Origin of the sequence: Clostridium estertheticum, from assembly GCF_018861295.1 — a bacterium.
Taxonomy (GTDB): Bacteria; Bacillota; Clostridia; order Clostridiales; family Clostridiaceae; genus Clostridium_AD; species Clostridium_AD estertheticum_D.
Genome location: NZ_JAHLDM010000003.1, coordinates 173,015 through 288,357, shown reverse-complemented (window position 1 = coordinate 288,357; position 115,343 = coordinate 173,015). Strand labels below are relative to the sequence as shown.

107 protein-coding genes (2 of these 107 running past the window's edge) are annotated in these 115,343 nt (G+C 29.8%); 86 read left to right on the top strand and 21 right to left on the bottom strand.

What is annotated here, in order from left to right; all coding sequences use genetic code 11:
• The 3 genes from KPL54_RS05425 to KPL54_RS05415 all read left to right on the top strand — a co-directional run.
• Positions 1-273, top strand: partial view of an accessory gene regulator ArgB-like protein gene (locus tag KPL54_RS05425; RefSeq protein ID WP_216105581.1) — the end only. It extends 381 nt beyond the left edge of the window; 273 of the gene's 654 nt are visible here — the last part of the coding sequence; the start codon falls outside the window, past its left edge; its stop codon occupies positions 271-273.
• Positions 274-278: 5 nt separating this feature from the next.
• Positions 279-413 (top strand): cyclic lactone autoinducer peptide, encoded by a 135-nt coding sequence (locus KPL54_RS05420; protein ID WP_216105579.1) that lies wholly within the window; start codon positions 279-281, stop codon positions 411-413.
• A 68-nt stretch (positions 414-481) separates the two neighbouring features.
• On the top strand, positions 482-2,185 hold the full coding sequence (locus tag KPL54_RS05415) for an HD-GYP domain-containing protein (protein WP_216105577.1): 1,704 nt from the start codon (positions 482-484) through the stop codon (positions 2,183-2,185).
• 79 nt (positions 2,186-2,264) lie between these two features.
• Here KPL54_RS05415 and KPL54_RS05410 read toward each other — a convergent pair whose 3' ends face one another.
• On the bottom strand, positions 2,265-2,927 hold the full coding sequence (locus KPL54_RS05410) for a YARHG domain-containing protein (protein WP_216105575.1): 663 nt from the start codon (positions 2,925-2,927) through the stop codon (positions 2,265-2,267).
• Positions 2,928-3,074: 147 nt separating this feature from the next.
• Between KPL54_RS05410 and KPL54_RS05405 the strand changes: the two genes are divergently transcribed.
• Positions 3,075-4,241, top strand: coding sequence for an AI-2E family transporter (locus KPL54_RS05405; RefSeq protein WP_216105573.1), 1,167 nt, complete (start codon positions 3,075-3,077; stop codon positions 4,239-4,241).
• A 51-nt stretch (positions 4,242-4,292) separates the two neighbouring features.
• Here the strand turns inward: KPL54_RS05405 and KPL54_RS05400 are convergent, their stop codons facing one another.
• Both KPL54_RS05400 and KPL54_RS05395 read right to left on the bottom strand, forming a co-directional pair.
• Positions 4,293-4,997, bottom strand: coding sequence for a ferric reductase-like transmembrane domain-containing protein (locus KPL54_RS05400; RefSeq protein WP_216105571.1), 705 nt, complete (start codon positions 4,995-4,997; stop codon positions 4,293-4,295).
• Positions 4,998-5,186: 189 nt separating this feature from the next.
• Positions 5,187-5,501: a winged helix-turn-helix transcriptional regulator gene (locus KPL54_RS05395; RefSeq protein WP_216105568.1), complete on the bottom strand. Its 315-nt coding sequence runs from the start codon at positions 5,499-5,501 to the stop codon at positions 5,187-5,189.
• Between the two features lie 210 nt (positions 5,502-5,711).
• Between KPL54_RS05395 and KPL54_RS05390 the strand changes: the two genes are divergently transcribed.
• Both KPL54_RS05390 and KPL54_RS05385 read left to right on the top strand, forming a co-directional pair.
• Complete coding sequence (locus tag KPL54_RS05390; protein WP_216105566.1) at positions 5,712-6,347, top strand: FMN-dependent NADH-azoreductase; 636 nt, start codon at positions 5,712-5,714, stop codon at positions 6,345-6,347.
• 167 nt (positions 6,348-6,514) lie between these two features.
• Positions 6,515-8,974 (top strand): EAL domain-containing protein, encoded by a 2,460-nt coding sequence (locus KPL54_RS05385; protein ID WP_216105564.1) that lies wholly within the window; start codon positions 6,515-6,517, stop codon positions 8,972-8,974.
• Positions 8,975-9,064: 90 nt separating this feature from the next.
• Here the strand turns inward: KPL54_RS05385 and KPL54_RS05380 are convergent, their stop codons facing one another.
• On the bottom strand, positions 9,065-11,374 hold the full coding sequence (locus KPL54_RS05380) for a family 65 glycosyl hydrolase domain-containing protein (RefSeq protein ID WP_216105562.1): 2,310 nt from the start codon (positions 11,372-11,374) through the stop codon (positions 9,065-9,067).
• Between the two features lie 26 nt (positions 11,375-11,400).
• The gene (pgmB, locus tag KPL54_RS05375; protein WP_216105560.1) at positions 11,401-12,057 is read right to left on the bottom strand and encodes a beta-phosphoglucomutase; all 657 of its coding nucleotides are present in this window, start codon (positions 12,055-12,057) and stop codon (positions 11,401-11,403) included.
• Positions 12,058-12,314: 257 nt separating this feature from the next.
• Between pgmB and KPL54_RS05370 the strand changes: the two genes are divergently transcribed.
• The 9 genes from KPL54_RS05370 to KPL54_RS05330 all read left to right on the top strand — a co-directional run bounded on the left by KPL54_RS05370 (position 12,315) and on the right by KPL54_RS05330 (position 21,723).
• The gene (locus KPL54_RS05370) at positions 12,315-13,334 is read left to right on the top strand and encodes a LacI family DNA-binding transcriptional regulator (RefSeq protein WP_216105558.1); all 1,020 of its coding nucleotides are present in this window, start codon (positions 12,315-12,317) and stop codon (positions 13,332-13,334) included.
• Positions 13,334-14,365: an FIST signal transduction protein gene (locus tag KPL54_RS05365; RefSeq protein ID WP_216105556.1), complete on the top strand. Its 1,032-nt coding sequence runs from the start codon at positions 13,334-13,336 to the stop codon at positions 14,363-14,365. Before KPL54_RS05370 ends, KPL54_RS05365 begins: the two co-directional genes overlap by 1 nt.
• Positions 14,366-14,381: 16 nt before the next feature.
• A complete protein-coding gene (locus KPL54_RS05360; RefSeq protein WP_216105555.1) occupies positions 14,382-15,371 on the top strand; it encodes a methyl-accepting chemotaxis protein in 990 nt (329 codons plus the stop codon).
• Between the two features lie 359 nt (positions 15,372-15,730).
• Positions 15,731-17,002: a sugar ABC transporter substrate-binding protein gene (locus KPL54_RS05355; protein ID WP_216105547.1), complete on the top strand. Its 1,272-nt coding sequence runs from the start codon at positions 15,731-15,733 to the stop codon at positions 17,000-17,002.
• Between the two features lie 56 nt (positions 17,003-17,058).
• A complete protein-coding gene (locus KPL54_RS05350; protein ID WP_216105545.1) occupies positions 17,059-17,988 on the top strand; it encodes a carbohydrate ABC transporter permease in 930 nt (309 codons plus the stop codon).
• Positions 17,989-17,999: 11 nt separating this feature from the next.
• Positions 18,000-18,863 (top strand): sugar ABC transporter permease, encoded by an 864-nt coding sequence (locus tag KPL54_RS05345; RefSeq protein WP_216105543.1) that lies wholly within the window; start codon positions 18,000-18,002, stop codon positions 18,861-18,863.
• A 216-nt stretch (positions 18,864-19,079) separates the two neighbouring features.
• Positions 19,080-19,811 (top strand): 2,3-diphosphoglycerate-dependent phosphoglycerate mutase, encoded by a 732-nt coding sequence (gene gpmA / locus KPL54_RS05340; RefSeq protein ID WP_216105669.1) that lies wholly within the window; start codon positions 19,080-19,082, stop codon positions 19,809-19,811.
• Between the two features lie 120 nt (positions 19,812-19,931).
• Positions 19,932-20,141 (top strand): hypothetical protein, encoded by a 210-nt coding sequence (locus KPL54_RS05335; RefSeq protein ID WP_216105542.1) that lies wholly within the window; start codon positions 19,932-19,934, stop codon positions 20,139-20,141.
• A gap of 148 nt (positions 20,142-20,289) precedes the next feature.
• Positions 20,290-21,723, top strand: coding sequence for an amino acid permease (locus KPL54_RS05330; protein ID WP_216105540.1), 1,434 nt, complete (start codon positions 20,290-20,292; stop codon positions 21,721-21,723).
• 105 nt (positions 21,724-21,828) lie between these two features.
• Here the strand turns inward: KPL54_RS05330 and KPL54_RS05325 are convergent, their stop codons facing one another.
• Positions 21,829-22,476, bottom strand: coding sequence for a hypothetical protein (locus KPL54_RS05325; protein WP_216105538.1), 648 nt, complete (start codon positions 22,474-22,476; stop codon positions 21,829-21,831).
• Positions 22,477-22,731: 255 nt separating this feature from the next.
• Here KPL54_RS05325 and KPL54_RS05320 point away from each other — a divergent pair, with 255 nt between their 5' ends.
• The 3 genes from KPL54_RS05320 to KPL54_RS05310 all read left to right on the top strand — a co-directional run bounded on the left by KPL54_RS05320 (position 22,732) and on the right by KPL54_RS05310 (position 26,195).
• Entirely contained in the window at positions 22,732-23,583 is an 852-nt protein-coding gene (locus KPL54_RS05320) for a DUF1186 domain-containing protein (RefSeq protein WP_216105536.1), read from the top strand.
• A 64-nt stretch (positions 23,584-23,647) separates the two neighbouring features.
• Positions 23,648-25,270: an aspartate 4-decarboxylase gene (gene aspD / locus KPL54_RS05315; protein ID WP_216105534.1), complete on the top strand. Its 1,623-nt coding sequence runs from the start codon at positions 23,648-23,650 to the stop codon at positions 25,268-25,270.
• 85 nt (positions 25,271-25,355) lie between these two features.
• Entirely contained in the window at positions 25,356-26,195 is an 840-nt protein-coding gene (locus KPL54_RS05310) for a methyl-accepting chemotaxis protein (RefSeq protein WP_216105531.1), read from the top strand.
• An 84-nt stretch (positions 26,196-26,279) separates the two neighbouring features.
• Here the strand turns inward: KPL54_RS05310 and KPL54_RS05305 are convergent, their stop codons facing one another.
• Together KPL54_RS05305 and KPL54_RS05300 are read right to left on the bottom strand one after the other, a co-directional pair.
• Positions 26,280-27,029 (bottom strand): protein-glutamine gamma-glutamyltransferase, encoded by a 750-nt coding sequence (locus KPL54_RS05305; protein WP_216105529.1) that lies wholly within the window; start codon positions 27,027-27,029, stop codon positions 26,280-26,282.
• Positions 27,026-27,778 carry a hypothetical protein gene (locus KPL54_RS05300; RefSeq protein WP_216105527.1) on the bottom strand — a complete coding sequence of 251 codons (753 nt, stop codon included), beginning with the start codon at positions 27,776-27,778 and terminating at the stop codon, positions 27,026-27,028. The genes KPL54_RS05305 and KPL54_RS05300 overlap by 4 nt, the downstream gene beginning before the upstream one ends.
• 194 nt (positions 27,779-27,972) lie before the next feature.
• Here KPL54_RS05300 and KPL54_RS05295 point away from each other — a divergent pair, with 194 nt between their 5' ends.
• The 6 genes from KPL54_RS05295 to KPL54_RS05270 all read left to right on the top strand — a co-directional run bounded on the left by KPL54_RS05295 (position 27,973) and on the right by KPL54_RS05270 (position 33,709).
• Positions 27,973-28,920, top strand: coding sequence for a DMT family transporter (locus KPL54_RS05295; protein ID WP_216105525.1), 948 nt, complete (start codon positions 27,973-27,975; stop codon positions 28,918-28,920).
• Positions 28,921-29,045: 125 nt separating this feature from the next.
• Positions 29,046-30,119, top strand: coding sequence for an ABC transporter ATP-binding protein (locus KPL54_RS05290; RefSeq protein ID WP_216105522.1), 1,074 nt, complete (start codon positions 29,046-29,048; stop codon positions 30,117-30,119).
• Between the two features lie 9 nt (positions 30,120-30,128).
• A complete protein-coding gene (locus KPL54_RS05285; RefSeq protein ID WP_309245359.1) occupies positions 30,129-30,986 on the top strand; it encodes an ABC transporter permease in 858 nt (285 codons plus the stop codon).
• Positions 30,986-31,768, top strand: coding sequence for an ABC transporter permease (locus KPL54_RS05280; protein WP_216105520.1), 783 nt, complete (start codon positions 30,986-30,988; stop codon positions 31,766-31,768). Before KPL54_RS05285 ends, KPL54_RS05280 begins: the two co-directional genes overlap by 1 nt.
• A 52-nt stretch (positions 31,769-31,820) precedes the next feature.
• Positions 31,821-32,897 carry a polyamine ABC transporter substrate-binding protein gene (locus tag KPL54_RS05275; RefSeq protein WP_216105518.1) on the top strand — a complete coding sequence of 359 codons (1,077 nt, stop codon included), beginning with the start codon at positions 31,821-31,823 and terminating at the stop codon, positions 32,895-32,897.
• A 140-nt stretch (positions 32,898-33,037) separates the two neighbouring features.
• Complete coding sequence (locus KPL54_RS05270) at positions 33,038-33,709, top strand: YczE/YyaS/YitT family protein (protein ID WP_216105516.1); 672 nt, start codon at positions 33,038-33,040, stop codon at positions 33,707-33,709.
• A 55-nt stretch (positions 33,710-33,764) separates the two neighbouring features.
• Here KPL54_RS05270 and KPL54_RS05265 read toward each other — a convergent pair whose 3' ends face one another.
• Positions 33,765-34,808, bottom strand: coding sequence for a PocR ligand-binding domain-containing protein (locus tag KPL54_RS05265; RefSeq protein ID WP_216105515.1), 1,044 nt, complete (start codon positions 34,806-34,808; stop codon positions 33,765-33,767).
• A gap of 388 nt (positions 34,809-35,196) precedes the next feature.
• Here KPL54_RS05265 and KPL54_RS05260 point away from each other — a divergent pair, with 388 nt between their 5' ends.
• From KPL54_RS05260 to KPL54_RS05240, 5 genes are all read left to right on the top strand, one after another.
• The gene (locus KPL54_RS05260) at positions 35,197-35,703 is read left to right on the top strand and encodes an RNA polymerase sigma factor (RefSeq protein ID WP_216105513.1); all 507 of its coding nucleotides are present in this window, start codon (positions 35,197-35,199) and stop codon (positions 35,701-35,703) included.
• Between the two features lie 2 nt (positions 35,704-35,705).
• Positions 35,706-36,164: a zf-HC2 domain-containing protein gene (locus KPL54_RS05255; RefSeq protein WP_216105511.1), complete on the top strand. Its 459-nt coding sequence runs from the start codon at positions 35,706-35,708 to the stop codon at positions 36,162-36,164.
• Between the two features lie 26 nt (positions 36,165-36,190).
• Positions 36,191-36,847 (top strand): DUF2953 domain-containing protein, encoded by a 657-nt coding sequence (locus tag KPL54_RS05250; protein ID WP_216105509.1) that lies wholly within the window; start codon positions 36,191-36,193, stop codon positions 36,845-36,847.
• A gap of 130 nt (positions 36,848-36,977) precedes the next feature.
• A complete protein-coding gene (locus tag KPL54_RS05245) occupies positions 36,978-37,370 on the top strand; it encodes a GerW family sporulation protein (RefSeq protein WP_216105501.1) in 393 nt (130 codons plus the stop codon).
• Positions 37,371-37,592: 222 nt separating this feature from the next.
• Positions 37,593-38,366 carry a DUF4931 domain-containing protein gene (locus KPL54_RS05240; RefSeq protein ID WP_216105499.1) on the top strand — a complete coding sequence of 258 codons (774 nt, stop codon included), beginning with the start codon at positions 37,593-37,595 and terminating at the stop codon, positions 38,364-38,366.
• A gap of 73 nt (positions 38,367-38,439) precedes the next feature.
• Here KPL54_RS05240 and KPL54_RS05235 read toward each other — a convergent pair whose 3' ends face one another.
• Positions 38,440-39,732, bottom strand: a complete 1,293-nt coding sequence (locus KPL54_RS05235; RefSeq protein WP_216105497.1) for an FtsW/RodA/SpoVE family cell cycle protein — start codon at positions 39,730-39,732, stop codon at positions 38,440-38,442.
• Entirely contained in the window at positions 39,723-40,064 is a 342-nt protein-coding gene (locus KPL54_RS05230) for a PadR family transcriptional regulator (RefSeq protein WP_216105495.1), read from the bottom strand. Before KPL54_RS05230 ends, KPL54_RS05235 begins: the two co-directional genes overlap by 10 nt.
• Before the next feature lie 240 nt (positions 40,065-40,304).
• Here KPL54_RS05230 and KPL54_RS05225 point away from each other — a divergent pair, with 240 nt between their 5' ends.
• From KPL54_RS05225 to rhaA, 25 genes are all read left to right on the top strand, one after another.
• Entirely contained in the window at positions 40,305-40,676 is a 372-nt protein-coding gene (locus tag KPL54_RS05225) for a GntR family transcriptional regulator (protein WP_071611689.1), read from the top strand.
• A gap of 31 nt (positions 40,677-40,707) precedes the next feature.
• A complete protein-coding gene (locus KPL54_RS05220) occupies positions 40,708-41,598 on the top strand; it encodes an ABC transporter ATP-binding protein (RefSeq protein ID WP_216105493.1) in 891 nt (296 codons plus the stop codon).
• Positions 41,585-42,634: an ABC transporter permease subunit gene (locus KPL54_RS05215; protein ID WP_216105491.1), complete on the top strand. Its 1,050-nt coding sequence runs from the start codon at positions 41,585-41,587 to the stop codon at positions 42,632-42,634. The genes KPL54_RS05220 and KPL54_RS05215 overlap by 14 nt, the downstream gene beginning before the upstream one ends.
• Before the next feature lie 47 nt (positions 42,635-42,681).
• Positions 42,682-43,779: an ABC transporter permease subunit gene (locus KPL54_RS05210; RefSeq protein WP_216105489.1), complete on the top strand. Its 1,098-nt coding sequence runs from the start codon at positions 42,682-42,684 to the stop codon at positions 43,777-43,779.
• A 36-nt stretch (positions 43,780-43,815) separates the two neighbouring features.
• A complete protein-coding gene (locus tag KPL54_RS05205) occupies positions 43,816-44,706 on the top strand; it encodes an ABC transporter ATP-binding protein (RefSeq protein ID WP_216105487.1) in 891 nt (296 codons plus the stop codon).
• Entirely contained in the window at positions 44,699-45,754 is a 1,056-nt protein-coding gene (locus KPL54_RS05200) for an ABC transporter permease subunit (RefSeq protein WP_216105485.1), read from the top strand. The genes KPL54_RS05205 and KPL54_RS05200 overlap by 8 nt, the downstream gene beginning before the upstream one ends.
• Before the next feature lie 26 nt (positions 45,755-45,780).
• Positions 45,781-46,146: a hypothetical protein gene (locus tag KPL54_RS05195; RefSeq protein ID WP_216105483.1), complete on the top strand. Its 366-nt coding sequence runs from the start codon at positions 45,781-45,783 to the stop codon at positions 46,144-46,146.
• 234 nt (positions 46,147-46,380) lie between these two features.
• Entirely contained in the window at positions 46,381-47,136 is a 756-nt protein-coding gene (locus KPL54_RS05190; RefSeq protein ID WP_216105481.1) for a DeoR/GlpR family DNA-binding transcription regulator, read from the top strand.
• A gap of 19 nt (positions 47,137-47,155) precedes the next feature.
• On the top strand, positions 47,156-47,971 hold the full coding sequence (locus KPL54_RS05185; protein ID WP_216105479.1) for a Cof-type HAD-IIB family hydrolase: 816 nt from the start codon (positions 47,156-47,158) through the stop codon (positions 47,969-47,971).
• Between the two features lie 146 nt (positions 47,972-48,117).
• Positions 48,118-51,129 carry a GH32 C-terminal domain-containing protein gene (locus tag KPL54_RS05180; RefSeq protein WP_216105477.1) on the top strand — a complete coding sequence of 1,004 codons (3,012 nt, stop codon included), beginning with the start codon at positions 48,118-48,120 and terminating at the stop codon, positions 51,127-51,129.
• Between the two features lie 273 nt (positions 51,130-51,402).
• Positions 51,403-52,749 carry a sensor histidine kinase gene (locus KPL54_RS05175; RefSeq protein ID WP_216105475.1) on the top strand — a complete coding sequence of 449 codons (1,347 nt, stop codon included), beginning with the start codon at positions 51,403-51,405 and terminating at the stop codon, positions 52,747-52,749.
• Entirely contained in the window at positions 52,742-53,413 is a 672-nt protein-coding gene (locus KPL54_RS05170; protein ID WP_216105472.1) for a response regulator transcription factor, read from the top strand. The genes KPL54_RS05175 and KPL54_RS05170 overlap by 8 nt, the downstream gene beginning before the upstream one ends.
• Complete coding sequence (locus KPL54_RS05165) at positions 53,403-54,731, top strand: ABC transporter substrate-binding protein (RefSeq protein ID WP_216105470.1); 1,329 nt, start codon at positions 53,403-53,405, stop codon at positions 54,729-54,731. The genes KPL54_RS05170 and KPL54_RS05165 overlap by 11 nt, the downstream gene beginning before the upstream one ends.
• A 21-nt stretch (positions 54,732-54,752) precedes the next feature.
• A complete protein-coding gene (locus KPL54_RS05160; protein ID WP_216105468.1) occupies positions 54,753-55,697 on the top strand; it encodes a sugar ABC transporter substrate-binding protein in 945 nt (314 codons plus the stop codon).
• A gap of 356 nt (positions 55,698-56,053) precedes the next feature.
• A complete protein-coding gene (locus KPL54_RS05155; RefSeq protein ID WP_216105466.1) occupies positions 56,054-56,479 on the top strand; it encodes a mannose/fructose/sorbose PTS transporter subunit IIA in 426 nt (141 codons plus the stop codon).
• Positions 56,480-56,501: 22 nt separating this feature from the next.
• Entirely contained in the window at positions 56,502-56,984 is a 483-nt protein-coding gene (locus tag KPL54_RS05150) for a mannose/fructose/sorbose PTS transporter subunit IIB (protein ID WP_216105464.1), read from the top strand.
• Between the two features lie 68 nt (positions 56,985-57,052).
• Complete coding sequence (locus tag KPL54_RS05145) at positions 57,053-57,820, top strand: PTS mannose/fructose/sorbose transporter subunit IIC (protein WP_216105462.1); 768 nt, start codon at positions 57,053-57,055, stop codon at positions 57,818-57,820.
• Between the two features lie 14 nt (positions 57,821-57,834).
• Entirely contained in the window at positions 57,835-58,728 is an 894-nt protein-coding gene (gene manZ / locus KPL54_RS05140; RefSeq protein WP_216105460.1) for a PTS mannose transporter subunit IID, read from the top strand.
• A gap of 122 nt (positions 58,729-58,850) precedes the next feature.
• Positions 58,851-59,939: a BtrH N-terminal domain-containing protein gene (locus tag KPL54_RS05135; protein ID WP_216105458.1), complete on the top strand. Its 1,089-nt coding sequence runs from the start codon at positions 58,851-58,853 to the stop codon at positions 59,937-59,939.
• Between the two features lie 226 nt (positions 59,940-60,165).
• Positions 60,166-61,917 carry a methyl-accepting chemotaxis protein gene (locus tag KPL54_RS05130; RefSeq protein ID WP_216105456.1) on the top strand — a complete coding sequence of 584 codons (1,752 nt, stop codon included), beginning with the start codon at positions 60,166-60,168 and terminating at the stop codon, positions 61,915-61,917.
• A gap of 315 nt (positions 61,918-62,232) precedes the next feature.
• Positions 62,233-62,547, top strand: coding sequence for an L-rhamnose mutarotase (gene rhaM / locus KPL54_RS05125; RefSeq protein WP_216105454.1), 315 nt, complete (start codon positions 62,233-62,235; stop codon positions 62,545-62,547).
• An 18-nt stretch (positions 62,548-62,565) separates the two neighbouring features.
• Positions 62,566-63,852, top strand: a complete 1,287-nt coding sequence (locus KPL54_RS05120; protein WP_216105444.1) for an MFS transporter — start codon at positions 62,566-62,568, stop codon at positions 63,850-63,852.
• 124 nt (positions 63,853-63,976) lie between these two features.
• Positions 63,977-64,975, top strand: coding sequence for an AraC family transcriptional regulator (locus tag KPL54_RS05115; RefSeq protein ID WP_216105442.1), 999 nt, complete (start codon positions 63,977-63,979; stop codon positions 64,973-64,975).
• 145 nt (positions 64,976-65,120) lie between these two features.
• Positions 65,121-66,530 carry a rhamnulokinase gene (rhaB, locus tag KPL54_RS05110; protein WP_216105440.1) on the top strand — a complete coding sequence of 470 codons (1,410 nt, stop codon included), beginning with the start codon at positions 65,121-65,123 and terminating at the stop codon, positions 66,528-66,530.
• Positions 66,531-66,573: 43 nt separating this feature from the next.
• Positions 66,574-67,830, top strand: a complete 1,257-nt coding sequence (gene rhaA, locus KPL54_RS05105; RefSeq protein WP_216105438.1) for an L-rhamnose isomerase — start codon at positions 66,574-66,576, stop codon at positions 67,828-67,830.
• A 219-nt stretch (positions 67,831-68,049) separates the two neighbouring features.
• Here rhaA and KPL54_RS05100 read toward each other — a convergent pair whose 3' ends face one another.
• Positions 68,050-70,047: an FAD-dependent oxidoreductase gene (locus KPL54_RS05100; protein WP_216105436.1), complete on the bottom strand. Its 1,998-nt coding sequence runs from the start codon at positions 70,045-70,047 to the stop codon at positions 68,050-68,052.
• 190 nt (positions 70,048-70,237) lie between these two features.
• Between KPL54_RS05100 and KPL54_RS05095 the strand changes: the two genes are divergently transcribed.
• Positions 70,238-70,852 carry a TetR/AcrR family transcriptional regulator gene (locus KPL54_RS05095; RefSeq protein ID WP_216105434.1) on the top strand — a complete coding sequence of 205 codons (615 nt, stop codon included), beginning with the start codon at positions 70,238-70,240 and terminating at the stop codon, positions 70,850-70,852.
• 104 nt (positions 70,853-70,956) lie between these two features.
• Here the strand turns inward: KPL54_RS05095 and KPL54_RS05090 are convergent, their stop codons facing one another.
• Complete coding sequence (locus tag KPL54_RS05090; protein ID WP_216105432.1) at positions 70,957-72,078, bottom strand: glycoside hydrolase family 88/105 protein; 1,122 nt, start codon at positions 72,076-72,078, stop codon at positions 70,957-70,959.
• Between the two features lie 417 nt (positions 72,079-72,495).
• Between KPL54_RS05090 and KPL54_RS05085 the strand changes: the two genes are divergently transcribed.
• The 9 genes from KPL54_RS05085 to sigG all read left to right on the top strand — a co-directional run bounded on the left by KPL54_RS05085 (position 72,496) and on the right by sigG (position 82,788).
• Positions 72,496-73,332 (top strand): sugar phosphate isomerase/epimerase family protein, encoded by an 837-nt coding sequence (locus KPL54_RS05085; protein WP_216105430.1) that lies wholly within the window; start codon positions 72,496-72,498, stop codon positions 73,330-73,332.
• 112 nt (positions 73,333-73,444) lie between these two features.
• Positions 73,445-74,635, top strand: a complete 1,191-nt coding sequence (locus KPL54_RS05080) for a pyridoxal phosphate-dependent aminotransferase (RefSeq protein ID WP_216105428.1) — start codon at positions 73,445-73,447, stop codon at positions 74,633-74,635.
• A gap of 321 nt (positions 74,636-74,956) precedes the next feature.
• Positions 74,957-75,775 (top strand): sporulation transcription factor Spo0A, encoded by an 819-nt coding sequence (gene spo0A / locus KPL54_RS05075; protein WP_216105426.1) that lies wholly within the window; start codon positions 74,957-74,959, stop codon positions 75,773-75,775.
• A gap of 546 nt (positions 75,776-76,321) precedes the next feature.
• Positions 76,322-77,626 (top strand): sensor histidine kinase, encoded by a 1,305-nt coding sequence (locus KPL54_RS05070; RefSeq protein ID WP_216105424.1) that lies wholly within the window; start codon positions 76,322-76,324, stop codon positions 77,624-77,626.
• A gap of 500 nt (positions 77,627-78,126) precedes the next feature.
• Positions 78,127-78,486 (top strand): hypothetical protein, encoded by a 360-nt coding sequence (locus KPL54_RS05065; RefSeq protein ID WP_216105422.1) that lies wholly within the window; start codon positions 78,127-78,129, stop codon positions 78,484-78,486.
• Positions 78,486-78,647, top strand: coding sequence for a hypothetical protein (locus KPL54_RS05060; protein ID WP_216105420.1), 162 nt, complete (start codon positions 78,486-78,488; stop codon positions 78,645-78,647). Before KPL54_RS05065 ends, KPL54_RS05060 begins: the two co-directional genes overlap by 1 nt.
• Before the next feature lie 254 nt (positions 78,648-78,901).
• Positions 78,902-79,666, top strand: coding sequence for an ABC transporter ATP-binding protein (locus KPL54_RS05055; RefSeq protein WP_216105418.1), 765 nt, complete (start codon positions 78,902-78,904; stop codon positions 79,664-79,666).
• Positions 79,656-81,596 (top strand): FtsX-like permease family protein, encoded by a 1,941-nt coding sequence (locus KPL54_RS05050; RefSeq protein WP_216105416.1) that lies wholly within the window; start codon positions 79,656-79,658, stop codon positions 81,594-81,596. Before KPL54_RS05055 ends, KPL54_RS05050 begins: the two co-directional genes overlap by 11 nt.
• A gap of 418 nt (positions 81,597-82,014) precedes the next feature.
• Positions 82,015-82,788, top strand: coding sequence for an RNA polymerase sporulation sigma factor SigG (gene sigG, locus KPL54_RS05045; protein ID WP_071611726.1), 774 nt, complete (start codon positions 82,015-82,017; stop codon positions 82,786-82,788).
• Positions 82,789-82,965: 177 nt separating this feature from the next.
• Here sigG and KPL54_RS05040 read toward each other — a convergent pair whose 3' ends face one another.
• Entirely contained in the window at positions 82,966-83,181 is a 216-nt protein-coding gene (locus tag KPL54_RS05040) for a DUF6440 family protein (RefSeq protein ID WP_216105414.1), read from the bottom strand.
• A 420-nt stretch (positions 83,182-83,601) separates the two neighbouring features.
• Between KPL54_RS05040 and KPL54_RS05035 the strand changes: the two genes are divergently transcribed.
• Complete coding sequence (locus KPL54_RS05035) at positions 83,602-83,757, top strand: CD1375 family protein (protein ID WP_216105412.1); 156 nt, start codon at positions 83,602-83,604, stop codon at positions 83,755-83,757.
• Between the two features lie 41 nt (positions 83,758-83,798).
• On the opposite strand, the gene KPL54_RS05030 is transcribed toward KPL54_RS05035, so the two are convergent.
• Complete coding sequence (locus tag KPL54_RS05030; RefSeq protein WP_216105410.1) at positions 83,799-86,024, bottom strand: HelD family protein; 2,226 nt, start codon at positions 86,022-86,024, stop codon at positions 83,799-83,801.
• A 315-nt stretch (positions 86,025-86,339) separates the two neighbouring features.
• Between KPL54_RS05030 and KPL54_RS05025 the strand changes: the two genes are divergently transcribed.
• From KPL54_RS05025 to KPL54_RS05010, 4 genes are all read left to right on the top strand, one after another.
• Positions 86,340-87,098 (top strand): DeoR/GlpR family DNA-binding transcription regulator, encoded by a 759-nt coding sequence (locus KPL54_RS05025; protein ID WP_216105407.1) that lies wholly within the window; start codon positions 86,340-86,342, stop codon positions 87,096-87,098.
• 263 nt (positions 87,099-87,361) lie between these two features.
• Positions 87,362-88,180, top strand: coding sequence for a rhamnulose-1-phosphate aldolase (gene rhaD / locus KPL54_RS05020; RefSeq protein WP_216105406.1), 819 nt, complete (start codon positions 87,362-87,364; stop codon positions 88,178-88,180).
• 60 nt (positions 88,181-88,240) lie between these two features.
• The gene (fucO, locus tag KPL54_RS05015) at positions 88,241-89,392 is read left to right on the top strand and encodes a lactaldehyde reductase (RefSeq protein ID WP_216105404.1); all 1,152 of its coding nucleotides are present in this window, start codon (positions 88,241-88,243) and stop codon (positions 89,390-89,392) included.
• A 288-nt stretch (positions 89,393-89,680) separates the two neighbouring features.
• On the top strand, positions 89,681-89,896 hold the full coding sequence (locus KPL54_RS05010) for a CsbD family protein (RefSeq protein WP_216105401.1): 216 nt from the start codon (positions 89,681-89,683) through the stop codon (positions 89,894-89,896).
• A 134-nt stretch (positions 89,897-90,030) separates the two neighbouring features.
• Here the strand turns inward: KPL54_RS05010 and KPL54_RS05005 are convergent, their stop codons facing one another.
• On the bottom strand, positions 90,031-91,422 hold the full coding sequence (locus KPL54_RS05005) for a sugar porter family MFS transporter (RefSeq protein ID WP_216105400.1): 1,392 nt from the start codon (positions 91,420-91,422) through the stop codon (positions 90,031-90,033).
• A 195-nt stretch (positions 91,423-91,617) separates the two neighbouring features.
• Complete coding sequence (locus tag KPL54_RS05000) at positions 91,618-92,703, bottom strand: GntR family transcriptional regulator (RefSeq protein ID WP_216105398.1); 1,086 nt, start codon at positions 92,701-92,703, stop codon at positions 91,618-91,620.
• Between the two features lie 168 nt (positions 92,704-92,871).
• Between KPL54_RS05000 and KPL54_RS04995 the strand changes: the two genes are divergently transcribed.
• The 12 genes from KPL54_RS04995 (at position 92,872) to KPL54_RS04940 (ending at position 105,809) form a co-directional block, all read left to right on the top strand.
• A complete protein-coding gene (locus KPL54_RS04995; RefSeq protein ID WP_216105396.1) occupies positions 92,872-94,557 on the top strand; it encodes a ribulokinase in 1,686 nt (561 codons plus the stop codon).
• A 3-nt stretch (positions 94,558-94,560) separates the two neighbouring features.
• A complete protein-coding gene (araD, locus tag KPL54_RS04990; RefSeq protein ID WP_216105394.1) occupies positions 94,561-95,262 on the top strand; it encodes an L-ribulose-5-phosphate 4-epimerase in 702 nt (233 codons plus the stop codon).
• Positions 95,263-95,278: 16 nt separating this feature from the next.
• Positions 95,279-96,745, top strand: a complete 1,467-nt coding sequence (gene araA / locus KPL54_RS04985; RefSeq protein ID WP_216105385.1) for an L-arabinose isomerase — start codon at positions 95,279-95,281, stop codon at positions 96,743-96,745.
• 71 nt (positions 96,746-96,816) lie between these two features.
• The gene (gene fsa, locus KPL54_RS04980; RefSeq protein WP_216105383.1) at positions 96,817-97,464 is read left to right on the top strand and encodes a fructose-6-phosphate aldolase; all 648 of its coding nucleotides are present in this window, start codon (positions 96,817-96,819) and stop codon (positions 97,462-97,464) included.
• 353 nt (positions 97,465-97,817) lie between these two features.
• Positions 97,818-99,293, top strand: a complete 1,476-nt coding sequence (locus tag KPL54_RS04975; RefSeq protein WP_216105381.1) for a 4Fe-4S dicluster domain-containing protein — start codon at positions 97,818-97,820, stop codon at positions 99,291-99,293.
• Positions 99,294-99,450: 157 nt separating this feature from the next.
• Positions 99,451-100,227 carry an EFR1 family ferrodoxin gene (locus tag KPL54_RS04970; protein WP_216105366.1) on the top strand — a complete coding sequence of 259 codons (777 nt, stop codon included), beginning with the start codon at positions 99,451-99,453 and terminating at the stop codon, positions 100,225-100,227.
• A 189-nt stretch (positions 100,228-100,416) separates the two neighbouring features.
• Entirely contained in the window at positions 100,417-100,896 is a 480-nt protein-coding gene (locus KPL54_RS04965) for a glutathione peroxidase (RefSeq protein ID WP_216105363.1), read from the top strand.
• A 197-nt stretch (positions 100,897-101,093) separates the two neighbouring features.
• Positions 101,094-102,014, top strand: coding sequence for an NUDIX hydrolase (locus KPL54_RS04960; protein WP_216105361.1), 921 nt, complete (start codon positions 101,094-101,096; stop codon positions 102,012-102,014).
• Positions 102,015-102,067: 53 nt separating this feature from the next.
• On the top strand, positions 102,068-102,721 hold the full coding sequence (locus KPL54_RS04955) for an isochorismatase family cysteine hydrolase (RefSeq protein WP_216105359.1): 654 nt from the start codon (positions 102,068-102,070) through the stop codon (positions 102,719-102,721).
• 238 nt (positions 102,722-102,959) lie between these two features.
• The gene (locus KPL54_RS04950; protein ID WP_216105357.1) at positions 102,960-103,325 is read left to right on the top strand and encodes a hypothetical protein; all 366 of its coding nucleotides are present in this window, start codon (positions 102,960-102,962) and stop codon (positions 103,323-103,325) included.
• A 57-nt stretch (positions 103,326-103,382) separates the two neighbouring features.
• The gene (locus KPL54_RS04945; RefSeq protein WP_216105355.1) at positions 103,383-104,864 is read left to right on the top strand and encodes a nicotinate phosphoribosyltransferase; all 1,482 of its coding nucleotides are present in this window, start codon (positions 103,383-103,385) and stop codon (positions 104,862-104,864) included.
• A 105-nt stretch (positions 104,865-104,969) separates the two neighbouring features.
• Positions 104,970-105,809, top strand: a complete 840-nt coding sequence (locus KPL54_RS04940; protein WP_216105354.1) for a pirin family protein — start codon at positions 104,970-104,972, stop codon at positions 105,807-105,809.
• A gap of 55 nt (positions 105,810-105,864) precedes the next feature.
• Here KPL54_RS04940 and KPL54_RS04935 read toward each other — a convergent pair whose 3' ends face one another.
• On the bottom strand, positions 105,865-106,365 hold the full coding sequence (locus KPL54_RS04935) for a C40 family peptidase (RefSeq protein WP_216105351.1): 501 nt from the start codon (positions 106,363-106,365) through the stop codon (positions 105,865-105,867).
• Between the two features lie 236 nt (positions 106,366-106,601).
• Between KPL54_RS04935 and KPL54_RS04930 the strand changes: the two genes are divergently transcribed.
• Both KPL54_RS04930 and KPL54_RS04925 read left to right on the top strand, forming a co-directional pair.
• Positions 106,602-107,984, top strand: coding sequence for an AAA family ATPase (locus tag KPL54_RS04930; RefSeq protein ID WP_216105349.1), 1,383 nt, complete (start codon positions 106,602-106,604; stop codon positions 107,982-107,984).
• The gene (locus tag KPL54_RS04925) at positions 107,974-108,723 is read left to right on the top strand and encodes a hypothetical protein (protein WP_216105347.1); all 750 of its coding nucleotides are present in this window, start codon (positions 107,974-107,976) and stop codon (positions 108,721-108,723) included. Before KPL54_RS04930 ends, KPL54_RS04925 begins: the two co-directional genes overlap by 11 nt.
• Before the next feature lie 152 nt (positions 108,724-108,875).
• Here KPL54_RS04925 and KPL54_RS04920 read toward each other — a convergent pair whose 3' ends face one another.
• Positions 108,876-110,255 (bottom strand): amino acid permease, encoded by a 1,380-nt coding sequence (locus KPL54_RS04920; RefSeq protein WP_216105344.1) that lies wholly within the window; start codon positions 110,253-110,255, stop codon positions 108,876-108,878.
• A 489-nt stretch (positions 110,256-110,744) separates the two neighbouring features.
• Here KPL54_RS04920 and KPL54_RS04915 point away from each other — a divergent pair, with 489 nt between their 5' ends.
• Positions 110,745-111,572, top strand: coding sequence for an alpha/beta hydrolase (locus tag KPL54_RS04915; RefSeq protein ID WP_216105342.1), 828 nt, complete (start codon positions 110,745-110,747; stop codon positions 111,570-111,572).
• A 257-nt stretch (positions 111,573-111,829) separates the two neighbouring features.
• On the top strand, positions 111,830-112,270 hold the full coding sequence (locus tag KPL54_RS04910; RefSeq protein WP_216105340.1) for a hypothetical protein: 441 nt from the start codon (positions 111,830-111,832) through the stop codon (positions 112,268-112,270).
• Positions 112,271-112,345: 75 nt separating this feature from the next.
• Here KPL54_RS04910 and KPL54_RS04905 read toward each other — a convergent pair whose 3' ends face one another.
• Positions 112,346-113,353 (bottom strand): DUF3048 domain-containing protein, encoded by a 1,008-nt coding sequence (locus tag KPL54_RS04905; RefSeq protein ID WP_216105337.1) that lies wholly within the window; start codon positions 113,351-113,353, stop codon positions 112,346-112,348.
• Positions 113,354-113,554: 201 nt separating this feature from the next.
• Between KPL54_RS04905 and KPL54_RS04900 the strand changes: the two genes are divergently transcribed.
• Positions 113,555-115,000 (top strand): NAD(P)/FAD-dependent oxidoreductase, encoded by a 1,446-nt coding sequence (locus KPL54_RS04900; RefSeq protein ID WP_216105335.1) that lies wholly within the window; start codon positions 113,555-113,557, stop codon positions 114,998-115,000.
• A 77-nt stretch (positions 115,001-115,077) separates the two neighbouring features.
• Here KPL54_RS04900 and thiT read toward each other — a convergent pair whose 3' ends face one another.
• Positions 115,078-115,343, bottom strand: the 3' end of a protein-coding gene (gene thiT / locus KPL54_RS04895; protein ID WP_216105333.1) for an energy-coupled thiamine transporter ThiT. The gene runs 379 nt beyond the window's last position; only the last 266 of its 645 coding nucleotides appear in the window; its start codon lies off the right edge, out of view; it ends in the stop codon at positions 115,078-115,080.

Below are 115,343 nucleotides of genomic sequence, written 5' to 3'. Positions count from 1 at the left end.
GCTCCAGTGGACAGCGCCTCAAAACCTATAGTAAAACAAGAAAAAAGAAATCGGATGAAGAAAGGATCTATAATGCTTTTAAGTGTTTATTTGGGTATAACAGTATTTCTTATCTTGTTATATATAAGTAGTGGAGAAAAAAAACTTGTGTTTTATGTTTTATGTTTACATTCAGGCATATTATGGCAAACTTTTACTATTACGTCTCCAGGGCACTTATTAGTAGGTAAGGTAGATTACTTTTTAAATCATATAATTAAAAAAAGGTGGTAAATATTATGAAATTTTTAAAGAAACACTTATTCACTTTAATTGCAGTAGCAACAACACTTGCTGCGACTTCTGTAGCATCTTCGGCATGTTATTGGGCTTCGTATCAACCTGAAGAACCAAAATGCCTAAGAGAAAAATAATAAATAAAAAAGGTCAGGTTACTGACCTTTTTTATTTATTATAATGAATTTGATGAGGTAGTGATAATATGGGTGATTTAAAAGAAAACAAACAAAAAAAAATTGGTGAAATAGTGTCAATAGTAAAGTTATCTTCATTATTGTTTTCAGGAATGGTATTTCTAAGATATTTTTTTAAGGGTAATACCATAGCAGAAGTCATAGTAGATACTAATTATAGTTTTATTTCATTTTTCATAGTAATACTAATATTATTGTCGGTATATTTTATATGGTCAATGGCGACTATTAAAAAGATAGATTCTAAATATATTAAAGTTGTACAAATCATAGAAAACCTTGTTTTTATTCTGTTTTTTATTATTGTTATATTTTATTCAGGCAAAAATACAAGTGATTATAAATTTCTGTTTTTATTTATTATAATAACTTCAACTCTACAACAAGGTATGAACCAAGGTATGTTAGTGGCAAGTATTTCCTCAATTTTTATATTAGCATTAGATCTTATTATGGGTACACCTAATGCACAAGTTAATCAGTTTTTTGAGAATGATTTAATTTTAGCTGGAGTTTTTATACTTACTGCATGGCCATTGGGGTTTTATGTGAGAATAGAAAATGAACATATAAAAAAGCTCGAGGGATTAGCAAATGAGGATGGGCTTACAGGGCTTTATAATCATAGATTTTTTTATGATGCATTAGAGGGAATAATGAAAACTAGTGAAAAAGAGAATAATTTAGTCGCGATGATTTTAATAGATATAGATTACTTTAAAATTTATAATGATATGAATGGACATCAAATGGGTGATGAAGTACTTAAGTCAGTTGCTTTTATATTAAAAAATAGTTTTAGAAAAGATGATGTAGTTGCGAGATATGGGGGAGAAGAATTTGTTATAGTTCTTCCAAATACTTCTGAAGAAGATGTAATTAGGCTAGCAGAAAGATTAAGAAAAAAGATAGAAGTAACCTATTTTAATGGTGAAGAAAATCAGCCAAATGGTAAATTGACTGTCTCAATAGGAACATCAATTTATCCAAGTAAAGCTAAAAATGCTATTGAACTTTTTAAAAGTGCGGATGATGCACTTTATAGGGCTAAGTTTTTTGATAAAAATAGAGTTGAAAGTTATACTTCTATATTGGAAGAATTAAAAATTGATACAGAAGGTGAACATATAGATATTATTACATCAATAAAAACTCTGATAAGTGTTATTAATGCTAAGGATAAATATACATATGGTCATGTGGAAAGGGTAGTTATTTATAGTAGGTTACTAGCTGATAAACTTAAAGTAAATGAAAAAAATAAAAAGGAATTAATATATGGTGCTTATATGCATGACATTGGAAAAATAAATATTCCAAAGGAAATATTAAATAAAAACATGCCATTAACCCCAGATGAATGGCAAATAATGAAACAACATTCAGTAAATGGAGTAGAGATTATAAAATCTGTTGAATCACTTAAGGAAATTGCTCCTCTAATATTGCATCACCATGAAAGATACGATGGTAATGGATACCCAGATAATTTAAAAGGAAAAGACATACCTTACCTTGTGAGGATGTTAACAGTAGTAGATTGCTTTGATGCTATGACGTCTTCTAGACCTTATAATATAAGAAAAACTTATAAAGAAGCTATTGAAGAGCTTAAAAGATGTAGTGGTAAGCAGTTTGATAAAGAAATTGCGGATTCTTTTATTGAAGTTATTAGTGAAAATGAAAACCGGATTGGTAATGTATATGATTAGCAGATATTTTTTAATCTATTCTAAAACCACAAAAAATTCAGAAAATGTGGATAACCTTATCATCATTTTCTGAATTTTGTTATTTGTTTTCATATTTTAAAATTAATTTTACATTATATAATTCTTTTGCATTTAATTCTGGATCAGTTCCCTTAAAAAGAGAATTTTGTTTATACCAAGACTTATTATTGAAATAGCTCTTAAAAGGTTCACTTTTAAATACAAAACCATGCCTTGCAAAGATTTCATTTCTAGCTAAAGATAAATCTCCTTTTACTAATTTAGATACATCAGATTCTAAAAGATTTTCACTACTGCTTTTAGAAAAAATATAAGAATCAGTTGAATCAGCTTTATTTGTAGATGTAGTAGCTTTAGATTTTGTATTAGGGGTTTTATTACTAGGAATAACTTCGTTTTTTATAGAAGTTGTGTCTGAAGCTTTAGTAGTTGTGGGTGAAAATTTAGAAAATGAAATATAATAGCTAATACATCCTATTGATAATACTCCAATTACAACAGCAATTATAATAAATTTTTTAGTATTATTAGGTTGATTTTTGATGCTTGCCATTGAAGTAGTCATTTCATTTGAAGCATTAATTTCCTTTGAAGTAGTGGCGAGTGGTATAGTTGAAATATTTTCAGGATTTATTATACTTTGTTTTGTGTTTTTATTACCACATTTAAAGCAAAAATTGGCGCCATCTTTTATCTCACAACCACATTTAGAACAATACATAAATCACCGTCTCCTCTTTAAGCTTTATAATAGATATTATACTAAAATAAATGTGGATTTTAAAGGTTTAAAATAAAAACAATGAATTTATGGAGAATTTATGCTAAAGTTATAAAGTAAGGTAGCTATAGAAGAAAGGGGATACAAATGAAAATAGATAAAAAATTATTACAATACTGTTTATATGGTGCGGGGACAGTGCTTTTAATTTATATGGGTATAACGATTTTCAATGATATAGGTGCTATATTTTCTTTTTTATCAAGCTTTATAGGGAAAATTATTGGACTTGTAAAACCACTTCTTATGGCATTGGTAATTGTGTACTTGTTGAAGCCAGGTGTGAAAACTATTGAAAATTTCTTGCAAAAGAGAAAGATATTTAAACGAGCAGCTCCTAGAAGATTAGTAGGAATTTTAGCAATTTATGTTTTGGCAATAGCTGGTATTGCAGCTCTTATCAGTGGAATATACATTATGATTGGTGGAAAGCTTTCTAATAATATAACTATAACTAATATGACAGAATATCTTACTAAATATTTAAATAACCCAGCGTTGTCAGTTAGTTCAATCACTGAGAAATTACAAAACTCAAATATTTCAATGTTAGGAAATCTAAATGATAAAATAACTAAAATTGTAGGTTATGTTCAGACATATTTTACGACAAGTATAGGAGTAATGACAGATTCTGTTTTATCTATAGGTGGCAATATAGCTTCATTTTTTATAGCTTTAGTATTGAGTATATATTTAATACAAGACTCGGAATACTTTATGGATTTATGGGAAAAAACTTTTAATCTCATATTTGGGAAAAGTAAAGTGGGAAATAAATTAAAAGAAATTTTATCAATTATAGATATTACCTTTTATAAATATATAAGAGGTCAATTATTAGAGGCTTGCATTGTAGGCGTTTTATCAGCTATCGTATTGTATTTTGTTGGAATCGATTATGCTTTAATAATAGGGATTATTGCAGGTATTTGTAATATGATACCATATATAGGTCCTGTTGTTGGAACTATTCTCGCAGTAATTATTGCGTTACTAAGTGGACAACCTATTAGAGCAGTATGGGCAGTTGTTGGCATGATTGTAGTCCAGGAGGTGGATAATAAATTACTTGCACCGAAAATTGTTGGAGACAGTGTAGGACTACATCCGGTATTTACTATGCTTGCAATTATAATAGGTGGAAGTGTATGGGGACTTATAGGTATGATGATAGCGGTACCAGTTGCTGCTTGTTTTAAAGTATTAATTAGCAAATGGTACACCTATCATATGGAGAAAACTGATAACTAAATATAATATTTAGTTATTAGTTTTTAATATTGCAGCTCCGCAGGAGATAACTTAACTAGCAATTTTTAATTTAGATTGTCTATTATTTTTATATTTAATTAACCTTAAAATTGTGTATGTACCAAATATAATTGTGTAACTACTTAATTTTAACAGATCAATTTCTTTTTCATTTACCATTATAATCAGGATATGTACATACACTAGAAAGTAAAATATATATGCTCGTTTTTGCAATTTTCGCCACTTTCCACTTTGCATTTTAGACCTAATTTTTTTAAATGAGGTAATAAATAAGGGAAGCATTATAACAAATGCTATAATCCCAACAATAATATAAGCTATATATAATTTTGGTATTACACCTGTGGTAAACATTTTTGGAAGTTTAAGTACTATGAAGCGAACAAAATAAATAAGAGCATGAGGTATTATAAATATAGAGGCCATAATTGCGAGTTCCGCCCTTATGCTTTGGAGTTTTCTTGTTATTTTCCATTTAGGATTTAGAGCACCTGCAAACATTACTAAAATAAAAAATGCTATGGAAATATAACCTCTTATAAATATTTTTTCTAGGAAGAGAGGAAATCCATAAAGTTTGACACCTGAAGTTATTCTAAGAACTTCATAAACAGTAGTAATGATTCCAATAAATATGGAAATTAAATAATAAGTCCAATAATTTTTTTTAATGTTTGATGTGAGAATTAACGATAATAGTAAAGCGAAAATTAAAGAATAGATAAAAATCATGTAAAAACTCCTCTGTTAACTTCTTATTTGATAATGATTATCAAAACCATTCTACTTTATTAATTTCATGAAGTCAATAACAAATTGTATTTTTTAATATAAAGTTGTTAATAAAATTATATGTTTACTATGTTTATATGATAAAAAATAAATATACCCTCTAATTTTTTAGAGGGTATATAAAAATAATTACTTATTTGGCCATTTTTCTGCCCATTTTTGGATTTCATCCATAGTTTTTTCTAAGTCCTTGCCTTTCTCGGTAAGTCCATATTCTATACGTACAGGCATTTCTGGGTAAACACTACGAGTAACAATGCCTAGTTCTTCTAATTCTTTAAATCTTTCTGTAAGTACACGAGAACTTAGAGCTGGAATAATCTCTTGTAGCTCTGAAAATCTTTTTGAACCACTTAATAAGGAACGTATAATTAATCCAGTCCATCGTTTTCCTAAAATTTGAAAAGCTGCTTCAAATCTTGGACATAAATGAAATTTATCCATGCTAAATCATCTCCTATAATTATTTTAACATACTTACTTGACAAAAGTAAGTATGTTAATGTATTATAACAATATAAAGTAATTTGATTACAAAAAGTATATAAGTTACTTTATGTAACAAAGCATTGGAGCATATAAAATTAATATTAAAACAATACTAATTATTTAAATTTAAAAAATATAGTAAAGAGTGAAAAGGGGAATGTAAAAATGTCAAAAATATTATATATAACTGCAAATCCAAAAACTAAGGAAAATTCGTTTAGTTTAGCTGTAGGAAATGAATTTTTAGAAGCTTATAAAAAATCTAATCCATCTGATGAAATAATAACTTTAGATTTATATAAAACAGAGGTTCCATTTATTGATGAGGTAGTATTCAGTGCTTGGGGAAAACTTGGAGCAGGAGTTACATTTGAAAAGTTAGATAAAGAAGAACAGAATAAAGTGGTTGCTATGAATAATTTATTAGACCAATTTATAGCTGCTGATAAATATGTATTTGTTACACCGCTTTGGAATTTCACAATACCTCCAATGATGAAAGCGTATTTAGATAATATATGTATAGTTAATAAGACATTTAAATATACACAAAATGGTCCTATTGGACTTTTAACTGATAAAAAAGCAGTTCATATTCAGGCTAGAGGAGGCGTTTATTCTGTTGGACCCGCTGCTGATCTTGAATTAGGAGACAGATATATAAATACAATATTAAATTTTATTGGGATTACAAATAAACAATCAATTATTGTAGAAGGCATGAATGAGGCTCCAGATAAAGCAAATGAAATAAAGAAAAATGCTATAAACGAAGCAAGGAAAGTAGCCCAGAAATTTTAATATCTAAATATAATTATTTTGTTAATTAATACAACAAAACTCCCTTTCTTAAACTTAAGAAGGGGAGTTTTGCTTATTTTAAAAGATAAGTAGAGATAAAATTTGTAAGTATTATGGTATACTTTATAAATGAATTAGAAAAAGTACTAACTGGGGGAGAGTAATACATGGTTATTTTAACAACTTTATATTTTTTATGTGGAATTACATATGTGATTTTGGGTATCATTACATTTTTAAATGATTCAAAAAATGAATTAAATAAACTGTTTTCTGTAATGGCCATAAATTTGGCATTATGGTCATTTATGGTCTTCTTGATGAATTGTTCAAGGAATGCTAAAGCTGCAAGTGATTTTTATTTATATGCTACATTTTTTTGGTCGATTTTTTATTGTATATTTTTAAATTTTATAATTATTTTAACTAATAAAGGCGCTTTTTTTAAAAAGAAATTCGCTCATATAATTTTATATTTACCAGCAATAATATCTATTTATCTTTATGTTTTCCATACAGAAACATCGCAAAACTTTGTTGAAACAAATTTAGGTTGGGCTTATATAGCATCAAAAAATAAGGGGTTTATTTGGTCGAATTTTTTCAATATATATTGGTTTTCTTATATAATTTCAGTTATATTTTTATTATTTAAGTGGTGGAGGAATTCAAAAATAGTAAGGGATAGAAAACAGGCAAAACTTATATTGGTAACAACTTTTATTGCAGTTGTTGCAGGTGGAATTACAGATAGTCTAATTCCAATGATTAGAAGGCCATTTATGCCGTGTATTGGTATTATAATTATTGTAATACCTGTAATTGGAGTATGGTATTCTATTAAAAAATACAAATTAATGGACCTTAATCCTGAAAATTTTGCTCTAGAGGTTTTGAAAATAATGAGGGAAGGGTTAATTATTGCAAATCATGAGGGTATTATAAAAGATATTAATAAAGGAGCACTTAAATTATTAGGTTATGATAAAAGTATGATAATTAATAAACCTATAAATTATTTATTCGCAGATACAATAGAATTATCTAAATTAACAAACTGTAGTAGTTTTGAAATTGAAATTTTACAAAGTAACAATAATAAATTACCAATACTCTTGTCTTCTTCAGTCTTAAAGGATGAGTGGGGAGATTCACTGGGGATTGTTTGCATTTTTCAGGATATATCTGAAATTAAACATGTTCAGCAAAAGTTAAAAAAATCATATGCTGAACTTGAAATTAAGGTGGGGGAGAGAACTAGGGAGTTAAGTAGTTCTAATGAAGAACTCGAGTGTGAAATAAGTGCACGTATAGATATGGAATTTAAAATCAAAAAATTAGCGTATTATGATTTCTTAACGGGGTTACCAAATAGAACATTATTTATTGATAGATTAAATCAGGGGATTTTTAATGCGGATCTAAGCAAAAGTTTCCTAGGAGTATTATTCCTTGATTTAGATTCCTTTAAAAGGATAAATGACACAATGGGACATGCAAAAGGTGATGAGCTTTTAAAAATGGTTTCAAAGAGGTTAACAAACACAATGTTGGAAAGTGATACAGTTTGTAGGGTTGGAGGAGATGAATTTCTCATTCTGATTCAAAATATAAAAAACGACGAAGAGATTAAAGCTGTATCAGAAAAAATACTTACTGATCTTAAAAAACCATTTATAATAGATAATACTGATTTATATATAACTACTAGTATTGGTGGGTCCATTTATCCAATAGATGGTAGTGATGTAGAAACATTAATAAAAAATGCTGATATCGCAATGTATAAGGCAAAAGAAAAAGGTAGGAACAAATTTGAGCTTTGTACTGAAATTATTAAGGAAAGTTTAGTTGAAGAGATGAAGTTAACAAAGAGTTTATTTGGGGCAATAGAGAGAAATGAACTAGAATTATTTTATCAACCACAAATTAGTTTAATAACAGGTAAAATAATTGGTCTGGAAGCCTTAATAAGATGGAACAATACAGAACTTGGAAGGGTAAATCCAATAGACTTTATACATATAGCAGAAAAAACAGGTTTGATATTGCCAATAGGTGAATGGGTACTTAAAACTGCATGTAGACAAAACAAAGAATGGAAAGATAAGGGTATTTTAAATGTACCTATAGCAGTTAATATTTCAGTGAATCAATTTCAAAACACAAAAATAATTGAAGATATTATCACAATTTTAAAGGAAACAGGGTTAGAACCAAATGATTTGGAAATAGAAATAACAGAAAATATAATCATGAAGGAGACAGAGTACATCATTGAATCTTTAAAGCAATTAAAACAACTTGGGGTAAAAATTGCAATAGATGATTTTGGTACAGAATACTCTTCTTTAAATTATATTAAACAATTACCAGTTGATAAAATTAAGATAGATATTTCGTTTGTTAGAGGTATAAATATAAACAATAAAGATGAAGCAATAATTAAGGTTATAATTGCGTTAGCTAAAAACTTAGAATTAAAGGTGATTGCTGAAGGGGTGGAGACCAAAGAGCAGATAGAATTTTTGAAAAAGGAAGGATGCGATGAAATACAAGGTTATTACTATTATAAACCGATCCCGGCAAAGCAAATAGAAGAACTAATGAAAAAAATTAATAAATGAAATGCCAGTAGGCTTATATAGATAAAAGGTATAGCAGAGTTTTGCTATACCTTTTGTAATTAAATTCATTTTGTAGAAAAGGATTTATATCTATGGTAGTTTAACTTCTAATAAATCATTTCCATTTAAACAATAATCAGTTTCATAGACTAATAGGTTTACGGGTATTTCATTCTCGTTTTGTATTTGAATGGTTTCTTTAGTAAATTTAATGTTTAAAAGTGCACCTCTAAACATTATTTTGAAGGAACATGAGCACCAATGATCTGGAATAAATGGGTTTAAGATTAACTTGTTGTTAATAACTCGAAGCCCACCAAAACCATGTACTACTGCCATCCAAGTTCCAGCCATACTAGTTGTATGACAGCCGTCTTTTGTGTCATTATTATAATTATCAAGGTCAAGTCTAGATGCCCTTAAATACATATCATAAGCTTTTTCATGATTTCCAATTTTAGCAGCGAGTATTGTATGAATGCATGGGGATAAGGACGACTCATGTACAGTTCTTGGTTCATAGAAATCAAAATTTCTTTTAATTGTGGCTATGTCATATTCCTGCTCAAATAAATAAATACCTTGAAGTACATCAGCTTGTTTTATAAAGCATGAGCGAAGTATTCTGTCCCATGACCAGTTTTGATTTATTGGAATATTTTTTTTATCTAGATCTTTAACTAATATTTGCTCTTTATCCATGTAACCATCTTGTTGAAGGAAAATTCCAAGTTCTTCATCACGAGGATAGTACATGTTCTTAGTTATATCATTCCAATTAATTATCTCATCATCCTTAAAATTAACCTTTGATTTTAGTTCATCTAATATTTTACTTTCATGTTCACTTAAATAATTTATAACCTTGAGGGTATACTGCAGCGTCCAGCAGGCGATTTTATTAGTATACCAATTATTGTTTACATTATTTTCATACTCATTAGGTCCAGTAACACCTAAAATTACATATTTATTTTTTTTGCTTGAAAAAGTTGCCCTTTGAGCCCAGAACCTTGATATAGATATAAGCACCTCAAGACCAAATTCATAAAGGTAAGACTTGTCGCCAGTGTAGTTTACGTAATTATATATAGCATAAGCTATGGCTCCATTTCTATGAATTTCTTCAAAAGTTATTTCCCACTCGTTATGGCATTCTTCTCCATTCATTGTAACCATTGGATATAACGCTGCTCCATTTTTAAAACCTAATTTTTTTGCATTTTCTATGGCTTTGCCTAATTGGTTGTATCTATATAATAAAAGATTCTTTGATACTTTTTCCTTTGCTGTACTTAAATAGAAAGGAATGCAGTAAGCTTCAGTATCCCAGTAGGTGCCACCACCATATTTTTCACCTGTGAAACCTTTTGGCCCTATGTTTAGTCTAGAATCTTCTCCTGTATAGGTTTGATTTAATTGAAATATATTAAAGCGAATGCCTTGCTGAGCAGATACATCACCTTTTATAACTATATCACTTTCTCTCCACTTTTCACTCCAAGCATTAGATTGTTCCTCTAGAAGCAGCTCAAATCCATCTTTTTTAGCCATGTTAACAAGTTCTCTAGTTATTTTAATTAATTCTGGTATTTTATAATATCTTGATGAGGTATTTGCAACATATTTATAAATTATAAGTTCATCATTTTTATAACAATCGACTGAGACAGTATTTGAAACATATTTTTCGCTTTCATTAAGTGTTACAATTGGTTTAATTATTTCACCATTTTTAGTTAGCTCGAAAGTCATGCTTGTACATATGTGGAAATCTAATTTCTTAGTTTTTAACATCACATATGCTTCATATGGTTTGACACCTTTTGCAATTTCATCCCAAAATGTTTCATCATAGTTGGAATCACAGTTCACAACGTTTCCATCAAGGTAAGGTGAAACTTCTAATTTACCACTGAAATTTAATAACCTAATGGAATACTTTATAACACCTATCTCACTTCTGGTCATGCTTATAAATCTTTTAGCATTTACTTCAATCTCATTTCCATTTTCGAGTGTAGCCACAAAACTTCTTTTCAGATATCCTTCTTTCATATTCAAAACCCTTTTAAATTCACGAACACTGCATTTAGCAAGATCTAAAGTAAGGTCATTAATTTTAATGTTTATTCCGATCCAATTTGTTGAGTTTAAAACCTTAGCAAAATATTCTGGGTATCCATTTTTCCACCAACCAACTCTTGTTTTATCAGGATAGTAAACTCCAGCTATATAGTTTCCAGGAAGAGTACTTGCGCTATATTCTTCTTCAAAATTTGCTCTTTGTCCCATAAACCCATTACCTAAGCTGAAAATACTCTCAGATATTTCGTTATTATTAGAATCAAATCCTTTTTCAATAATGTTCCATTCGTCAAGTTCATAATAATGTTTCATTAAAATCCCCCTTGCTAGTCTCATAGTTAATCAATTAATAGTCCCAATTTATCAAAAGTCATATCAGAAAATCCCGAAAGGACTAAATTAGCTTTTTTTAGTATATTTTTAGAACCTATACCGATGCAGTACATTCCAGCATTAATTGCAGCGTCGATTCCAGCCTGGGCATCTTCAAATACAATACACTGACAAGGTAATACTTCTAGTGCTAGTGCACCCTTTAAGAAAACTTCAGGATTTGGTTTTGCGCTAGAAACTTTTGTGCCATCAATAATAGCATCAAAATAATCCGTTAATTTTAAGTTATTAAGGATAAGCATAGAATTCTTACTTGCAGAACCTAAGGCAATTTTTAATCCATTTAGTTTAATACTTTTTAAAAAGTCTATAACTCCAGGTAAAATATCAGCGGGGGTTAGTTTAGAGATATATTCCACATACCAGATATTCTTTTTATCTGCTAGTTTAATTTTTGCATCATTATCTAATGTAATGCCACCTATCCCAAGAATGATTTCTAGGGACTTCATTCTACTTACGCCTTTTAGTCTCTCGTTGTCTTCTATAGAAAATTCAATGTTTAACTCTTTTGCTAGCCTTTTCCATGCTAAATAATGATATTTAGCAGTAGCAACTAATACGCCATCTAAATCAAAAATAATTGCTTTAATGTTTCGCATATAAGTCTCCTTTATTTTTATTTTACTGACATCTATATTTATATAATAATATAAAATTATAGATTTGTGAATGCGTTTGCACAAAATAATTTTATTTATTTTTTATTAACGTCATTATCGCTGTAATATATATAAAATATCATTCTACTTAGCTACTTTAGAATGTGGCACTATTTGCATGCGTTACCTTGATTAATATCACAATTAATAATATAATAAGCATAGAATATTTGTACAAATTGGGAAGTGAAGGTAACATGTCAGTAACTATAAAAGATGTAGCAAAGCTCGCAAATGTATCACCATCAACAGTTTCAAGAGTAATTGCAGATAATCCTAGAATTAGCGATGAAACAAAACAAAGAGTATATAAAGCAATGAAGGAAATGGATTACCATCCTAACGCAATAGCTAGGAGCCTAGTTAGTAAAACAACAAAGACTATAGGACTTATATTACCTAACACTGATGAAGATTTATTTGTTAATCCTTTTTTTATTCAGATTATGAGAGGCATAAGTCATTATGCTCAGAAAAAAGGATATTATATCATGTATACATATAGTAATAACGAAGACCAAGAAGTAGAACACATAGCGAGTTTGATAAATAGTAGAAGAGTTGACGGAATTATTCTGGCTGTAGCTAGAAAGGATGACAAATGCATTGCTTATTTGAAAGAAGCAGATTATCCTTTTGTAGTAATAGGTAAACCAGAAAACGCCGAGGGGGTTTTATGGGTTGATAATGATAATTTTCATGCTATGTACAGTGTTGTCAATTATCTTATACAAAAGGGTGAGAGAAAGATTGCATTTATAGGAGGTTCACCTACACTTAATGTAACTATAAATAGATTAGAAGGTTACACAAGAGCTATGGAGAATATCGGAGAAAAATTTGATGAAAATATGGTCCAAGTAGCTGAGTTTACAGAAAATAGTGGGTATGATGCTATGAAAAGAATATTAAGTAAAGGGAGACCTACAGCTGTTGTTACCACTGATGATCTAATAGCTTTTGGTGCATCAAAAGCCATAAGTGAAGTGGTGGGCCAGCATATTTCAATTATTGGTTTTAATAATACACCAATTGCAGCATTTCGAAACCCAACATTATCTTCAGTTGATATCAATTCTGAAAAATTAGGCCATTATGCAGTTAAGCTATTAATAAACAAATTAGAAAATGAGAAGCAAGATATCAATAATTATATTATTGATACAAAATTAGTAGAAAGAGATTCAACAAAAAAATTCATAGGAGGCGCAAATTAATGAACTCTTTTTTATTCTCTACCCCTACAGAAACTCTTGATTATATAGGGTGTCATTCTGACCTTTCATTTGTTATTTTTGCAGGTATTTCATTAATTCAAAGTTTATCTACAACTGCCCCAGATAACGTTATTCTTTGCTCAACTTCGGGTGAGTTTTCTCCTAAAGGATATAAAGATAATGTAATTACGGGTTTTTCATATGATTCAGAGATTGCTGAAATTGTTGAAATAATGTATCCACCGGCCAAAAGCCTTTATAAGCTAAAAAAATCATATGAAAAAGTAAAAAATAATCCTAATGCTTTTACCCTATTGTTATGTGATGGTCTAGCTGCTATGGAAGAAAGTATAGTTACTACTTTTTATTTTGCAGACCCTAACTTTAAAATTATTGGAGGAAGTGCTGGCGACAATCTCAAATTTGAAAAAACTCTGATTTATATTGGTAAGAAAGAAGTACATAGTGTTGCTATTTTCTTTGATATGAAAAAACGAACACAGCTAATTAAAGAAAATATTTATATCCCTTCAGGAAAAAAATTATTGGTTACTGATGCAGATCCTATTAAACGTACTGTAAAAACTTTTAATAATAATTTAGCGACTGTAGAATATGCCAAAATGTTAGGAATTAAAGAAGCTGATTTACCTAATCATTTCATGAACAATCCATTAGGGAAGGTTTCTAAAGGGGAAATTTATATAGCGTCACCTATGAAGGTTAATCCAGATAAATCAATTGCATTTTATTGCCAAATACTTCCTAATACCTTTGTTGAAGTTTTACAGCCTGCTAATTATAATTTAGTTATGAAGGAAACAGTGACATCTGCTGTGTTTAAACCAAGTTTTGTTTTATCAATAAATTGTATTCTTCGTTCTTTAATGTTTTTAGATAAAAATTTATGGGGAAATGTAAGTTCGAACCTCTTATCTTTATGTGAAAATCAAACAGGATTTGTTAGTTATGGTGAACAATTCTACCAAAATCACTTTAATCAAACTATGGTACTTTTACTAGTAGAATAATAGGAGGCATAATAACATGGTATTAAAATTTAAAAATAAAAATGGGAGCTTAAATAAACAGGTTCAACCATCTCCTTTATTGAATGAAGCTAATTCTAAATCATCAAAGTTCAAAAATTTAGAAGAAATTTTTGAACTAGCGGACCAAACTAATATACAAATTCATAATTTACTTAAAGAAGAAGGCACAATTACTTTCGGTTTTTCTGATCTTCTAAATGGTACTGGACGTACAACAAACCAAATTGAAGAAGTAGAAGCTTATTTAAAATTATTATCCCAAAATGCCTATGATACCCAAAGGCAAGTATCTACAGTTTTTAGTAGTTTAAGTCATTCCTCGGAGGAGGTTAGTTACGCTAAGTCTGGAATTAACGATTTAGCGAATGAAATGAATAATGTTTCTACAGTATTTGAAAGTTTATTGAATCTTTTTAGCCAAATGCAAAGCCAATATACTAATATTAACAATTTTGCAACAATTATTACGAGTATTGCCAGTCAAACTAATCTTCTTTCATTGAATGCTGCCATTGAAGCTGCTCGAGCAGGGGAAGCTGGGCGTGGTTTTTCTGTTGTAGCAAATGAGATTAAAAAATTATCCCAATCAACTAAAAATAGTGCAACAGATATAATGGATGCATTGAAAAATATGGATGTTATTATGGGCTCATTAAACAACAAATCTGTTGAGGGCAAAACAGTTATGACGAATACACTCCAGAATATTGATAAGTCTATTAGTCTTTTAGATAATATTGTAATAGCCGAAAATGGTGTTCATGGAAATATGCAAGAAGTTGAAGAATCACAAAATTTAAATATTCAAAAAATAGAGCAAATAAGTAAAAACTTGACTAACGTTGGTGAGCGTTCTAAAACTGAAGGAGAATATCTTGAAAAACTTATCTCATCGGTTCAAATAAAGTCAGATTACTATCTTCAAATTTTGAATCACTTAAATCAAATTAGTATTTTTAGTGAGCAAAATGAAAGTAAACGTTAAATAGACATTATAGATATAAATAATTAATCAAATTGGACAAAAACATAATACATACTTATATAATATTCAATATTATATAAGATGTATATATTTTTTATCATTTTATGCATTCGTTTGCGCGAAAAAATAGGAAGTAATAATAATTATGTTGAGCAGGGTAAATTAGAACTTGAAAATAAAATAATTATTTTTAAAATTCAGTTTGACATATAAAGAAATTAATAGTAAAATAAATTTAGGCAAACGGTTGCATAGAAAATTACAAACGGTTTCAAACTTTTTAAAAACGATAATTCATTTAAAAAGTATTTAAGTAATTCCTGAATTTTTATTTTCACAAATTTTAGGGGGGTAAAGAAATGAAAAAGATTAAATCAATTTTGGCTATTGCAATGATATCAACATTAGTAGTAGGAACACTTGCAGGGTGTGGTAGTAAGGCGGCTGATAAATCATCATCAGTAGATTCAAGTAAACCAGTAAGTTTAGCGTTCTGGGAACAAGATGATGCGAGTGCACAAAAGGCACTTGATAAATTAATTACTGATTTTCACACTGCAAATCCAACTATAACAGTTAAAAGAACACATTATGAGACTGAAGATTTAAGAAAAAATTTCTCAACGGCATCACTAGGTACAACAGGACCTGATATTGTATTATCACCAAATGATAATCTTGGAGTATTTGTTCCAGGTAGTTTAGTACAACCTATTGATACTATTGTTGGAGCAGATTTCATGAAAACATTAGACCCTAAAACATTAGAAGCTGGTAAGTTTACAGGAAAACAATATATGATTCCAGATAGAAATGGTAATGAAGTTTTGGTTTCTTACAATAAAAAACTAGTAAAAACTCCACCTAAAACTTTTGAGGAATTAGAAGCAATGGGACTAAAACTTAAAAAAGAAGGTAAAGTTGATTATGGCTTAGTATTTAATGAAGTTGAACCATTTTTCTCAATTGGATTCTTAGGGGCTTATGGTGGTAAAGTATTTGACGATGTTAATGCGGCTTCACCTAAACCAACACTAAATACACCAGCTGTTACTCAGTGGATGACTTTCATGAAAAAAATACACAGCGAAGGTCTAATTCCTAAAGAATCTGATGCAACAGTTGCTGACAACTTATTCAAAGGTGGAAAGGCAGCATTTATAATCAACGGACCATGGGGTTTTGCAGATTATAAGAAAGCTGGAATTGATTTAGGCATAATGTCAATACCTACGATAAATGGTAAATCTCCAGCACCTTATTCTGCTGTTAAAGGATACACAGTATCAGCAGGAGTAAAGGACGCAAATAAAATGGCTGCAGTTAAGAAGTTCCTTATGTTTGTAAACTCAAAAGATGCGCAGTTACAGATGGTTGATGCACATCAACAAATTCCGACTAATCTTGAGGCTATAAAAGATGCTAAGATTACTGGAAATCCATTAATAGCAGGGCAAAAGGATCAATTGTCTAAAGCAACACCAATGCCAAATATTACACAAATGAGAGCTATTTGGGATGCTATTAAACCAGTTCAGCAAAATGTATTGTCAGGAAAAACAAAACCTGAAGATGCAGGAGCAATTATGCAAAAGAAAGCTGAGGAAGGAATTAAAGCTTTAGGTTTATAGAATATATTTATAAAAGGGGAGAAATCCTCTTTTATTTTAAAGAAAGGAGTTTTGGCATGAAGGGGACTGTTAAAAAATTAAAAAAGAAAAAAGGCAATGTTAGTTTAGGAATAGGACAAGGTAAGATGACACCTTTCTTTTTTTTAGCACCAGCTGTTATAGTTTTAGTACTTGTTGTTGCTTATCCACTTATATATGAAATTATAATTTCATTTAAGAATGTAACTTTACTAAATTTAAAAAGTCAGAATTATCCTTGGATTGGTCTTGATAATTACAAAAATATACTTGCTGATAGTTTATTTTATTCAACCTTAATAAGAACTATATTATGGACTGTTATTAATGTGGTTTTCCATGTTAGCTTTGGATTATTTTTCGCTATACTTTTAAACAGAAAATTACCGGGTAAAGCATTTATAAGAGTTTTGCTTATTTTACCTTGGGCAATACCACAATATATTGCTGCAATGACATGGAAAGGTATGTATAATGTTGAATACGGTTCTGTTAATATTATTTTATCACATATTTTTGGTAACGTGGTAGCTATTCCTTGGTTATCTGTACCGAGCTGGACATTTGTAGGGTGCATAATAACTAACATATGGCTTGGAATTCCTTTTATGATGATGATATCACTTGGCGGACTTTCAAGTATTCCAGAAGAATTATATGAAGCTGCGGATCTTGATGGAGCAACAGGTTTACAAAAATTCAAAAGTATAACTTTACCACTTTTAAAACCAATACTTACTCCGGCTATAGTCCTTGGAACAGTATGGACATTTAATATGGTTAATATAATATATATAATTACGAGTGGTTCAGCTTCAGATGAATCTCAGATTCTTATAACTATGGTATTTAAGAGAGCGTTCCAATATTTCAGGTATGGTCAATCAGCAGCGCTTTCAGTAATTATATTCTTGATTTTGTTAGCATTTAGTACATTCTTTATTAGAGCTCAAAAATCAGAAGATTAGAGGTGAAAGGCATGAAAAGTAATAAATTTAAAGCAAAATTTAATAGAGGAGATTCTCCTTTAAAAATAACACTAATATATGCAATTTTAATAATTGCATGTATATGCTCTATATATCCGATTTTAACGATATTAACAGTATCTTTAAGACCGGCAGATGCATTATTTACTAAATCGCTAAGTATAATACCTGCGAATGCAACATTTGATAATTTTAAGCAAGCGTTTATACAATATGATATGTTAAATTGGCTTATTCATAGCTTAATTGTATCAACTTTCTCTTGCGCTTTTAGTATAATTCTTTCTGTTACAGCCGGGTATGCATTTTCTAGATTTAAATTTAGAGGTAAACAGATGGGATTATCTTTGCTTTTAGTTACCCAGATGTTTCCATTAGCTATGACTTTGTTACCTTTATATTTAATGATAATTAAGTTAAATATGACAAATAATTATTTTGCATTGGCAGTAATTTACGTATCTACAGCAATTCCATTTAATATTTGGATGATGAAGGGATTCTATGATACCATTCCGAAGTCTCTTGAAGAGAGTGCCTATGTAGATGGTGCTTCAATATTTAGGTCTTTTTATCAAATAATATTACCACTTGCAAAACCAGCTGTTGCATTATCTGCATTGTTTTCATTTATGGCAGCTTGGTCTGAGTATATAGTGGCAAGTGTAATCATAAATGACGCAGGAAAATTAACGTTGCCTGTTGGGCTTGTAAGTATGCAAGGACAATTTTCAACTGCATGGGGTATATATTCAGCGGGTGCTTTAATTACAGCTGTCCCCGTAATGATATTATTTGTTTGTTTGTCTAAATATCTTGTTGGTGGGCTTACAGTAGGTAGTGTGAAGGGTTAGTATATAAATATATGAGCTAAAAGTATGGTATTAGTTTAATACCATACTTTTAGCTTATTTTTTTACTGTATTATATTTTTGAGTATAAAGTAATAAGCAAGTGGTGTTATAATAAGCATAATCTATTATATTATATTTAAAGTAAAGAGAAGCACTAAGAAGTAGTTTGTCATAGGTTGATAATAGAAATATTTAATTAAGTAGGGAGTGATTATGTTGATTAAACTTGTATTAATAAGACATGGTGAAAGTCTTTGGAACAAAGAAAACAGATTTACTGGTTGGACAGATGTAGATTTATCAGAGAATGGACTAATTGAGGCAAGAAAGGCTGGTCAAATACTTAAGGCGAATGGGTATATTTTTGACATAGCATATACTTCTGTATTAAAAAGGGCAATTAGAACACTTTGGATTGTTTTGCATGAGATGGACTTAATGTGGATTCCTGTATATAAGTCATGGAAGCTAAATGAAAGGCATTATGGAGCACTTCAAGGTTTAAATAAGGCAGAGACGGCGCAAAAATATGGAGATGAACAAGTCCATAAATGGAGAAGATACGTAGATGTAAGGCCACCAGAACTTTCGGTTGAGGATGAAAGGTATCCTGGATCAGAGTTAAAATATAAAGCATTAAGAGAAGAGGAGATTCCTAAAACTGAAAGTTTAGAGGATACTATAAAGAGGGTTATGGTAGAATGGTTTCAAGAGATAGTACCTCAAATAAAAGTAGGTAAGAAGGTTATAATTTCTGCACATGGAAATACTTTAAGGGCTTTAGTCAAATATCTTGATAATATATCGAGTGACAACATTGTAAGTTTGAATATACCTACTGGAGTCCCACTTGTATATGAATTGGATGATAATTTAAAGCCGATTCGTCACTATTATTTAGGAATAGATGGTGAATTACCAGAGAAAAAAATTTCTAAAAATTTATAAATGTAAAGAATTTTAGTATTTATTATTTTAATATATAAATTCCAAAAATTTCATAGTATTACAGCGGTGAAAAAAGCCTAAAATAATACTATTGCTTTAAAGAAATGAGGAGGGATTTGTATGTCAAATAATAACAATATATATTATAATGAAAACAATGATGTTACGGAGGTTCTAAATAATATAGAGGAAAGCCATAGTATAAAAGACCAACTTATTAAAAAGCATTCTGATATTGGATCATTAGAAAATGGGAGCAAAATTAGAAATAAAAAAGATAAGAGAGAAGACAATAGTGATGGAACATATAAAATCATAAATTTTTTATAAGTTATAATAAAAACAGGCTAATTCTTTGAATTTGCCTGTTTTGTTTTGTATTTTGTATGGTGTAAAGAATTAAATTGAGTTTACTTAGAGGGATTTAACGCATTTTATAGAATGGTATAGGGGGATTCTAAAATTAAGGAGTGAAATTATGAAAAATACAAAAAAACTCGGTTTATGGACGTTAGTAATGTTAATTTTTGTTCCAACTTTCGGATTTGGGAATATTGCTTCAAATGCGGTTACACTTGGACCAGCGGCTATTCCATCATGGCTTATAGTTGCATTATTATTCTTTTTACCTTTGTCAATAATGATAGCAGAACTTGCTTCTGCTAATAAAGACAAAGAGGGTGGGTTATACAACTGGATAGAATGCTCAATTGGACCCAAATGGGCATTTATTGGCACTTGGTCCTACTTTGTTGCTAATTTATTCTATTTGCAAATGGTTTTTGCGAGAATACCAGTAATGATATCTTGGACTCTTTTTGGAGAAAATAGATTTAACGATGCCAATGCATATTTATTACCTTATATAGGTATGGGACTAGCAATAGCATTAACATATATTGCTACAACCGGAGTTAAAAGATTCTCTAAAATAAGTGATTTAGGTGGAAAATTAACTTTAGCTGTTACAGTTGTATTTATATTATTTGCAGTTGTTGGAGTATTAGTTGGAAAACAACCATCAGCTACAGCTTTTACCGCAGGAACAGTCATTCCTAAATTTGATGCAGGTTATTTTTCAACATTTTCATGGCTAATTCTTGCTGTTGCTGGAGCTGAGGTGGCAGGGACATATATTAAGGATGTCGAAAATCCTAAAAAAGTTTTCCCAAAGGCTGTTATCATTGCTACTACATTTGTAGCAGGAGCATATATACTTGGATCACTTGCAATATGTTTAGTTGCATCACCTGAGTTAATAACTAAAGCTGGAGTTAAAGATTCAGGGTATGTTGTTTATAAGATATTAGCAGAAAACTGGGGTTTAAATGGTAAAATATTTGTTCAAATATATGCATTTATTTTAACTATATCATCTGTAGCAGCATATGTGGTATGGCTGGAATCTCCAATTAGAGCTATGTTCTCAGAAGTTCCTAGTGGAACATTCCCAAATTTTTTAACAAAAAAACGTGAGGATGGAACATTAGTTAATGCACTTTGGGTTCAATGCATCATATTATTAGTATTAATAATAGTACCACTTGCAGGATTAAACAATATAGATAAATTCTTTAATCTATTAACTACGTTGTCAGCTTTATCACTTGCAATACCTTATATTGTTCTTGCAGCTGCATATTTAGCATTTAGACTTAAAGGTAATGTACCTCCATTTGTAATGTTAAAATCAAAAGCAGCTGTAATAATAGCTTCAACTGTTGTTTTTGTATTAGGTATATTAGCATTTTTTGGAGCAGGATGGGGAAATATTGCAGGAGCTAAGAACTTCTCAGAAGCAATAGTTCCAATTTTAAAAAATTATGGTGGTCCAGTAGGATTTATAATTTTTGGATTCTTTATATCATATTTAACAAAAACATTCTCTAAAAGTAATATTAAAGATAAATAGCTATAAGTTAAATTAAAATAAGTATAAAAAATTTATGGCACAAAAAATAATCTCATAGGACTTATTTAAAGTTATAAGTCTTAAGAGATTATAAAAGGTGAACTCTTAGATGAAATATGCGAGCCTAATTATATCTTTTGCACGTCTTTGATTCCAAAGCATATTTAAGTTTATCTCTCGATGTTCACCATAGGTGGATACCGAGATGTAATATATATTGTCTTTCAAATTCAGCTCTAGGCCAGTTATAGTCATCCAATGCCAAGCATATTCTTTAAATTCCTTTACTGGATGTTTAAGAACTAAGAGGGCTACTGGAAGTCTTTGTGATAAAGCCTCTAAAATAAAGGTTACAGCTTCATCAATACTATTAGCACTATAATCTAAAATATGAGGCGTTAAAGATACATTTCTTTTTTTTGCAAAATCTAAAACATTATCTGAAAATTGCTGAACAGAGGTAAGTCCAAAGATTCCTGGCTTTACATATTTTCTAATCTCAATCATATGCAGGATAAAATCATTTTTATTAATAATACCCTTATACGGGTATAAATTGCTGTATTTATCTGGGAATATTTGAGCTAAATATGCAGTTATATTAGCAGCAACAACTGGACCACAACCACTAAGTTTATTAAGTTTTTTTGGGAACCAATACTGACTGCCACCGTAATATGAATTTTCTAAGTCAGATATATTAAATTTAATATCCTCAAGGTGAGTATAATTTGGTGTTGTAAAATTTCCCATGGTTATCACCCCTTCGTATAAATTTTAAATAATTTAGGTAAGTTTTCAATAATAAAATTATTGTAGTTAGTATATAATATACTACAATTTTTAGAAGGTGTAAACAAGGTTAAATCTATGTACATATTTTAATTTTTAAAGCTACTTATAGTCATTAAATATCGAATAGTGTAATAATTTATCGTTTTTTTAATTTTGGGCATAAAATAAGATATAATGTAGTGAACAAATTAAATGAAGAAGGAGTTTTATTTTATGAAAGAATTACTTAAAGAGATCGAATATAATAATGGGGAGTTTCCAGAAGAACAATTAAAAGAGATAATAAATTGCAGGGATGAGTTTATACCTGAATTACTTGAAATATTAAAAAATGCTAAAGATAATTATGAAGAGATTCTAGAAAAACCCGATTATTTTGCACATATATATGCAATATTTTTGTTAGCACAGTTTAAAGAAAAGAGGAGCCTTAATCCAATTATAGATTTGATTAGTATACAAAATGAAATTTCTACCGATATTTTCCGTGAATATCTTACTGAAGACTTACATAGAATTCTAGCATCAGTTTGTGGAAGTGATACAGAGCCATTAAAGAAATTAGTGGAAGATAGTAGTATTAATGAGTATGTTAGAAGTGCTGCTATTAAATCTTTTATTGCACTCCTGGGCGAAGGGGTTATATCTCAAGAGGAAGTTATTGAATACTATAAGAGTTTATTTGAAGGAAAACTTGAACGTGAATTTTCACAAGTTTGGAATGAACTTATATACGATTCTTGTGATGCAGGCCCTAGTGAATTATATCAATATATAAAAAAAGCTTATGCGGATGAATTAGTTGATGAGGAGTGTATATCACTCGAAGAAGTGGAGGTCGCAATTAAAATACATGACATAACAAAATTCCCGAATTTGAAGGACGAGGGTTATTCGTTTTTTAATGATACTATAGCAGAATTAGGATGCTGGGATTGTTTTGCTAAAAAAAACAATGACTCTAAATCTCAATTCATGTTAGGAGTTAGTAAGTTAAACAAAGGGAAAAGTAAAAACAAGAAAAAACAGGTAAAGGCTACTAAAAAAAAGCAGAGAAAAAAATAGTATTATAGAATAAAACAGTATTAATTCCTAATACTAATTATATTGCTATATGAGGAGGATAAATATGGATACACTTGATGTAAAACGTAAAGAAATAGAACATATTTATGGTAAGGTAAGTCCATTTGAACTTAAGAATAAATTAATTAGCCTTGCAGAAGATTCAAAAGAAAAGGGTGCACATGCATTACTAGATGCAGGTAGGGGTAATCCAAATTGGACAGCAGCAACTCCTCGGGAAGCTTTTTTTACATTTGGTCTTTTTTCGGTTTTAGAAACACGTAGAGTATGGAATAATAATGATCTTGGTGGGATGCCAGAAAAAAAAGGAATTGCAGATAGATTTAGAGATTTTATTAGAGAAAATTCTACTTATCCAGGAATTGATCTTCTTGAAAATATTATTAATTATGGAATAATATCCAAAGGATTTGATCAAGATGATTGGGTGTATGAATTGGCAGATGGGATTATAGGCGATAACTACCCAGAACCTGATAGAATGCTTGTACATGTTGAAAAAGTTGTTCACGATTATCTTATTCAGGAATTGTGTTATAACTCCCCAATAGCTGGGAAATTCAATTTATTTGCTGTAGAAGGTGCAACGGCTGGAATGTGTTATATATTTGATAGTTTGATTGCTAATAATATACTATCTATTGGTGATAAAATTGCTTTAATGGCACCTATATTTACTCCTTATCTTGAGATTCCACATTTACCACGTTATAATTTTGATGTTGTGGAGCTTTTAGCTTCTGAGACGACTTCTGATGGAGTCCATACTTGGCAATACCCTAATGATCAAATTGAAAAACTTAGGGATCCATCTATAAAAGCTTTGTTTATTGTAAATCCAAGCAATCCACCATCTGTAGCAATGAAACCTGAAACAGTTAAACTTATAAAAAGTATAGTTAAAAAAGATAATCCCAATTTAATGATTATTTCAGATGACGTTTATGGTACTTTTGTTGATAATTTTCGCTCATTAGTAGCTGATTTGCCATATAACTCAATAGGTGTATATTCTTTTTCTAAATATTTTGGAGTAACGGGATGGCGCCTTGGGACTATTGCTCTTTATGAAGATAATGTATTTGATAAATTATTAAGAGAATTACCCGAAGATAAAAAAGAAAGGGCAAGGAGACGTTATTCAACATTATCAACTAATCCTGAACAAATACCCTTTATTGATAGAATAGTAGCAGATAGTAGGCAAGTAGCACTAAACCATACTGCGGGTTTATCGACACCACAACAAATACAAATGGCTTTTTTCTCCGTATTTGCACTTCTTGATAAAGAAAATAAATATAAGCAGCTTACTAAAGATATTTGCCATCGTAGGCAAAAACTTTTATTTGAAGGGTTGGGTTTAGAGCTTCGACGCGATCCGTTGGATGCAGCATATTATACAGAATTTGATTTGTTAGAGTGGGCATGTAATTATTATGGTGATGAATTTGCAAAGTATTTGCAAAAAAAATATAAACCTGTGGATATTCTTTTCCGTTTAGCACAAGAATCTTCTATAGTGTTACTTAGTGGTGATGGATTTCATGGCCCTGAATGGTCAATTAGAATATCCTTAGCAAATCTTGATGATGAGCATTACAGTAAAATAGGAAAAGTACTCCATAAGATACTTGAGGAATATGTGGCGGAGTGGAAGAATTAGATAATAAAGAATTATACATAATAAACGAGTATTAAATGATTAGGTGAAAAAAGATAAATTTACAATACAAAGGAGAAAAATAAAGATGGAAAAAACAATTTCTGACAATGAGGTATTAAACGCGTTCAATACTTTATTACCGTACTTACCCCATTTCTTTGATGATGATGATGTTTCTTTTGGGGTAGCAGATACACAAACATATTTGAATGTAGTATGTAATCCAAACTTAGATTTGAAATTAAAGGAAGGCGACAAAATACCACAGGGTGGAGCACTAAATACGGCAATGAAAAATGATAAGGTTCTTGTTAAAGATGTACCAAAAGAGGTATATGGAATTCCATTTAGATCTTATGCAATTCCTGTTCATAATAAACAAGGAGTAGTAGAAGGGTGCATTGTAATGGGTAAAAGTTTAATTAAAAGAAATGAGTTAATGAGCATTTCTCAAACTTTATCATCAGCTCTTGGGCAAATATCAGATGCTGTTAATGATCTTTCTTTAGGAGTACAAGATGTGGTTAATATGAATGAAGATATAGTATTAAAAGTTCAAGAAACTGATAAAAGCTCAAAAAATACAGATGAAATTCTAAGTTTTATTCAAGCAATTTCATCAAAAACAAATATGTTAGGTTTAAATGCTGCAATTGAGGCTGCAAGAGCAGGAGAGGCAGGGAGAGGATTTAAAGTAGTTGCAACAGAAATTAGGAAATTATCAACTTCAACTAGTGAATCAGTTAAAAAGGTGGATGATGTATTAAAAAACATTGGTGCTTCGATAAAAAGCATAAACGAAAAAGTAAGTAAATCAACAGGGGTGTTTGAAGATCAGGCCGCAACACTTGAGGAAATAGCAGCATCACTTGAGGAATTAAATTCAACAGCTGAAATGATGGGGAACCTAGCTGAAAAAATATAAAGAAAAATTGGATAATATAAATTTAATATTAATTGTTTAAAAAATAACTGTCTCTAAAGGTAAAAAATTACCTTTAGAAACAGTTTATTTTATATCAGCTAAAGATTTAAAATCCGGGCGTGCAGCTGAATCTAATAAGTAAGAAGAGGTGGTTGCTTCTTTTATTCTAAATTTATTTAATTCACTAATTATTTCGTCAGCATCTCCGATTCCTATGCCATGCCCATAATAAAGGCCATTACTAAGGTCTATAACATTTTCTCCTTGCCACTCAGGTGCTACGGGATCTACATCCGGATTGTAAAAATATCTTCTATCACCTGGGAAATAGTCACTTCGTTTTTTTATAAAACCGACATCTTCAAGAAGATTATCTATATAATGCCAATTCATTAACTGTATATTTGGAAATAATCTATTGAAAAGATTTGCAGAAAATATATTAAGTAATGCTTGATAATAAATAATAATCATGGCGGTTGCACATTCAGTACCATATTTAGAACTATTTATAGAAATATCCTTAATAGCATCACTAGGGGCTACTCCTTTTTTTAATATAAAACCACCTTCCTTAGTACGATCCCAATAATCAGTGTTACATATTGATTTACGAAAGGTTCTGAAATCCATGTCTCCTTTATTTAGATTTTTTGCAGCAATAACAATGCTATATCGAAAATCTAACTCAAATTTAAATTGAGTCAATGAATCATATTTATATTGCGATTTACTTAAATCCATCTTAGTTATAATATCTTTTTCAATATCATTTGGATTATAATCATGAATAAAAGTATTAACGTCAACAACATTATTAGAAATTATTATCATCTATTAACCTCCGCTGTGTTTATTTGATTAAGTATGGGTTGGTTAATCCATGACCTCCATAAATATTTATTTTTATATTGAATCTTAAGAGAGAAGTTTGAGAGTAATTGTTTGTTATTATCATCTAATTTGTTAAAATCATTAGATAAGGTATTTTCCTTTTTGGTTAACGGTATAAAGGGCTCACCAGTATAAACTGATACCCGTTTGCATAAATATTTGGCATCGATTGCTATTGCATAAGGCTTAGGGTTGCTTGTTCGTTGGAAACTTTCACCTGTAAAATATAAAAAAGGGTAGTTTTCTTTAAGATAGTAGAAAAAAGATATATATTGTTTTTGAATATCCCAACCTCGAGTCATATCTATGGAGGGCTCAAAGTCTAAAAGTTGACCAGCTAATTTAATATCATTTATGTTCTCTGAATCCAGGTAATTTGCAATTAACATTAAACTGTAGGGATCTCTTGCTTGAAAAAAAGCCCATATTAGGTCGTGATTAAATTGACCCCTTCTGTTTCTAGAAAAAATAGTATCTACTATTGCGGGCAAAATTGTCTTGTCATTGTGAGTCTTTATTAAAAGTGAAGCAGTAACATCCAAAATTTCATCATTGTCATCACTTAACTCACGGCTTAATATACAGCTTTCAAATATGTCCTTCAAATGGGGATGGGTCATTTCTCTATAATTAGAATATAAATACTTAAGTGTAGATAAACTTGAGTTCCCTATATTATTTATTCGCATATAATCTCCTCCTTTATTTCGTATTCTAGATTTTTAATATAAATAAAGAAACCTATTATATAATATTATTGATAGAGTCATTTTGTTAAAGTTATTATCAAATCTGGTAATGAATATTGAAATTGGCATTGAATAGAGGATAAATGTATAATGATTAGTGTGAAATAAATAGATAGGAAAGGATTTTGATTATTTTGAAAAAGAAAAACATTTTTACAAATAAAAAAGTTGTAGCTATTATTGCAACGTTTTGTTGCTTTTTATGGGGGAGTGCATTCCCCGCGATTAAAAATGGATATACAATGTTTAATATTTCCGTAAATGATATACCTTCAAAGCTCATTTTTGCAGGTTATAGATTTATTATAGCAGGGCTAGTTTTACTTGTTATCGCAAAAATTTGTGGAAAGAGAATATTTAATATTTCTAAAAAAAATGCTCTGGATTTAAGTTGTTTGGGGGTAATTCAAACAACACTTCAGTATATATTTTTTTATATTGGTGTTTCTAATACCACAGGTGTTAAAGGGTCTATAATGAATTCTACTGTTACATTTTTTAGTGTTATTTTAGCTCATTATATATATGTAAATGATAAATTGAATATGCAGAAAATACTTGGATGTATTGTAGGATTTATAGGAGTTATGAGTATGAATTTTAGTACTGACTTATTGGATTTCTCTTTTAGGTTTAATGGAGAAGGATTTTTAATGATTGCGGCATTTGTTTCTGCAGTAGGTGCTATATATGGTAAAAAACTTACTAAAAGCATGGATGTAATGGTGGTGACGGGGTATAGCCTTTTTGTAGGAGGAATAATGTTAATGTTACTTGGAATGTTATCCGGTGGTAGCGTTTATCATTTTACAATGGATTCTTCACTTTTATTAATGTACCTTGCTTTATTGTCATCAGCGGCATTTTCATTATGGAATCTGCTTCTAAAATATAATAAGGTAGGTCCCGTGTCCATTTTTAATTTTTTAATACCCATTTTTGGATCAATACTCTCAGCAATATTTTTAAATGAAAATATATTTGAATATAAAAACATATTTGCGCTTGTATTAGTATGTATAGGTATATGGATGGTTAACAAAGAAAAGGTAACTGCTAATAAGTTAAATAGTGTAAACTAACTTAGGTAAACACATAGTATAATTAGGATATATAATCATAATAATGAACATTATGGTATAATTAGAATAGAAATTTTTAGAATTATATTTTTTTGTGTTAGATAAACGAGAGGAGTTTTTTTAAATTGTCAGAAATTATATTAGAAATAGATAATATAATAAAAAAGTTTGGAAATCAGGAAGTAATTAAGGATATATCGCTAAAGGTAAATAAAGGTGAGTTTTTAACGCTACTAGGGCCAAGTGGCTGTGGAAAAACAACAACCCTGCGAATAATAGCAGGTTTTGAAAAACCAACAAGTGGGAGCGTTTTACTAGAAGGTTTACATGTTGAAAATAAGCAACCTAATGATAGAAATGTAAATACAGTATTTCAAAACTATGCATTGTTTCCACATATGAATGTGTTTGATAATATAGCATATGGTTTAAAAATTAGAAAGGTGAATAAGATAGAAATAAAAAAGAGAGTTATTGAAATGCTTAGTTTAGTGCAGTTAGAAGGATATGAGAAAAGAAAAATAGATGGACTAAGCGGTGGTCAAAAACAAAGAGTTGCAATAGGCAGGGCGCTAATAAACAATCCTAAAATATTACTTTTAGATGAGCCGTTAGGTGCACTTGATTTAAAACTTAGAAAGCAAATGCAAGTCGAACTTAAAAAACTTCAAAAAAAATTACAAATTACATTTGTATATGTTACGCATGATCAAGAGGAAGCACTTAATATGTCTGACCGAATAGTAGTGATGAACGATGGAATTATAGAGCAGATAGGAACACCCGAAGACATATATGAGAGGCCTAAGACAAAATTTGTAGCAGGGTTTATTGGAGAATCTAATTTAATTAAGACAAAAATAAAAAAGATTGATGAAGAAAAGATATCAGCTAAAATTGGTGATTATGATATAAATTTGAATTATAAAAATTATGATAATTCAAGAAATAAAGAAAGCTATATTTTAATCAGACCGGAAAACATAAAATATACTAGGGAAAAACCGCCACTCGGGCTTATTGCAATAATAAAAGAACATAGTTATATTGGATCTATTATTAAAACTACTATAGAAATTGAAGGCGGGCAGGAAATTATAGTTTGTGATTATGATAAGAAAAAAGATTTAATAGGTATAGGTAGTGAGGTTTGGATGTACTTTGAACCTGAAGATGTAGTTATAGTTGAAGAAGGTTAGGTGACTAAAATGAAAAATATGAAAGAAAATATTTTAAAGGTTTTGACAATAGTTCCAATATCTTTTTGGATGCTCTTCTTCGTGGCTATCCCACTTTTGTATATTGTGTTTATTAGCTTTATGCAAAGGGGCGATGACGGTAGTATAGTTTATATATCAACAATATCAAATTATACAAGAATGGCTAGACCGTTATATGTCAAGGTGTTTCTAGATTCTATAGTAGTAGCTTTTGTTACAACATTATTTACATTGGTGTTTGGATATCCTTTTGCATATTTTGCTACCAAGATAAAGAAATATAAAATTTTAGTAATGCTTTTAATAATGGCACCATTTTTAACTAATTCATTAATACGTACTTATGGGTGGATTGTAATTCTAAGTACTAATGGAATATTAAATCATGCACTACTTATAACTGGAATCATAAAAGAACCATTAAAGATGTTGTACTCTTATGGAGCAGTAATGATTGGGATGATATATACAATGTTTCCATTTATGGTACTTCCGCTTTATAATTCTATAGATAAAATGGATAGGGCTTATATTGAAGCAGCTAAAGATCTTGGGTCAAGTAGATGGAGGACTTTTAGAACAGTTACAGTGCCGCTAACTATGCCAGGAATAGTTGCTGGTTGTATTTTAGTATTTGTACCTTCTGTAGGACTCTTTTTCATACCAGATTTAATGGGTGGAAGTAATGTAATGCTTATTGGAAATCTAATTGAAAATCAATTTATGGGAGCAAATGATTGGCCTTTTGGGGCAGCGCTGTCAATAATAATGATTTTTATATCCTTAATTTTAATTTTAGTTTATATAAAAATTGTTGGTAAAAAATTAGACACGGAGGTGTTCTAATGGATTCAAAATTATCAAAAGGACTGGAGCGAACATATATATTTTGTATATTTGCGTTTTTGTATGTTCCAATAGCAATAATTATTATGTACTCTTTTAATGCAGCTAAATCTAATGTAGTTTTTAATGGTTTTACTCTTGATTGGTACACTAAGTTATTTAGCGATGAGGATGTAATTACAGCGCTTGTAAATAGTTTAACCATTGCAACTATAAGTACAATAATTTCAGCGATAATTGGAACTCTTGGAGCAATCGGACTAAAAAGGCATAATTTCAAAGGAAAAGGAATTATAAGTTTACTTGTTTATATTCCAATTGTAATTCCAGAGATAATTATGGGAGTATCATTACTAATTTTGTTCTCAACTCTTCAAATTGATTTGGGCATATTTACATTAGTACTAGCACATACAACATTTTGTACACCATTTGTGCTTATAAATGTTAAATCAAGACTTGCTGGGCTTGATTTGTCAATTGAAGATGCGGCGATGGATTTGGGTGCATCAAAACTTACGGTGTTTAGAACAATTACATTTCCAATGATTTTACCAGCAGTGCTTTCAGGAGCTATGCTTGCTTTTGCACTGTCACTGGATGATATAATCATAAATATTTTTTTGAGTGGACCAGCAAGTACTACACTTCCAATTAAAATATTCTCAATGCTAAAATTTGGGCTTTCACCTGAAATAAATGCATTGTGTACAATAATGCTAGTAACAACTTTTGCCTTTTTAATATTATCACAGGTTATAAAAATAAAAAGGGAAAAATAGAATACATTTAGAATTAATTTTTCTTTTGTTAAAGAAATTAGGGGGGATTTATATGTTAAAAAAAAGATTTAAAGCTTTAATAATTTTACTCGCAGTTTCAGTTATAGGATCAACATTTGTTGGGTGCGGAAAATCAAATACATCAAAGAAGAATGATGAAAAAGAAGTTAATATTTATACTTGGGCAAATTATGTTCCAGATAACGTTGTAAAAGATTTTGAAAAAAAGACGGGAATTAAGGTCAATTATAGCAACTTTTCTACAAATGAAGCGATGCTTTCAAAGCTACAGGCATCAAAAGGTGGAACATATGATGTAGTAATTTGTGCGGATTATATGGTTCAAATTATGGCGAAACAGAAAAATTTATTATTACAACCTATTGATAAAGCGGCTATTCCTAATTATAAAAATATAGATAAGGCTTATTTAGGTCAATATTATGATAAGACAAATAAGTATTCAGTGCCTTATTCGCTTGGAAGTGAAATGATAGTTTATAATCCAGATAAAGTTAAAATAGATATTAAAGGCATAAGTGATTTATGGGATCCTTCATTGAAAGGTTCTGAGGTATTACTTGAAGACTCAAGATCAGTTATTGGTATGGCATTAACAAAGCTTGGTTATAGCATTAATGAGACAGATCCAGCAAAACTTGCACGAGCTAAAGCGGAACTAACAAAACTTAGACCAAATGTTAAAGTGTTTGATGCAGATACACCAATGACTAGCTTAATTAATGGAGATACAAATATTGGAGTTATGTGGGGATCACAGGCATCCGCAGCACTTAAGGGTAATAAAAAGTTTAAAATTGTTTATCCAAAAGAGGGAATGCAATTTGAAGAAGATAATTTAATAATGCCTGTCAATGCACCACATAAAGAAAATGCTTTGAAATTTATAAATTTTGTATTAGAGGGTAAAGCAAGTAGCGATATTACAACTAGCATAGAGTATATAAATGTTAATACAGCAGCTAAGCAATTTATGCCAAAAGCAGTGCTTAATAACAAAGCAATCTATATACCTAAAGATGAATTCAGCAAAGCTAAACATTTACAGGACGCTGGTAGTGCCTCTAAGGTGTATGATTCAATTTGGTCAGAATTTAAACAAAAATAGAAAATATTAAGGAAATAATATATACTTGTATATAAATTTGTATTATTGTATAATTAAAGTTGCTCTTTTTGTCAGTTTATAAATGAAATTATGGAAATATAATAAAGAGCAACTATAAAACTAAAGAAAAGGATGAAGATATGACTAAGAAACTAAATTTATTTAAAAGACTAATTCTGTTTTTTGTAGGAATGAGTATAATACAGCTGGGGGTAGCCTTGTTTTTAAAGACGAATATTGGTTCTGATCCCTTTACTTTATTCACTCAAGGATTAGCATTTTTATTACATAAAACACCTGGAAATGCTAATATGATTATTTTATTTGTATTATTTTGCATAATACTTTTAGTTGAAAGAACTCGTATAAAAATAGGAACAATTATATGCGTAGTTGGAGTAGGCCCAATTATAGACCTTGGAGTAAAGGCTGTTTCATTTTTCCCAATAGCATCTTTAAATATTGGTTTAAAAATGCTTTTAATTGTATTTGGATGTATTCTAATTGCGATTGGATTTTCTATACTTTCGGCAAGTGATATAGGTGTTGCGCCAAATGATATTATTCCATTTATAATTCAAGATAAAACTAATTTTCAATATCGTTGGATTCGAATGGCATTAGATATTAGTTTTTTAGTAATCGGTTTTGCACTGGGCGGGGTGTTTGGTATAGGTACAATAATATCTGCATTGTTAACTGGTCCATGCATACAATTTTTTCTCCCATATGGAAAGAAGTTCGTAAATGTTATTGTTAAAAATGCAGCTGAAGATGATGAAAAGGAAGAGAATATATCATTAGGAGCTTAAACTTAAAAGCTAATGATGCTTCGAAAGGCTAAACTTTGGAAGCATCATTAGCTTTTTATTTACTATTTGCCATTTCATTTAATGCATCAGATAAAGTTGTAACTTCCATAAGATTAGAAGTGACCTCTTGAATTGCAGCTGATTGTTGCTCTGTAGTTTCAAGTGTAGCATGAGAAGTTTCAATAGTCTTATCAACAGACTCTTGTATTTTAGTTGTAAGTGCTAATATTTTAACAGCAGTTTCCTTTGAATTTTCTGATAAAGACCTTATCTCAGTTGCAACTACACCAAAACCTCTACCAGCATCTCCTGCTCTAGCAGCTTCTATAGCCGCATTTAATCCTAGCATTTTTGTCTGAGTAGCTATACTTTTTATAGAATCGAGTATTGTATTTATATCTATTGATATAGCTTTTACGTTAATGATTTCATCACTTAAATTTTGCTGATTATTTGTTACAGTTATTGAAGAAGCACTGAGTTCTTCCATAGTTGCAGATATCTGGCTAAAATTATCGGAAAGAGTTTGTGACATAGTGCTTAGTTTAAGTTTTTGATAGCCTGCTTGTGAAAGCGAATTTGCTACAAGATATAATACTTCCGCAGCTGCTGTTATATTTTTTTCAGTGGTTAAAGCTATCTTATTAACTGCATCAATATAACCTTCTTCATTAACACCTATCTCATTTGCTACTTTTCTATATCTAGATTCTTCTGGCGCAGAAGTTAAAACTTGACCTCCTAACATGGTACCTATTAGATGGTCACCTATCAATATAGGTGCAGCAAAGTCAATTAGTCCAGCATGACAAGTATATATGTACGGTTTTAGAGTTCTTGCAGCTTCTTCGCCACCTTTCTTGTGTGATAATGCACATCTCTCATAGCCTATTTTTGTAGACTGCGTAAAATCTAAACAAGACCTTGTATATGAACTCGGCTTAGTTACAGGGGAACCATCTTTATCTACAGTAACACTTGCCATAGTCATTGCAGTGGCGAAATTATCTTGAAAGGTTTGAAGCAATTTAATATCAATAACATCTTTAATTTCTAGTACAGTTACATCCAATTCACCATTTGCTAATTTTTTAATCATTTAAAAATCCTCCAATATCTAATTAATATTAATCCTGTATTTGAAAGGTATTTGTTAGTTACTTTATCGACATTTAAAGGTAGAAACTTTAGCATTTTTGTAAAAAATTAATCTACATGCGTACAATTCATTGAAAATATACTTGGTTATAACTAAAATTCTTTAAAAATAAAAAAAAAGACGAATAGTTGTAAATTTTCAAATAAACTTCCAAAATATTGTTTGTTGCAAAACTATCAATAATAAAATGAAGTTGAAACTTTATTCATTAATTATGTGTATATTATAAAGAGATGTTTTAATTTCTACGCTGGGAGCGAAAGGAGATGTTGAACGAATTGAAAAAAAATTAATAGCTGGATGTAAAAAACATGACAAGTCTTCCTTTATGGAACTTTTTAAGATTTACGAGCGATATTTATATAGTATTTGTTATAGTTACACTCAAAATGAACAAGATTCTCTTGATATTGTACAAGAAATTTATATAAAGGTTTTTAAAAATATATCAAGTTTTGATGAAGATAGGCCCTTTCGCCCTTGGATAAGAAGAATTACAGTAAATACTTGTATAAATTATAAAAGAAATATTAAAAGTAATATTATTTCATTAAATTATGAACATGCGAGTGGACTTTGCTTAGAAGACACAATTGTATCTGACTATAATTTAGAAGAGGAAGTTCAGAAAAAGGGGTTAAAAAAGATAATAAAGGATGGACTTATAAATTTACCAAGTAATTATAGAATGGTGATTGCATTAAGATATTTTGATGATCTGAGTTATTTAGAGATTTCAGAATTGCTAAATAGACCGCTTGGAAGCATTAAAACTGATTTATATAGGGCTAAAGCTATATTAAAGAAACAACTAGAAAATGATATGGAGGTGTAATTATGTGCTGTAAATTTGATAAAGAACTTTTATATGCTTTTGATGATAATACAATTCAACCACTAGAGAAAATATTCGTTGAAGAGCATATAAAATATTGCACTGATTGTCAAAAGGATCTAAAATTAATAACTATGATTAATCAAAATATTAAAGATGAACTTATTAATATTAAATTTCCTGATAAACTAAGTATAATTTCACAACTTGTTACAGAAAACTGTATATCTGAAATGGAGAAAACTACTATTAAATCTAAAATACATAATGTAATAAAGCTGTATAGTGGTATAAATAAGGCTATTAAAGGATCAAGTGTAGTTTATAAACATAATCCATATAATAATTTTATTAATAATAAAATTGAAACTACTTTTAATTTTGTAAAAAAACCTATAAATCACTTGGTTAAAAACAAGTTAGATGAAATAAATATTTTAAAAAAACTAAAATTAGGTTAGAATCTTAGGGAAAAGGAGATGTTGGTTTGTTTATTTTATTTTTAATATTAAAAATACTCCTTTATTTATTAATCTTTATATTTGGTATTATTTTATTATTTTTAATAATTCCCTTTGAATATTATATAAGTTCAAAAATTGATGAAAAAATTAATGTGGATATAACCTTATTATTTTTTAAAAAAATTATAAAAGTAATGGTGAGACATGAAGACACAAAAGAAATATTTTTATTAAAAATTATGGGACTACGCATTATTAGAAAAGAAATAAAAAGTCCTGATATAAAAATTGAAAAAGAGGAAAAAGAAAAGAATAAGAAGAGTAAGAAAAAGAAAAAGAATAGTTTTAATATAAGAGAGTATATAGAGCGTGAATTCATAAATGATTTAATCAATTATTTTAAAGAGATAATAAATATAGTAAAACCCAGAACAGTCAAAATAAATGGTTTTTATGGATTTGATGACCCTTCGCTTACAGGTATGATTTGTGGGATTATCCCTCTAATATCAAATCTTATCCCTAAAAGCGATATTAATTTACAACCAGTATTTGATGATGAAATAATTGAAATTGAGTGTGATGTTCATGGCAAGATTTCTTTATTATCAGCTATAATAAAAACACTTAAATTTATATTTAAGAAAAACAACAGACAAAAAATATTTAAAAAAGCATAAAAAATCTGAAACTTTTTAATGAGTTATGTGTACTGTTAAGTGTAAAGTTAATAATGATTACATAATAAATAAATAAATAAATAAATAAATAAATAAATAATTTAATTTAAAATATTAGGAGGAAAAAGTTATGATAAATATGACAGAGAATGCTGAAGCATTATTCTCAAATCTTGAAAGATTCTTAAAGACAGAGACAGTAGTTGGTGAGGCAATAATTGTTGGAGAAACAACACTAATACCACTTATTACAGTTTCATTTGGATGCGGAACAGGGGGCGGAACAGGGAACACTCTTAAGGATGGCGAAGGTACTGGTGGAGGACTTGGAGCAGGAGCTAGGATAACCCCAACTGCTATTTTAGTTATAAAAGATGGAAGTGTAACAATGCTTTCTATAAAAGGAAAATGCAATCTTGAAAATCTTATCCAAATGGTACCGGGATTAGTATCCAAGGTAAGCTCAAAAATGGGTGGATTTAAGAACAAAACAGATAAAAATAAAACGGAAAATGATATCTAATTTTAAATTAGAATGATAAATAATAAAATTGACTTAAACGGCCAGATTCCTGAATTATATGGGGTTATGGCTGTTTAATATTTTTTGTAAGCTATTAGTATTGTGAAGATTATATATCCGTCAATTTGAAATTATTATTGATTATTTAAATAAAATCATCTATGATATTGTTAAAGTCCACATTAATCAGTTAAATATTATACATTGGAGCAGGTGAATAAAATGAGTTCTAACAGATATTTAAAGTTTTTAGCAAATATAAGTAAAAATAAACCCAATAGCATTAAAAATAAGAAGACTCCATGCCCATTTTGTAACAGAGAGGGGCTAACAGGTATTATAGATGAAGAAGGGCCATTCATTTTAATTAAAAACAAATTTCCTACATTAGAAAATACATTTCAAACAGTGCTAATAGAGACAAGTAGTTGCGATGTTGATATTACAATGTATGATAAAGAATATATGAGAAATTTATTAAGATTTGGAGTTCGTCATTGGATTGATATGGAGAAAAGTGGTGATTTTAAATCTGTGATTTTTTATAAAAACCACGGTCCTTATTCAGGTGGGAGTATTAATCATGCACATATGCAGATTGTTGGATTAAAATCTATAGATTATAAAGAATCTTTAAAAGATGAGTATTTTGAAGGGATAGTAATTAACGAGTCGGATGAATGTGTCGTTAATATTTCAACCAAACCCAAGGTGGATTTTACTGAATTCAATATTATAATAAATAACATTGATAATTTAGATATATTAGCTGATAATATACAAAAAATTGTTCATTATATATTAAATGATTTTTATGTGAAATGTAGTAGTTTTAATCTTTTCTTTTATGATTGGAAGGGTAAAATAATCTGCAAAGTTATACCTAGATTTATTACATCTCCATTATTTATAGGCTTTTCTATTTCTCAAATTACAAACCAAACAGATGAAATTGTAAAGCAGCTTCAACAGTTGTATTTTAAATCTGAAGTCTAACTAAACATTTATTATATTAAGAGAAGTTTATTATGGCTTCTCTTAATTATAATTGTTACCCATTGATATTCAATTAGGCAGATAAACTCCTTCGTCTATATACGCTCATAATGACACCTACAGAAAGCATATTAATAAGACCTAATGAACCACCGTAACTTAAGAATGGGAGTGCGACTCCAACGATTGGGAATAAATTTAAATTCATTAATATATTCGAAACAAATTGTACTATAAATACACTAATGAGTCCGCTTATAAGTAATCTGCCATAACTATTCCTAACATATTTTGAAATGTGTAAAATCCTATATATGAAAGAAATTATTATAGAAATAATAACTGCGGCACCTAGCCAGCCAAAGGTGTGTACTATGAAACTAAACACGTACTCTGATTCCATGGAAGGTAATTCTAACATGGTTCCTGTTGAAGACAAACCGTGTCCAAAAATTCCAGATGTATGAGTTATATTATACATTTGCACACCCATGTATCCACTTCCAGTTGGATCGGAGAATGGATGTAAGAAACTAATAAGTCTAGCTGTTCTATATGGCTGGGATATAAAACAAAATACAGCTGGAATAATATTAAAGGCAATAATGTAAAGAGCATATCTTTTTTTCATATCAGATTTGAGTGCTAAAACTATAAATGTAATAAAATAAATTCCACAGTAGGTTAATCCTTGAACTTCTATCATAAGAATTAATGGAATAAATAAATACCCAATAGCTTTAATTAAATTTATTCCTTTGTTCCAGTCATAGTTGTTGAATATACCTGCCAGAGATATTACAAATACATATAAACTAATAGCTTTAATGTCAACTGAGAAAGAGCCTATACTAATGGATAGGCTTCCATTTATAGGATGTCCTATGAAAAATAATAAGATAAATGACAAACACATTCCTACGAAAATATGTTTTGAATATTTTTCTAATCTTCTATAATCAAAGAAATATAATAGTATGACACCTACAGTACCAATTGCTGAATATAACAAGCTATGATTGAATAAATAATCACTTGGCTTATATGAGTTTTTATATTGTATAAGATACATCAAACCAACACCAGCATTTACAAGTATTATTGTTAAAAGTAATGTAATCCAATCGGGGGTTCCTTTATGTGCTATGTTTAACTGCTTGCCTATAGCTTCCCCGTCGCCCATTCGCTTGATAGCTTCACTAGTTGATTCTACCTCTGATAATCCTTTTTCATTATTTTCATCTACGATATCCTCTATGTGTGATAATAATTCCTCTTTTATTTCTTTGTGAGATCCCTTAAATTTCACATAAGAACATATATTGTCTATATATTCATTAATTTTAGAATTATCTTTTATGCCCATATCACAACCTCCAATAACATATTATCAACAGCTGTTCGGAAAGTAGACCATTCTTCTTCTTTTTCTTTTAAAGATAATTTGCCAGCTTCCATTATCCTATAGTATTTTCTCTTGCGTTTTGAGGAACCCTCGTCCCAATATGATTCTACTAATCCTTTTGCTTCTAATGTATGGAGAATTGGATAAAGAGTCCCTTCCTTCAATGTGAATATACCATTTGATTTTTCCTCCATTTCTTTTATCATTTCATACCCATACATTGGTTTTTTATTAATTAGTTTTAAAATAAGAATTACAGTGCTCCCTTTTAAAAGTTCTTTATTTATTGGCATTTTTAACCTCCTTATACATAGACAATCTATACATAGTTAATCTATGTATAATAATAACATTATTTGATTAAATGTCAATATATACAGTAAAACTTATTATTTGGTATAAATGTTTTTTTTAAGATTAGTTGACATTATAATAATAAAGTTATATATTTATAGTGTACTATAAGTAGTAGTACACATAGTACACACTATACAACTAGTAAAAAAATTAATTGATTGAAAGAAGGTGAGGCCATGATAAATATTGATAGCAGAAGCAGTAAGCCTATTTATGAACAGATTATTGAGAAGGTAAAGGAAAACATAATAAAAGGAATATTAAAACCAGGAGATAAACTGCCTTCTGTACGGGAACTCGCAGCAGCTATAACGGTGAATCCTAATACCATAAGTAAAGCATACATTGAGCTTGAGAGAATGAAGACAATTCAGGTTATAAGGGGAAAAGGAACTTTTGTATCAGAAAATTTTAAACCTGTTATGGATGAAGAAAAAATGAAAGAAATTAAAGAACATATGAAAAAAATAATAATAGAAGCCCATTATATAGGTCTTGATAAGGATACTTTAATAGATATATTAAATGATATTTATAGTGAGTTTTAGCAATTAGAAATTTTAAAATGGGGGGATTACATTGATAGATATAAAAAATATGAGCAAAAAGATAGATGATAAATACATTTTAAAAAATGTAGATTTGCATGTGAATAAGGGGAGCATATTTGGAATAATTGGCGAAAATGGTGCTGGTAAAACTACACTTATTAAATGTTTAACAGGTATTTATAGAGTTAATGAAGGAAGTATTTTAATAGATGGTGAAGAAGTTTTTGATAACGCTAAAATAAAACAGAGGATAGGTTATGTATCAGATGAAAATCAATATTTTTCATCTTTTAAAGTATGCGAGCTCTTAGAATTTTATAAGAGGGCCTACAATGATTTTTCCAAGGAGAGATTTGATGAGCTTAATATAAAATTTAAAATTCCTTTAAATCGAAGAATACGAGAACTTTCTAAAGGAATGAAGATGAGAACAGCTATCCTTTTAAACTTAAGTATAAAACCAGATATCTTAATACTTGACGAGCCAACATCTGGACTTGATCCTGTGATTAAAAAAGAATTAATGTCAATTATTGTGGATGAAGTAGCATCTAGAGATGTAACTGTATTTATTTCATCACATCATTTGGATCATATTGAGAGAATATGTGATAACATCGCGATAATCAAAAATGGCGCCATAAAACTTAAAAGTTCTATGGAAGATGCTAAAAATAGCATGAAAAAACTTCAAGTGATGTTTAAAGATGCAGCTGATATAAATGAGAAATTATCTTCTATTAATGGAGTAATTAAGGTTGAAACTATAGGTAGGGTAAATTATATAATTACTAAAAATTACAGCAAAGATTTTGAGAAAAAACTTTATGATATGGGTGCTGAATTTATAGAAATTGTAGATATGAGTCTTGAGGATATGTTTATATATTTCGTAGGAGAAGAGAATGAAAATGAATAGGATTATAAATAAGGCACTTTTCTATAAGGAATGGGTATATGTAAAATGGATAACTCTTTTAACTATTCTTATAGTTTTATTTAGTAAGGCTAACGAGGTTATAGTAGCATTACATGACAAAGGAATGATTCATCGGCAAGGAGGAGAGAATTATTATTGGTTTAACAATGTAGTTTATACAGAAAATATTGGTATTTTCATAATGGTACTCGTTGTGTTAATATTAGCTGCAATTTTGTTTAGTGGTGAGAAAACCAGCGAAACCCAAGGCTTTATGGCTTCTATGCCATTTACAAGGAAAGAAATAATTTTTAATAAATGGCTTGTTGGAGTGGTAAGTTTACTTATAAGTTTTGCAGTAACGTATATATTTCTAAGCTTATTTTATTTATTAAATATTAAAGGCCTAGATACAACAATAAATCCATATTCCGATATAATTAAGTGGTTTTTTATGAATACATTCCAATATATTTGTATTTTCACTTTTATGATGCTTATTCAGGCAGTTATGGGAAATAGCATAGTATCTAGCATAGTAGGTGGAATAATAGTTATGGTACCGTTATTTATAACTTTAATAGCACAGTATTTAAGCGTAAGAGACTATGGGTATACTCATTATCAATATATGATTTTTTATAAAATAAGTAATTGGTTAAATATTTGTTTTTATAATTTATCTCAGCAGTGCCTAGTTAAAACATCAATAAATAATGTGTATTCTAATATATTTTCTTATTATAGTAATTATAAATTAAAGTTGTTAGTGCTTTTCATGCTAACTTGTTTATTTTTATACTTCGCTTATGTAGCCTATAAAAGGAGAAATATAGAATATAATTTAAGACTAATAGTCTTTAAAAATTTAGAACCTGTATTTATATGGGGCGTTGCTATATGTTCAGGACTTTTGGCTGGAGCTATTTTTGGAAGTGATCGCTTAAGAGAATTTGGAATTTGGTTTGCCATATTCACTACTATAGGATATTTTATATCTAAACTATTAATTAAGGTATTATCGTCAAGGAAATAATTAAAACAAATAAGAGATGGCTATATATTTTGTAGAGGAGGATGGAAATGAATAAGGTTGTAAATAAGGCACTTTTCTATAAGGAATGGATAAATGTACGGTGGGTAACGATTTTAACAATTATTGTACTTTTATTTTATAAAGTTTATGGTGTTATATCATTACTAAATCAAAATAAAATGTATATGAAATACAATAGTGGGATGAGGATTAACAGGTGGTTTAATAATGGACTATATGGTGGGAGGACGACTGACAGTAGTTTTAGTAATGGACTATATGGTGTGAGTAGTTATTATTTTGTAATGATATTTGTTGTCATAATACTTGCTATAATTTTATTTACAGGAGAAAAAACCTCTGAAACAGAGGGGTTTATAGCTTCAATGCCATTTACAAGGAAAGAAATAATTTTTAACAAATGGATTGTTGGAGCTCTAAGTTTATTAATAAGTTTTATAGTGACATATATATTCTTAAGTCTATTTTATGTTGCAAATATTAATGATATTAATACAACATTAAATCCATACTCTGATTTAGTGAAATGGTTTTTTATGGACTCGGTTCAATACATTTGTATTTTTACTTTTATGATTCTGGCACAAACAGTTATGGGAAACATTATAGTTGCAGGGATAGTCGGTGGAATAATCCCCATATTACCATACTTTATAATAAGGGTAGTACGAATCTTAATTACACTACGCTATGGATTTATTCAATATATAGTTATAGGTTTTAATAAAATTGAAGGCTGGTTAAATATTTATAGTTATAATTTGACTTATCAGAATTGGGTTAAAACTGAAACAAATGCTAGTTGGTTTTATTATACAAACTATAAATTAAAGTTATTAGTACTTATTATATTAACTTGCTTATTCTTGTACCTAACATATGTATCTTATAAAAAGGTGAATTTAGAATATAATTCAAGACTAATAGCATTTGAAAACTTAGAACATTTGTTTATAGGGGTGGTTGCTATATGTTCGGGTTTTTTTGGTGGATACATTTTTGGTGTTAGGGGAATTCAGGGAATTGAAAGTCTAAATTCATTTTGGGTATGTTTCGTTGCGTTTGCTATTATAGGTTATTTTATATCAAAGCTTTTACTTAAGGTATTATCGTCAAGGAAATAATAAAAAATATTAGGAATATAAAATGGGGGGATTACATTGATAGATATAAAAAATGTTAGCAAAAAGATAGATGATAAATATATTTTAAAAAATGTAGATTTGCATGTGAATAAAGGGAGTATATTTGGAATAATTGGTGAAAATGGTGCTGGAAAAACTACACTTATTAAATGTTTAACAGGTATTTACAGAGCTAATGAAGGAAGTATTTTAATAGATGGAGAAGAAGTTTTTGATAACGCTAAAATAAAACAGAAGATAGGTTATGTATCAGATGAAAACCAATATTTCTCATCTTTTAAAGTAAAGGAACTCTTAGAATTTTATAAGAGGGCCTACAATGATTTTTCCAAGGAGAGATTTGATGAGCTTAATGTAAAATTTAAAATTCCTTTAAATCGAAGAATACGTGAGCTTTCCAAAGGCATGAAGATGAGAACAGCTATCCTTTTAAACTTAAGTATAAAACCAGATATATTAATACTTGACGAGCCAACATCTGGACTTGATCCTGTGATTAAAAAAGAATTAATGTCAATTATTGTGGATGAAGTAGCATCTAGAAGAGTAACTGTATTTATTTCATCACATCATTTGGATCATATTGAGAGAATATGTGATAGCGTAGCAATAATTAAAGAAGGCGCCATAAAACTTAAAAGTTCTATGGAAGATGCTAAAAATAGCATGAAAAAACTTCAAGTGATGTTTAAAGGTGCAGCTGATATAAATGAGAAGTTATCTTCTATTAATGGAGTAATTAAGGTTGAAACTATAGGTAGGGTAAATTATATAATTACTAAGAATTACACCAAAGATTTTGAGAAAAAACTTTATGATATGGGTGCTGAATTTATAGAAATTGTAGATATGAGTCTTGAGGACATGTTTATATATTTCGTAGAAGAGGAGGATAAAAATGAATAAAATTTTAAATAAGGGACTTCTTTATAAGGAATGGATAAATGTAAGATGGGTAACTCTCTTGACCATTATAACACTTTTATTTTTTAAGGTTTATGGGATTATGACAGCATTAAATCAAGAGAAAATTCATGAGACAAGGCAAGGATGGGTACTACCTAATAGATGGTTCAATAATGGACTTTATAGAGGGGATGATCATTATAGTATATATCTTTTTATAATGGTAATTGTAGTAATAATACTCGCTATAACTTTGTTTATAGGTGAAAAAACAAGTGAAAATCAAGGATTTATAGCTTCTATGCCATTTACAAGGAAGGAGATAATAATCAATAAATGGCTTGTTGGAGTAATAAGTTTGCTTATAAGTTTTGCAGTAACGTATATATTTTTAAGCTTGTTTTATTTTAAAAACATTAGCAGCATTAATACAATATTAAATCCATATTCTGATATAGTTAAATGGTTTTTTATGGACACGTTTCAGTACATCTGCATTTTTACTTTTATGATGTTAATGCAGTCAGTTATGGGAAATAGTATAGTATCTAGTATAGTAGGTGGAATAATACTTGTGGTTCCCTACTTTATAACAATAGTGCTACAGAGTTTAATTGTAAGGTGTTATGGATTTACTCAATACAGATATATGATTTTTAATAAAATTTGTCATTGGTTAAATATTTATGGTTATAATTACACTAATAACAACTATTTAAGTAGTACAGCAATAAATGGAATGTGTAACATCTCTTACACTAATTATAAATCAAAGTTACTAGTACTCTTTCTACTAACTTGTTTATTTTTGTCCTTAGCTAATTTAGCCTATAGAAAAAGAAACATTGAATATAATTTAAGACTAATAGTCTTTAAAAATTTAGAACCTGTCTTTATAGGGGGAGTTGCTATATGTTCAGGGCTTTTGGCTGGAGCTATTTTTGGAAATGATCGTTTAAGAGAATTTGGAATTTACTTTGTCATTTTCACTATTATAGGATATTTTATATCTAAACTATTACTTAAGGTATTATCTTCAAGGAAATGAGTATTTAATTTAAGGAGTGGGTTAGATTGAAAAGAATACCATATATAATTTTGTTGGGTTGTATAATTATTGGAATTTTAATATCTGTTTGTGGTGAAAAAGACGTTAAAAACAATCTCATTATAGGAAATAAAAGTTCCGAAATCATTAGCAATATAGCAATTCAAAGAAATGGTAAAACTGAGATTAGGGGTAGTAATTTGAAGCAGAATCAGCATTGTTATTTTGATATGGGAGTGCAGAAAAATTGTATTTATAAAGTTGAATTTGAAGATAGAAATAACAAAAGTACTCTTAGCAATGAATTTACGTGTAATTTTAATAACCAAGGAATAGTAAATATAAATGTTCTAAAAGACAATGATGGAAAGTGGGAAGTTGTTTTAAATTAGAGGAGTTTAATTGTGAGCATATATAAGATTTATTATACAATGTTGTTTTTATTAAAATAAATATTAAAAATTTAATATAAATGCCATAGTTGTGTTCACATAACTATGGCATTTATAGTTTATAACTATTTAAAGTATTCTAGTATATTAAAATATAAAATTTAAATGCTTACATATACTTAATATATTGACAAAATACTTATATGTACTTATAATTAATTAAGAGGTGATTATATGTATCAAGAAGAGAGGCTTGTAAAAATACTTGAATACTTAGATTATGCAAATAACCTATCTGTTCATGAAATCTGTAAGATGTTTACTATATCAAGGGATACAGCACGGCGAGATATAGTGAAACTTGTAGATAAAGGTACTGTAATTCGTACTCATGGGGGGATTACTCTTCCTGGTTTAATAGATACAATCCGAAATTATAGGCAACGACTTGAAGCTCATTCGGAAGAAAAAAAAGAAATAGCCAAAAGAGCTTTAATGTATATAAATAAAAATGAACATTATTTTTTCGATGTATCTACAACTGTAAGTTACCTAGCAAAAGGGCTAAACAAAGACGTTACGGTATTTACTCACTCTCTTGATAATATTGAGATACTTTCAGAAAACAAACAGGTTTCTGTTCATTGTATTGGTGGGTGTCTTAATAAAAATAATCGCTTTTTTTATGATATAGATTGTAAGAATTCTCTTTCTGGAATTCATTTTGATATCGCTTTTTTAGGTGCAGCTGCCATAACTGTTGATGGGATTTATTATGCCAACAATGAAGATGCGTTTATCAAACAAACTTCTGCACAACAATCTGATAAGGTGATTTTACTAGCTGATTTTCATAAATATGGAAAAACTACTTATTACAAAGGATTGAATTGGGATCAAATAGATATCATTATTTCTGATTGCATGCCGCCACCTTTATATGTGGACATTATTAGAGAGCATAATATTGAGTTAGATATTATAGAATAAGGAGTGTGAAATATAATTTATGAATAAAATTAAAATGATATGTTTAGACATTGATGGGACATTGCTTAATTCACAGCATAAGATTTCACAAAGAACAAATGATATAATCAGAATAGCTACGAGTGTAAAACAAATTCCAGTAATATTGGTGTCTGCAAGAATGCCAAAGGGAATATTGTTTTTGCAAAAGGAACTTAATATAAATGAACCAATTATTTGTTATAGTGGTGCTTTAGTTATAGACGCAAAAGCTAATATTTTATCAAATAGCGGTATAGCAATTTCAGATGTCGTGCTAGCATATAGTTTTGCTAAAGAATTGAATGTGCATATGAGTTTATATAAAGATGATGAATGGTATATTGAAAAGTTAGATGATTGGGCAAAACAAGAGAGTGAAATAACTAATATATCGCCAAATATTACTAGCTTTACTGGCTTGTTTAATGGATGGGAATGTGAAAATTCAGGACCTAATAAAATTTTATGTATGGGAAAGCCTAATGATATAAAATTATTGGATGCAAAAATTAAAAATGCTCACTCAAACGATTTAAATGTATATCCTTCAAAGCCTACGTATCTAGAAATAATGCCAAATAATATTTCAAAAACTTCAGCTATAGAAATTTTAATGAGAAAGTTTAATATACAAAAATCAGAGATAATGGCTATAGGTGATAATTATAATGACATTGATATGATTGAATTTGCAGGTATTGGAGTTGCTATGGGGAATGCTCCAGACAAAGTTAAACAATATGCGGATTACGTAACTTTATCAAACGATAATGATGGTGTAGCCCAGGCTATAAAAAAATTCGTTATATCTTAAGGAAATTATTCTATATTTAAATTTTGTAAAGTACCTAATATTATTAAAAGATGATTGAAAACGTTATCAAATAGTAGTGCAAGCACAGTTATGCGAGGAATTGTTTATACAATTAAGTTTGAGAACTAAATTGGGGGGGATATAAAATGAATAATGGAAAAACAATAAAACTAGTAGTAGTTGTACTTATGATTATGACCACAATAATTATTTCTTCAATAAGAGTGTTAGCAGAGGAAAAAACGTCTACGTCAGATATTTTATACAAGTCATCAATAAGTCAAAAACGCAGTCTGAGTAGTAATAAGGGCGTTAAAACCGATTATTTAGAAAATTATCGTGAACAGTATCATTATTCTCCCGCTAAGGCATGGGCAAATGACCCGAATGGAATGGTTTATTTTAAGGGGGAATATCATTTATTCTATCAATATAATCCAGATGATGTTGTATGGGGACCAATGCATTGGGGACATGCAGTTAGTAAAGATTTAATTCATTGGAAAGAACTTCCAATTGTTTTGTATCCAGATAAAGGCGGAACAATTTACTCAGGATCAGCAGTTGTAGATAAAGATAATACTAGTGGTTTCTTTGATGGAATTAAAGGTGGCGGATTAGTTGCAATCTTTACTCAAGATTATCTAAATGATAAGGGTATAGAAAAACAAAAACAAAGTATCGCATACAGTAAAGATAATGGAAGAACATGGACTAAATATGAAGGAAACCCTGTTATTTCGACAGAAAATGATCCATTAAATAATGGAGCATTTAGGGATCCTAAGGTATTCTATCATAAAGAATCTGGAAAGTGGATGATGGTAGTCGCAGGTGGACCACTACGATTTTTCTCATCAACTGATTTAAAGCATTGGAAACCCGAGGGAACGCAACCAGCAATTCAAACAGAATGTCCAGATTTATTTAAATTAGAAGTAGGAGATAGTGGTAAAAATAAATGGGTATTAAGTGAAGGGGGAAGATATTATCGTGTTGGTGATTTTAAAGAGGTAGATGGTGTATGGAAATTTGTTCCTGATAATGATAAACGTATTGTTATGAATTTTGCTAAAGATTCATATGCAGCTCAAACTTATTCTGGCACAGATAAAAATGGTACACCTGATGGAAGAAGAATTATGATTAACTGGATGAATAATTGGGATTACTGTAATAATATTGCTCCAATAACAAAAACATTTAATGGGCAATTTACTTTGCAAAGCGAATTAAAACTAGTTAATACAGAGGAAGGAATCCGTTTAACTCAACAACCAATTAAAGAATATGAAAAATTACGTAAAGGTGTCAAGAACTTTGAAAATGTTACAATTTCTCAAGATAAGCCTAATATTCTGAATAATTTATCAGGAAGTCAATATGAAATTGTTGCAAAGTTTAAACCAGATAAAAAAACAACAGAGTTTGGATTTAAACTACGTGTTGGTGCAGGTCAAGAAACAATAGTTAAATATAATACTCAAACTCAAGAAGTAACAATTGATCGTTCAAAATCTGGAAAAGCACCAAGTAATTCAAGTGCTTTCTTAGAATCATATAGTAGTAAGGTAAATAAAACAAAAGATGGTAAAATTCAATTGAATATCTTTGTAGATTCATCATCTGTAGAATTATATGGAAATAATGGTGAGGTATGTGGTGCAACTCAAATTTTCCCTAATCGTTCTAGTGAAGGAATAGAAGTATACTCACTTGGAGGAAAAACAAAAGCTACAATTAAATATTACCCATTAAGGGGTATTTGGAATAATGATATTAAGGGAAAGAGCTCTGTTTTAGTATCATTAAGTGAAGAAGAACTAGAAAAGACTGTAGGTGATGAATTTTCTATTTATACAACTACGATTCCTACAAGAGCATCTCAAGGTGTTACATGGAAATTTTCAAATCCTGAGGTTTTAGAAATTGTAAGTCAAGATGATACACAGACTACATTTAAAACAAAAAAAGTAGGAAGTACAACTTTAACTGCTACTTCTAAAGATGCAAAGGCCCAAAAAACAGCTAACTTAAATGTTTACGGTAAGGATACAAGTGATATTATTAAAGATTTAACTAATTTTAGTACTACTGGATCTTGGTATGTTAAGAAGGGTGCTTATGTAGGAAACAATGAAGGTGATGGATTCACAGTAGCAGAACAAACAAATGCTGATCAAAAATCAACGTATACTTTAGAGGCTGAAGCTAAGCTTATAGACATAGGTAGTACTGCTGGGATTGTATTAGTATCACAAAATGAAGATCCTAAAAAAGGATCTATTATAGCAAATATCAGTAAAAATGGTAATTATAGGGTGTTTGTGTTTACAGGAGAATTTGATGATAATGGTAATCCAAAAGTTAAGGATTTGATAGAAGGTACAGTTCCAAAAACAGAAGATAACAAGTACAATTTAAAAGTAGAATTAAAAGGAAACCATATTAGTTATTGGATTAATGGTGAATTAGTATGTGATACTAATCAAGATTATTATAAAAAAGGACGCTTTGGATTAAATGTATTTGGTGGAACAACAGAATTTAAAAATGTAAGTTTTAACAGTACTACATCAATTAATTATACAAATGTTGAAGGTTCAGGTTTAACTTTTGACCAATCACCAGGAAATTTACATGCGGCTAATGATAGTTATGTAGTGAATAATGGCAAACAGAAGACTGGTGTGGCGATTTCAGATCAACAAATAGACATTAACAAAAATATATATACTTTAGAAATAGATTCTAAAGTTTTAGGAGATTGGCATGCTGATAATCCAGCAAATGGTGATACTATGGGAATTGTATTATTCTCTCAAAGTGATAATTTATTTAGAGATGGTGGAATTGTGGCTAATGTTAATAAATGGGGTTCGTATAATTTGATTGCACATGTGAAAGACGAGAATGGTAATCTTAAAGAGGTTAACCTTGCAGGCGGTAAGGCTTATGAAGCGCAATATAATAAATATAAGTTAAAAGTAAAATTAGAAGGAAACCGAATTAGTTTCTGGATAAATGGAGAATTAGTGTGTGATAATATACAACAAAATTATTATCAAACAGGAAAGCTTGGATTAATTGTATGGAATGGACCTTCAGAATTTAAAAATGTAATTATTACTAGTGATGAGGTTACTCTATTAAAATAGTCTAGATGGAGTAAAACAGTATGCTAATGCGATAGCTTTTTCTAATGGTTAAATCCTTAAAGGCCACCTAATAAGTTTTATTAGGTGTTTTTTTGTATTAGAAAGAAAATTTAGAATTTTAGATTATATACAGTTAGTCTTTGTGGAAATAACTTATATAAGGTGTTACAATAAAAGTGTAACATTGTAAATCGATGTATAATATTAAAACATTATAAAAGCCACATTAGAAGACTTAATAAAAGGATAAACAATTGTTACGGGGGTAAAATTATGGTGAAAGTAGATAGAAAAAGGTGGGGAAATACGTCTATAACTAGGATTACATTGTTTGTTATAAATTTTTTAATGATTGTATTTATGTCTATAATTAGTTCTAATACAATAGGACTTATATGCGAAAATAGTATGGCAAGGGAATTTATTGAAAAAATCAAATCGGTTCCTACAGTTGCTTGGAAAATGCCTGTATTTACTATGTTGCTTTTATTTATGCTTACTTTAGGTGTCATAGTCAGAGAAATGTTTTTTATGGAGAACCAGTTTGTGCTTTATATTTTTTGTATTTATGATATTTTATTATGTATTTTAATAATGGGTTACCTTAATATGGACTATAAAGGAATATTATTTATAGCAATAGCTAATATAGTTATTTATATTGATGGTAAAAAAAGAAAAAGCGTGTTCATTTTAGCTATAATTATTATTTATATAATACTTGACTATAATATTTTGTCTATTAAAGTTAATATATTTAATATAAATGATTATGCTCAGTACTATACATCATTGCAAAGAATTTATTATTATAGTATTAAAAATATACTTAATTCTACGAATGATATTATTTTTATACTGTTTATGATTCAAGTTATACAAAGTGAGAGGGATGAAAACAAGAAAATTTCTGAGTTATATGGCGAATTGTACAAATCATCTGAAGAATTAAAAGTTATAAATATTCAATTACAAGATTATGCTAGGAAATCTCAAGAAGCAGCTAAAATTAAAGAAAGAAATAGGCTGGCAAGGGAAATACATGACACTATAGGACATACACTTACTGGTATAGCAATTGGTTTAGAAGCATGTATAGAATTATCAGAATTTAACATTAGTAAGATGAAGATTCAGATGTTAAAAATATCAGAGCTTGCAAGAAAAGGTCTTTTGGATGTTCGAAGATCTATGAATGAGCTAAGACCGGATGCACTTGAAAGATTTTCGTTAATTGAAGCAATTTCAAAGTTGTCTGAAGATATAAATGAGTGTACAAATACTAAAGTAAAGATTCAAATTACAGGACAAGCTCCCAAAATGGGCGCGGATGAAGAAGAAACAGTTTATAGAATAGTTCAAGAGGGAATAACAAATGCAGTGAGGCACGGGGCGGCAAGTGAAATTATTGTGGCTTTAAAATTTGCAGAAAATAAGTTGCAAATCAAAATAATGGATGATGGAATAGGAGTTGGTGAAATTAAAGAAGGGTTCGGATTAAGGCATGTTGAGGAAAGGGTAGAAATGCTTGGGGGAAAAGTGCATTTTTGGGGAGTACCATCGGAGGGATTCATTATTTCTGCTTACTTGCCTATAAGGAGGAAAATTAAAAATGATTAAAATATTAATTGCAGAAGACCAAGATATTATTAGCCAAAGTCTAGAGATAATTCTTGGCAATAAGCCTGATTTAAAAGTAGTTGGTGTGGCAGAGGATGGCGAAAAAGCTGTTAGATTGGCTCAAAAACTAATTCCAGATATTATCTTAATGGATATACGTATGCCTGGAATAGATGGAGTAAAATGTATAAAGATTATAAAAAAAGTATTACCACAAATAAAGATTATAGTACTTACAACCTTTGATGATAATGAATATGTGTTTAATGCTTTAAAATATGGGGCAAGTGGCTACCTATTAAAGGGTCTATCTTCTATAGAATTGGTGGGGGCTATTAGAACTGTATTTAATGGAGGGGCTCTTATAAACCCTAATATTGCAATGAAGGTAGTTGAATTTTTCCATGAGGCCGATAAGGTGGATTATAAAATCAATGTAGATGAGTTAGAATTTAATAATTTAAATAAGAATGAGTTAAAAATAATGAAATTAATAGGGAGGGGGATGTCAAACAAGGAAATAGCTTTTGAAACTAATTTTAGTGAGGGTACTGTGAGAAACTATATAAGTAATATTTTAAGTAAACTAAACTTAAGAGATAGGACTCAAATAGCCATATTTGCAATTCAATCTAGATTGGAGCTGAAAAAGATTGAAAATTAGAATAGCAAAAGTAAGTCCTAATAAGATTGTTATATTTCTAATTATAGCAATAATAATGTCTGTTTGTTTTGCTTATTATAAATATACAAATAAAACGGTAGTATTAGAGTTTGGTACATTTGTTGGAAGTATGTATGATGTACCTGATTGGAAATCTTACAAAGCTTTAGATGATGCAATATATGAGTTTGAAAAGGTGAATCCTCATATAAAGGTTAAATATAAAAGTGGTATTTTAAAAACTGATTACTCAGAGCAATTATCTCAAAGAATATTAAAAGGAACTGAACCCGATTTGTTTTGTGTTTTACCTGGTGATTTTAATACTTTTGCATCTATTGGAGAATTGAAGAATCTTAATAATTTAATCAAAAATGATAAAACTTTAGATTTATCTAAGCAATATGGAACTGCAATAAAGTCTGGAAAATATCGAGGTTCTCAATATGCCATTGCAAAGGAAGTTGATCCTGAATTAATGTTTGTAAATAAAACTTTGTTAAAAAAGCAAGGAATAAAGTTACCTAGTGTGGATTGGACCTGGAATGATTTTTACAAAATATGTAATGAAGTGACCATAGATAAAAATAAAGATGGTAAGATAGATCAATTTGGAACTGTAGGATTTGACTGGAAACAAGCTGTTTATACTAATGGTCAGAAGCTTTTTGATGAAAATGGAAATAAAGCAATATTTGATAATGAGGGTGTTAGTGAGGCAATAAAATTTATTATAAAGCTTAACAAGCTAAATCAAAATTATATAGTTAGTCTAAAAGATTTTGATGATGGTAACGTTGCCTTTAAACCTTTTCCATTTTCAACATATAGGGCATATAACGTATACCCATATAAGGTAATCAAATATGGACAATTTGAATGGGAATGCATAAAATTACCTAAAGGACCTGAGGGCGAAAATGCTGGACAGCTTAATAGTTTACTTATGGGAATAGGTTCAAGAACAAAACATGAAAAAGAGGCATGGAAATTTTTGAAATTTTTAACTAATGATAAAGATGTTCAACTGGATGTATTTAAATATTCTCATGGGATGCCCGTTTTAAAAGACGTAGTGGAATCAAAGGAAACTGACAAAGAACTCTCTAAGTATAATTCAAAAGGAAAAAATTTTATTGATAAGAAGATTTTAAGTGAAGTAGTAGAACAATCTATTGTAACTCCAAGTTTTCATAAATATGAGGCAAGTATGGATATTGCCGATAAGGATATATTTCAATTGATTAATAGTGGAGGAGATGTACAAGAGACATTAAGAAAGCTGAACTATAAATTAAATACATATCTTAAGCCTTAGACAAATATTAGGAGGAAGCAAATGTCTAAAAAAATTATTGCAATAGTCTTAATAATTTTCATGATTTTGTTTTTGGGTGTACTCAGCGTATTTATGAGCTTTAATAAAGATTTTCCTTTTGGAGAAAAAAAATTAAAATTTGGTGCAACCTACATGAATATGAATAATGCATATTGCGTTAAACTTAATGAGGGTATAAAAAAGGTTGTTGAGGCTCAAAATGGAAAACTAATTTCACTTGATGCGCAGCTTGAAGTTTCAAAACAAATATCTCAAGTTGATGATCTTATAGCTCAAAAGGTGGATGTTATATTTTTAAATACTGTAGATTGGAAAGGAATAAAGCCAGCATTAATAGCTGCAAAAAAAGCTAAAATACCTGTTATAGTTATTGATTCTCCTGTTTTTGATGATAATTTAGTTGATTGTACGGTGACTTCTGAAAATTATAATGCAGGAGTCTTATGCGCGAAAGATTTAGTAGTGAAGTTAAAGGGGAAAGGAAATGTTGTCATTATTGAACATCCAACTGCAAAATCAGGTATTCAGAGAATTCAAGGCTTTGAGGATATAATAAAGAAATATAGTGGGATTAAGATTGTTGCTAGGAAGACTTCAAATGGTCAGCTAGAACTTGCTATGGAAGTTATGGGTAGTATAATTCAAACCAATAAACACATAGATGCTGTTATGTGTCTTAATGATCCAACAGCCTTAGGTGTTATTGCAGCATTTGAAAACAATAAAATAGATAATAAAGCATATATTTATGGAATTGATGGATCTGATGATGCAATAGCGATGATTGAAAAAGGTAAACTTACAGCAACTGTTGAGCAGTCGCCAGATATGATTGGAAGGATTGCTGCAGATACTGCTTTAAAAAAGTTAAAAGGGATAAAGATTGAAAAATATATAAATGTACCTGTAAAACTAATTAACAAGTCAAATTTGGTGTATCCATAAAGCTATGGGTACATTTTTTTATGAAATTTTATTAGCAAAATAATAATCTGATTTAGAAATCATATAGCCCAGAAAGCCTAAATGATAAATGTAACAACTTAGGTGACAATTGTCATGATTTGAATGACAAAATGTAGGTGAAGTGAATGTAAAATTAGTTCATAATATATTTAAGACATAAATCATTTACATTTAACTGATAACGTTATCACATATGAAGGAACTAGCTTAAGTAATTGATAAAAAACAATTCTTATTGGAACAAAATGTGATTTAAACAATACTATTGTGGAGGGGTGATTGCTCTAGTAATAAGTGTTAAGTAAAAAATTGTATTAGGAAATGGAGGAGTTAACATGGTGGCTATTATTGTTGGAACGCACGGAAGTTTTTCAAAACAAATATTGAGATCAGCTGAAATGATATTTGGCATGCAAGAAAACGTTTCATCAGTTACTTTTGAAACAGGTGAAGGACTTGACGATCTTGTAGAAAAGTATAAAAATGAATCAGAAAAATTGGATTGTAAAGATGGAATACTTTTTTTAGTTGATTTGTTTGGAGGAAGTCCATTTAATGCAGCAAGTAGAATAGTAACAGAAAACGATAACATGGATGTTCTTACTGGTATTAACTTACCAATGCTACTTGAAATTTATGGATCTAGAGGGTTTTCTAATCTTGAAGAGCTAGTGAGTATAGGTAAAAGAGCAGGAGCTGAAGGAATAAAATCATTAAGAGAAGTTTTTTCAGAGCCAGAGGATGATGAAGAATTATTATAATATTTAACAGGAGGAATTAAAAATGGAAATAAACTTTGTGAGGATAGATGACAGATTAATACATGGTCAAGTTGCAAGTATATGGGTAAAAGAAACAAGGTGTAATAAAATATTTGTGTGTAGTGATGAGGTCGCTGAAGACAAATTGAGAAAAACATTACTTTTAAAAGTTGCACCTCCAGGAGTAAAAGCTTATGTATTACCTATTGATAAGGTACTAGAGGTTTACAAAAATCCCAAATATGATTCTTTTAAGGCACTAATATTATGTGTAAAGCCTGGAGATGTTTTAAGACTTATTGAAGGTGGTATGGTTATGAAATCCGTAAATCTTGGAGGAATGTGTTTTAAAACTGGAAGAACACAGATAAGCGGTGCAGTTTCTCTTGGACCTGAAGATATTGATGCCTTAAATAAAATACATGATTTAGGAATTGAACTTGAACTAAGAAAAATTGCAAGTGATTCGAAAGTTGATGTAATGAGTAAAATAAAGGATTTATAAATTTATCGTTGTAAAGGTTTATATAACTAGAAGCTAAAAAGAAACACAATTTAAAAGGAGGGTTATTTATGACTACTATTCAATTTATTTTAGTACTTGTTGTCGCTATGATAACAGGCATGGGAAGTGTGCTTGACAGTATGCAAACACACAGACCCATTATAGCATGTACTTTAATTGGTCTTGTCTTAGGGGATTTACAAAAAGGAATTATTTTAGGTGGTACATTAGAACTTTTAGCTCTAGGTTGGATGAACGTTGGAGCGGCTATGGGACCAGATAGTGCACTTGCTAGTGTTATTGCAACTGTTTTGGTAATAACAGGTAATCAGCCAATTGGGACAGGTATAGCAATTGCAATTCCAATCGCAGCAGCTGGGCAAGTTTTAACGATATTTGTTAGAACTATAACAATATTTTTCCAACATCGTTGTGACAAATATGCTGAAGACGCTAATTTTAGAGCCATAGAAATTGCTCATTTTGGAGCATTGCTATTGCAAGGCCTTCGTATTGCAATCCCAGCGGCACTAGTAGCAGCTGTAGCTGGTACTAGTGGAGTTACTGCTATGCTAGCAGCAATACCTCTACCTATAACAAGAGGATTACAAATTGCTGGTGGAATGATCGTTGTTGTTGGTTATGCTATGGTAATTAACATGATGGAAGCAAAATACTTAATGCCATTCTTCTTAGTTGGTTTTTCAATTGCAGCATTTACGTCATTTACACTTGTTGGATTCGGAATACTTGCTGTTTCAGTAGCTATATTCTATATCCAATTAAATCCAAAATATAGTCAAGTTCAAGTTTATGATGAATTAGATGATTTGTAAAAGGGGGAGATAATATGAGCGAAAGTAATTTAACTAAAAATAACATTGGGAATGACAAAACATTGAAAGCGAAGGAAATATCTAAGGGCGAAAATAGATTAACCAAAGGTGATTTAAAAAGCATGTTTTGGCGTTCATGGTTTATATTAGGATCATTTAACTTTGAAAGAAATCAAAGTATGGGTTTTTGTGTAAGTATGATTCCGGCTATAAAGAGATTTTATACAACTAAAGAAGATCAATCAGCAGCACTAAAAAGACATTTAGAATTTTTTAATACTACTCCATATATGGCTGCACCTATCATGGGTGTTACAGCAGCTATGGAACAAGAAAGAGCTATTGGAGCACCAATCGATGACGCAGCTATTAGTGGTGTAAAGATTGGACTTATAGGACCACTTGCAGGTGTAGGCGACCCTATATTTTGGGGGACATTAAGACCACTTTTCGCAGCATTAGGTGCATCAATTGCAGTTACTGGAAGCATTCTAGGACCATTGCTATTCTTTATACCCTTTAATATTTGTAGAATACTTACATTATGGTTTGGTCTTAAATTTGGATATGAAAAAGGGACAGCGATTGTATCAGAGGCATCTGGTAACACGTTACAGAAAATAACTGAAGGTGCTTCAATAGCGGGACTATTCATAATGGGAGCACTAGTTTGTAAATGGACTAATATTAATGTACCATTAGTAGTATCAAAAATTAAAGGTGCTGATGGTAAAATGGTTGTTACCACTGTTCAAACCATTTTGGATTCTTTAATTCCAGGATTGCTTCCATTATTATTAACTTTTGGTTGCATGAAATTATTAAAGAAAAAAGTTAATCCTATGACAATAATATTTGGAATGTTTGCTGTGGGCATATTAGGTTATATGGGTGGATTCTTAAAATAAATTTGAACTACTAATAAAAACTGAGAAGCCATTTAATGATTTTATAATATAAGTTAAGGCTATTTCTTAAGAGAGGGATAGTCTTAACTTATATGATTTTATCTATAAAGGAGATGTAAACTATGATCGTTAATATTGTATCGATTATTGTAGTAGTAATAGCACTAATTATATATTTATTTTTCATAATTTTTAACTTTTATCAACAAAAATATTATTATCAGGCATATAGTCCAAAATCAATAAAAACAGGTGAAATACTAAAATATCCTGAAAAATATAATATAGATGGGTTTGTTAGCGTATCAAGTCAAAAACAATATCAAGAGGCTGCTGCACTTAAAATGATAAATGACAAAATTAATACAAATCAAAATATATCCATAAATAATATTAACTTTCTTATGGGTTATACATACGGAGCTAGTTTTAATAAGCTAAATAAAAACTTTGTACCATTTCTAGAGCCAATTTCATGTGTAAAAATTTCTGCACCATTTTTGGGATTGGATATGGATTATCGTACATCAAACAGTCCTAAAATATTTATAGATGCAGTAAAGTATTACATTTCAAAGGGATATCCTGTATTAGCACAAGTGGATATGGCTACTCTTTTGGGGAGAAGAGGTTTCTATTCAATAAGCGAACTTATAGTGGGTTATAATAAAAAGGGATTTTATTATTATGAAACGCTTGGAATTAATAACGAAAAGAAGAAGTACATTTCAAACAAACAATTCATTGCTGCCACTAATAAATTGAATACAAAATTTAAAAAACCATGGAAATATGGTTTTTGTATTTTTAAAGCTAGTGAAGAAAAGGAAGAGATTAAAAATGCAATTAAAAACAATGGAAAAAATCTTATTGGAGAAACAAGTGATAGGACTGCTTCAGGAGCACAAGCAATAGCAGCATTTGCAAAGCATATTAAAGAAACAAAAACGTTTGACAGTGGATGGGTAATTGAAGCTTTAGAATATTCAAGAAGAGATAACGCTGAATTCTTTGAAGAATTTTTTAAAGATAATTCTGATTTAAGCAAAGTAGCTAATTTGTTTAGAGTAGTAAGTAATAATTATAATAAAGCTTTAAAAATTATTAAAGTAACCATGACCGACGAAAACATAGAGAAAGTAAGCGATCTTTTATTTGAAAATTCACAAATAGAAGAACAAATCGGAAAAATATTAGAAAAGGCTTCTTAGGAGGTTAAATCTAATTAATAAATCAAAAATGGTGTACCCATAAAGTTATGGGTACACCATTTTTGATTTTATAAGGGTTTGTTTTTAAATTGTGATAACCATAGTTAAGAATATATCATAGTGAACGATATAATAAGAAGGCGGAAGTTATACAGTGTTCTATTAGAAAAGAATGTATTATAACAATAACAAATCTAAAAGATCAATAAATCAGGAGGTATTACATATGAAAAAAATGTTTAATAATTTAAAAATGTCAACTAAATTGCTATCACTAGTTATCTTTCTGGCTATATTTATAGGAAGCGTAGGTTTTTTAGGTCTATATAATATGAATAAAATTAATTCAAATGCAACATTATTACATGACTATAATTTAGTTAACATAGAACAAGTAAATACCTTAAGGCAAAATTATTCGGATATCAGAACAGCGTTAATTAAGATGGTTTATAAGGAAAGAAAAGATAAAGGTGAGGATGAAGAGATTGTTACAGAGATAGAGGGTTTAACTAAAAAAAATGAAAAGTTATTTGCAATAATAAAAAGTACTAATGAGAAGATGAGGGTAAACAAGAGTCAAGCAGATCAAGAAAAAGATAAAGTTCTGTTTGATAAAATTGAAAGCTCATCAAAGGGATATTTAGCTTCAGGGAAAAAGGCAGCCGATTTTGGAGTAGCAAAAAATTTCAAATCAGCTGCAGGTCAACTCTCAGAGGCATCAAAAGATAGAGCAGCTTTATTCGAGGGTATTGATGGGCTGAATGCTAGTAGTGTTAAAGAAGCCGATTTATTTTACTCAGATAACAATATAACATTCAATGGGTCTAAAATGATCATAATAACAATTACTGTATTGGGATTTGTTTGCTCAATTATATTAGGACTTTTTATAGCTTTAGCTATTTCAAGACAATTAAAAAAAGTTGTTAATTTTGCTGGAGATATGGGAAATGGAGATTTAACTAAGGACATAGATATTGATTCAAAAGATGAAATAGGGGATCTTGCTAGAGCGTTAAATAGAGCAAAAGACAATATGAAATTACTTATATCAGAAATAATTAATAGTTCTAGTGATATCAGTGCTGCTAGTGAAGAGTTGTCTGCAACATCTGAAGAGGTTTCTTCAAAAATGGATATTGTTAACGAATCTACTGATCATATAACCACTGGAATTCAAGATTTAAGTGCTACAACGCAGGAAGTTAGTGCATCAACAAAGGAAATTGAAAGTACAACAATGGCCTTAATTAATAAGGCTAATGAAAGTTCTAAATCTGCAGTAGAAATTAAGAAAAGAGCAGCTGAAATAAAAGTGAAAGCTACAAAAAATATAGAGCAAGGTAATGAAATATATGAGAAAAATCGTATGAATATACTAAAGGCAATAGATGATGGAAAAGTAGTTAAGGATATTACTGTTATGGCAGATTCAATTGGGGCTATAGCTGAACAAACAAATTTACTTGCATTAAATGCTGCTATTGAAGCTGCTAGAGCAGGTGAAATGGGTAAGGGATTTGCAGTAGTTGCAGATGAAGTAAGAAGTCTTGCTGAGCAATCATCTGTTGCAGTAGAAAATATTCAGAGCATGGTAAATAAGATTGAAGTTGCGTTCAATAATTTATCTATAAGTGGACAAGAGGTTTTAGAGTACCTTGAAACTGGTGTAAAACCAAGTTATCAATTACTTATGACTACTGGTGTTCAATACGATCAAGATGCAGATTTTATTAATAATATGGCAAGTGAAATAGCTAGTACATCAAAACAAATGAAAGAAGTTATAGATAAGGTAACTTATGCAATAGATAATTTATCAGCAACTACTGATAAATCAGCTGCTAGTACAGAAGATATATCTAATAGTATAAATGAGATAACAATGGCGATAGGTGAGGTAGCAAGTTCAGCTCAAAGTCAAGCTGAAACTTCTCAGAAACTAATAGATGTAACTAATAAGTTTAATGTTTAAATAAATATTATAGTAAGTATTAAAAATGAAGCCATATTGGCTTCATTTTTTTGAGTATATAAAAACTGATTTTGATAGTTAACAACACTTTTAAGGTTAATGAATGTTTTTGCTTAAAAAGTTATACTGTGATTAGTTACAAACGTATACAGTAACCGTATACAAAAGCTGTATATTTTAAGTTTGATTACAGTGGATTTTCAAACTGATTTGTTGTAAAGTAAAAGCAATTTTTTTATGTTATTTATGTAAACGTATAATAAAACGATGAGGTTAAGTTAGTAGAATTAAATTATACATAAGGAGGAATTTTAAATGGTTCGTAAATGTATTGTAATGAAAGTATTTAGTGGATTTCATGCTGAGTATAAAAGACGTCATGATGAAATTTGGCCTGAGATGGTTGAGATGTTACATGAGTATGGTGCAAAAAACTATTCTATTTTCTTGGATGCAGAAACAAATAGTCTAATTGCTTATTTAGAAATTGAAGATGAAGTTTTATGGAGTAAAAGTGATACAACCGAGATTTGTCAAAAATGGTGGGCTTATATGAAAGATGTTATGGAAACAAATGCGGATAATAGTCCAGTTTCAATGGAGTTAAAAGAATTATTCCATTTAAATTAAAAAAAGGAGGAATAACAAATGATTAGTAAAGAAGAAAATAAACTGGCTTGGAAAACCACTATTTCAGCATCAATGGCAAATTACATTGATGCAGGTTCTATAGTTGCTGGTGCTGCAGGTTTATCACTATGGACTTCATATCTTCATATGAGTGATGCTAAACTTGGATTATTAAGTGCTTTAAGTTCGAATGCTGTTTCAGCAGCTATTGGTGCATTAATTGGTGGTTATATCTGTGATAAATATGGTCGTAAATTGGTTTACAATTTCTCTATGATATTTTATATGTTTGGTATGTTATTTATCATTTTTTCACAGAATTTTGGAATGATGTTAACTGGATATATTATTGTAGGATTATCAGTTGGTGCTGACATTCCAGCTTCTTGGACCACTATTGCAGAAGGAGCACCTGCTAAAGAGAGGGCGAAGCATTGTGGTACAGCACAGCTTGCATGGGCAGCTGGCCCTGTAATTGTTATGATTCTATCAGTTTCACTAGGACATTTAGGACTACTTGGTAGCCGTATAGTTTTTGGTCATTTATTTGTAGTGGCACTTGTAACTTGGTTAATAAGGAGAACTTTGCCTGAGTCACAATCTTGGTTAGATCAAAAACAAAAGGAAAAACAACTTATAGCAAAAGGAAAGCTAAAAAAGGTAACTATTAAAGATTTATTAAGACCAGTAAATTTTAAGTCAATAATGTTTTTACTTGGTGTATATTTATTTTGGAATTTGGCGGCAGGTACAATGGGATTTTTCATGCCATTAATTTATCAAACAGTTGGTAAGGTTTCAGCAGAAACAGCTAACTTACTTCAAGCAGGTTTATTTGCATGTACAGCTATGGGTACTTACTTTGTATTTATGAGACTTGGAGATAAGGTAAGTCGTAGAGGTATTTATGCGGTATCATCCATAATGGCAATTGGTGCATGGTCAATATTCTTATTACCAGCGTCAAGTATGAAACCTAGTATGCTTTTAATATTTGTTGTTGGATATGGACTTTCATGTGGATTTGGCCAACAACCATTTTATCAATTATGGGCTAGTGAACTTTTCCCAACAAAATATAGAGCAACTGCTCAAGGTGTAATGTTCTTTGTTGTTCGTATAGCACTTGGTTTATGGAGTTTTGTCATCCCAACCATTATGAGCAAGTTTGGTTTCCAATTAGCAGCAGCATGTATGATAGGATTCCTTGTAATTAGTGCTTTAGTTGGTATTGCATTTGCTCCAAATACTTCAGGAAGAACACTTGATGATATAGAAAAGGAACGTTATGGAAGCATAAGTTAATATATTTTCATAGTAATATAATCACCATTAGGTTTAAATTGTAAGACTAAATTTATAAGGTTATAATAAATTCATAAGGCCATAATAAATAAAGAATTATAAAATAAAAAGTGATGGTGATAATATGAATATTAGAGAGCTTGATAAAAAATTAAAACAATTAAATGATATAGAAAAAAAAACATATGATTTATATAATACTAAAATTAATACAGATCTTGATATTAAACTTAAGGAACATTTTTCTAGTAAAGTTAAAAATGATTTGTGGATAATAAACAATGAAAAATTGATGAACGAGTCAGAAGTTATAGCAATCCATAAGCATGATAGGTTTATAAAATTTGACAAACATAAACATGATTATTTAGAAATGATGTTTGTATATTCAGGAAAAATAAATCAGGTGATTGAAGGTGAAAAATTAGTAATAGAAAGGGGAGAGATTTTATTATTAGACATGAATGTTGAACATAGTATTGAGGCTGCGGGTTTTGATGACATTGCTATTAATGTATTAATAAAAAAAGAATTTTTTGATTGGATTTTTATGAGTCAAATTGCTGATAATGATCTAATATCTAATTTTATTGTTGAAGCAATATATGGTAAAAATAAGTTCAAGCAATACATTCATTTTAAAACATCCGAAAACGATAAGGTTTGTAATTTTATGATTCAGATACTTATGGAATACTATGATAAAAAAAATGGAATGGAAACTGCTATCCGTGCTTATATGATGCTACTTTTTAATGAAATGTTAAGGGATTATAAAAAATATTTATCCAGTGAGATGGTTTCTAAAATTGATTCTACAATATCTACAGAAATTCTAAATTACATTAACAGAAACTATAAGGTTATAACCTTAAAAGGTATGGCAGATCATTTTAGCTATAATCCTGATTATATAGGTAAATTAGTTAAGAAAATTATAGGAAAAAATTTAACTGAACTTGTAAAAGAAAAGAAAATTAAAGAAGCAGAATATCTATTGCATAACACAAAGATGCCAGTAATTGAAGTAATTACTGAAGTTGGTTACTCAAACGTAAGTTACTTTTATAGGCAATTTAAAGATCAAGTAGGGGTTACACCTGATGAATACCGAAAAAAGTAGAAAATAATGTAATAGTTTGATTGCTTATTAGGACAGTAAGATTCTCTTTATAGGAGATAGGATTAATTACACTATTAAACTAAAATATTAGCTATAGACAAAGTTATATGATAAGTAGACGTTTTCAAAAGATTGGGGGGAACTTATGGAATATTATCTAGCCATTGATATTGGTGCTTCAAGTGGAAGACACATACTAGGCTCAGTCGAAAATGGAAAATTGAAATTAGAAGAGATTTACAGATTTGAAAATGGAATTAGTAAAGTTTCTAATGAATATTGTTGGGATATTGATAAATTATTTGAAAACATAAAAATAGGAATAAAAAAGTGTGTTGAACTTGGAAAAAAACCAAAGAGTGTAGGAATAGATACTTGGGCTGTAGATTTTGTGCTTCTAGATAAAGATGATGAAATTATAGGCGATGCAGTATCTTATAGAGACGATAGAACTGAAGGTATGATGGAAGAAGTGTTTAAGATTATCCCAAAAGATATGATGTATTTATACACAGGCATTCAGTTCCAAAGATTTAATACTATATATCAATTACTTTCAATTAAGAAAAATAAGCCTGAAATTTTAGAAAAAGCAAAAACATTCTTAATGATTCCAGATTATCTTAATTTTCTGCTTACAGGTAAAAAAGTTAATGAGTATACAAATGCAACAACAACTCAATTAGTAAATTCTTTTGATAGAACATGGGATCCAAAGATTTTAGATGATTTAGGTATTAAAAAAGACATATTCCAAGAGATAAAATTACCTAAAACTAAAATTGGTGGTTTACGTGGTGAGTTAATTGACGAGTTCGGATTTGATATGGAGGTTGTACTTCCTGCAACTCACGATACTGGTTCAGCATTTATATCATCAGTTTGTAATGATAGTGATAGTCTTTATTTAAGCTCGGGTACATGGTCATTAATTGGCCTTGAAAATAGATTTCCATTATGTGTACCACAAACTATGGAATATAATTTTACTAATGAAGGTGGTATAGATTACAGATTTAGATTTTTAAAAAATATTATGGGACTTTGGGTAATTCAAGAGGTTTCAAGAAATCTTGAAAATAAATATTCTTTTGCGAAGCTCGTAGATTTGGCAAGAGCAAAATCAGATTTTACATCAATAGTAGATGTTAATGATGATAGATTCTTAAAACCAGAAAATATGATAAAGGAAATAAAAGATTATTGTTTTGAGACGGATCAAAAGGTTCCTGGCGATGTTGGTGAAATAGCAATGTGTGTGTATAACAGCTTAGCTCATTGTTATAAGAAGGCTGTCCAAAATATTGAAGAAATATTTGAGAAAGAATTCAAAAGAATAAATATATTTGGTGGAGGATGCCAAAATAATTTCTTAAATGAGTTGGTTGCCAGGGTTACTGGAAAAGAAGTCTTAGCTGGACCAGTTGAAGCAACTGCAATAGGAAATATTGTAGCTCAACTCTTAAGTTATAATATTTTTAAAGACTTAGGAGAAGCAAGAGGAGCTATTAAAGAATCTTTTAATATTGTTACATTTAAACCTGATGAAGTTTAAGTAGTTACAATTATAGAATGAATTATAAGGGAGGCAAATATAAATGAACATTAAAGAAAAGTATGAGATGTCTAAAAAAGAATATGAAAAATGGGGACTTGATGTAGATAAGATCTTAGAAGAACTGAGCAAGGTGAAAATATCAATTCATTGTTGGCAAGGAGATGATGTAACTGGTTTTGAAAAAACTCAGAATGCATTATCTGGCGGTATAGCTGCAACTGGTAATTATCCAGGAAAAGCTAGAAATGGAGAAGAATTAAGAAAAGATTTAGATAAAGCTCTAAGCTTAATTCCGGGAAAACATAAGGTTAATCTTCATGCTATATATGCTGAGACTGATGGAGAGGTAGTTGAAAGAGACCAATTAAAGCCAGAACATTTTAAAAAATGGGTAGATTGGGCAAAGAAAAATGGATTAGGTCTTGATTTTAATCCAACAATATTCTCACATCCCAAAGCTGCAGATGGATTAACTTTATCTAGTCCTGATAAAGAAATAAGAGACTTCTGGATTAGACATTGCAAGGCATCTAGAAAAATAGGAGAATACTTTGGTCGCGAACTTGGACAAACTTGTTTAACAAATATTTGGATTCCAGATGGGTATAAGGATGTTCCAAGTGATAGAATGGGACCTAGAAAACGACTTAAAGAATCTTTAGATGAAATATTTACACAAAAAATAGATAAAAAGTATAATCTTGATTGCGTTGAATCAAAGGTATTTGGTCTTGGAGCAGAAGCTTATACTGTAGGCTCAAGTGAATTTTATATAAGTTATGCAGCAAGAAACAACATAATGTCATTAATGGATACAGGACATTATCATCCAACAGAGGTTGTTTCAGATAAATTATCCGCAATGCTGTTATTTAATGATAAAGTTGCACTTCATGTAAGTAGACCAGTAAGATGGGATTCAGATCACGTAATACTTTTTGATGATGAAATTAAAGAACTTTCTAAAGAAATTGTAAGAAATGATGCATTAGGTAGAGTTATTATTGGTCTTGATTTCTTTGATGCTAGTATTAATAGAATAGCAGCATGGACAATAGGATCAAGAAATATGATAAAATCATTACTAAGTGCAATGCTCACACCTAATGAGAAATTAAAAGAATTACAAGACACAGGAAACTTTACAGAAAGATTAGCTCTAATGGAAGAATTTAAAACTTATCCAATGGGCGATATCTGGAATTATTATTGCGAAAAGAACAATGTTCCAGTAGCGGAAAAATGGCTTGATGATGTAAAGGACTATGAAAGGACTGAATTGAGTAAAAGGAGTTAAATCATCTCCTGCGGAGCTGCAATATTAACAACTTTGGAAGCAAATGTAGACTGCCACCAAAGCAATTTTCTAGACTAGACAACTGCCACTTATAGAAGATGGCAGACTTGAAGCTTCCAAAATGTTGTTAATTGGATTAAGTATAGAATATAAATTATGAGTGAATTTAGAAAAGGGCCAGCAAATGCTGACCCTTTTCTAAATGTAATTTGTTATTAGTTAAATGTTTCTTGATACTTCATATGCATCCCAGATTGCGTACATAATATTCTGAACTTGTCTTGCATCTCCTAGCAGATGAACCTCTGGTACTTTAAACCTTAGTTCATCGTATAAACTTTTTTGTGAGTTATAGCCAATTGCAACAATTGCGCAATCTGCCTTTATAGCTTCCTCTTTTTCGCCTGATTTTAGTATGAAGCCTTCATTAGTAGCGCTTGCTACCATTGTATTAAATTTAAGATCTATTTTCTTGAAATTAACTAAATCGCGAAGCATATCCTCATTTGCATGGCACAAAGGGCCACCTACTTTTAAGATGTCACTTTGCATTTCAACAATAGTAACTTTTTTGCCTTGATCTGCTAACCACAAAGCGGCCTCGCAACCTACTAGCCCACCACCAATAATTACTACATTATTGCCAGCATCTTTTCTTCCGAGAAGAACATCCTCTGCGCTATAAACTTTACTAGAATTATCAATATTAAGAATTCTAGGAGTTGAACCAGTAGCAACAATTACAACATCAGATTTAAAATTAGTTATGATTTCCTTAGTAGCTTCTGTATTAAAATGTATATCTACTTCTAAATCTTTTAATTCATCTGTATACCATTTAGCAAGGGCTCTGTCGTCGTCCTTAAAATCTGGCACTCCTCCAGCTATAATATTTCCGCCTAGCCTATCACTTTTTTCAAGCAAAGTAACTTTATGACCCCTTAGAGTACAGACTCTAGCTGCTTCACAACCAGCTACCCCGCCACCAATGATGACCACTTTTTTGATTTTTCTAGCAGAAGATATGCCATATTCATTTTCTCTTCCACAAGCTGGGTTTACAGCGCAAGATACTGTGGCATAAGTAGCGAGCCTTCCCATGCAACCTTCTTGGCAGGATAAACAAGGTCTTACCTTATCAAATTTATCAGCCATTATCTTATTAGGTATCTCAGCATCTGCAAGGAGAGGTCTTCCAAGCGCAATCATATCTGTTTTTCCTTGTAGGATAGCTTCACTTGCAAGTTCAGGGTCTTCCATTCTACCAGCAGTAATTACTGGAACTTTAAGTACCTTTTTTAGTATTTCATTGTACTCTAAATACATCCCTTTTTTCTGATACATCGGTGGATGACTCCAATACCAAGAATCATAAGAACCTACATCTCCATTAAAAGCATCATAACCAGCTTCTTCAAGAATTTTAGCTGCCTCAATACCTTCTTCTATATCTCTACCTTTTTCCTCGAAATCTTCACCAGGAAGGCCACCTTGTCTCCAATCTTTAATAAAACTTTTAATGCTATAACGTAGTGAAACTGGATAATCTTGTCCACATGCTTCTTTTATTGCTTGTACAACTTCTATAGCAAATCTTAGTCTATTTCTTAAATTTCCACCATACTCATCTGTTCTATTATTAAAAAATGAAATTGCAAATTGATCAAGTAAATAACCTTCATGTACGGCATGAATTTCAATACCGTCAAAACCAGCTTTTTTAGCTATAACAGCTGACTGCGCAAATTTTGTAATATAAGTTTTTATTTCTTCTATAGTTAATGCTCTACAGGTAACTCCATCAAGCCATCTATGAGGAATTGGAGATGGTGCTACTGCGGTTTTGCCTACAATTGAAGGTATACTTACTCTTCCAAATCCAGCTGACAGCTGCAGAAACATTTTTGCCCCATAAGCATGTACTCTTTCAGTCATAATTTTTCCTGTTTTAACAAAGTTCAAAGGATTAAGTGTTGGACAAGGCATTGATGGTAAAGCACATTTTTCAATGTCATTTTCAACCATAGTTACTCCGGTAATAATTAATCCGGTACCGCCTTTAGCCCTCTCAACGTAATACTCTACTCCACGTTCATTATAAGTTCCATCGGCATCACATAACCCACCAGGACCCATTGGTGCCATAACAAATCTGTTTTTAATTTCTAATTTACCTATTTTCATTGGCTGAAAAAGAATTTCATACTTTTTTTTCAAAATAATACCCCCTATGAAATAAAGTCTAGTGAATTTATTCAACGAACAAACTCACTGAATAGATTCATTATATTGATATGTTATATTTCTGTCAATACAATTATAAAACTAAAGCCTTATAATTATATTGACAAACCATATTAATAAACTATACTTTACTTAGAAAAAGATTATAGTTAGGAGATTTATTATGGATGAACAAAAGTTAAACAATAGACAACTACAAGCACTTAACACTAAAAATAAAATATATAAAAGTGCAATTGACCTTATGGACAAGAAAGGTTATAAAAATATTAAAATACAAGATATATGTAAAAAAGCCGGAGTTTCTGTAGGTTCTTTTTATAATTGTTTTAAATCTAAAAATGAGATCCTTATAGAAATATATAAGCGAGCAGATGAATATTTTATTAAAGAAGTTGCCAATAATATATATTGCGATAATGCTATAAATGAAATTATTAAGTATTTTGATTATTATGCAAAGTATAATGTTCAAGTTGGAATTGACACAATGAAATTATTGTACAACTCAAATAATAAGTTATTTATAACTAAAGGTAGGGATATGCAAAATCTACTGAATATTATTATAGAAAGAGGGCAAGAAAAAAATGAGCTTAGTAAAGAGATGTCTAAAGAAAGTATTACTGAATATTTATTTATAGCTGCGAGAGGGGTTGTATATAATTGGTGTCTTTATGATGGGAAATTTGACCTTTTAGAAGCAATGAATGAATATATGAAGCGTTTTATAATTATATTTAAATATGAAAATAGTATCAAACAAAAGAATAGCTAATAGGTAATTATTTTAAACTACATATTAGCTACCAATAACATTCTATTTATAAACAAGATGACTTAGTTAATTATTTTGATGAATTATTGTCTATTAATTATGGTTTATAGATGGTTAAGTGCTTCCACAAGAGCCATTATAGTTAATGATTGTCCATAAGCCATTGGAGCTATAATTATATTCTTATAATGATCTACATTATATCCCATGCCAGTTCCGCCGGATACTTTTAATACAGTGCCATCTTTTTCTATGTTATTACATAATGCTTTTATTGTTTTCTCAGCATATGGTTTAAATGAGTCATCAAGTATTCCAAGTCTAATTCCAGTTAAAATACCAGTGACTATAGCTGCAGAGCCAGAAACTTCCTCATAACTAGTAACATCGTCTATAACTGTATGCCATAAACCGGACTCTGCTTGATATTTAACTAAGGTATTTACTTGAGATTTAAAAGTATCAAGTAAAAATTTCTTGATCCCTGGATTCATTGTGCCTTCAAATGCCTCGATATAGTCTAAGATTCCAAAAGTAAACCATGAATTACCTCTGCACCAAAAAACTTCACCGAAATTACTGTTTTCATTAAAACTCCAACCGTGATAGAAGAGACCAGATTTTTTATCATATAAATATTTTATATGAACTAGCATTTGATTAATTGATTCATCGACCCAATCCTTCCTATTATATTTTTGACCCATTTTATTTAAAAATAACACGGTCATAAATATGGTATCTATCCACATCTCACTTTCATTTAACCGTACTGCTTGCCTATCACCGTTTGCACTAGTTACATGTTGAAAAGCACCTTCTTTAGTTCTTGGAAGGCAATTTATGAGCCAGTCAGCCCATGTTAAGCAAAGGTTTTCATATTCGGGATTATTAATAACTTCACATAGGTTTACTAAGGTTAGTAAGGGGGCCGTAGTATTGATGTTTTTAGAAGGTAATCCTATTTCTATGTTAGTTTTATACCAATTAGTTAAAAAGTCTAAATACTTATCACTCTTGTCGTGTTTATCTAATTTTAATAAACCATATAGACCTACACCTTGCGGCCAATCCCATTCTTGAATACCAAAATCTCTAGGAAATAATCCTATGGCTTCGCCGCCTTCTTTAGGTAACTTTTCTTCAACGGTTGGACTATCTAGGTTAATTAGTTTATTAACAACTAGATTTAGTTTAATACGTATTTCTTTTTCTGTTAATTTCATAATACCACCTCACTATATTATAGTTTATAATTAATTTTACGCTGTATATAAATTATACATTACAAAAGACAATAAATATATACATAAACAAGACAAAACAAATAAATACAAAATAAAAACATATAAAACGTGTTGACTTTGAGTTCTATTTAAAGTAATCTATAAATGTAAAGGATTCAAGTAAACGATGTCAAATAATAAAATTAATATTAAATTGATTAACAATTACAATATTTTGTTATAAAAAGAGCTACCTTAAATTAGAGAAAATTTCTAAAAAGGTAGCTCTTTTTAATAATATTCATCAAAATTAAAGAAAAAATTTAAATGCTGAAAGAACAATTGATAATGTACCTTTTTATAAAAGGTCAAAGAGTAATATAGATAATAAAATTTATTTAGGGAGTGGATTAGATTATGAGAATTGGAATTCGCGGACATGATATAGGACAATACAAATTAGATGAACTTGCAGAAATATTGGAAAGTAAAAATCTTAAAAGTATTCAATTTGTACCTAAAAAAATAATAACTGAATTTAAAATTACGAGTGGTAGTATGACACCAGGAATGGCTGAACATATTAAGCAAATACTTACAAAACATAATTTGAATATAAGTATACTCGGATGTTATATAAATTTAGCAAATCCAGATGATAATGAACTTAATAAACTATTAGAGAATTTCAAAGAACATATACGTTTTGCAAAATATTTAGGATGTAATATAGTTGGGACAGAAACAGGAGCACTTAATAGAGAGTATGTTTATACAAAAGATAACAATACAGAAGAGGCATTTAAGAGGTCTCTAAGTTCAATAAAAATACTTGTAAAAGAAGCAGAAAAGTTTGGAGTTGTAGTTGGAGTGGAGGGAGTCACAAAACATGTGATGAATACACCAGAAAGGTTAAAGAGAGCAATAGATTGTGTTAATTCAAATAACCTACAAGTTATATTTGATCCTATTAATTTTATAGATGAGACAAATTTCGATAAACAAGATGAGATAATAAAAAAATCATTCGAATTATTCGGTGATAAAATAGCAATTATCCATGCTAAAGATTTTGTGTTTGCTTCTGGAAAAGTTCAACAGGTATCAATTGGTAGTGGACAATTTAACTATCCATTATTATTATCTTTAATAAAAGAAAGAAAGCCATACATTGATATAATACTTGAGGACACAGTTCCAACAGATTTAGATTCGAGTATTAAATATATAGAGGAATTATATAAAAAAATATGAGTGTAATTAACATTTATGTTATAATATAAACTAATAATTCAAACTATTTAAGTTAGACATGAATTAGTGGGGTTATTAATATATTTTATTCTATAATAAAAGGAGACCTAAAATGATATCGAGTAAGATGAAAGATTTAGTTGCTAACAGTTCTATAATAAGAGCTATGTTTGAGGAAGGTAAAAGATTATCTGATATTTATGGTGAAGAAAATGTTTTTGACTATAGCTTAGGTAATCCAAATGTTGCCCCACCTGAAAATATTAAAATTGAAATTAACAAAATATTAAATGAAATAGCGCCTAAACTTGTCCATGGGTATATGAATAATTCTGGATATGAAGATGTTAGAAGAAAAATTGCTGAATTTTTAAATAAAAAGCACAATATAGATATTTCATACAATAACATTGTTATGACTTGTGGCGCAGCCGGAGGATTAAATATTTTACTGAAAACATTACTTAATCCAGAAGATGAAGTTATTGTTTTTGCACCATTTTTTGGTGAATACAGAAACTATGTGAATAATTTTGATGGTAAACTTGTTGTCGTTTCTACAGATATTGATACTTTTGAACCTAATATGGAGAGTTTAAAAGATAAAATAAATAGTAAAACAAAAGCAATTATTATCAACTCACCCAATAATCCAACGGGTGTCATATACTGCGAAAAGGTTATACAAGACTTATCAAATTTGATGAATCAAAAACAGGATGAGTTAGGTACAAGCATATATCTTATATCTGATGAGCCTTATAGAGAAATAGTTTATGATAATGTTGTTGTTCCATATATTTTAAAATATTATACAAATTCATTTATTGGATATTCCTACAGTAAATCATTATCACTGCCTGGGGAAAGAATAGGGTACGTAGTTGCAAATACAAAGATGGATTGTTTTGATGATATAATGATATCTCTTAATGTTGCAAACCGAATCCTAGGATTTGTAAATGCGCCATCACTTTTCCAGAGAGTTATTGCAAATTGCCTTGATGCCGAAGTTGATGTTAGTATATATCAAAAAAATAGAGACTTATTATATAACTATCTTACAAAAATAGGATTTATTTGCGTAAAACCACAAGGAGCATTTTATTTATTTATTAGAACACCAATAAAGGATGATAAAAAATTCTGCGAGGATGCAAAAGAATTTAAGCTATTATTAGTAGCGGGATCTGCTTTTGAATGCCCAGGGCATGCAAGGTTATCATACTGTGTTGATTACGAGAAAATAGAAAATTCATTACCAGCTTTTGAAAAACTAGCAAAATCATACAATCTTAAATAGTATAATTTTAAAATTATTATTTTTATTTTTAAATTATATATAGTAAAGAAATAGAAATCTCAGTTTGCATACATAATGTATCAAATTGAGATTTTATTATGAATTTATAAAATGCAATGTGCTGTGTGGCAATATAATTAGTTATATGTTAATATATAACTAATTATATTATAAATGTAGAAATAATATAAGAAATAGAAAGAGTCACTATCTATATTACTTAATTCGGTAATATTTTTTTAAAATAAAAGGATTTGTCAATTAATTGTAGAATTTATAATTATTAGGATATATAATTGATATGTAAAGGAGATTACAAACATGGAAGAGAAAAAAATAAATATAATTATTGTTGATGATAACAAGGAATTCTGTAATATTCTTAATGATTACTTACTAACACAAAAGGATATAGTTGTTACCGGCATTGCACAAAATGGAATAGAAGCAATAAAATTAATTGAGGAAAAAAAACCTGATCTAGTAGTACTCGATATAATTATGCCGATTCTTGATGGACTAGGAGTTTTAGAGAGGTTAAATACAATGGAGATCCAGCCAAGGCCACGTATAATAATGTTATCAGCAGTTGGTCATGAAAAAATTACCCAGAGAGCTATATCACTTGGAGCAGATTATTATGTTATAAAACCTTTTGATATGGAAGTGTTTGCTAATAGAATAAGACAAACGCTAAATGAAAATATATGTAATGATGAAACACCGAAAACGCTTTCGTATGCTGGCAATGATGAAATTAAAACCAATAGAAGTAAGCCAGTTGATGTAGATATGATTGGTCAAATAACAAGCATTATTCATGAGATTGGAATACCGGCTAATTTAAAAGGTTATATGTTTGTACGCGAAGCAATAAACATGGTAGTGAATGATATTGATCTTTTATCATCGGTTACAAAAGAATTATATCCATTAGTAGGCGAAAAATTTAATACTACTGCGAGTAGAGTAGAAAGAGCGATAAGACATGCAATAGAAGTAGCATGGAATAGAGAACAAGTAGAAACCATAACCAATCTTTTTGGTTATACAATTAATAATGAAAAAGGCAAACCAACTAATTCAGAATTCATAGCAATGGTTGCTGATAAGTTAAGATTACAAAATAGGGTTAGCTAAAACGGCTTATATTAACGGGTAATGGGATTTGAAAAGCAATAAACCTTTTCTATTTATAGATGAAATAGAGGGGGTTTATTTTAATGCAAAAAAATGAGTATATCATTTATGAATTTATGAATTATTGTCAATCTAAAAACTTAAACACTTAGGTTATTTTTTAAATATTTGCAAGAAGAAAAAAATATAGAAGACATTAATAAAATTACGAAAAAGGATATTAGGGAGTATGTTGTATATATAAAAAACAGAGGTAAATATACGGTAGTGATAGATAAAAAAACTCTAAAAGGTAATATTCCTGAATGGTTCTTATTTAAATATAGTATAATTTAGAAATATATGTTGTAAATAGTCTTAAAATGTAATAATATTATTATATAGCAAATTTTATGGAATGAGTGAATAATATGAATGAAAAGATTAATTCACATCAGCCTAATTGTCCAGATGAAATTTTGCTATAAAAATATTGCCTCTTTTAGGGAAATACTATAATCACAATACTTCAAAAGAATCAATACTTTATTGAGGAGAAGATATGACATGACTAGAGAAATAATACTTGATATCTTAGAAGCTTTATTATTATTAGGAGTTTTTAGCGCTTTAACTAATCAGAAAAAATATATATTAACAAATAAATTAAAATCAGGACTGTTTTGTATATTATACGTTTGTGCTACTTCTTTAAGTACATTTTATGTGAATAATTTGTATCATACACTGACTAATATAGTAGTTTCTATTCTACTATTAAAATTGATTACAAAAATAAGTCTTTATTTATCTACTATCATATTTTCTCTGTTTTTTACAATAATCTTTACTACAGAAACTTTTGTTCAGTTCATTCAAATATTTTTACTTAAAGTGAATTTAAATCAAATTTTAACAGTTAATAAATACTTATTTATCTTCCTTATTTTGTGCAAATTCCTACAAATAGTGATTGTTATATTACTTTTAAAATTCGATGTATATTTTAAAGATATATTGCTTAATGAGGAAAAATCTCTTTTCTCTGAATTTCTAATACAAATTGGTATCTTCAATCTATTTATATACATTTTAATTTTTAGTGTGTTGGACATTAAGAGTAATAAAATATATAATATATTAATTTACAGCATATTTTTTGTATTTTCAATAATTGCAGTTCTATATTTAAAAGAAAGAGAGAAAATGATTAATATAAATAACAAATATAAAATTCAAAATCACCAAATTTCTAATATGGAAGAAATAATGAGCATCATCAGACAAGAAAAACATGATTATGCTAACCATATCAATGTTATACAAGCATTATGTTGTTTAAACAAACCGAATGCTGTTGAGAAAATAAAAGAATATGTATCAAAAATTTCGGATACAATTCATACATCATTTACATATCTAAATACAGGAAATGATTATATCGATGGATTATTATCAATAAAAAATAATTATGCAATGAAAAATAAAATAGATTTTAATGTGATAATTGATGAATCTTTTAATTTTTTAAAAATTAGGGAAGACGAATTAATCAGTATTATTAGTAATATTATAGATAATGCATTTGAAGCATTCAAATTAAAATCATATACTGAAAATAAGGAAATATCGATTACTACTTATTTAGAGAATACAACATTTTGTATCGAAATAGCAAATAATGCAGAGAGAATTCCGGAAGAAATAAAAAATAAAATTTTTGAAAAAGGGTTTTCTACAAAAACGAAGCAAGAAGGTGACCATGGGTTTGGGCTATATATTACTAAACAATTAGTAGAGCATAATAATGGGAACATATCTGTAGAACGTGTTTCGGGAAAAACCAAATTTCTAGTTGAATTTAAGATGTAAGAGTATATAGACCAATGAATAAATTAATCTGTTGTATAGTAAAAGAAATCGGGTTATATAAATAATGGATTAACTAAAAAACGAATAATTACAACTAATGAGCTTTAAGTTAAGATTACAAAATAGGGTTAGCTAGTCTTAGTTATACCAATAGACTTTTTCTATTTATAGATGTAAATAGAGGAGGTCTATTTTAATTTAAAAAAATTAATTTATTTAGAGTACTATTTTCATTCACATTTAGACTTATTATGAATACATTAGTAGTGTAGAATATACATTATTTATATTCTATCCAATCCCATTAATTAAACTTTTAAATTTAGAATGGAGGCAATTCAAAATATTAATCTGATTTAGTAGAACATATATCAACGTATAAGTCTTATGTTGAAAATATATTATAGTGATATATGTAGCTATAAAATTCTTGATGACGAGATCAGTATTAATAGGCAGTGCCTTATTTAAAATTTATATATAAAAAGGAGTTTTATTAAATGGGTAAAATTGAAAATTGTAGTAAGTGTTCATGTGACTTATGTAGTGTTATTAATGCAGATCCAGCAGATATGGAGAAACATGGTGCTAGATTACTAACTGTAAGAATAAGAGTAAACAATGTATGTTTTGATAAAAAAGTAGCCGTTGCAGTTATAATATATGACAATTGCCACAGAATACTTGCATTTAGAGGCTTTATTACAGTGGTATGTAAAGAAAATGAGTGTAGAGATGAATGTGGTACAATTGTACGGAAACTAGTGTTTGTACTTCCAGATGATGATAGTAGTGACCCTGATGAAATTGAAGTTCGTACAGCAGCCAATTATATATATCCATGCGAGTCTAATTGTTAATGGTGGCTCATAGACAAAATATAACTGTTGATCCAATAGTATATGAAGAATTTTGCAAGTATGCAAAAATGAAAGGTATGAAAATTTCTACATGGGTGGCTATGAAAATGAAAGAGGCAGTAGAGGAAGAGAAAGAACTTAAAAGAGAAAATAACTTATAAAAGATCATAATATTAAAAAAACTAACTAAGGACATTCTAAAAGTTACAGACCTTTCTATTTATTGGTGTTTTATACAATAAATAGAGAGGTCTGTTTTTATAAAATGTAGTACATATATTATACTTATTGGTTTTTATTTGATCCAAAAACAAAGAATGAGGGGAAGGCTGTCATTACAATTTAAGTAAATAATGGTATAATTAAATAAAAAATTATAAAAGGTTGAAGCGAGTGATATTAGGGGGAGATAGAAATGTCAGTTTTAAACGCGAATAATGTAGTGAAAATTTACAAAGGATTGGGTAAATCAAATTCTACAAAAGCTCTTAATGGTATTTGTCTTACAATCGAAAATGGTGAATTTGTTGCGATAATGGGACCCTCTGGGAGTGGAAAGACAACGCTTTTAAATATTCTAAGTGGGATAGATAAACTTACAGCTGGTGATATTGAAATCTCAGGGCAAAATATAAATGTAATGACAAAGGACGAATTAGCTCTCTTTAGACGTCGACATTTGGGTTTTGTTTTTCAAGAGTTTAATTTATTGGATAGCCTTACACTAAAAGAAAATGTCATGTTACCGATGATACTAGATGATAAAGAACCAGAAGATATTCAAAGTAAGACAGATGAAGTTATGGCAATGTTTAATATAGAAGACATTATGGAAAAATATCCATATACTGTTTCTGGGGGTCAACAACAAAGAACGGCTATAAGCAGAGCTATAATAAATAATCCAGATATAATATTTGCTGATGAGCCCACTGGAAACTTAGATTCCAAGTCTTCAAAGAATGTAATGAAGTGTTTTGAAAAATTAAATACTATAAATAAAAATACAGTATTAATAGTAACACATGATTCTTTTGCTGCCAGTTTTTGTAACCGTGTGATTTTCATAAAAGATGGTCTTGTTAATATGGAAATTAGGAAAGATGGTACTAGAAAAAAATTTTTCGACAATATACTGGGTTGCCTTGCGCTAATTGGAGGTGCGGAAGATGACCTTTAACCAGATTGCTTTTAAAATTTTCAAAGCTAATTTGAGAAGATATTTGCTGCTTTTTTTATGCAACAGCTTTTCAATTATGGTTTTCTTTACTTATGCCACAATCTATACAAATAAAAAGTTTATGAATCCTTCAAATATTAATTATTCTATTACAAATAATATGGTAGCTCCTGGAGTCATGGTTATGCTTTTTTCAGCATTTTTTATATTTTATGCTCAGAATTCTTTTATCAAATTTAGAAAAAAAGAATTTGGACTTTTTATGGTGTTAGGCATGACAAATAAGAATATACAGAGAATGATGATTATAGAAAATGGTTTAATAGCAATTTTTTCTTTACTAACAGGGTTAGTTTCAGGAACAATATTTTCAAAGTTATTTTATATGCTAATTATCAAAATAATTGATGTTAAAGGAGTACCTTTTTCTATCGCAATTCAAAGTTATATTTACACTGCAATTTTCTTCACAGCTATTTACTTACTGGTAATAATAAAGGGACTTATAGAATCTTTTAGGTATGAAATAATAAATCTTTTAAAATCCACTAGAAAACAAGATAATAACTTTCTAAATAGTCCAATATGGAGTGTAATTGGAATTATCCTAATAGTAATAGCTTGCTTAGATATGATGATTAATAACAGCGTGGAAAATTCATCAGTATCATTACGAAGTTTGGCAGTATGTTTTTTAGGAATTTACCTTTTAATTTCTAATATGGCTTGGCTTTTTTCGAAGGTAACTAATTATTTTCACTATAAGAAGTACAAAAATATTTTATTTATAGCTAATATGAAACACACTTTAGGTCAATCAAAGAAAATCCTCTTTATAATAACTTTGTTTGTTAGCATGACAATATTTATGAGTACTATAGCAGTAATATTAGTAGCGGATTCTAAGAGAATATCCACTGCGTACAATCCATATGACATAGCATATGCAGAGATTTTTGGGAAAAACAAGATCACAGCTCCTCAACTTGATAATATTTTAAAAAATTCTAAGACTAATTTAACTTCTTTAAAATCAATAGATTTTATATCAAAAACATACATAACAATATTATCTGATAAAAATCTAAATGCGAATTTGGGAGCACAGTTAAAAGTTGAAAAAGGATGTTTTATATCACTATTCCAAATAGTAAAAGACGATGGGTATGAACATGACACCACTGCAATTAGTAGTCTTGTTATACCAATAAAGGGTACTAATAATACATATAAACCTGGAGGGGAAATTACGAAGGTACTATTTAACAACATTCCAATATTGAGTAATGGGCATTATGTTATCCTTAATGATAATGACTTCCAAAATATAAGAACTACTTCTAAAAAAGAAGAGGTAGGTAAAATTAAGCTTATCAACTTTAATGATTGGCATAAAACTAAAGAGGTTTTAGATGAGCTAAAAAGCAATTTGGAGACAAGTAATAGAAAAAATAAAACTTATTTTGGAAATATAAATGACGATATTAAATGGTTTAAACCAGCATCAAGAATAGCTGATTATTTGGATGAGAAGCAATCAGGGTCATATTCATTGTTTTTATGTAGTTTTGTCGGAATACTTTTTTTCCTATCGTCAGTGGTAATGTTGCATTTTAAACTTTTGACAGAGTATGATAATGAAAAGATAAAATATAAAAAACTATATAAAATAGGAATTACTGACAACGAGGTAGTTAGACTTATTTCAAAAGAATTAAAAGTATTATTTTTTGTGCCGTATATATTATCAATTTTTGTATCAGCTTTTTATAGCTACAACTTGCCAGTTAAACAAGGAGGTCATATGGTTACTCTAATGTATTCTCTTACAATTAGTCTTATATATTTTTGCTTTCAAATAGTGTTTTATTTAGTTTATAATAAGATGTATGTAAAAAGATTAATTAAGGATTTAGAAAAACAAAAATGAACCTGATTTGCATTCTTTAATTAATAAATGCTCAGAAAAAGAAATTGGTGTTATTGAAGGAGTTGTAAAGCTGATTTTACCCCATCTTGCAAGGTAAGAAATATAATGAATATTTTAATTATGGAATTTTTAAAAATTCTGTGCATATCATATAGTATAGCGTAGGAATAAAGTACGCGATAGTTAATAGCTGTTCTCTTTAAGAGAATGGCTATTTTTTATTATTATTAATAAGGGTTATTAAATATTTCTAAAAACTGCTACATGTACTCAAATTAAAGGCATGAATAGCTGTGAAAAAAAATTTAAAGTGTTTAAGGAAAAATTTTAAAAAATATTGTAGGGTTGTCTTTAGTATAATAAATAAATCTTAAGGACATAATTTAAAAGCAATTACATTGAAGGGAATGATGACCTTATGATATTTAATAAAGTAGAGATATGTGGGGTAAATACTTCAAAATTACCAAAATTAAAAGAAAAAGAAATGAAGGAGTTATTGTACAGGATACAAAATGGCGAGCCTGAGTGTAGAGATGTATTTATTGAAGGAAATTTAAGATTGGTTTTAAGTGTAATAAAGCGTTTTAATAATCGAGGAGAAAATGTAGATGATCTATTTCAAGTTGGATGTATTGGTTTAATGAAATCTATTGATAATTTTAATTTAAGTCTAAATGTTAGGTTTTCAACGTATGCGGTTCCCATGATTATAGGGGAAATAAGAAGATACTTAAGAGATAATAACTCTATAAGAGTTAGTAGGTCACTTCGGGATATTGCATACAGAGCATTACAAGTTAGGGACAGATTAGTAAATGAGAACAATAAAGAGCCTACTGTAGAACAAATTGCAAAGGAGTTAGAATTACCAAGGGAGGATGTGGTATTTGCTTTAGATGCTATACAAGACCCTGTATCTTTGTTTCAACCAATATACCATGATGGTGGAGATGAAATTTATGTAATGGATCAAATAAAAGACACTAAAAACTTAGATGATAGTTGGCTTGAAAACATATCAATTAAGGATGGAATGAATAAATTAAAAGATAGAGAAAAATTAATATTAAATTTAAGATTTTTTGATGGGAAAACTCAAATGGAAGTAGCTGATGAAATAGGTATTTCTCAAGCACAAGTGTCAAGACTAGAAAAGACTGCACTAAAACATATGAAAAAGTATGTATAGGGTCCTCTAGTAGGATCATTTTATACTTGTGGTTTAGAAATGTTAAAAGGTATTTAATTAAATTAGCACTTACAGGGAAACACGATTTAACTGTGTTTTTCTATAGGTGCTTTTTATATTATTTCTATTAAAAATTTCACTATGTTATGGTTAGCAGAAATTTAATTTTGTGGTATATTATAATTTTATTTGTGATAACATAGAATTCCCGTCCTTATCTAACAATACAGTAATGCCTCCATTATAACCTTCTATATTTATAAAGTAATTTGTTATTAAACCTGTATTTACAATTGCTTTGCAACGTACGGCTATTTCATATTCATGGTCATACATTGTTTTAGGCATTTTATTTTGACTCTCATTATTATTATTATTATTATTATTAAACATTTTGCCCTCCTATATTTTAATGACTTATATTATACAGTTATTGCCAAATACATCATTAGTCATTCATAAATCTTTATTTAGCTACGTTTTATTTATTCAATTTGAGGAATATTTAATAGAATACAGATATCTTTGTTTTAACTATTAATATTAATATATGCATTAATCATATATTGGTGTTTTTTTACAAGTTCCTTAAAGAAAAAAATAATTCTAAAAAATGTATAAATTAATGGATTTTGTAAATAATATTATATAGGACATCGTATATAGTTATATGAATAATATACTAGTGAAAACGTTTTTGAAAATACTTTTAAATATTTATCTAATTAATAAAAAATCAAGTGAAGACAATATAACTTTAATAGATGTTTTATATACAATGGCCAAAGTCTTAATAGTGAAAGGAGGGAAAAAATGGTTGACATGTATTACAGGCTTGTGAAAGCAGGCTTAAGAACAATTCAGAAAGTACCGGATCAGTTTAGAGATGATGTGATGACAAATTTGACGACATTAACATCAAACAAAAATGACAAGGCGATACCAACGAGAAATATAAATAGTAAATAGATAAAGACTTTAAATAGCCTTTATCTATTTTTTATTATAATTTAAAAAAAATCACTTTTTTCTCCAGTATAATAAATAACAAGTTGATGTAGTGATCTTGTGCAAGCAACATATAAAAGATTCCTATCGAATTCACTATTATAATTGTTTTTTGATACATTGAAAACTAGTACTACATCAAATTCTAGACCTTTTGATATATAGGACGGAATAACTACGGTGCCCTTTATAATTTCAGTGTCATCTATGTTTAATAATTTAAGGTTATCTAAACTAATTAATTCTTTTTCAATTATTAGTGCTTCTTGCTGCGTTTTACAAATAACTGCAATAGACTCATAACCAAGACTTTCGTATTTGTGAATATCTAGTATGATAGCTTCAAAAATAGACTTCTCATTATCTTTGAATAGAATTATTGGTTCGTCTTCATGCCTATCAAAGGAAATAAACTCTTCTTTGCTATTTAATATTTTTTGAGTAAATGAATTAATTTCAATTGAGGATCTAAAGCTTTTATTCATGGAAAGCTTTAAACTTTTTTTCTTATTAAGAATCTTTTTTAGATCATCATAAATAAATTTATCACCGTGCTTTTCAAGAGTTTGATTAAAGTCACCTAATATTGTAAATTTAGCTCTAGCAAATAGAAGATTAAAAACTTCATATTGAAGGGGATAATAATCTTGAGCCTCATCAATGACAACCTGCTGTATATCTGAAAATTCCCGATTACCATTAAGCTTAAGTTTAATATATATAAGGGGTGCACAATCCTCATAATTAATATGGCCTTTATGGAGACTTTCAGCGGTTTTTAATATCATTTGTTTAATATATTTTGGTAGTTCTAAGCCTTTGGAAAGTTTTAAAAAAAGTCCAGCTTTATTGAAAAGTAATTTATACAAATTTGCATAATCAACCTGCGTATACTTGTGAATATGACTCATTAATACTTTAGCTTCTTTAATTGCAATTAATCTGCTAAAAGATTTTATCTCTAGCTGGTGGTTAGTACCATTTAAAACAATCTTCTGAATCTTTTGAAGCCTTGCTTTTCTTAAAGGGTGAATTTTATTAAGCATCATACTTTCAATTCTTTTAAGTCTTTTTGATATTGGCATATCCATTTTACCGTTTAGGAAAAGATTATTTAGCTGCTGCTTTGTTTCAATAATTTTACCATCATAATATAAGTCTTCAAAATTAGTCAAATTATGTTCATAATAATCGATTAGTCTATCTAAAATTATAACAAAAGTTTTTGAGCCTTTAAATTTAGTGTTCTCCATTTTTATATTTATAGATTGATTATTATTAATAATCAAAGATTCAAGTTGCTCTTTCCTACTTTCAAATATAAATCTATTATCTAAGAAATCAATTATAATATTGTCAAAAGTAGTTTCTTCTACGTTATCCTCGCCGAGTTCTGGTAAAACCCCAGAAATATATTTACTAAATACGGAACTTGGAGAAATTATAATAATATTATTGGAATGTATTTTTGATCCCATACCAACATAAAGCAAATATGCAATTCTATGTAGTGCTATAGAAGTTTTACCACTTCCGGCAACACCTTGCACAATTAAAAGTTCGTTTTCAGTATCCCGAATAATTATATCCTGTTGCTTTTGGATGGTTTCAACTATATTTTTCATTGTTGATGAAGAATTATGGCTCAAAACTTCTTGCAGAATTTCATCATTAATTGTTACACTACTATCAAAAAAATATTGAAGTTTGGAGTTCTTAATTTTATATTGTCTCTTCATAATAATATCACCTGAAATCACTGAGAAAGGCGCATTATATGAGCCTTTGCCTATTTCAAATTGATAAAACATACTTGAAATAGGTGAGCGCCAATCATATATTAAAATTGAACTGGTATCTTTATCTATTAAATTATAAAGACCAATATAAATTTTATCTGTATCTTCATAACCATCTTCTTTAAAATCAAATCTTCCAAAATACGGTGAGTTTAGAATCTGTGTATATTTTTTTATACGTTTAAGTGTTTTTTCGTAGCTATAATTTTGACTATCAACCTCTGAAAGATGTTGAAGCATCTCTGGAATTTTATCAAAATCATTTGAAGAATGAGCAGATTCTTGCCACATATCTTTTCTTGAAGTAATAAGGTCTCTTTTTTTAAAGTTTATATCATATTCATCTTTCGTAAGTTCTTTTTTTAGAAAGTTAAGTGTATTATCAAGATATAGTGTTTCCTCTTTATTAATTAGTTTATAATTACTCATTTTGTCACGCTCCTATTTATTTTTACAAAAACCATTGACATTTACATTCGTTGTGTGATATACTAAAAGTGAGTTATAAGGTATAATAATTATACTTGTATTCACATTTAATTATATACAAAAATCATATTTAAGTAAAGCTTATATGTGGTTTTATTTTTATGTCGAGGTAAAGAAGATAAGGTATGTAAATACCTTTTTTATTATAAAATACAAAATTATATAGTAAAAACACATTATATATAAAGATGTAGAGGGCAATTAGATGCCTTCTTTTTTATTTGTGTGGCAAAATTCAAACAAGGAGGAATATGAATGTTACCAATAGAAAGATTAGAAATTATAAAGCAGACAGCCTTAAGCGAAAAAAAACTATATGTTTCAAAGTTAAGCGAAAAATTTGATGTAACGGAAGAAACAATAAGGCGAGATTTAGAAAAACTAGAACAACAAGGTTTAGTTACTAGAAGTTATGGTGGGGCAATATTGAATGCTCAAATAACAAATGAGGATATACCTTTTTATAAAAGGTCAAAGATTGATATGGAAGAAAAAATATACATAGCATCAAAAGCAATAGAATTTATTAAAGAAGATAGTACGATAATGGCAGATTGTAGTTCAACTGTACTTGAGGTCTTGAAGCTAATTAGAGATAGAAGTGACGTAACAGTTATAACAAATTCAGTTGAGGTTCTTAGTGAACTTAATCAATCGGAACTAAATATTATATCAACGGGTGGCTCAATAAAGCAAAGATCTTTATCACTTCAAGGACCTATAACGCATTGTACTATTAGAAAATATAGTGTAGATTTAGCCTTTGTGAGCTGCAAAGGAATGGATATTAAAAAAGGAATATTAGACTCAAATGAAGAAGAGGCAGAAATTAAAAATGCTATGATAAAGCAAGCTAGTAAGGTGATTTTATTAATTGATCATAGCAAATATGATAAAACATCTTTCGTAAAGCTTTTTGATTATGAAAATATAGATTACATCATTACAGATAAGGAACCAAGAGAAGAATGGTTAAAATTATTACATTCTAATAACATTGAAATTATATATTAGTAAAAAAACTATACAATATGAAGTTAAGTTAAAGAGCTACCAAAAATCATTTTTGCTAGTTCTTTAATTTTTTGCTTTAGATAATAAGAGAAACAAATAAAAACAAGAAAAACAAAACAAAAACAACAGAAAACGATTGTATTTATAAAAAAAATGAAGTATACTTTAAGAAGTTAGATGTTACAAAATGTACTACATAAAATAAAACGTGATAGAATATTAAAATTAAAAATATAATTATAAAATGAAAGTGGGAGATTAAAATGAATATAGAAAACATGAAATTCATACAAAACTTTAAAAAAATTGCAAATGATGCATGGCTTAAGGGTTGGCATGAAAGAAACGGTGGAAACATAACTTACAGATTAACACAAGAGGAAGTATCGGCAGTTAAGGGCATTATTAATGAAGATTCAGCATATACTCCAATTGGAGTAACTGTTGAAAACTTAGCTAATGAGTATTTTCTAGTAACAGGAAGTGGAAAATTCATAAGAAATATGACCGTATGTTTAGAAGAAAATGCAGGACTCATAAAGGTTGATGAAAAAGGCGAAAACTACAAAATAGTTTGGGGATTAATAAATGGAGCAAGACCAACAAGTGAAGTAACATCACATTTAATGAGTCATTCAATAAAGAAAGAAAAAACAAAGGGAACATACAGAGTTATAATGCATTCACATACTACAAACGCTATAGCTTTAACATTTGTATTACCACTAGATGGCAAGGTATTTACGAGAGAATTGTGGGAAATGGCAACAGAATGTCCAGTAGTATTCCCAGGCGGAATAGGCATAGTACCTTGGATGGTTCCAGGTGGAGCTCCGATTGCAGAAGAAACTGGTAAATTAATGAAAAAACATGATGTTGTAATTTGGGCACATCACGGAATGTTCTGCGCTGGTGAAACTCTAGATTTAACTTTTGGACTTATGGATACAGTAGAGAAATCAGCTGAAATCTTAGTTAAAGTATTATCGATGGGTGGAAAGAAGCAAACAATAACATCTCAAAACTTTAGAGACTTAGCAAAAGATTTTAATGTTAATATTTCAGAAGAATATTTGGTTTAACAACATTTTAGAAGGATAGTAATTTATTACAAAATATATTCTAAAAGGAGATTGATTATTATGGCAAATAGAATGGTTTTAAATGAGACAAGTTACATAGGCGCAGGAGCAATAACGAATATTGCGCAAGAGGTTAAAACTAGAGGTTTTAAAAAAGCATTAGTAGTAACTGATAAAGATTTAATAAAATTTAATGTAGCGTGCAAGGTAACAGATTTACTTAAAGAAAGTGCTTTAGAATTTGAAATCTTTGATGGTGTAAAAGCTAATCCTACTATAAGTGTAGTAAAAAGCGGTATAGCAATGTTTAAGGAATCTGGTGCAGATTACCTAGTAGCTATTGGTGGAGGTTCATCTATTGATACTGCAAAAGCTATAGGTATTATTATAAGTAACCCTGAATTTTCAGATGTAAGAAGTCTTGAAGGTGCAGCTATCACTAAAAATAAAGCAGTACCTATTATTGCAATCCCAACAACAGCTGGAACAGCAGCAGAAGTTACTATTAATTATGTAATAACTGATGAAGAAAGAAAACGTAAATTTGTATGTGTAGATCCACATGATATTCCAGTTATTGCAGTTGTTGATTCGGAAATGATGTCATCAATGCCAAAGGGACTAACAGCAGCTACTGGTATGGATGCTTTAACTCATGCAATTGAGGGATATATTACAAAAGGCGCTTGGGAATTAACAGATACTTTCCATTTAAAAGCTATTGAAATAATTTCACGCTCACTTAGAAGTGCAGTAGCAAATGAACCAAAGGGGAGAGAAGATATGGCCCTTGGACAATACGTTGCAGGTATGGGATTTAGTAATGTAGGACTTGGCCTTGTTCATGGAATGGCACATCCACTTGGAGCTTTTTATGATACACCACACGGAATTGCTAATGCAGTAATATTGCCTTACGTTATGGAATATAATGCAGGTTCGACTGGCGAAAAATATAGAGAAGTAGCCCGTGCAATGCGAGTTCCAAATGTAGATAACATGTCTAAGGAAGAATATAGAAAGGCAGCTATTGATGCTGTTAAAAAACTTTCAGGGGATGTTGGAATTCCAAAGACATTAAAAGAAATTGGAGTTAAGAAGGAAGATCTAGAAGCACTTGCGCAGTCAGCTATGGCAGATGCATGTACTCCAGGTAATCCAAGAGATACAAGCGTTAAAGAAATATTTGAAGTTTATAAATCAATTTTTTAATAAACAATGTATATTAAAAGTAACAGGCTATGGAAATTCTGAAAAGCTGCTTAGATGTTTCATAATAGTTATATAGAAAAAAACGGATTACCTTAAGGTAGTCCGTTTTTTCTATATGTTGAAAGTGAAATTAAAAGTGGGTTAATGCTTATATTTTAACATACAAAATATTGCAGATCCGAAGGAGAGGATTTAATTGGATAAAAAGATTGAAATGTTGGAATAGTAATGGTATTGTAATCACATGAATGAATAAGGAAGTTTAATAAATTAAAATGGAGGTGTCAAATGACAGATTTAAAAAACAAATTTGATAGTGCAAAGGATAAGATCATGGGAAAAACTAAGGAGAATGTTGGAAAGGCAACTGGTAGTGAAGAGGCAGAACTTAAGGGGAGGGCTCAGTCACAAACAGGGGAGCTTAAGGAAAAGTTTGGTGAATTTAAAGAGAAGGTAGCAAAAAAAATTAATGATACATTAGATAAGAATGAAGAAAAGAAATAGATGTTTTTAGAAAAATTTGTTTTGGATAAAGAAACTTAAGGATCAAAAAACTTCGGAGAAATACAGCCGAAGTTTTTTGATCTTTTGGATATATTGGTTTGTAAATCTATTTTGTAATTTTAAATCAAATAAATTTAAGCAATATTTTTTTTCTTGTTTTTAGGAATCCAGAACTTTTCGATCTCTTCTAATGATTTATTTTTAGTTTCTGGAACCGACGTTGTAACGAATATAAAGCAAATAACATTTAATCCGCAGAATATCCAAAAGGTAAATGCACCGCCAACACTACTAAGAAGCATTGGAGTAAATTGACCAATTGCCCAGTTAGCTCCCCATAGAAACATAGTTGCAATGCCTGTTGCTCTTGCTCTTAAATAATTGGGGAATATTTCAGGAATCATAATCCAAGGAATTGGACCCATTGAAATACAAAATGATGCTACAAAACCAAGAATCAAGAACAAAATAACCATTCCATTTGCATAATGTGTATAAAATGCTAAACCAATGAATAACATAAAGAAAGCCATTAATGCAGAACCTATAGACATTAACTTTTTACGTCCAACTTTATCTATTAAGAACATGGCAAGTATTGTAGCTAAAACGTCTACAACGCCTACCACGCTTGTAGCAAGAAAACTTGAATTAGTTTTAAAACCTACCATTTCAAAAATTTTAGGACCATAATATGTAATTGAGTTCATGCCAACTGCTTGATTAAAGATGGCAAGGAAAATTCCGATTACTAAAGCTTTACGAAGCCCTGGTTTAAAAAGCTGTTTAAGAGATGAATCTTTTTCAACTATTAATGAATTAGAAATAGAATCAAACTCTTGTTTTCCGATTACAGGGCCATTAATTTTATTAAGTACAGCAACAGCTTGATCTAATTTTCCGGCTTTTACTAAATAACGTGGACTTTCTGGAACGAAAAATAATGTTAATAAGAATACAAAAGATGGGAATATACCACAAGCAAGCATCCAACGCCATCCAGTTGTTGTAAGCCAAGCATCACTACCCATATTTACAATCCATAGGTTTATGAAGTATGTAAGACACATTCCTGATATAGTGAATAATTGATAGAGTGCAGAAAGTCTACCACGAATTGCAGGTGGTGCACATTCTGTAATATAAGTTACAGATAAGGCTGAAGCCATACCGATACCTAGACCTCCAATTATTCGAGCAATAATTAAAGTTTCTACTGAATGTGATAGAGCAGATGCTAGGGCTGATACTCCAAATAAAGCAGCAGCAAACATTAATACTTTTTTTCTACCGATGAAATCACCTAAAAATCCAGAGATACCAACACCGGCAACACCACCAATCATAATACTTGAAATTACTAGACCTTCCATCATTGGTGTTAAATTATATAACTTTTGAAGCGAACCAATGGCTCCGGATATAACGGCTGTGTCATATCCATATAGTAGACCTCCTAATCCGGCAGCGCATGATATTAGTATAATAAACATTAAAGAACGTTTACTTTTAGGTTTCTCTGACATTTTAAATCCTCCTCATATGTTATATTTATTATTTTTATTACTTTTATTATTAGTTTTGCAAGCGATTACAAGCTTATAATAATATATATACGTACAAATGTCAATAAAAATGTAACGGTTGTAGGTACAAATAAAAAACAAATAAACCATAAACCGCTATAATATCGTAAAATAGCTTATGGTTTATGGTTTATTTTAAAGTGACCTTGTTGAATTACGAATAACAAGACTAGGTTCATATAATATAGAATCACTGTTATCAAATTCATTATTATTATTAACTAATTTTATTATTAAATTAGCAGCGTCCTTGCCCATTTGTTCTTTTGGGTGTGTAATGGAAGTTAGTTTTGGAACCATAATTCTTGATAACATAGAGTCATCAAAGCCGATAATTGAAAGGCCTTCTGGAATTTTTATTTTCAATTTATTTGCAATGCTTGACACCATATATGCAATTTCATCATTATAACAAAATATACCTGTAGGACGATTGCCAGATTTGAGTACACTCTCTATTCTTTGGGGAAGTACTGTTTCCACTTCTTCTGAAAGGTAAGTTAAGATTTGATTTGGCGACGATGCAATCTCATTCTTTTGACATTCTGTAATAAATCCATTCATTCTATGGATACCTTGGGAATCATCAACTTTAAATATACCCGTTATATTAGTGTGACCTAAAGAAAGCAAGTGTTTAGTGGCAATTTTACCACCCTTAAAATCATTAACACGTAGGCTTGGGACCTTGATTTCATAATAGGAAGCATTAATCATAATAATAGGAATATTTTTAGCTAATATATTATTTAAATATTCTAGATTGTGAATTTGATACGCACTTTTCGTTGGTTCTAAGATAAGGCCATCTATTTCATGTGCTAGCAAATTTTTCAAATTACTATTCTCAAGCATTATGTTATTACTAGTAGATGATAATAAAAGTGAATAAGATTCAGCATAGAGAGTACTTTCAATCCCCCGAATTATATCTGGAAATATATAATTTGATATATGAGTTGTAAGAACACCTATATTTTTATTCTTTTTTAAGTGAATACTATTTTGTTTCCAATCAGATAGATATATTCCGCTTCCTTGTATTCGGTATACATACTGCGCAGCATTTAAATCACTGATAGCTCTCCTTATGGTATGCCTGCTTACATTAAAGAGAGACATTAGTTCTGATTCAGTTGGGAGCTTATCGTTTGGCTTGTATTTTTCAGTAATTGCCCAATTAATAATTTTATCTATTACTTCTTCGTATTTGTGCTTCATATGTATCTCCTATAATAATTTATTTCATAAAATATTATAGCAGAAGATAGGGGCATTCACAATGATATTTAAAATTAGTACGTATAAATGATAAATATATCTTGACAATTATACGAATAAATATTATAGTTTGTATTGAAAGCGATTACTAAGAAGGGGGTCAATAAAATGACAACAAAATATACAGTTGGAGTTGACTACGGAACTTTGTCTTCAAGGGCAGTGGTTGTAAACTTAGATAATGGAAAAGTTGTATCATCTGCAGTAAAAAATTACCCAAGTGCGGTAATTGATGAAACCTTACCGGGAACTACGATTAAATTAGGTAATAATTGGGCACTTCAAGATCCAAATGATTATTATGAGTGTTTTATAGCAACAGTTAAAGAGGCCGTTAACGAGGCAACGAAAACAATTTCAAAGGATGATATTATAGGGGTAGCTATTGATTTTACAGCGTGTACTGTACTTCCTGTAAAGAACGATGGTACTCCTTTGATGAATATAAAAGAATGGCATGATAACCCACATGCATGGGTTAAACTTTGGAAACATCATGCTGCGCAAGATCAAGCAGATAGATTAAATGCTATTGCTAAAAAACGTGGTGAACCATGGCTTAAGTATTATGGTGGTAAAATCTCATCAGAATGGTTATTTCCAAAATTAATGCAAATTGTTGAAGAAGCACCTGATGTATATGCAGCTATGGATGATTTTATAGAAGCAACAGACTGGTTGACATGGCAGTTAACTGGTAAAAAAATAAAAAATTCAACTACTGCAGGGTATAAAGCAATATGGAATGCTGAAACAGGATTCCCAAGTAATGAATTTTTTAAGGAACTAAATCCATTAATGGAAAATGTAATTGAAGATAAAATTGGTACTAAGTTTTATCCTGTAGGAACTAGAGCAGGTGGGCTTCTTGAAAAAGTAGCTAAGGCTACTGGCTTAAATGTAGGCATTGCTGTAGGAGTTGGAAATGTTGATGCTCATGTTTCAGTTGCACCAACTGGAGTTGTAAGACCGAGAACAATGCTTAATATTATGGGTACATCCACTTGTGATATCACACTTGGGGAAAAAGAAATACCAGTACCTGGTATGTGTGGTGTAGTTAAGGATGGTGCTGTGCCAGGATTTTATGCTTACGAATCTGGTCAAAATGCCGTTGGAGATATTTTTGGATGGTTTGTTAATAACCAGGTTCCAGAAAGATATTTCAAAGAGGCAGAGAAAAAGGGTTTAAATATTCACCAGTTACTTGAAGCAAAGGCTAAAAAGTTAAAAATTGGTGAGAGTGGATTAATAGCATTAGATTGGTGGAATGGGAATCGTTCTATTCTAGTAGATACAGATTTAACTGGTCTAGTACTCGGAATGAACATGGATACAAAACCAGAAGAAATATATCGAGCTTTAATAGAAGCAACAGCATTTGGTAAACGTTTGGTTATAGATACTTTTGAAGAAAATGGTGTGCCAATTGATACTTTAACGGTTTGTGGTGGGTTACCTCACAGAAATCAAATGTTAAATCAAATTTATGCTGATGTTACTAATAAAGAAATGTTTATATCAGAGCATCATCAAGCACCTGCAATTGGAGCTGCAATGTTTGCCGCTGTTGCCGCAGGCAAAGAAGCTTTTGGTTACGATACTATACAAGAGGCATCAAAGCAGATGGCAAGACTTAAAGAAAATTCAATAAAACCAATTCCAGAAAATGTTAAACGTTACGAAGCAATTTATAAAGAGTATGTAAAACTACATGATTACTTTGGTCGTGGCGCAAATGATGTAATGAAACACTTGAAGAAGATTAAGGAATCCGTATCGAAGGAGGGTTAATTTATGTTAGAGGATTTAAAACAAAAGGTATTTGAAGCAAATTTATTGTTACCTTTATATAATTTAGTAACTTTCACTTGGGGTAATGTTTCTGGAATCGATCGTTCAAGGGGTTTAATTGTTATAAAACCTAGTGGCGTTGAATACGATCAAATGAGCGTAAGTGATATGGTTGTTGTTGATATGGATGGAAATATAGTTGAAGGTAAATTAAATCCTTCAAGTGATACACCAACTCATTTAGCTTTATACAAAGCTTTTCCAAATATTATGGGCGTAGTTCATACACATTCTCCTTGGGCAGTTTCTTTTGCCCAAGCAGGTGTTTCTATTCCGGCTGCTGGAACAACACATGGTGATTATTTTTATGGGGATATACCTGTAACTAGGGCGATGACTGAAGATGAAATAATTAAAGACTATGAAAAACAAACTGGAAATGTTGTAGTTGAAACTTTTGATAAAAATAATATTAATCCAGACCAAGTACCGGGAGTACTTGTTAATGATCATGGTCCATTTACTTGGGGTACGGATCCTAGTAATGCAGTTCATAACTCTGTAGTACTAGAGGAAGTTGCAAAGATGGCATATCATTCGCTTCAATTAAATCCACATAATATTAAAATGGATCAAGTTTTGTTAGATAAACATTTTAATCGTAAACATGGAAAAAATGCATATTATGGTCAAAACAAAAAATAAAAGGAGGAAGTAGATTATGTTAGATAATAAAAAGATGGAATTTTGGTTTATAGTAGGTAGTCAAAACTTATATGGTCAAGAAGCGTTAGATGAAGTTAAACAGGATTCGCAAATTATTGCAGATGGTTTAAATAAAAGTGGAAAATTACCTTACACTATAGTATTTAAATCACTAGCAACATCTGCAGATGAAATTACTAGTTTAATGAAAGAAGTAAACTATAATGATAAGGTAGCTGGTGTAATTACTTGGATGCACACCTTTTCACCTGCTAAAATGTGGATAGCTGGTACAAAATTATTACAAAAACCTTTACTACATTTGGCAACACAATTTAGTGAACATATTCCATGGAAAACAATTGATATGGATTATATGAATCTACATCAAAGTGCTCATGGAGATCGTGAATATGGGTTTATTAATGCAAGACTAAAAAAACATAATAAAGTAATTTTCGGATATTGGAAAACAGATGAGATTAGAAAAGAAATTGCTGATTGGATGAATGTAGCAGTAGGGTTTATTATAAGTCAGGAGATAAAAGTGGCTCGTTTTGGTGATAACATGCGTAATGTTGCTGTTACTGAAGGAGATAAAATAGAAGCTCAAATTCAATTTGGCTGGACAGTTGATTACTTTGCTATTGGTGATTTAACTACCGAGATTAGTAAAGTTTCAGAAAAAGAAGTTGATAACACATATGAAGGATTTAAGAAAATATACATTATGGATGCTGGAGAAAATGATCCTAAATTTTATGAGAAACAAGTAAAAGAACAAATAAGAATTGAAATTGGATTAAGAACATTCCTAGAAGCAGGAAATTACACAGCATTTACAACGAATTTTGAAGATCTATATGGTATGAAACAACTACCTGGACTTGCTGTTCAAAGGTTGAATGCGCAGGGTTACGGATTTGCTGGAGAAGGAGATTGGAAAACTGCAGCAATGTCTAGATTATTTAAGGTTATGACAAACAATGAGCAAACAGGATTTATGGAAGATTATATGTACGAATTCAGTAAGGGTAGTGAAAGAATTTTAGGTGCACATATGCTTGAAGTAGATCCAACATTTGCTTCAGATAAGCCTAGCGTAGTTGTTAAACCACTTGGAATTGGTGATAAAGAAGATCCAGCTCGTTTAATATTTAATGGCTCAGTTGGAGCTGGAGTTGCAGTATCTATGCTTGATTTAGGTACGCATTATCGTTTAATTATTAACGAAATAACAGCAGTTAAACCTACTGAAGATATGCCAAACTTACCAGTAGCTAAGATGGTATGGAAGCCAGAACCAAACTTTAGTGATGGTGTAAAAGCATGGATATATTCTGGTGGTGGACATCATACAGTTGTTACATTAAAGTTAACAGTTGATCAAGTTTATGATTGGAGCCGTATGGTTGGGCTCGAAACTGTTATAATAGATCATGATACAAAATTAAGAGATATTATGAAAGATACAACAAGATAGAATAAATAACTAGAGAAAAATAATATAAAAGGTTGGCGGTTTTGCTGACCTTTTATAAGGAGGCTAATTATATGAAATTATTTATTGATACAGCTAATGTAGAAGATATTCGTGAAGCGAATGATATGGGTGTTATTTGTGGTGTTACTACTAATCCATCCCTAATTGCAAAAGAAGGTAGAGATTTTAATGAGGTTATAAAAGAAATAGCATCTATTGTAGACGGACCTATAAGTGGAGAAGTTATTTCTTTAGATTCAAAAGGTATGATAAAAGAAGGAAGAGAAATAGCAAAAATACATAAAAATATGATTGTTAAAATTCCAATGACAGAGGACGGTCTAAAGGCTGTTAAAGTACTTTCAAAAGAAGGGATAAAAACAAATGTAACATTAATATTCTCAGCAGGACAAGCATTACTTGCGGCAAGAGCAGGAGCATCATATGTAAGCCCATTCATAGGAAGACTTGATGATATAAATGCTAATGCTATGGATTTAATAAGAACTATTGTTACAATATTTAAAGTACACGCAATAGACACTGAAATAATTGCGGCTAGCATAAGAAATCCAATGCATGTCACAGATGTTGCAGTTGCAGGGGCTCATATTGCGACTGTTCCACTTAAAATCATTAAACAGATGATAAAACATCCATTGACCGATGCTGGAATAGAAAAATTTGCTAAAGATTGGAAAGAAACTTTCGGAAAATAATAATGAAAGCATTACAAAAAGGGTAACGAACTGTGTTGCTCTTTTTTTTGTTTTTAAAAATATCTAAGGGTCGTTGGTGAAAAAATCCTATTAAGAGATGTATTTAATGTGAATATGATTATATTAAAGTTAAGAGTAGAGGAGCAAAAGGTACATATAAAGTAGTGCTAGAGGGTTTAACCATTACGGGTACCTTAAAATTCCACTTGATAATTTATTAACAATATGTTATTATTTTAACATAATTGAATTGGTATTTTAATGATGGGCAGTAAATATATTTTACGCCTATTTAAAGACGACTAAATTTGATATCTATAATCAACATTCTAAAAATAGGAGAAGTGATACATTTGAGAGCGTTTGATAATGATATACAACTTATAAAATATGAGGTAATAAAAGAAGTGGTTAAACTTTCTATTAAAGGAAATCTGAAAAAAGAAGGTAAAAATCTATTTAAAGTTCTTGTTCCAGGACCTAAAGCAAAAACACGTTGTTGTATTCATAAGGAAAGAGCCATTATTGGAGATCGAATTAAGCTTGTAATGGGTGGAGATAAAAAAAATGAAAATATTATTGAAGTAATAAGTTCTGCTTGTGATGAATGTCCGATCCAACGATTTACTGTAACTGAAGGTTGCAGAGGTTGCATAACACATAAATGTATTCAAGCATGTCCTGTGGGCGCAATCCAATCTATAAATAGGAGATCTTACATTGACCCAAATAAATGTATTGAATGTGGTAAATGTAAAACGGCTTGCCCTTACAATGCGATTTCTGATGTTATGAGACCTTGTCGTAGAGCTTGTAATGCTGATGCATTAAGTTTTGATGAAGATAAAAAAGCAGTAATTAATAATGATAAATGTATACAATGTGGGGCTTGTGTTTATCAATGTCCTTTTGGTGCAATTATGGATAAATCCTCAGTTGTAGATGTTGTTAATTTATTAACAAAATCAAAGGAAAATGAAAAAAAACATGTTTATGCTGTTGTTGCACCCGCAATTGCTAGTCAATTTACATATGCAAAAATTGGACAAGTGGTTGCAGGTATAAAACAAATGGGATTTTATGATGTCATAGAAGTAGCTCTTGGTGCAGATATGGTAGTACAAAATGAAACAAAAGAATTTATAGAAACTATAGAGGAACTTAACACTATGACAAGTTCTTGTTGCCCAGCTTTTGTTTCTTATATTAAGAAAAATTACCCAGAGCTTGGTAAACATGTTTCAAGTACAGTTTCACCTATGATAGCAATATCTAGACTTATTAAAAATACAGACCCTTTAGCTAAAGTTGTGTTTATTGGACCTTGCACAGCTAAAAAAATGGAAATAAAGCAAGCCGATATAAAAGGAATTACTGACTATGTATTGACTTTTGAGGAGCTTGAGGCAATGATTGATGCATATGAAATAGATATTGAGGTCTGCGAGGAACTTCCATTAAATAATGCATCTTATTATGGGAGAATATTTGCTAGATCAGGTGGACTTACAGAGGCAGTAAAACACTTAGTAGATACTTCAGATACAATATTAGAATTTAAACCTATAAGTTGTGATGGCCTTATTGAATGTGATAAAGCATTGAAACTATTAAAATTTAATAGATCAAATGGTAATTTTATAGAAGGAATGGCTTGTTCTGGTGGATGTATAGGGGGTGCAACATCTCTTCATCATACTCCAAAAGATAAAAATGAAATAAATAAATATGGGAAATTAGCTTTAGAAGAAAATGTTACTGAAACAATTAAAGTAATAAAAGTTGAGAAAGTTGATATGCATCGCGGTAAAGACTTTATGACTAAATAATATATATAATGTATGGAACTTTTCTTTAAAAGAAAGGTTCCATATTTTTTTATAAAATCTTGACATTAACTATTATATACAATAGCATTGTATATAATAGAGTAGTTATAAATGAAATTGTTTCAATGGAAATAATATTGAGTATAGGAGTGTTTTTATGGAATCGACAATTTATTGTTTTAGTGGTACGGGTAATTCTTTAAAGGTAGCCAAGGATATAGCTCTTGAATTAAAAGATACAGAAATAATACAAATATGTACAAAAAATATAAATACTGACAATATATCATCGAATAAAATTGGATTTATTTTTCCAGTATACGCTTCTGGAATTCCACTTTTAGTTAAAAAGTTTATTAAAGAAATTAGACTTAAAAAGGATGTTTATGTTTATACCGTTGTAACTTTTGGATCAGCTGCGGGGGCATCTATAAAACAATTAGAAGAGATATTAACTGACAAGGGTGTTAAACTTAGCGCTGCATTTAAAGTCAAAATGCCAGGAAATTATCAAGTGATTTACGCACCTTATTCTGAAGAAAAACAGAAAAAGTGTTTTGACGATGAAAAAGCAAAAATAAGTGGAATTGTTAAAAGTTTAAATAATAATGAGATAGTTGGATTTAGTGGACTAGGAGAAAGCTTGATGAGGACAGTTGGTGGCATGGTTTACAGCAGCTTTAGCCCTTATGAAAAAGATAAAGATTTTTGGATAGACAAAAACTGTAATGGTTGCGGTACATGTTCAAAGGTATGCCCTGCGAGTAATATAGAAATGATGGAGGGTAAACCACAATGGCAACATAAATGTGAGCAATGCCTTGCTTGTATGCAGTGGTGTCCACAAAAATCAATTCAATATAAAAAAGTAACAATAAAAAGAGGTCGTTATCATCATCCGGATGTAGACGCTAAGGAATTGTTCCATTTATAAAAAAAGAGTTATATAAGTTCAGGTTTTAATATAACAATCGTTAGGTTCTTTAAATAGAGATTTAACGTTTGTTTTATTTTTTTGTAAAATTTAGGTTGACAATAATAATAATTAAACATATAATAAAGTTGAGTCAAATTTAATTGTATAAAACTAAAAATAAATTAATTTTGAAAGGAAGTAAAAAATATGAATTTTTATGATTTTTCAGCAAAAGAAATGGATGGACAAGATATAAAGATGGAGCAATACAGGGGTAAGGTTGTTTTAGTTGTAAACACTGCAAGTAAGTGTGGATTAACACCTCAGTTTGAAGGTCTTGAAAAATTATATAACGAATATAAGCAGCAAGGTTTTGAAATTCTAGGATTCCCTTGTAATCAGTTTGCAAAGCAGGATTCTGGTAGTAATGAGGAGATACAGCAATTTTGTTTATTAAATTATGGAGTTAGTTTTACTATGTTTGAAAAAATAAATGTAAATGGACAAAATGCACACCCTTTATATAAATATTTAAAGAATGAAGAAAAAGGATTTTTAGGTAAGGAAATAAAATGGAATTTTACTAAGTTTTTAATAAATACAGAAGGGGAAGTAATTAAGAGATATGCGCCAACAGTGCTTCCATTAAATATAAAAACGGATATCGAAAACTTATTAAAAAAATAAAATTGTATTTAAAAAAACGGGTCTGTAATAAATTACAGGCTCGTTTTTTAGTAATACAATATTTTTAGTGTTTATTACAAAAACATTGACTTTGTATCTATATGGTGCTAAGGTTATAGTATTATAACAATACAAAGTAAATTAGAATGAGCATAGTCATAAAATAATAATAAACAATATAGAAAGGAAAAATGATTATGAGAAATTTAGATATAAAAAATAAGGATGGATTAACTGAAAAAGAGTTTTTGGATAGTTATGTGCCAGGGGATTATGATAGACCCTCTAATACAGTGGATATGCTACTTTTTACGATAGATGATATACCGGTAGATGGGAAAGATCCTGATAAAGCGCTTAAATTGCTTTTGGTAAAGAGGGGTGATCACCCATATATTGGGTGTTATGGAATTCCGGGTGGGTTCGTTAATATTGATGAAGGATTAAGTACTGCTTGTTACAGAGAATTAAAAGAAGAAACTAATATTGATAGTGTGTATTTTGAGCAGTTAAAAACTTTTGGGGATCTAGTAGATAGGGATCCGAGGATGAGGGTTATTTCGATAGCTTATTTGGCACTCGCCGATAAAACAAACATTAAGGCAGTAGCAGGTGATGATGCTACTTATGCGCAATGGTTTACGGTAAAGAAAGATTTTGTTTCATCAGATAATTCTGGAATAGAGAGAGTTGATGTTTATAATATAACACTTATTTCTGACGATGGTGACGTTAAAATAGGTTATGTTGTTTCTGAAAGATTTGTTAAGAATGGCATTATTACAATTAAAGTACCCTCTTATGAGCCACTTAAGTGGAGTAAAGATGAACTTGCTTTCGACCATATTGACGAAGTGTATTATGCGTTAGATAGATTGAAAAATAAGATAGAATACACATCAATTGCTTTTTCATTACTTCCAAAATATTTTACGTTAAGAGAAGCTCAAAAAATATATGAAGCTATTCTTAATTTAGGAAAACCTTTATCAAGGGCTAATTTTAGGCGCAAGATTAAGAAAATGGTTGTAGAAACTGATAAAGAAAAAACAACTGCGGGAAGACCTGCAACCTGTTATATATTTAATGAAAACTGGGAACATAATTTTTTAGACTAATAGGTTAATTATCACCTTTGGCACTAAATAATAAAAGAGAGGAAATGATATGTATGATAAATTTACTAATAAATAAAATATTTGATATGCAAAATGAAATAAAGGGAAATCTAGTTAATCTAAATGACCTTCCAAAAGAAAAAACAGCTTTGATAGTTATGGATATGGTAAATGGTTTTGTCCATGCTGGAATAATGTCTTCACCAAGAGTTGAAACTATTATAGATAATGTTGTAGCTATTAATGAGCGTACATACGGATATAAAAAGGTGTTTTTTTTGGAGCAACATGATGAAAATTCTACTGAGTTTAAAATATACGGAAGACATTGTTTAAAAAATAGTACCGAGGCAGAGCTTATTTCTTCATTAAACTGTGGAGCTACACTTCATAGTAATACTACAATAATCCATAAGAATAGTACTAATGGCTTCCATGCACCAGAATTTAAAACATGGCTTCATGAAAATGAAGCGCAGATTGAAAACTATATTGTAGAAGGTTGCTCAACGGATATATGTGTTAAGCATTTTACAGAAACATTAAAAACATATTTCAATGAAAAAAATATTGATAGAAGAATTATTGTACCAATAGATTCAGTAGAAACATTTGACACTGGAACTCATGATGGTGATTTAATGAAAGTTATATCTCTTTGGGAAATGAAATCTAATGGCATAGAGGTAGTTGATACTATATTATAGTTATTTCATTAATAGTGTAGATTATAAAATTAGTTCCTTTTATTGCCTAAAGGAACTAATTTTATATATAAACTAATAGTATGAAATTTTCATATTGACAATGGAATGGTATATGATATAATGATAGTATCACATAGGTACAAAGTCTCTTGGACATAAAAAGAAAAATAGTAACTTTTAATTTTTTTATGGATACTTTGTACTATTTTGATACTAAATAGGTAAGGAGTGAAAGTATATGATGAATTATTATATGATAAAAATACTAAATGAATTGGTAAATGATGAGAGAATAAATAGTTTATCCGGAGTTGCAAAGGATAATAACAGAAAGGTTTATATCGAAGGTAACGAGTATCAAGAATATAGCTTGGATTTAATTTTTCTTGTTGACACGGATGATCAATTTAAAAAGACTATTGCGTTTACAATAACAACAAATTCATTTAGTTCAAAAATTGAAGTAATAAAACATTGTAGTACGATAAGTCAAATATTTAGTAGAAAGAAAGTTAAAGATGTTATTAACTATATAATAGATAAAATACTAGAATTTAAAAATAATAACCAGAACAACAAATATTTAAATTTATTAAATGCTTAGATAAAGCTAATAATAATTAAGCCCAATAAAAATATTAAATTAAGGAGAAATATGAAAATGAGTAATGAATTCAATATTCGCGAGGAAAGAAATCTTTCAATGTTAATGGATTTTTATGAATTAACAATGTCAAATGGGTATTTTGTAAATGGGGTTTCAAACACAATTGTGTATTTTGATATGTTCTATAGAAAGAACCCAGATGGAGGAGGATTTTCAATAGCAGCGGGCCTGGAACAACTTGTAGTGTTTGTTAAAAACTTAAAATTCACGAGAGATGATGTAGATTTTTTAAGAAGCAAGGGCGTTTTATCAGAGGAGTTTTTAGAGTATTTATTAGCATTTAAATTCTCAGGAGATATATATGCAATTCCAGAGGGTACAGTAGTATTTCCAAATGAGGCAATAGTCACAATTAAGGCAAAAGTAATTGAGGCACAACTTATAGAGACTATGTTACTTTTAACAATCAATCATCAAAGCTTAATAGCTACAAAAGCTAGCAGAATAGTGAGAGCTGCAAAGGGAAGACCAATACTTGAGCTTGGAGCAAGAAGAACCCATGGTGCTGATGCAGCTATAATGGGGGCAAGAGCATCATATATAGGGGGAGTAAGTGGAACGGCTACAACTATTGCAGATCAAATGTACGGGATTCCTGCTACTGGAACAATGGCACATTCATGGATACAATTCTTTGGAGATGAATATAAAGCTTTTGAAACATATGCTAAAACTTACCCAGATACATGTACATTACTTGTTGATACATATAATGTTATAACTAGTGGTATACCAAATGCTATTAGGGTTTCCAAAGATGTTTTAGAGCCAATTGGAAAAAGGTTAAAAGCAATTAGACTTGATAGTGGAGATCTTGCTTATCTTTCAAAGAAAGTAAGAATTATGTTAGATGCAGCAGGGCTTACAGATTGCAAAATAGTAGCATCTAATAGCTTAGATGAGTTTATTATAACTGAATTATTAAATCAAAATGCTAAAATAGACATATTTGGTGTTGGTGAAAGATTAGTAACGGCCAAATCAGAACCAGTATTCGGTGGTGTTTATAAATTAGTGGCAGTTGAAGAAGAGGGAGAAGTTGTACCAAGAATTAAATTGAGCGAAAGTGAAGAAAAAATTATTAATCCAGGATATAAAATGTGCTGGAGATTATATGACAAAAATACTCACAAGGCAATTGCGGATGTTATTACACTTACAGGTGAGGTTATAAATGAAGCGGCTCCATATACAATCTTTGATCCAGTTCTTACTTGGAAAAAGAAAAAAGTTACCAATTTTTACGCAAAAAAGCTTCAAGTACCAATATTTCTTAACGGAGAGTGTGTATATGTATTGCCAAGCTTAGAAGAAATTAGAGATTACTGCAAAAATCAAGTAGACAGCATATGGGATGAAGTTAAGAGATTTTCTAATCCTCACAAGTATTTTGTTGATTTATCTCATGAACTTTGGTTAGTTAAGCAGGAATTAATTCGAAAATATAGAAATCTAGAAGAAAAAAATGAAAAATAATTAAATGTACTTATATTAGTTATATGATATAGTGATTATGTGTTTAGAAGAAAGAACAATTGGTAATATAAAGTAAATTAGATTTGATTAGGGAGGGATAATATTATGAAAACAAGGGAAATACATAAAGTAGTAACAGGAACAACTCAGTATGATGGAGCTGGAGTAAAACTTGTTCGTGTGATTAGTTTACCTGATGTAAAAGAATTTGATCCGTTTTTGATGTTAGATGCTTTTGACTCAATAGATCCTGATGATTATACGAAAGGTTTTCCATGGCACCCACATAGGGGGATAGAGACAGTTACTTACCTTATAAGTGGAGATATTGAGCATACAGATAGCTTAGGGAATAAGGGAAGTATATTAGATGGTTGTTGTCAATGGATGACAGCAGGTGGTGGAATCCTTCATCAGGAAATGCCCAAAATATCAAATAGAATGCTTGGCGTTCAACTTTGGATTAATCTACCTCAAAAGGATAAAATGACAAGTCCGAAGTATCGAGATATTAGAGCAGACATGGTAACTAAAATTGACGAAGATGATAACATCATTAGAGTTATTTCAGGGAATTATAAAGGTAATTCAGGAGCCGTGCAAGGTGAACATGTGAAAATGTTATTCTTAGACGTTGAAATGAAAGCTGGTGCACGATGGGAATTAGAAACTATGACTGACACAACGCTGTTTATATATATAGTGGAAGGCGAAGGCTGTTTTGATGATTCTAATGATAAATTAGTTCCAAGTAGGAGTGCAGTACTTTTTAATAATGGTGAGAAATTAATAGCTAGAGCAACAGAAAAAGGTCTTCGTTTTCTTTTGTTTTCGGGAGCTAAATTGAATGAGTCAATTGCATGGGGTGGACCTATTGTAATGAATACTAAGGAGGAACTTAAGAGGGCATTTAAAGATATTGAGGATGGAACATTCGCGCGGTAGCAAACCAAAGCTTAGGAGCAAGCAATAATTACAAATTATTGTTTGCTCCTTTTTCCTAATTGCTCGTTATTCTTCTGGCTGTATTATAATCAGGCATATATTTTAAATCTATAATTTTAATCGATGACCCAGTTTTAGGAGAATGTATAAATTTTCCACTGCCGACATAAATGCCTACATGATAAACAGGATTTCCAAAAAAAACTAAATCTCCTTTCTTAAGGGTAGATTTACTAACTACACTGCCTTTTGATGTTTGAGATGATGCAATGCGTGGCAAATTTACTTTGAAATTATTATAAACATGCATAGTAAAACCAGAGCAATCAAAACCAGCTGTGGTAGTTCCACCATATTTATATGGGATGCCGATAAATGTTTCTGCATAGTCTACGATATTAGTCCCTGTAAGCTTGCTCTTACTTGCTGCTAATTGAGTAATTTCTGTTGTGTATACAAGTGCCTCAGCCTGTGCAGGCTTACTAGTAATAATACTTATTGAACCTGCAAGCAATAAAGCAAGAGCAAATGATGTAATATTTTTAACTTTCTTCATTATGGCCTCCTTTGTAAACGTGATCTATTACTACATTCTACATAAATATAGGAAATACCTTTAAAAAACAAAAACTTTTTTTAATTATACTAATTAAGGGTATAATGAATAATATTGTTTGAATGTGATATAATATTAGTGAATACATTAAAAGAAACATTTTGTATCAATTAAATGAAAAGTATTAACGATTTATAGTGACAAGCGTGTAATTTATATGTATGGGAGTGAAATTTATGACAAAAACAATTATAAGAATACAAAAGATTGAACTTACGGGGTTTAAGAATATTCAGGAGGGAATTATCGATTTGTCAGGTTATAGACAGAAAAAATATTATAGTGGTAAATCGGATATAATTGGAATTTATGGACAAAATGGTTCAGGAAAAACGACTATAGTAGAAGCTTTTAAATTATTTAAAACAATAGCAAGTGGTGAAAAATTACCAGAAGATATTAAAAATTATATACATGAATTAGAAGAAACAGCTACATTAAAATTTGTTTTCTATATTGAACTAAAAGATCAAAAGTTATTAGTATATTACCAGTTTTCATTAAGGAGAAAAGAAGGGCAAGCAGAATTATATAATGAGAAGTTAAGTTATTCTCAAATAAATGAGGATAATAAAAAAAGAAAAATTGATATAATCGAATATCTTATAGATTCAAAGGATACATATATATTGCCAAAGGCTCGTTATAACGAGTTAATAAGAAATAATAGAGAAAATGAATTTAATCTTGAAGTGAGTAAAAGGTTATCGATAAAGGAAAAAACATCTTTTATTTTTAACGATAGTTTAGAAGAAATTTTTAAAAGTAATTCTGTGAGCAATGATTATTTTAATGTTATTAATGTTATTAAACATTTTGCTAGAGTAAATTTATTTGTAATAACTAATGAACATTCAGCTACTATAAGCCTTAATTATATGCCATTAAGTTTTAGAATGGAGGATGAGGTCGGCGTAACTAGTGGAGATATCGCAATTAATTTACTTGGAACATCAAATATAGATAAAAAAAGGTATAATATAGCAACAAAAATTATAAAACAGTTGAATATAGTGTTAAGCACTATTATTCCTAATTTACAGTTAGAGATTAACAATTTAGGAAACGAATTATATAAAAATGGAAAAGAAGTAGTAAGAATACAATTACTTTCTATTAAAAAAGATATAAAGATTCCGCTTAAATATGAATCTGAAGGTATTAAAAAGATAATTTCTATTTTAAGTACATTAATTTCTATGTTTAATAATCCATCAATTTGTCTAATAGTTGATGAGCTTGATGCTGGTATATTTGAGTATTTGTTAGGGGAATTATTAAAGATAATTGAGCAAGAAGGAAAAGGTCAATTTATCTTTACGTCACATAACCTAAGACCACTCGAAATGTTAGAAAAAGAATCATTGGTATTTAGTACCGCGAATCCTCAAAATAGATTTATAAGAATAACGAATATAAAAAGTAATAACAATCTACGAAATGTATATTTACGTGGGGTTGATTTGGGGGGACTTAACGAGTGTATATACGAAGAAACTAATAGTTTTGAGATTGCACACGCCTTTAGAAAAGCTGGTGAGATTCTTTATGAAGAGTAAAAAAATTGTATTATTTATAGTTGAGGGAGTAACTGATAGAAATTCATTTGCATTGATTTTATCTAAAATAATTGAAAAAGATAAAATTGTTAGGTTTAAAGTTATTCATGGTGATGTAACGGCGCAAAATGGAGTTAATGCAAGTAATATTTACACTAAAATTACGGATTATATAAAGGAGTTTATATCTAGTGATATGTATAAGAAAAGTGATATTTCAAATGTAATTCATTTAGTAGATACTGACGGTGCATTTATAAATGATGAACAAGTTCTGCAAAAGGATACGAATAGTATTAAACCGAGTGATAGTATTGAGTATAACACGCAGAATATATATGCAAAAAATACCGACAATATAAAAAAGCGTAATAAACAAAAATCACAAATTCTAAGTAAGCTCGCAACTACGAATGTGGTATATGCAAACTTAAGCTACCGGGTATATTTCTTTTCTTCTAATTTAGAACATGTAATTCATAATATACAAGGCGTTAATGCGGATGATAAACGGAGGTTTGCTGAAAAATTTGAAGACAAATTTATAACAAACCCTATTAGTTTTATTGAATTTATGAATAATCCGGAATTTGCTATTAATGCTGAGTATAAAGAGACCTGGGAGTTTATAAAAAAAGATACAAATTCTCTAAAACGATTTACTAATTTTAATTTATATCTTAACGACATTTCAGAAGGAAAGTCTCCCACTTCTATAAGTGGGCGTAACTTACCTTAGCAGAAATAAAACTTCAGTGGGGTTTTAAATTCCCTTCTGAAGTCGTTAATGCAGCTCCCCAGGAGATGATTTAACACAATAAAGACTGAATAAATTATAAAAATAAAGTAGACTACCAAAAGGTTGTCTACCTTGTTTTTATAATTTTATTTCTATTTTTCTTTTTGAAGTAAACTGTGATGTCTACTATACACGAAGTAAATTACTATTCCAATTAATAACCAAATTATAAATCTAATCCATGTTACGAGTGGTAAGGCTGACATTAAATAAATACAAGCAAGTGCAGAAATGATAGGTAGAACTGGTACCCATGGGCACCTAAACTTTCTTTCAATATTTGGCATAGTTTTCCTAAGTACTATAACTCCTATTGAAACTAGAATGAATGCAAATAATGTACCTATATTGCATAGTTTTATTATTTCATCTAATGGTAAAAAACCGGCCATTATTCCAGCAATACTACCTGTTATTATTGTGCAAAGAGTAGGGGTTTTGTGAATAGGGTGTACCTTTGAAAAAACCTTTGGAAGTAAGCCATCTCTTGACATAACCATAAACACTCTAATTTGTCCATAAAGCATTACAAGTAGTGTTGAAATCATACCGATAACGGCTCCAGTTCCAACTAGCGCGGCTCCCCAATTGATGCCAAATCTTGCAAGAGCTCCTGGAACAGCATTGTTTTCAATTATTTCTTTATATGGAACCATACCAGTTATAACAAGTGCAACTGCAACGTAAAGTATAATTACTACTCCTAGGCAAATTGCAAGTCCGCGAGGTACGTCCCTCTTTGGGTTTATAGTTTCTTCGGCAGCGGTTGAAACTGCGTCAAAACCAATATATGCAAAGAATATAATTGAAGCACCAGCCATAACACCACTCCAACCAAATGGAGCAAATGGTTTATAGTTAGCTACATTGATATGGAATACTCCAAGTATTACAAATAAAACAATTACACCAATTTTTACCATGACAATTTTATTGTTCAATTTTGCACTTTCTTTTATGCCTATAAATAATATCCAAGTTACAAACATAGTTATAAGAACAGCAGGCAAGTCAATAATTCCACCGGCCGAGGGAGTTCTAATTATTGCATTAGGCAAATTTAGCCCTGCGGAACTTAATAAACCTACAAATGTTCCTGACCATCCAGACGCAACTGCAGCGGAAGAAACCAAATATTCAAGCATTAAGTCCCATCCTATAATCCAGGCTATTAATTCGCCAAAGGCAACATAAGAGTATGCATATGTACTTCCCGCAACTGGAAACATTGTAGCAAGTTCAGAATAAGTAAGAGCGCAAAGTGCACTTATTACCGCAGCTACTATAAATGATAAAACAACTGCAGGCCCTGCTAGATGAGCCCCAACACCAGTTGAAACAAAAATACCTGTACCAACAACTGCACCTATTCCAAGTGCTGCAAGGTCTTTTGATGTAAGGTTCTTCTTTAAATCAGATTTTTCAGCTGAATGTAACATTTGTTCTAGTGTTTTCTTTTTCCAAATATCCATAAATTTTTTCACTCCTTTAATTAAATTTTAATTTTACTTTATCACTTTATTTACATAAAAATTAAAGTTTTATGTATTAATATTGTTCATTCTTTATTTAAATTGTCTGTATTTAAAACTATAAAAAGAAATGAATGTAATAGTATATTATGAATGAAAAATATTAATAAGAATCATTATATAGAAAATTTGGAGAATTATAAAGAGCTAAACATAGCTTGTTAAGCTTATTGGTTTGATTAGATATACAATGCTATAACATCATGACATTTTCTAAGTTTTAATATGCAGTTACAATATTGACAAGATGATTTAATTTTATGTGGATAAGAAGTAAAATAGTAGCAAAAATTATTAATATACTAATAATATAAAGAGAACATTATAAGAATATAGACAATTTGGTATATTTTTATTATAATAGACTTAATTTGTAAAAAAGTATCGGTAGTTTTTTAGCTTAAATTTATGATTAAAGGGGATATGAATATGATAAATAAGACTATTGATTTGTGGGGTAAGTTTCCATATGAAAATAAAGGAAATGATGATTTTAGACCAAGTTTAGATACATATTTACTTAAAGGAGATAAATTAAGGGGAGCTGTTTTAATATGCCCAGGAGGGGCATATGCTTATACTTCATTAAGAGAAGCTGAACCAATAGCTATTAAATTTAATGCTGCTGGCTTTCATGCATTTGTCTTATATTATAGCGTTGCTCCAAACAAGTATCCACAGGCATTGCTAGATTTATCAAGGGCAATGTGTATACTTCGTGAAAATTCTAAAGAGTGGAAAATTGATGTTAATAAAATTGCGGTGTGTGGCTTCTCGGCAGGTGGGCATGTAGCTGCAAGTCTTGGAGTTTATTGGGATGAGCTTTATTTAAAAGGGGTACCTGGAATTGAGGTAGGTAAAAATAATCCAAATGCTCAAATTTTATGTTATCCTGTCATAACATCAGGAGTATTTACTCATGAAAACTCACTTTGCAATTTGATAGGAGATAATGCCAGCGAGTCATTAAAGGAGAAAATGTCATTAGAACATAATGTCTCTGAGAAAACACCACCTACATTTTTATGGCATACATTTGAAGATAACTCAGTACCGGTTGAAAATACATTGTTATTTGCTAAGGCGTTAAGAAACAAAAAAATACCTTTTGAATTACACATATATCCAGAGGGACCACATGGGTTATCGCTTGCTAATGAAGAAACTCGGGAAGAGGGAAAAGGGGTTTATCCGAATGTTGCTACTTGGATGGATTTGTGTATTACGTGGTTAACTAATCTATTCTCAAAGAAATAGAATAAAACTTTATAAGAACATATTTTTAGCCTAAACACCTATTTTCAAAGCGTTCCTGAAAACCAGTCATAGATTGTTCATAATATTGACACTTAAATGCAATAATTATTTGTTACTATTGTTAATAGATACAGAGGAACTACATAATGAATCCTCAAAATAACATATAAAAATACCACTAAAGATTAATAATATCAGGTGAGTATTAAATGCAATTAATTATATAGCCTTTAAGGGCGGAATGGAGATAAATTATTATGGAACATAATGTAAAAAATGCATCAAAAAAATCTGCTTTTTCAATCTTTTTATTTATATCTGCTATAGTTGTAGCAATCTTAGGGGTTGTACTCTTGGTTGTTAATATTTACTTGTATAAAACTAGCGTAAATCAAGCTGTAGCTCAAGGTTATGCAGTTGCTACTGTAAGAAAGGCATATGTGCCATCACAATTGATACCAGGAATATTCCAACCGATTGCCTTGTATGGTGGAATTGCATTACTTCTAGTAGCAGTGGGTAAAATCAGTGATAAAGTTTCAAAATGTTTAACAGTTTCAACTAAAAAAGAGATTTGCGATGATGTTACTCATGAATATTGTGAAGATCAAGCAGATCAAGATGTTACTAATGTAGAAAATATAGAAACAACTAATCCCGAAGAAATATCGGACGAAACTCAAAAAAATATAGACTAAAAATAAAGAAGGTCTTGTCTTAGCAATTAGCTAGGGCGAGACCTTTTTTTTTATGGTTAATTTGAAAATTATAAATTACTTTATATCTATAACTGCGTTTTTATCTACGATATTCCACCAAGTCTTTCCTGGATTTAAAGGCAAAATATTACCTTTTTCATCTGTTAGCAGTGTTTTTGAAGTTGTTGTTTTTTTAGTCCAAAACATTTTAACATATTTACCATTGCTGATAACATAACCATTTCCTGTGCCCACAAGTTTAATGTCTAAATGACTTCCATCTGATTGAGTTTTAATTGAGGTTATTTGGACAACTACATTTTTAACGCTTAAGGGAAGTTTATTTTCTTTATCAGTAGAAGATTTTCCATCCATGCTTTTTAGGTAAAATCCATTTTTATAAGTGTATCTAGTGTTGTAATATTTATTTAAATTTAAAAATACATCGGATGCTTTAGTTAGTTTAGTATTATCCCAATAGCTTTTATTAAATTTTAATGTAACACTAGGTGAGTATACAAATTTTTTACTTTTGATAAGCTCTCTTAATTTATCTGTAGAGGTATAAAGGTTATGAGGAGCTTTCCTTATCGAATCCCTCCAATATGTAGAGGCATTTGTCATTTCGTTCATGCTCATTAATTTTTCTCCATTTATTTTAAGAAGAGCTTCTTCGCTTCCACCACAATGAGCAAAAGGCAAATTATATTCCTTTGAAATATCTAAAAAATAAGCCCGAGCGCTTCTAATTGGTCCAATCTTTTTAGGACTTTCCTTTTGAAACAATGCAATAAATCTAGGAATTCCACCCTCTGCCATGGTTTCATAAACTATATCCGCATCATTTAATCCGGATTGAGGTCTTGCATCTAAAGAGTTCTCGACTATTGCAAGTACAGCAATATTAGAGAATACATTCTTTGTTACATCTTCGCCAGTATAGGGTGAGATGTATTTTTGAGAGGTTTTTACAGTGGGGGTTGGTTTGAGTGGTATTGTAGTATCAACTTTTTTGCCACACCCCTCGAACAAAAAAAACATTGAAACAAGTATACATAGTAGCAGTTTAGATTTATTTTTCAAACTAAATATCTCCTCCTTTAGTTTTAAGTATTATAATATATGGTTATAATAAATCTTTCTACAAGGCATAGATAATCACCTTTATATTTAATGATTTTTTTGTGAAATATCTATTATAATATAAAAACTTATACTATAATAGATATTAATAAAGAATAAGTATTAAAGGCTATAAAAATAATATGTTGTGAGGTGATTTTTATGTATGATGTAATTATTATAGGCGCGGGAGTAGTTGGAGCAGCTATTGCAAGGGAACTTTCAAGGTATGATTTAAAAATATGTATTTTAGAAAAAGAAGATGATGTTGCAACCAAAGCGTCAAAAGCAAATAGTGGGATAGTTCATGGGGGATATGCGGCAAAGTACGGTACATTAAAAGGACAATTATGTGGAAAAGGGAATAAAATGTATAAAGCACTTGAGAAAGAATTAAATTTTGGATATCGGAAAACAGGAGCTTTGGTAATTGGTTTTAATGAGAGTGATGAGAAAAGAATTATTGAGCTATATGAGAACGGTCTAAAACTTGGATGCGATGATTTAGAGATTATAAAAGGTGAGAAGTTAAAAGAGATAGAGCCATACTTAAATAGTGAAGTAAAGGTAGCACTTTATGCTAAAAGTGTAGGGGTTACCTCACCTTATGAATTTACAATTGCATTAGTTGAAAATGCAATAACTAATGGTGTAGAACTTAAGCTAGAGAATGAAGTAATGAGTATAGAGAAATTGGAAGAAAAATTTACGGTTCATACTAATAAGGAGGATATCGAATCAAGATACATTATAAATGCTGCAGGACTTCATAGTGATAAAATATCTAATATGGTAGGAATCGATGATTTTAAAATAGTACCAAAGCGAGGTCAATATATTCTAATGGGAAAAGATCAAGGTCATCTTGTAAATACTGTTATTTTTCAAGTGCCTACAGATAAGGGGAAAGGAATACTTGTAACTACAACATATCATGGTAATTTTATGATTGGACCTAATGCAGAAGAGGTTGATAATACAGAAGATGTATCAACTAATGAGAATAGTTTAAAGGATGTAATTACTGCTGCTAGAATGTCCATACCTGATTTTAATATTCAAAAGGCATTAACTACTTTTTCAGGTATAAGAGCTACTAGTAGTACAGGAGATTTTATCATTGAGGAAAGTAGAGTTAAAAGATTCATAAATGTTGCTGGGATAGATTCACCAGGGCTTACATCATCACCTGCAATTGCGAAGATGGTTGTAGATATAATTAAGAATTTAGAAGGAAATCTTAGACTGAAAAATAGTTTTAATCCAAATAGAAATGGAATAGTAATAAAGAAGGATAAAAATTTTGATGGAAAAGTTGATGATGAAAATAAAGAAAAGAACATAATATGCAGATGTGAGCAGGTTACAGAGTCAGAAATTATTGATGCTATTCACAGAAATATACCAATTAGTTCTACAGACGCTATAAAAAGACGTACAAGAGCAGGAATGGGAACTTGCCAAGGTAATTTTTGTAAAAGAAGAGTTAAGGCGATAATAGCAAGAGAACTTAATATTTCAGAGGATAAGGTTACGGTAAGGGGAAATAGTAATTCTAAACCACCAGTTAAGGCGGAAATAAATTTAATTAGGAAGGCTAAATATTAAGATGATAAATTTAAGTTAGAATAAAAAAAGAGCAAAGATCATTTTATGAACTTTGCTCCAATGTTTGAGATGGAAAATTAACTTAAGCTAGGTTTATTTACAACTAGTTTTGATAAACGTTTTATAGGTAAAATAGCAATAATTATACAGGTGATTATTGCTTCGAGACCCATGTATGAGCCGTTATATAAAAGGGAGTATAAATAAACAGAAGTTCCCTTTGGAGCAGAGGTAGCGAAAAATACTACGCCGGATATAAAATGGCATGCAAATCTTGCTAGCATTGCACAGATTACTCCGATAAGTATTCCTGTAATTTTAAAGGATCTAAAGTATCCTACTA

Excerpts from the sequence above, each read along its gene's own strand:
- KPL54_RS05420 (WP_216105579.1), top strand. The coding sequence starts at position 279 with ATGAAATTTTTAAAGAAACACTTATTCACTTTAATTGCAGTAGCAACA.
- KPL54_RS05415 (WP_216105577.1), top strand. The coding sequence starts at position 482 with ATGGGTGATTTAAAAGAAAACAAACAAAAAAAAATTGGTGAAATAGTG.
- KPL54_RS05410 (WP_216105575.1), bottom strand. The coding sequence starts at position 2,927 with ATGTATTGTTCTAAATGTGGTTGTGAGATAAAAGATGGCGCCAATTTT.
- KPL54_RS05405 (WP_216105573.1), top strand. The coding sequence starts at position 3,075 with ATGAAAATAGATAAAAAATTATTACAATACTGTTTATATGGTGCGGGG.
- KPL54_RS05400 (WP_216105571.1), bottom strand. The coding sequence starts at position 4,997 with ATGATTTTTATCTATTCTTTAATTTTCGCTTTACTATTATCGTTAATT.
- KPL54_RS05395 (WP_216105568.1), bottom strand. The coding sequence starts at position 5,501 with ATGGATAAATTTCATTTATGTCCAAGATTTGAAGCAGCTTTTCAAATT.
- KPL54_RS05390 (WP_216105566.1), top strand. The coding sequence starts at position 5,712 with ATGTCAAAAATATTATATATAACTGCAAATCCAAAAACTAAGGAAAAT.
- KPL54_RS05385 (WP_216105564.1), top strand. The coding sequence starts at position 6,515 with ATGGTTATTTTAACAACTTTATATTTTTTATGTGGAATTACATATGTG.
- KPL54_RS05380 (WP_216105562.1), bottom strand. The coding sequence starts at position 11,374 with ATGAAACATTATTATGAACTTGACGAATGGAACATTATTGAAAAAGGA.
- pgmB (WP_216105560.1), bottom strand. The coding sequence starts at position 12,057 with ATGCGAAACATTAAAGCAATTATTTTTGATTTAGATGGCGTATTAGTT.
- KPL54_RS05370 (WP_216105558.1), top strand. The coding sequence starts at position 12,315 with ATGTCAGTAACTATAAAAGATGTAGCAAAGCTCGCAAATGTATCACCA.
- KPL54_RS05365 (WP_216105556.1), top strand. The coding sequence starts at position 13,334 with ATGAACTCTTTTTTATTCTCTACCCCTACAGAAACTCTTGATTATATA.
- KPL54_RS05360 (WP_216105555.1), top strand. The coding sequence starts at position 14,382 with ATGGTATTAAAATTTAAAAATAAAAATGGGAGCTTAAATAAACAGGTT.
- KPL54_RS05355 (WP_216105547.1), top strand. The coding sequence starts at position 15,731 with ATGAAAAAGATTAAATCAATTTTGGCTATTGCAATGATATCAACATTA.
- KPL54_RS05350 (WP_216105545.1), top strand. The coding sequence starts at position 17,059 with ATGAAGGGGACTGTTAAAAAATTAAAAAAGAAAAAAGGCAATGTTAGT.
- KPL54_RS05345 (WP_216105543.1), top strand. The coding sequence starts at position 18,000 with ATGAAAAGTAATAAATTTAAAGCAAAATTTAATAGAGGAGATTCTCCT.
- KPL54_RS05335 (WP_216105542.1), top strand. The coding sequence starts at position 19,932 with ATGTCAAATAATAACAATATATATTATAATGAAAACAATGATGTTACG.
- KPL54_RS05330 (WP_216105540.1), top strand. The coding sequence starts at position 20,290 with ATGAAAAATACAAAAAAACTCGGTTTATGGACGTTAGTAATGTTAATT.
- KPL54_RS05325 (WP_216105538.1), bottom strand. The coding sequence starts at position 22,476 with ATGGGAAATTTTACAACACCAAATTATACTCACCTTGAGGATATTAAA.
- KPL54_RS05320 (WP_216105536.1), top strand. The coding sequence starts at position 22,732 with ATGAAAGAATTACTTAAAGAGATCGAATATAATAATGGGGAGTTTCCA.
- aspD (WP_216105534.1), top strand. The coding sequence starts at position 23,648 with ATGGATACACTTGATGTAAAACGTAAAGAAATAGAACATATTTATGGT.
- KPL54_RS05310 (WP_216105531.1), top strand. The coding sequence starts at position 25,356 with ATGGAAAAAACAATTTCTGACAATGAGGTATTAAACGCGTTCAATACT.
- KPL54_RS05305 (WP_216105529.1), bottom strand. The coding sequence starts at position 27,029 with ATGATAATAATTTCTAATAATGTTGTTGACGTTAATACTTTTATTCAT.
- KPL54_RS05300 (WP_216105527.1), bottom strand. The coding sequence starts at position 27,778 with ATGCGAATAAATAATATAGGGAACTCAAGTTTATCTACACTTAAGTAT.
- KPL54_RS05285 (WP_309245359.1), top strand. The coding sequence starts at position 30,129 with ATGAAAAATATGAAAGAAAATATTTTAAAGGTTTTGACAATAGTTCCA.
- KPL54_RS05280 (WP_216105520.1), top strand. The coding sequence starts at position 30,986 with ATGGATTCAAAATTATCAAAAGGACTGGAGCGAACATATATATTTTGT.
- KPL54_RS05275 (WP_216105518.1), top strand. The coding sequence starts at position 31,821 with ATGTTAAAAAAAAGATTTAAAGCTTTAATAATTTTACTCGCAGTTTCA.
- KPL54_RS05270 (WP_216105516.1), top strand. The coding sequence starts at position 33,038 with ATGACTAAGAAACTAAATTTATTTAAAAGACTAATTCTGTTTTTTGTA.
- KPL54_RS05265 (WP_216105515.1), bottom strand. The coding sequence starts at position 34,808 with ATGATTAAAAAATTAGCAAATGGTGAATTGGATGTAACTGTACTAGAA.
- KPL54_RS05260 (WP_216105513.1), top strand. The coding sequence starts at position 35,197 with ATGGAACTTTTTAAGATTTACGAGCGATATTTATATAGTATTTGTTAT.
- KPL54_RS05255 (WP_216105511.1), top strand. The coding sequence starts at position 35,706 with ATGTGCTGTAAATTTGATAAAGAACTTTTATATGCTTTTGATGATAAT.
- KPL54_RS05245 (WP_216105501.1), top strand. The coding sequence starts at position 36,978 with ATGATAAATATGACAGAGAATGCTGAAGCATTATTCTCAAATCTTGAA.
- KPL54_RS05240 (WP_216105499.1), top strand. The coding sequence starts at position 37,593 with ATGAGTTCTAACAGATATTTAAAGTTTTTAGCAAATATAAGTAAAAAT.
- KPL54_RS05235 (WP_216105497.1), bottom strand. The coding sequence starts at position 39,732 with ATGGGCATAAAAGATAATTCTAAAATTAATGAATATATAGACAATATA.
- KPL54_RS05230 (WP_216105495.1), bottom strand. The coding sequence starts at position 40,064 with ATGCCAATAAATAAAGAACTTTTAAAAGGGAGCACTGTAATTCTTATT.
- KPL54_RS05225 (WP_071611689.1), top strand. The coding sequence starts at position 40,305 with ATGATAAATATTGATAGCAGAAGCAGTAAGCCTATTTATGAACAGATT.
- KPL54_RS05215 (WP_216105491.1), top strand. The coding sequence starts at position 41,585 with ATGAAAATGAATAGGATTATAAATAAGGCACTTTTCTATAAGGAATGG.
- KPL54_RS05210 (WP_216105489.1), top strand. The coding sequence starts at position 42,682 with ATGAATAAGGTTGTAAATAAGGCACTTTTCTATAAGGAATGGATAAAT.
- KPL54_RS05200 (WP_216105485.1), top strand. The coding sequence starts at position 44,699 with ATGAATAAAATTTTAAATAAGGGACTTCTTTATAAGGAATGGATAAAT.
- KPL54_RS05190 (WP_216105481.1), top strand. The coding sequence starts at position 46,381 with ATGTATCAAGAAGAGAGGCTTGTAAAAATACTTGAATACTTAGATTAT.
- KPL54_RS05185 (WP_216105479.1), top strand. The coding sequence starts at position 47,156 with ATGAATAAAATTAAAATGATATGTTTAGACATTGATGGGACATTGCTT.
- KPL54_RS05180 (WP_216105477.1), top strand. The coding sequence starts at position 48,118 with ATGAATAATGGAAAAACAATAAAACTAGTAGTAGTTGTACTTATGATT.
- KPL54_RS05175 (WP_216105475.1), top strand. The coding sequence starts at position 51,403 with ATGGTGAAAGTAGATAGAAAAAGGTGGGGAAATACGTCTATAACTAGG.
- KPL54_RS05170 (WP_216105472.1), top strand. The coding sequence starts at position 52,742 with ATGATTAAAATATTAATTGCAGAAGACCAAGATATTATTAGCCAAAGT.
- KPL54_RS05160 (WP_216105468.1), top strand. The coding sequence starts at position 54,753 with ATGTCTAAAAAAATTATTGCAATAGTCTTAATAATTTTCATGATTTTG.
- KPL54_RS05155 (WP_216105466.1), top strand. The coding sequence starts at position 56,054 with ATGGTGGCTATTATTGTTGGAACGCACGGAAGTTTTTCAAAACAAATA.
- KPL54_RS05150 (WP_216105464.1), top strand. The coding sequence starts at position 56,502 with ATGGAAATAAACTTTGTGAGGATAGATGACAGATTAATACATGGTCAA.
- KPL54_RS05145 (WP_216105462.1), top strand. The coding sequence starts at position 57,053 with ATGACTACTATTCAATTTATTTTAGTACTTGTTGTCGCTATGATAACA.
- manZ (WP_216105460.1), top strand. The coding sequence starts at position 57,835 with ATGAGCGAAAGTAATTTAACTAAAAATAACATTGGGAATGACAAAACA.
- KPL54_RS05135 (WP_216105458.1), top strand. The coding sequence starts at position 58,851 with ATGATCGTTAATATTGTATCGATTATTGTAGTAGTAATAGCACTAATT.
- KPL54_RS05130 (WP_216105456.1), top strand. The coding sequence starts at position 60,166 with ATGAAAAAAATGTTTAATAATTTAAAAATGTCAACTAAATTGCTATCA.
- rhaM (WP_216105454.1), top strand. The coding sequence starts at position 62,233 with ATGGTTCGTAAATGTATTGTAATGAAAGTATTTAGTGGATTTCATGCT.
- KPL54_RS05120 (WP_216105444.1), top strand. The coding sequence starts at position 62,566 with ATGATTAGTAAAGAAGAAAATAAACTGGCTTGGAAAACCACTATTTCA.
- KPL54_RS05115 (WP_216105442.1), top strand. The coding sequence starts at position 63,977 with ATGAATATTAGAGAGCTTGATAAAAAATTAAAACAATTAAATGATATA.
- rhaB (WP_216105440.1), top strand. The coding sequence starts at position 65,121 with ATGGAATATTATCTAGCCATTGATATTGGTGCTTCAAGTGGAAGACAC.
- rhaA (WP_216105438.1), top strand. The coding sequence starts at position 66,574 with ATGAACATTAAAGAAAAGTATGAGATGTCTAAAAAAGAATATGAAAAA.
- KPL54_RS05095 (WP_216105434.1), top strand. The coding sequence starts at position 70,238 with ATGGATGAACAAAAGTTAAACAATAGACAACTACAAGCACTTAACACT.
- KPL54_RS05090 (WP_216105432.1), bottom strand. The coding sequence starts at position 72,078 with ATGAAATTAACAGAAAAAGAAATACGTATTAAACTAAATCTAGTTGTT.
- KPL54_RS05085 (WP_216105430.1), top strand. The coding sequence starts at position 72,496 with ATGAGAATTGGAATTCGCGGACATGATATAGGACAATACAAATTAGAT.
- KPL54_RS05080 (WP_216105428.1), top strand. The coding sequence starts at position 73,445 with ATGATATCGAGTAAGATGAAAGATTTAGTTGCTAACAGTTCTATAATA.
- spo0A (WP_216105426.1), top strand. The coding sequence starts at position 74,957 with ATGGAAGAGAAAAAAATAAATATAATTATTGTTGATGATAACAAGGAA.
- KPL54_RS05070 (WP_216105424.1), top strand. The coding sequence starts at position 76,322 with ATGACTAGAGAAATAATACTTGATATCTTAGAAGCTTTATTATTATTA.
- KPL54_RS05065 (WP_216105422.1), top strand. The coding sequence starts at position 78,127 with ATGGGTAAAATTGAAAATTGTAGTAAGTGTTCATGTGACTTATGTAGT.
- KPL54_RS05060 (WP_216105420.1), top strand. The coding sequence starts at position 78,486 with ATGGTGGCTCATAGACAAAATATAACTGTTGATCCAATAGTATATGAA.
- KPL54_RS05055 (WP_216105418.1), top strand. The coding sequence starts at position 78,902 with ATGTCAGTTTTAAACGCGAATAATGTAGTGAAAATTTACAAAGGATTG.
- KPL54_RS05050 (WP_216105416.1), top strand. The coding sequence starts at position 79,656 with ATGACCTTTAACCAGATTGCTTTTAAAATTTTCAAAGCTAATTTGAGA.
- sigG (WP_071611726.1), top strand. The coding sequence starts at position 82,015 with ATGATATTTAATAAAGTAGAGATATGTGGGGTAAATACTTCAAAATTA.
- KPL54_RS05040 (WP_216105414.1), bottom strand. The coding sequence starts at position 83,181 with ATGTTTAATAATAATAATAATAATAATAATGAGAGTCAAAATAAAATG.
- KPL54_RS05035 (WP_216105412.1), top strand. The coding sequence starts at position 83,602 with ATGGTTGACATGTATTACAGGCTTGTGAAAGCAGGCTTAAGAACAATT.
- KPL54_RS05030 (WP_216105410.1), bottom strand. The coding sequence starts at position 86,024 with ATGAGTAATTATAAACTAATTAATAAAGAGGAAACACTATATCTTGAT.
- KPL54_RS05025 (WP_216105407.1), top strand. The coding sequence starts at position 86,340 with ATGTTACCAATAGAAAGATTAGAAATTATAAAGCAGACAGCCTTAAGC.
- rhaD (WP_216105406.1), top strand. The coding sequence starts at position 87,362 with ATGAATATAGAAAACATGAAATTCATACAAAACTTTAAAAAAATTGCA.
- fucO (WP_216105404.1), top strand. The coding sequence starts at position 88,241 with ATGGCAAATAGAATGGTTTTAAATGAGACAAGTTACATAGGCGCAGGA.
- KPL54_RS05010 (WP_216105401.1), top strand. The coding sequence starts at position 89,681 with ATGACAGATTTAAAAAACAAATTTGATAGTGCAAAGGATAAGATCATG.
- KPL54_RS05005 (WP_216105400.1), bottom strand. The coding sequence starts at position 91,422 with ATGTCAGAGAAACCTAAAAGTAAACGTTCTTTAATGTTTATTATACTA.
- KPL54_RS05000 (WP_216105398.1), bottom strand. The coding sequence starts at position 92,703 with ATGAAGCACAAATACGAAGAAGTAATAGATAAAATTATTAATTGGGCA.
- KPL54_RS04995 (WP_216105396.1), top strand. The coding sequence starts at position 92,872 with ATGACAACAAAATATACAGTTGGAGTTGACTACGGAACTTTGTCTTCA.
- araD (WP_216105394.1), top strand. The coding sequence starts at position 94,561 with ATGTTAGAGGATTTAAAACAAAAGGTATTTGAAGCAAATTTATTGTTA.
- araA (WP_216105385.1), top strand. The coding sequence starts at position 95,279 with ATGTTAGATAATAAAAAGATGGAATTTTGGTTTATAGTAGGTAGTCAA.
- fsa (WP_216105383.1), top strand. The coding sequence starts at position 96,817 with ATGAAATTATTTATTGATACAGCTAATGTAGAAGATATTCGTGAAGCG.
- KPL54_RS04970 (WP_216105366.1), top strand. The coding sequence starts at position 99,451 with ATGGAATCGACAATTTATTGTTTTAGTGGTACGGGTAATTCTTTAAAG.
- KPL54_RS04965 (WP_216105363.1), top strand. The coding sequence starts at position 100,417 with ATGAATTTTTATGATTTTTCAGCAAAAGAAATGGATGGACAAGATATA.
- KPL54_RS04960 (WP_216105361.1), top strand. The coding sequence starts at position 101,094 with ATGAGAAATTTAGATATAAAAAATAAGGATGGATTAACTGAAAAAGAG.
- KPL54_RS04955 (WP_216105359.1), top strand. The coding sequence starts at position 102,068 with ATGATAAATTTACTAATAAATAAAATATTTGATATGCAAAATGAAATA.
- KPL54_RS04950 (WP_216105357.1), top strand. The coding sequence starts at position 102,960 with ATGATGAATTATTATATGATAAAAATACTAAATGAATTGGTAAATGAT.
- KPL54_RS04945 (WP_216105355.1), top strand. The coding sequence starts at position 103,383 with ATGAGTAATGAATTCAATATTCGCGAGGAAAGAAATCTTTCAATGTTA.
- KPL54_RS04940 (WP_216105354.1), top strand. The coding sequence starts at position 104,970 with ATGAAAACAAGGGAAATACATAAAGTAGTAACAGGAACAACTCAGTAT.
- KPL54_RS04935 (WP_216105351.1), bottom strand. The coding sequence starts at position 106,365 with ATGAAGAAAGTTAAAAATATTACATCATTTGCTCTTGCTTTATTGCTT.
- KPL54_RS04930 (WP_216105349.1), top strand. The coding sequence starts at position 106,602 with ATGACAAAAACAATTATAAGAATACAAAAGATTGAACTTACGGGGTTT.
- KPL54_RS04925 (WP_216105347.1), top strand. The coding sequence starts at position 107,974 with ATGAAGAGTAAAAAAATTGTATTATTTATAGTTGAGGGAGTAACTGAT.
- KPL54_RS04920 (WP_216105344.1), bottom strand. The coding sequence starts at position 110,255 with ATGGATATTTGGAAAAAGAAAACACTAGAACAAATGTTACATTCAGCT.
- KPL54_RS04915 (WP_216105342.1), top strand. The coding sequence starts at position 110,745 with ATGATAAATAAGACTATTGATTTGTGGGGTAAGTTTCCATATGAAAAT.
- KPL54_RS04910 (WP_216105340.1), top strand. The coding sequence starts at position 111,830 with ATGGAACATAATGTAAAAAATGCATCAAAAAAATCTGCTTTTTCAATC.
- KPL54_RS04900 (WP_216105335.1), top strand. The coding sequence starts at position 113,555 with ATGTATGATGTAATTATTATAGGCGCGGGAGTAGTTGGAGCAGCTATT.